Source organism: Rheinheimera sp. D18 (assembly GCF_004345025.1).
GTDB classification, from domain to species: Bacteria; Pseudomonadota; Gammaproteobacteria; order Enterobacterales; family Alteromonadaceae; genus Alishewanella; species Alishewanella metallidurans.
Window position 1 is genome coordinate 1037385 of record NZ_CP037745.1, and the last position, 115343, is coordinate 1152727.

Below are 115343 nucleotides of genomic sequence, written 5' to 3' on the forward strand. Positions count from 1 at the left end.
TTTTTCGCCATAACAGGCATAACACTCAATCATCCTGAGTTAATACAGAGCAAAGCAGGTCAACATAGCCAGCAGCTTGAGCTTACGCTGCCTACGCATTTACGTTTCTCCAGTTTACCAAGCGCAAGTGAAGAGCAGTATAAAATAGCTGAGCAGTTTCGCCAGTGGTTAAGTGAAACCTATCAGGTACAAGCGTCGGTATTTAGTTACCAGTTTGAACCTGACGATATGCTGCTTGAACTGTATTTTAAGCGCCCAGCGGGTTATGCCAGTGTGGTAGTTAATTTTAGCGAAGACAAAGCCGAGTTAGATAGCGAGTTTTCTGGTTACTTGGCATTGCTAAATGATTTACATAAAGGGCGTGACGCAGGGCTTAGTTGGTTAGTGCTAATTGATTTAACGGCGTTGGCTTGCATTATCTTTGCGCTTACGGGGTTCTATTTAATTTTAAAACAACCTTCGCGCCGTTCTATAGGTAATAGTTTGGCGATGATAGGCGTATTTATAACGCTATTTGCATATTTTTTATCAGTACATTAAGTCGACTTAAGCATAATTTAAACAGGAGTGAGTTATGAGGTTAGTTAAAACCAGCTTGTTGGGATGTGTTATTGCGTTGCTATGGGCTAATAGTATTAATGCTGCGGCAACTGAAATAAGTTTGCAATTACCACAAATAGAGACAAGCCAGTATCATCGGCCTTATGTTGCAGTTTGGGTGGAAGATGCACAGCAGCAGCCAGTAAAACTGATTGCTTTGTGGGTGCAAAAGCCGGACTGGCTGAAAGATTTACGTCGCTTTTGGCGCAAAATTGGCCGCAGTGATACCGCATTAGTTGATGCTGTAAGTAGCGCGACGCAAAAGTCGGGTAGCTATACGTTGCAGTGGGACGGTAAAGATGATCAAGGCCGAGAACTGACTGCCGGAACATACACTTTGTTAGTTGAAGCAGCAAGAGAGCAGGGCGGCCGCAGTTTGGTAAAACACGAGTTTAAGTGGCCAGCAACAGGCGCTTTTATTGAGATTGCGGCTGAGGGCGAGCTGGGCAATATTTCTGCGCGTTTACGTTAATTAAGCACAAGTTAATTTATAATAAGGACGAATTTATGTTAAAAAAAGCTGTAGTACTTCTGTCATCTTTATTGGTTACAGGTAGCTTAAGTGCACACACCTTATGGGTTATGCCGAGTCATTATGTGTTATCTAAACCCAACAGTTGGATTGCCGTTGATGCGTCTGCCGGTAATATGACCTTTGTCGCAGATAAAGGCATCGCGTTAACCGCTTTAAAAATGTATCAGCCAGACGGTAGTGCTAAAGTGATTACCGATGTCTATCAAGGTAAGCGTAAATCGATGGCCGACGTGCAACTGGGCGGTGACGGCACCTACCGTTTAGAGCTAGCAAATCCAGTACGTTTTTTTACTAGCTATGAGTTAGCTGGTGAAAAGAAACGCCTAATGGCAAATAAAGCCGAGCGTAGCGCACAGTTACCTAAAGGTGCCACTAACGTTGAAACAGTGCAAATGCGTAGCCGCAATTTTGCTTATATTACCGTTAATGCGCCAACAAACACCGTGTTAAAATTGCAAGGTGAAGGCTTAGAGCTTAGCAGCAAAAACCATCCGGCCGATGCCGTGGCCAATGAAGAGCAGCAGTTTGTTTTTAACTTAAATGGCAAACCGCAAGCTGGAGTTAAAGGCATATTGTCTTTTGATGGCGAATTATACCGTAACGAAGCCGGACGCATAGAGTTTGAAACCAACAGTGAAGGCCGTTTTAGCTTTACGCCTGAACAGGCTGGGCGTTATTTAATAGAAGCATCTTATTCAGCTGATATGGCAACTGATGTTGCTGATAAGGTACGCGAGTCTATTACCTATAGCTTTGAGGTCGCACTACCATAAATTCGCAATTATATAGCGCGTTATAACAAAGCCAGCCTAATGTATTAGGTTGGCTTTGTGCTATTTGTTACACTGTGCATTATCTTATTTACTCTTTAAAACGGTAATATTAGGAAAACCATGCGCATTTATGCTGACGAAAATATGCCGTTAGTGTCACAGTTTTTCTCCGACATTGGCACTGTAAGTTTGTTTAATGGCCGCACTGTTAGTGCACAACAGCTCAATGACGCCGATATTATACTGGTGCGCTCAGTTACCGATGTTAACGAGGCACTATTACAATTAAACACTAAAGTGCGTTTTGTCGGCACCGCCACTATTGGCACCGATCATATAGATCACGCTTATTTAGCGTCGCGTAGTATTGCCTTTTCCAGCGCCCCGGGTTGCAATGCGCAGTCGGTTACCGAATATGTGCTGGCTAGCCTTTGGTGCTTGGCACAAAAGTACCAATGGGATCTTAGTCATAAAACGGTTGGCATTGTCGGTGTGGGTAATATTGGTAGCCGTTTGGCTAACGCGCTGCAAGCATTAAACATTACTACGCTACTTTGTGATCCGCTGCGTGCTGCACAAGAGTCCGATTTTGCCCATTCCGATTTTCAGCAATTATGTCAGCATTGCGATATTATCAGTTTTCACACGCCGCTTTGTACTAGTGGTAACTTTCCAACAAAGTACCTGCTAAATGCACAAACATTGGCGATGTTAAAGCCAGATTGCGCCATTATTAATGCCTCGCGTGGTGCAGTAATTGATAACAATGCCTTGTTGCACGATTTACAAACGGCGCAACAACGCCGTGCCATTGTGCTTGATGTATGGGAGCATGAACCCAACATTATGACGGCGCTATTGCCTTATGTAGATATTGCTACGGTGCATATTGCTGGTCATAGCATAGAAGGCAAAGCTCGAGGCACAGAAATGCTGTATCAACGCTGTTGCGAGCTGTTAAATATCCCTATTACCAAGCAGTTGACACAGTTTTTACCTGCTCCTGCATTTAAAGATATTCATATTAGTGAAAACTTTGGGCTTCCAGATGTCCAAAATATAGCAAGACTGTTATATGATGTGCGCCGTGATGATGCAATACTGCGCCAATATCTGCATAAACAAGGTTTTGACTGGCTGCGTAAAAATTATTCACCGCGGCGAGAGTTTAGCTCATTACAAATTCGCGCTAGCGTAATACCTGATTACCTAAGGCAATTAGGGTTTGGCATAGCATAATAACTAGAGGAACGGTCATGGCTTCGCAATATAACATTGCTGTTTTAGGCGCAACAGGTTTAGTTGGGCAACATATACTTGAAATTTTAGAGCAGCGCGACTTTCCCGTTGGCGAGCTTTTCCCGCTGGCAAGCAGTCGTTCAGCTGGTGGTACAATAACCTTTAAAGGTAAGAAAGTTAAAGTTATTGATGCCGATACCTTTGACTGGTCGCAAGCTCAAATTGGCTTTTTTTCCGCCGGTGGTAATGTTTCGGCTATCTATGCACCAAAAGCTGCTGATGCCGGTTGTGTGGTTATAGATAACACCTCGCACTATCGGTATGAGCCCGATATTCCCTTGGTAGTGCCAGAAGTTAATGCACACGCTATTGCCGATTATCGTAACCGTAATATTATCGCTAACCCAAATTGTTCAACGGTACAAATGCTGGTCGCATTAAAGCCAATTCATGATGCCGTTGGTATTAGTCGTATTAATGTGGCCACTTATCAATCAGTAAGCGGTGCTGGACAGGACGCGGTAGAAGCTTTAGCGCATGAAACCTCACAATTGCTAAATGGTCGCCCCATTGAAAATGGCGGGCAATTTGCACGACAAATAGCGTTTAACGTTATTCCGCAAATCGATGTGTTTATGGACAACGGTTACACCAAAGAAGAAATGAAAATGCACTGGGAAACCCAGAAAATTTTCGGTGATAGCAGCATTTCTGTTAACGCAACGGCAGTAAGGGTTCCGGTGTTTTTTGGCCATGCTGAAGCTATACATATTGAAACGCGCATGCCCATTAGTGTAGATCAGGTAAAAGCCTTACTAGCTGATGCACCAGGGGTAGTATTATTAGAAAACAATGCTGACTTTCCAACCCAAGTGTGCAGTGCTGTGGGCAAAGATGACGTATTTGTTGGCCGTATTCGCCAAGATATATCGCATGAAAACGGCATTAATTTGTGGGTTGTTGCTGACAATATCCGTAAGGGTGCTGCGACAAATAGTATTCAAATTGCCGAGCATTTAGTTCGAGATTATTTATAAACCTTATCAGGGCTCTCGTTTAGAGCCCTTTTACTTTGCGCACAAATAACCTCATCTTGTTAACAAAGGTTATAAAGACTAGTCAGAACCCGTTTAGTGCTTTATATTTTGCCATAGAGATACAACGCCACTAGTTGGAACATTGCTTGCATTGAAACTAAAGTCAGGTGGTTAAGCTGCCGATATTCTATGTATATGCGCCTGAATTTGGGGTAGGGACCGTTAATGCCTTTGTTATTTTTGTTCGTAATTGCCGTGTCTGTCAATTTTCTGTCATTCGTCCAGGCTCAGGAAAGTACAGTACAAATTCGCGGCCCTCGTAGTACCGATGCTGCGCCAGCGCCTTTAACTATTGGCCCGCTAAGCCCATCTGACACCTTATGGCGCGTTGCTGAGCGTATTAAACCTGAAGGAAATATTAGCCTGTATCAGGTTATGTATGCGCTGTATTTGAAAAACCCAGATGCCTTTTTAGATAATAACTTAAACCATTTACGCCCTGGAGTTGTGCTTGTTTTGCCAAGTTTGCAAGATATACAGCAAATTGACATAAATGTTGCGCGACAGAAATCTGAGCAGGACGACAAAGACTGGGCAAAACGGCAAAAAGCGGCCGTAGTAAAAAGTGTAACGCCGAAAAAACCAGAACCTATAGAGACAGTTGAACCTAAATGGCAAGCCGAGCTTGAGCGAATAGGGCAGCAGCGGCGTCAAGATTTAGATAGCTTGCGTGGGCAGTTTGCTGACTCAATGCAGCAAGTTACGGCGATAGTAGAAGAAAATCAGCAGTTAAAAAACAGCTTAATAAGCGTAGAGCAAGAACTTGCTCTGATTAAAGCCCAGTTAGGCGAAGACAGCGAGTTACAGCTGCAAATTAAACAACTGTTAGCGCAACAAGCCGAGCTACTGCAAGCAAAAGTTGAGCAAGATAGCGCTGCTGAGCAAAATGATTGGCAGCAATGGTTTAAAAACCCAATAGTCTGGATTTTAGCCGCATGCGCGCCAGCCCTACTTATCTTATTTGGTATTTTGCTTTGGGTTAAAAAACGCGGCCAACGCACAGAAAAAGTATTAAGTGCGGCCGCAACTGAACCCGTAATTGACCCTTCATATCATTCACCTTTACCGCCACTGGACGAGAGTAGCGATTTAGACGAAAGCTTATTTGAAATAGATGATGCCTTATTAGAGGACGCCTTTAATGACGTAGCAGATTTACCTAGCGACCAGTTACCTGATGATATGCTCACTTTTGATGATGCGCTGTCTTTTGAAGATGACAGCTTATTGCCAGCAGACATCAATACTGCAGAGCAAAATGCTGTGCCCGATTTTGATCCAGACAATATCTTGTCTGACACCGATTTATCGGCGCTGTTAGCGGCAGACGATGATGACGATGACATTATTGAACTGGCAGACGAACATTTTGATATTGACGATGTACTTGACGCTACTCAGAAGCAAACTTCGGCACCACAGGCTGATATCGAAAACATTGACGTTATTGATACGCCAGTAAATGAAATTGAGCTAGAAGATAGTGAAGAGTTTGATATTGATGATCTGATTGATGACATTAACTTTGAGCAACAAGAAGATGAGCAAACTTATCCTGAGCTAGCTGAACCTGCGTTGCAAGAGCTGCAATTAAAGCAAGCACTCACCGACACAACGCCCGTTGCAGAGCAAGATGTTGATAGCATTGATGATATTTTAGATATCGATGTTAGCGACATGGTTGATAATAGCGTGCAATTAGACCGTTTTGATAGCTCAGAATTAGATGAGTTTGCCGAAAGCCTTGCGGCTGAGAGTGATGCGTTAAGTTTAGCTGAATCACTACAAGAGCACACAGCTAACGAACTTACTGATAGTGATGAGGCAATGCTTAACGCTGAATTGGCCGAGTTGCTGGATCAGGTTGACAACAATGCTGCTGATATAAAGAGCGAACAGTTTGTTGCTGATAACGACAACAGCATAGCGAATGATGAGCCAGAAGACGCATTGTTAGCATCTTTAGATTTGACAAAAGCTGATGATGCGTCTGTGGTGAAACCAACAGAAGCCGCACTGTCGGTAGAGAACCCAAGTAAAATATTGGCGCAGTATCCTGAACTAGAACTTACGGATGAGTTAACTAATGCTGATGAGTTTGCCGAATTATTGTTGGATGACGAGCTACCCGCTGATGATGATCTAACAGAGTTAGATGAGTTAGATGAGTTAGATGAGTTAGATGAGTTAGACGCAGACCAAAATATTCTATCTGAGAATGGCGAAGAGCTAGAGCTTGACCCCATTCCTGATGCCCAATTTGACTCGCTAATGTCTGAATTAGAAGCCATGGCTGATAACCTTGAAGCTATGAGTGCGGAGCAAGACTCGTCGATTGAACCACAGGTTATAGCGCCGCCTAGTGCATCAGACGACGGCGGATTTGATTTTAACGATGACGATTTTGTGGAAATAGACAGTTTACTAGCCAATGCTGAGCTGCAAGAGCACGATGTAGATCGCTTTAATCAGCTAAATGTTGATGTTGGCTTAGATGATTATGCTGACATTATTGGTGAGCATGAGCGTAGAGACGTAGACCGAGAAGATAATGGTTATTCGGCTAAGCTTGATTTAGTGCGCGCTTATATTGAAATGGATGACAGCGAAAATGCCGATTTATTATTAGATGACATACTGGCCTCAGATGCGCCAGAACATGTTAAATCTGAAGCACAAAGCCTAAAGCAATAAGTCAGCTGCGCTAAGCGGTAGCATACGTTATAATCGCTACCGTTTATTAATAGGGGGCGGCATGCGCATTGCGTTGGGTATCGAATATGACGGTTCTGCATTTTATGGTTGGCAACGTCAGCGTGAAGTAAATAGCGTACAGCAAGAACTTGAAACGGCGTTAGCAAAAGTAGCTAATCAACCGATTGAGTTGTTTTGTGCCGGCCGCACCGACGCGGGTGTGCATGCGACAAGTCAGGTAGTGCATTTTGATACTAATGTAATGCGTGATAATAAAGCCTGGGTAATGGGCACTAACGCACAGTTACCGGATGCTATAGCGGTGCGCTGGGCAACAGTGGTTGCAGATGATTTTCACGCGCGCTTTAGCGCAACCGCACGACGTTATCGTTACATTATTTATAACCATAAATACCGGCCCGCTATTTTGCGTTCAGGGCTTAGCCATTATCATCAAGCGCTGAATGTTGAATTAATGCAGCAAGCCGCGTTATCATTATTAGGTGAACACGATTTTACCTCGTTTCGCGCTATGCAATGTCAGTCACACAGTCCGTTTCGTAATGTGCATCATGTGAAAATTAGCCGTAGTGACGATTTTGTGGTGATTGATATTAAAGCAAATGCATTTTTACACCATATGGTACGCAACATTACCGGTAGCTTATTGGAAGTTGGTATGCAAAACCGGCCTCCGCAGTGGATCGCTGAGTTGCTCGCGGCAAAAAACCGTAGTTTAGCGGCCGCTACGGCTAAGCCAGGTGGCCTATACTTAGTCGATGTAGATTACCCTGCACACTTCGAAATACCCAAGACGATATTAGGCCCGTTGTTTCTGCCAGACTAACAACGACTACTAAGACCAGTTTTCTGTATTCGATGTCATAGGTTTTGTGCTTTAATAGCGCCGAATTAATGAATTTTGGCGTTTTTTAACGTTATTTCGGCATGGTCAAGTGCGGTGCCGCAGTCAATAGGACATATTTTATGAGTTGGTTAGAAAAAATCCTGCCCAGAACATCCTCTTCTTCTTCACGTCGAGATATACCTGAAGGTGTTTGGACAAAATGTGCTTCCTGTGATGCCGTATTATACAAGGCAGATTTAGATCGTAATTTGGGCGTTTGTCCTAAATGTGATCACCATATGCGCGTAACTGCGCGTGCGCGTTTAACCGGCTTTCTAGATAGCAACACCGTAAAAGAGTTAGCTGCAGATTTAGAGCCACAAGATTTACTTAAATTTAAAGACAGCAAACGCTATAAAGACCGGCTTAGTGCTGCACAAAAAGATACCAATGAGAAAGATGCTATGGTGGTTATGCATGGCACGCTAAAAGGTATGCCTATTGTTGCCGCCGCGTTTGAGTTTGAGTTTATGGGCGGTTCGATGGCCTCAGTGGTGGGGGCTAAATTCGTTGCAGGTGTTGAATATGCAATGAAACATAAAGTGCCCTTTGTTTGCTTCTCTGCCAGTGGCGGTGCGCGTATGCAAGAAGCTCTGTTTTCGTTAATGCAGATGGCCAAAACCAGTGCGGCGTTAGCAAAAATGAGTGAGCAAGGGCTACCTTATATTTCTGTGTTAACCGACCCGACAATGGGTGGCGTATCAGCAAGTTTAGCGATGCTAGGTGATGTAAATATCGGTGAGCCTAAAGCGTTAATTGGTTTTGCTGGCCCGCGGGTTATCGAACAAACGGTGCGTGAAAAATTACCTGAAGGCTTCCAGCGCAGTGAATTTTTATTAGAACATGGTGCTATTGATATGATTGTTGACCGCCGTAAAATGCGCGATACAATTGCACGACTAGTCGCTAAGTTTATGCAGCTGCCTGCTCCGGTATCAGAGCACGACGCCGCTTAAGGTGTTAATGTCTAAAGTTATTTCGCAAAGCCAATCATGCCAAAGTCTGGCCGATTGGCTTTGTTATATCGAACAAAGCCATCCCATTCATCAAATTGAACTCGGTTTAACACGAGTACTTGATGTTGCGCAGCGTGCTAACTTACAGCAGTTACCCGGTAAGGTTATTCTTATTGGTGGCACTAATGGTAAGGGCACCACTGCTCGAGTATTAGAACAACTATTAGCGGCGCAAGGTTTTAGTGTCGGCGTATATAGCTCACCACATTTGCTTAAGTTTAATGAACGTTTGCGTATTAATGGTGCCGACTTACCTGATACTGATTGGTTAGATGCGTTCGCTTTTATTGAACAATTACGTGGCGACATTGCGCTAACTTATTTTGAGTTTACGACACTAGTTGCCTTTCGTATTTTACAGCAACAGCAACCTGATTTTTGTTTAATTGAGGTCGGCTTGGGCGGTAGGTTAGATGCGACAAACATTGTTGCCCCTGACGTTAGCGTTATTACAACCATTGGTTTAGACCACCAAGATTGGCTAGGCAATGACAGAGAAAGTATTGCTACAGAAAAGGCGGGTATTTTCCGGGCAGGTAAACCTGCAGTAATTGGTGAGTTACAACCACCGCTATCTTTATTGCAACACGCTAAAAAATTAAATTGTCAGCTGATGTTAGCCCAGCACGATTACAGCTACATCGAGCAAGCTGCACAGTGGCAATGGCAGTCTAAGTATCATCAGTTTTCCGAGTTACCGCTACCGGCCATGCCAGTACAAAATGTGGCATCGGCATTAGCGGTGCTTGAACAGTTAAACCTATTACCTGATTCTGCGCAGTTAAGTGCGGTGTTATCTGGGTTAAGCCTACCAGGGCGCATGCAGTGGTTGCAGCAACAGCCAGCGATTGTTTTAGATGTTGCGCATAATCCGCAATCGGCAGCTTATTTAGCAACGCAGCTGGTTAAATTGAAACCTAAATTTAGTCGGGTATCTGCGCTAGTAGGTATGTTAAAAGATAAGGATATTCAGCAAACTCTGTTACCCTTGACGCCATTGTTTGATCAATGGCATCTTGTAACGCTAGGTGGTGCAAGGGGCGCATCAGCGCAGCAATTGGCTGATAAGTTAACTAATCATACCGGTACCTTGCAGTTACACGACGATGTATTACAAGCATTTAAGCAAATTAGCCTTAAATTACAGCCTGATGAGTTATTGGTTGTGTTTGGTTCTTTTTTCACTGTATCCGCCGTATTAGCCGGTCAGCAGGAGGCAAAGTGACACCTGCATTTAAACATCGTTTATTGGGCACTGCGATACTGGTTATGGCAGGTGTTATTTTTTTGCCCGATTTATTGGATGGCGAAAAACAAATCGTAAAAGACGATTTTAAAGTTATTCCTAATCGTCCGGAATTTAAAGGTGTGCAACAGCAACAAGTATTGCAGCAACAGCCGTTTACCCAGGCTGAAACTGAAATTGAGCAGCAATCTATCAATGAACAGGCCTTAGATAATGACGATGTTGCTAACACAGCAACAGAGCCGACGCTTTCAACCCAGCAATATGCTCAGGTAACCGCTCCCGTGGTAAACCAGCCCATCACTCGGGCGAGTAACGCTGCGTTAGCGCAAAGCGGCTGGGTAGTGCGTGTAGGCTCTTTTAGTAAAGAGCAAAATGCCAATGCATTAGTACTAAAGTTGCGCCAAGCTGGCTTTGTTACCTTCACGCGTAATATTTCCAATGCTGATGGCGTTAAGTTAACCAGCGTACTAGTTGGCCCAGAGCTGCGAAAAGACAAGTTAGAGCAGCAGTTAACTAAGTTACAACAGCTTACTGGTATTGAAAAGTTATCAGTAATGAACTATCAGCCCACCGAAAATAATTAGCCAAGCAGGCGCGTAATTTGTTAGAATACGCGCCGTCCTCAAGCAACCTTTGGAAGCAAATGGTCTGGGTTGATTATGCCATTTTGGCAATCATAGCGTTATCATCCGTTATTAGTTTGGTGCGTGGTTTTGTTAAAGAAGCCATATCACTAGCAGTTTGGATTCTGGCATTTTTTATCGCCAGTCAGTACTATTCGCATCTAGCTGGTATGTTTAGTTCTATTCAGGACGAAACACTACGTAACGCGTGTGCAATAGCAATTCTGTTCGTTTGTAGCCTAATTCTTGGCGCACTTATTAATTATATTATCGGCAAACTAGTGCAATCTACCGGTTTGTCTGGCACCGACCGACTGCTTGGTTTGGTGTTTGGCGCGTTACGCGGCGTTTTGGTTGTTAGCGCTATCCTATTTTTTATGGATGCCTTTACCCCAGCAGCTGGCGCTGATTGGTGGCAAAGCTCAGTATTAATCCCTGAATTTGGTTTTATTATTGAATGGTTCTTCGATTATTTGAAGAGCCACTCTAGTTTTATGCAAAAGCCTTAACGCTGGCGAGGAAAAACCCATGTGTGGTATTGTTGGTATTGTTGGAAAAGTTCCTGTTAATCAAGCACTTTATGATGGTTTGATCGTGCTGCAGCACCGTGGTCAGGATGCTGCTGGTATTGTTACCTTAGACAACAACACGCTGCGCTTACGTAAAGCAAATGGCTTAGTAAAAGACGTGTTTGAACCGCGCCACATGCAGCGTTTAGCTGGTAATATTGGTATTGGCCATGTGCGTTATCCTACCGCAGGCTCGGCAAGTACCGCCGAGGCTCAACCATTTTATGTTAATAGCCCGTTTGGTATTGCGCTGGCACATAACGGTAACTTAACCAATTCACATTTACTCAAAGAAGACATTTTTTCAGTAGCTCGTCGCCACGTTAATACTACGTCTGATTCTGAAGTGTTATTAAACGTACTCGCACATGAGTTGCACAACAGTGGCGTAATGGCGTTACAACCAGAGCATATTTTCCGGGCCGTTGCTAATGTGCATCGTAAAGTTAAAGGCGCATATGCGGTAGTAGCGTTAATAATTGGCCACGGTTTATTAGCATTTCGTGACCCAAATGGTATTCGACCATTGGTAATGGGTAAGCGCGAAACTGAGCTTGGTACTGAATATATGGTAGCGTCTGAAAGCGTGGCCTTAGACGCTGACGGCTTTACAGTATTGCGTGATATATCACCAGGCGAAGCCGTCTACATTACGGAACAGGGTGAGCTACATAGTTTTCAATGTGCCGAAAATCCAAGTTATACCCCCTGTATTTTTGAATATGTGTATTTTGCCCGACCGGACTCTACTATTGATAACATTTCGGTATATGCATCTCGTGTTGCTATGGGCACCATGTTGGGCCATAAAATAAAGCGTGAATGGGCACATTTAGACATTGATGTAGTAATACCTATTCCTGAAACAAGTAATGATGCCGCGCTGCAAATTGCCACTGAACTTGGTTTACCTTATCGCCAGGGGTATGTAAAAAATCGCTATATTGGTCGTACTTTTATTATGCCAGGGCAAGAGGCGCGTAAGAAATCGGTTAAACGTAAACTTAACGCGATTAAGCAGGAGTTTAAAGGCAAAAACGTGTTGTTAGTCGATGATTCTATTGTTCGAGGTACTACCTCGCAACAAATTATAGATATGGCACGTGAAGCGGGAGCAAAGAAAGTGTATTTTGCCTCTGCAGCACCAGAGGTGCGTTTTCCGAACGTTTATGGTATCGACATGCCATCGGCAAATGATTTAATTGCTCATGGTCATGACGTCGACAGTATTTGTAAAATTATCGGCGCTGATGGTTTAATTTTTCAATCGTTACCTGATTTAATTGAAGCCGTACGCCAGGGTAACCCAGAAATTAAACGCTTTGAAACCTCAGTATTTGATGGTCATTATGTTACCAATGATATTGATCAGGATTATTTAAATCGACTAGATCAAATGCGCAGTGATGATGCCAAAGCCAGGTTAAATGAGGCGATGGCTACTAATTTAGAAACCTACAACGAAGGTTAAACTACGCACGTTAATAAAAAAGGAGCATTTAGCTCCTTTTTTATTGTCATATTATTAGCTAATGGGTGAAGGTAGGGCCGAAACCTGAACTCCATAGCATGGCGGTAGAGGTTAAAACGCACACCAGCAATATTAAACCGCTGGTCACCACTGAGCTGGCATAAATAAAACCACGCTCCTCTGGAATATGCATCATTATTGGTACGCCAACGTACAATAAATAAATTGAATACGCCAAGCCAATAAGGCCAACAACCATTACTACCCATAGCTCAGGATACAAACCGGCAAAGCCAACCATAAATAACGGCGTTGCGGTGTAAGCGGCAAGTTCAAGAGTTTGCGTATAGGAAGGCGCGGAACCAAAAGTGTGAGCCATCCAGTGGGCAAGTACGGCTAAGGCAAATACCCCAGCAACCAACGCAACATACATTGCGATTGATAATAGTAAAGCACTGTCGGGAGTAAGCATAATGCGATTACCAACGCCGATGCTCCAACCTAAATGTACCGCGGAATAGTAAGCGCAAACTGAGGGTATTAATGCTATTAGTAGAATGTGGATTAAGCTATAACGAAAACTTTCATGTCTTGCATCTATCGTATGCCATTCCTCTTTTGGATGAGCATACAGTCCCCATAAGTGATTCAATATCATAATTATTATCCTTGTCACTAGGTGTAACATCGGGGTTATCTTAAGATAACTTCAGCATCAGTTATGACTAAAATATTCTACTTCGTCAAGTAGCTTGATAGCTTTCATAATCAACTTTTTAGTTTAAGTATCAATAAAAAAAGGAGCCTTGGCTCCTTTTTTGTTTTTAGCGCTCAGTTAATTAGTAAATATCGGGCCAAAGCCGGAGCTCCATAACATCGCTGTTGCCGTTAATACACAGACCAACAGCACTACGCCGCTAGTGACAACAGAAGTGACATAGATAAAACCACGCTCTTCTGGAATATGAATTAGTATTGGTGTACCAACGTATAACAGGTAAACGGAATAAATTAAGCCCAGCAGACCTACAACCATTACTACCCAAAGTTCAGGATAAAGAGCCGCAAAACCAACCATAAATAGAGGTGTTGAGGTATAAGCCGAGAGTTCAAGCGCTTGCGTATAGTTAGGTGTTGCGCCAAAGGTTCGAGCCATCCAGTGCGCTAATACGGCTAAAGCAAATACGCCGACAACTAAAGCGGCATACATAGCTACTGATAGCAATATTGCACTATTAGCCGTAATCATAATGCGTTCGCCAGTACCTATGCTCCAGCCTAGGTATACAGCAGAATAGTAAGCGCATACTGAGGGTATTAATGCGATAAGAAGAATATGAATTAAGCTGTAACGAAAGCTTTCATGTCGCGCATCTATGGTATGCCATTCTTCTTTAGGATGAGCATATAATCCCCATAAGTGGTTTAATATCATAATTATGATCCTTGTCACTAGGTGTGACATCGCTGTTATCGTAAGATAACTTTAGATCAGTTATGACTAAAATGTTTTATTTTGTCACGTATGTTTAGCAAAACTAAGGCAAGGTATTACGGTTACTACGATAACTTGGTACCAATTAGTAGATCCGTTATACTGCTAGCCCTGTTTAAAAGCTGAACGTTAATAATGCATAGTACTGAAATTCAACAACTTATAATACCAATACAGCAATTGTGCTTCTATAGCATCCATGATTAGCAATCCTTAGAGGTGACCGTGTTTCTTCCTCCATGCTAATATACTGTAACCAATAACTGAGAGGATCACTAACCCTAATAACTGATAAATAGGTATTACTGCAAAAATGAGTGCTGCCTGACCATCTGTACCTGACATAGGCCTGAGTGATTCTAAATAGAGGGGAATAGGCACTACACTGGTTATAGCACCAGATACAGGAATAACTTGGCTTTTAAGCTTCCCAGTAAGTTGGATAACAGCAATACACAGCGGCATAATAATGGGAACAGTTATCCAATACCATATAAACCAAGTGGTATGCCCTGTTATACATATAACGATTATTAACGATACGATCATTAATAAAGCAGGGCCATACTTAGTTTTATCTGTCAGTTGCATGTGGCATACCTCTTACAATTTTCTGTATTTTAGCTTATTGAGTTTTAAAATTTTATAGTCTCTATTCGATCAGTTTAGGTGCATTTTAGTGATCGATTATATGACAGTTTCCGCTTTGCCAAATTATGGAATGTAATGAAAGCTACAGTTCTTTTCAAGAACGTAATAACCGCCGAGGCCGTCAGGAAAACGCCATAACTCACAGCTCTGGAAAATACTGCCTCCATTGGTATGAGGATAGTTATCGGTAATATAACCGCCTCCACTTCCGCCTTGTAATGGTGCATTAGGCGCGCACTCGGCGGCATTAGTATTTTGAGTTGCATCGCAATATGCCGTTATAGCAATAGGGTGGTTTTTTACAAATTGGTAATATATTTCAGCCTGTGATGAAAGAATTAAACCTAACAATACTTTTCCGGTATTACTTGACCACCAGTTTCCAATGACGTTCTGCAGTACTGTATTTCTCATATTAAATTTGAATGCGTCATCACAGCTGCCTTTACTGCGCGTGCTGCTATAACAGATATCATGGGCGTTACAAGCAGCTTCAAATGGGAAATTTGGAATAAGTGCATAAGTCCATGGCGAGTTTGGAGTGCCACAACCGTTTGCAATAGAATTGTTTAATTGTAATATTTCTGAACCTTGGGAGTAAGTGCTTATAGCGTTGGTGCTACGATATTCTTCAAATGCCGCCTTTAACTCATGGTAACCGTTTATAGCTGGTGCTACATCTGCTGGCAGTGCTTGAGGAATTGCGATTAGATGTCTTATCGATGGCTCGAGAGGAATGCCAACGTGTTCATTGTAATAGTCCGGATCCAGTACAATTTCAAATGCTTTTGCTTCGCGTCTATCAATATTAATAACGATTACATTTCCAATGCCAGCTTCTTTCGCAGCATTAGCATATACAGAAGGTGCTATACAAATGTTACAAATAACAACTTCTGTAGGAAGTGAAGCATTAGCATGTGTGATCAAACATAATATTGCCAACACAATTACTGCTATTTTTTTTAATTTCATACTTATAAAGTGCATTAAATATTCTTCTTATTGTTTGTTCCCAATATATATCATGCCGCCTTTTTAATGTAACCTAATATGGTTTGAATGTATTTTTATGTTTATTTTTTCGCCTCACTTTGCTTTTATGTTGCTATTTTTAATTTCACTTGTAACTTAATCAGGTATTATTTAGAAGTGAAATTGCCAAACACATTTATATTACCGAGAGAGCTTCTCATTGCTGCTACTATTCTGTTTTCTGTAACCACTTTTCTGTCGGATATGAAGCTGCTAAAATCGACAAAAATCGAGTTTTATAGATATGATGTTTGATATTCTACTTCAGCCTGTCAACCAGTTTTTAAAATGCTCTACTCCTCAGTCTTGGCTTGATAAGGCTAAAAAGCCTGAAAATCTGTCAATCTTATTAACTGATCATCTTGTCTGTGAATTAAAGGCGGCACAATCAGCTATGTATTTAATTCGCCGTTATGCTGCTGATGAGCAAAGCGGTGAGGCTTTGCTGCAGTGGCTTAAACCGTACGAAGATTTTACCTATCGTCAGCAAGGTGATTGGCGTGTACTTGCTGGTTTAAGTTTAAAAAAGTCGATGATAGCTCAAGCAACTTCTGCCTATACACAAGATATTATTGATAAAATGGTATTACTGATAAAGGAAGAGTTGCATCATTTTTACCAGGTGTTAGAGGTGATGGCGCAGCAGGGCATTAGCTATGAAAAAATTAGCTCCAGCCGCTACGCCAAAGGTTTATTAAAGCATGTGCGCACCTATGAGCCGGCAGCTATGATCGATAAGCTTATATGCGGAGCGTATATTGAAGCACGGTCATGTGAACGTTTTGCTAAACTAGCGCCATTATTACCAACCAACATCGCCGATTTTTATATTTCACTATTACGTTCAGAAGCGCGGCATTATCAAGATTATTTGGCACTAGCCCATGATATAGCACAACAAGATATTAGTGAGCGCATAGATTTTTTCGGCAAAGTTGAAGCTTTGCTTATTAGCGAACCTGATACTGACTTTAAATTTCACAGTGGTACGCCGGTATAAATGCCTAGCGCTGTTAATTCGTTAGGCTAGTAAAATGTAACTGCCACTGGTTTTTCGTTACGGTTAAATAGCTACTTTGCGTATACCAATCGCCCAATACATAGCGTTCTGCATTCTGGCCGTTTACTTTAAGTTGGTGAACGGCAGGCCTATGTGTATGGCCATGAATTAGCTTTAGTACACCGGCGTTGGCCATAACTCGTGGCACTTCATCCGGCGTAACATCCATTATTTGCGGTGCGGTTTGATTTATATACTGCTGTTTATGTTTTGCACTTTTTGCTCTAGCTTTACGCGCTAAATGCTGGCGATACGATAATGGTGTACGTAATAACAACCACTGCCACCAAGGCTGGTTCCACCATTTACGAAATTTCTGATAGGCAATATCTAAGGTGCATAGGCTGTCACCATGCATGATTAAAGTGGGTGTGCCGTATAGATTTATCACTTGTTGCGGCGGCAACAGCCGCATACCACAACGCTTAGCGTAAGCGTCGCGCAGCACAAAATCGCGATTACCATGAATAAAATAAACCGGAACACCGCTATTTGATAATTCATGTAGTGCTGCGGCAACTTCAGCCACTAAGGGTTCGGGGTTGTCATCGCCAATCCAGACTTCAAATAAATCGCCCAAAATATATAAAGCATCAGCATGTATTGCTTGCTGCTGCAAGAAGCGCATAAATGCTGCAGTAATATCAGGCCGGTCTGCAGCAAGGTGCAGATCGGCTATAAAGAGCGTATGCGCTTCAGGCGTTAGCATATTAATTAAGCGTGTAATTCAGCTTTTTCGATAATAACCGGTGTTACCGGCACATCGCTATGGCCATTAGTGCGGCCTGTTGCTACTTTTTTGATGCTGTCGATAACATCCATGCCTTCAACCACTTCACCAAATACACAGTAACCCCAGCCAGAGCTTGTTTCTGAACTGAAATTCAAAAAGTCGTTATCGGCAATGTTAATAAAGAACTGACAAGTTGCTGAATGTGGATCGTTAGTGCGTGCCATAGCTATAGTACCTTTAGTGTTAGGTACTTTATTGTTAGCTTCGTTTTTTATAGTAGCTTTAGTTTCCTTCTGTTCCATATCAGCAGTAAAACCACCGCCTTGGATCATAAAGCCGTTAATTACACGGTGAAAAATAGTATTGTCAAAAAAACCATCTTTTACGTAACTAATAAAATTTTCTACTGTTACCGGTGCTTTATCAGCAAATAAGTTAAGTTTAATAATGCCGTGGTTAGTGTGTAAGCTAATCATAATTCGAGATCCTCAGTTAAAGTGGCGCTATTCTACCGCAGCTAAGGCAAATCATAAAGCAAGGATAGCCGCGTTAATGCGCTGGTGATACACTAACGGGCTGATCACACATCAGTATTTTGCTGGCTGACGCTCTAGGCCCTAATTAACCCGTTTCGAGGATGGCATGTTACAAATTTTTAATACCCTAAGCAGAAAAAAAGAACAATTCACGCCGATTGAACCTGGCAAAGTAGGGCTTTATGTCTGCGGTATTACAATCTACGACTATTGCCATGTTGGTCACGGCCGTACCTATGTTGCGTTTGATGTGATAAATCGCTATTTACGCTTTAGCGGCTACGATGTCACCTATGTGCGTAATATTACTGATGTTGATGACAAAATCATTAAACGCGCTGCAGAAAATAACGAAAGTTGCGATGCGTTAACTGAACGTTTTACCCAAGCTATGCATGCTGACTTTGCCGCGCTGGGTTTATTACCTGCAGATATAGAACCACGTGTCACTACACATATGGCCGAAATCATCAGTTTAATTGAGCAGCTGCTAGAAAAAGGCTTTGCTTATGTGGCTAAAGACGGTGATGTACTGTTTGATGTGAGTAAATACGCTGCCTATGGTGAGTTAAGTCAGCAAAATTTAGATATGCTTAAATCCGGTGCTCGGGTTGAAGTGGCTGACAATAAAGACGACCCGCTTGATTTCGTATTGTGGAAAACCGCGAAGCCGAACGAGCCGTTTTGGCAATCGCCATGGGGTAATGGTCGCCCAGGTTGGCATATCGAATGTTCAGCCATGAGCGCTAAACATTTGGGCCAACATTTTGATATTCATGGCGGTGGTTCTGATTTACAGTTCCCGCATCACGAAAACGAAATTGCTCAGTCAACCTGTGCCCATAGTCATAAGTACGTTAATACCTGGGTACACACAGGTATGGTGCAAGTTGATAAAGAAAAAATGTCGAAATCTTTAGGCAACTTTTTTACCGTTAAAGATGTACTTGCGCAATACAATGCTGAAACCGTGCGGTATTTTCTCTTATCAAGCCATTACCGTAGCCAGTTAAATTATTCTACGGAAAACCTTGAGCAATCTCACGCCGCATTAGGTCGGCTATATACTGCACTGCGTAATGTGGTGCCAACCGAAAACGTAGATATGCATAGCGACTACGTTACGCGGTTTAAAGCGGCAATGGATGATGATTTTAATACACCAGAAGCTTTACCTGTGCTGTTTGAGTTATCACGAGAAGTTAACCGCTTTAAAGAAATCGAACCGGCCAAAGCAGCCGAGTTAGCGGCAGAATTAAAGCTGTTAGCTGGCATACTTGGCTTATTGCAAGGTGATGCCGAACAGTTTTTGCAATCCGGTACCTCTGATGATGATGTTGCTGAAATTGACGCACTTATTGTAAAGCGTAACGAAGCACGCGCCGCTAAAGACTGGGCGGCAGCTGACGCAGCCCGAGACTCATTAACGGCGAAAGGTATTATTGTTGAAGACAAAAATGGTGTAACTAGCTGGCGCAGAGCTTAAGTTGGGCACAACAAAAAACCGCCGTTAGGCGGTTTTTTGTTGTTAGTGTTTATCGTGATAAAGCTCGCAAGCTTCTAAGGTATTTTCAATTAAACTGGCGACCGTCATTGGGCCAACTCCGCCGGGCACGGGCGTAATATAGCGGGCGTGTTTTACCGCTGTTGCATATTCAATATCACCGACTAGCTTACCTGAATCTAACCGATTGATCCCAACATCAATAACTAACGCACCGGGTTTTACCCAGTCGCCGGGAATAAACTCAGGTCTACCCACTGCCACTACCAATAAGTCGGCACGACGCACTTGGGCCTCCAAGTTTTTGGTAAATTTGTGACATACCGTTGTAGTACAGCCGGCTAATAGCAGCTCTAATGCCATGGGGCGACCCACTATATTCGACGCGCCAACTACTACGGCTTCCATGCCCTTAATATTAACCCCTGTGCTTTGTAGTAGCGTCATAATGCCTTTGGGAGTGCACGAACGCAGCGCGGGCATGCGCTGAGCTAAACGACCGATATTGTAGGGATGAAAGCCATCAACATCTTTATCTGGGTTAATACGTTCTAAAATAGCTGAAGAGTCTAAACCAGCGGGTAGGGGAAGCTGAACTAAAATACCGTCTATGGTATCGTCATTATTAAGCTCATTTATTAGATCGTTAAGTTGTTGCTCACTGGTGTCAGACGGTAAATCATAAGATACTGAGCGAAAGCCTACCTCTTCACAGGCTTTACGTTTACTACCCACGTAAACCTGTGATGCTGGGTCAATACCCACTAGCACTACCGCAAGGCTTGGCGGTCGTTTTCCAGCGGCAACGCGCGCTCGAACTTGTGCGGCAACTTTATCTTTTGTTGCTTGGGCAACAGCTTTCCCATCAATTATTTGTGCGGTCATTTGCTTATATCTCTAGCCTATTTTATTACCACATATTTTCGCACAGCTATAAGCAGAACTCCATCTTGAGATGGTTTGGTTGCATTTATCAACAATAGGTTCAAATAATAGGCAATCGATTGCTTTGTGCAAAAAAAGGTTTGACGCTACAGCGACTCAGCTGTAATATCCTGCCCCGTTGCACTAGTGCAGCGAAGTCGGTGATTGGCGCAGCTTGGTAGCGCACTTGGTTTGGGTCCAAGGGGTCGCAGGTTCGAATCCTGCATCACCGACCAATAATAAAACAGTAAGTTTGTAGCTTGGTAGGGTTTTAGATTTTGCGCCCGTAGCTCAGTCGGATAGAGCAACGGCCTTCTAAGCCGTAGGCCATAGGTTCGAATCCTATCGGGCGCGCCATAACAAGTGTAAAAATGTTCAACGGTGGTTGTAGCTCAGTTGGTAGAGCCCCGGATTGTGATTCCGGTTGTCGTGGGTTCGAGCCCCATCATCCACCCCATTCCTTTGTTCTTGCAGTCGGTGATTGGCGCAGCTTGGTAGCGCACTTGGTTTGGGTCCAAGGGGTCGCAGGTTCGAATCCTGCATCACCGACCATTAGATACAGTCAAAAATAAACTTCGTTACTCAATTAAAATTTAAACCACAAAGTAGTTTCAATATGTGTCGCGCTTAATGTATGCTGAATTTAGCTAGTACATTAAGGATAATGTTTGTGGTTATTGCTGAAACTCCGCGTTTACGTATACGTCATTTGCTGGCTACCGATGCCGCTTTCACTTGTCAGTTACTCAATGAACCTTCTTTTATAGATAATATTGCTGATCGAGGCGTACGCTCCGAGCTTGATGCTATGTATTACCTAGCAGAAGGGCCAATTAAAAGTTATCAGCAATATGGTTATGGCTTATTTTTAGTTGAAGAATGTGCAAGCCAAATGCCCATCGGGTTTTGTGGTTTGTTATACCGAGAAAAGTTACAAGAAACCGACATCGGTTTTGCTTTTGCGCCCGAATTTTGGGGTAAAGGCTATGCCTTTGAGGCCGCATCTGCCGTAATGCATTTTGGCTATGGCTCATTAAAGCTTAAACGCATAGTCGGCCTTACTAGCGCGAGTAATATTAGCTCAATTAAATTGCTTAATCGCTTAGGATTACGCTTTGAAAAAATGGTGAAAATGACGCCAGAAGACGACTATATTCAGCTGTATTCTTAATTTTGATTACCGGCTCGTTGCACTAGGCTCTCATGTTTTACTAACTTATGGTGGGTATTCATTATGCTTATTGTGCTATAAAATCAATTGTTTATGTGGCCAGATTGCAACCGTTCAAGGCAGACACTCCCGCCCTAAGTGGCACTGAAACGCCATTTTTGTTATTATACCCGCCGGAACAACCATTGGAGGAGTTATGATTAACCCATCCTGGCGTCGGGTCGTACTTAAAGTCGGTAGTGCCCTAATCGCGCCAGAAAACCAGGGGTGTAGTGAGCAATATTTGCGTCCCATAGCCGAATTTATCCGGCAGTGCCGACTAAAGGGTCTCGAAGTGATCCTTGTCTCATCAGGTAGTGTAGCCGCTGGCCGCCACCATTTTAACTTTCAACATCAACGTGTGCCCATAGCGTTAAAGCGCGCTATGGCGGCTGTTGGCCAAAGCGAACTTATGAATTTTTGGAGCAGATGCTTCGATTTCCCTTGCGCTCAGGTATTACTAACACACGGCGATCTTAGCGATCGGGTACGGCATCTTAATATTCAAAATACGCTGCGCCGATTGTTAGATCATCAAGTACTGCCCATAGTTAACGAAAACGATACGATAGCCACAGATGAAATAAAGGTTGGCGATAATGACAACCTTGCCGCAATGGTGGCAACGGTCGCAAACGCGGATGCATTAATAATTTGTTCAGATGTGGCGGGTTTATATACTGCTGATCCAAACAAAGATCCAAACGCAACTTTAATACCTACGGTGCAACATATTAGCCCTGAAATTTATGCCTTAGCGGGTGGGGCATCATCAAATGTCGGTACTGGTGGTATGCGAACTAAAATAGAAGCTGCAGAAAAAGCCGTCGCACATGGGATCGATACCTTAATTATTGATGGTCACCAAGAACAAAGTTTTCAACGTCTTTTAGCGGGTGAAAATCCGGGAACCATTTTTTACGGCCATGCTAATCCTTTGTCGGATAAAAAGCAGTGGGTGCGTCATACGTTAAGAGCTAAAGGCGAAATCTGGGTCGATGATGGTTGCATTGAAGCATTAAGCCAACACGGCGCTTCATTGTTATGCAGTGGTATTGTTAGCATCAAAGGTGAATTTGAATCGGGTGATGCGGTACTAATACGTTGTGCTTTGGGTAAGCGTAAAGTAGCTAAAGGTGTTAGCCGATTTAGCGCTAGCGAGCTATTTTCGATTAAAGGGCAGCAAAGCAGAGATATTGCCGCTTGTCTTGGCTATTGCCCTACCGGCAGTGATGCCGTAATCCATCGCAGCGAAATGATGTTATTGGAGAGAATATGAATACCGATATCGCGGCCAGCATTGCCGCTAAAGCGTCACAAGCTGCTAAAGCTGTCGCTAATTTAACTACCGAACAAAAAAATGCCGTATTACAGAGCATGGCTGACCATATTCGCTGTGCCACAGACAGTATTTTACAAGCAAATAAAGATGAAGTTGCTACAGCCAGTGCTAATGACACCAGTGCAGCGATGCTTGACCGTTTAACATTAACGCCAGAGCGTGTTGAGGCTATGGCTAAAGCCATAGAGCAAATAATCGCGCTACCCGATCCAGTAGGCGCAACTCGGCATATTGAGCAGCGGCCTAATGGCATCAATATTGAAAAACGTCGCATTGCGTTGGGCGTGATCTGCATGATTTACGAAGCACGGCCTAACGTTACTGCAGATGCGGGGGCACTGTGTTTTAAATCGGGCAATGCGGTTATTTTACGTTGCGGCCGAGAGGCGATTCAAACCAGTTTAGTGATAGCACAAGCTATGCAGCAAGCACTTCGCGAACATCAGCTACCTGATGAGGTTGTTAGCATCGTGCCAGACCCAGACCGTGATTTAATGCTGGCTTTGTTAAAGCAAGATCAGTATATCGATCTTGTTATTCCGCGCGGTGGAGAAGGTTTAATTCGCTTTGTCACTGAACATAGCCGTATTCCAGTAATTCAACATTTTAAAGGTGTCTGCCATCTGTATGTTGATCAATCAGCAAATTTAAACATGGCGTTAGAGCTACTGATTAACGGTAAGGTGCAGCGCCCAGGTGTGTGTAATGCATTAGAAGGGCTGCTGGTTAATAAGGTGATTGCAGCTGAATTTCTACCTCAAGTCGCCGCTGCATTTTCTCAGCACGACGTGATCGTGCACGCTTGTCAGCAAAGTATCGGCTATTTCGCTCAAGCTCAGCCTATTGCAAACAATGAGTTTGGCCAAGAATACTTAGCTGCAGAAATCGCAATCCGTATTGTTGATGATATCGATGGCGCGATGGCACATATTGACCAGTTCGGTAGCCAACATACCGAAGTTATTTGCACAGAAAATCACACTAATGCAGAGCGGTTTATTCGCCAAGTTGATTCTGCGGTGGTTATGCATAATACCTCTTCGCGATTTTCTGATGGCGGCGAGCTGGGTTTAGGTGCGGAAATAGGCATATCAACCAGCAAACTGCATGCTTATGGCCCAATGGGGCTAGAAGCGCTAACTACCGAAAAATATGTTGTGACCGGTAGCGGACAAACACGTCTTTAGTTGGTAAAAACCACAAAATAGCTAACGCAGTCTGGATAATTTACTGACTAGACTGCGTTTTTTTATGCCACAAAGTTTAGCTAAATCGAGCTTAAGCTAGGGCTCGACGTCAGACATTTACCCCGCTATAATGCCGCGTCCTTTTTTATAACAGGTCTGGTTAGGTATCGTTTTTTTATACTAGACCATACTGCTAAGGCGTTGATTACGCGCCCGTTTTTGAATTTGAGGTAACAAGATGCAAGTTTCTGTGGAAACCACTCAGGGTTTAGAGCGCCAGTTAACGATCACTGTACCGGCCAACAAAATTGATTCAGAAGTAAAAAACCGTTTACGTGATCTGGCAAAACGCCAGCGTATCGACGGTTTCCGTCCAGGTAAAGCGCCTGTAGCATTGATCCAGAAGCGTTATGGCATGGCAGTGTTGCAAGAAGTTGCAGGTGAGCAAATGCAGCGTCATTTCTATGATGCGATTATTGCTAATAAACTTGCTCCAGCTGGCACACCTACGTTTGCACCTGGTCAGTTAGAACAAGGTAAAGACTTAGAATTTAAAGCTACGTTTGAAGTTTATCCAGAAATAGAAGTTAAAAACTTAGATAAAATAGCCGTAGACAAACCAGTAGTAGAAATAGCTGACGCAGATATGGCGAAAATGCTAGATACCTTACGTAAGCAACACGCTACGTGGGAAGAGAAAAAAACTAAAGCCGCAAAAGGCGATCGCGTTGTTATTGATTTCGTTGGCTCTATTGATGGTGAAGAATTTGAAGGCGGTAAAGCCACAAACTTCAATCTAGATTTAGGCGAAGGCCGTATGATCCCAGGTTTTGAAGACGGTATCATTGGCAAAAAAGCCGGTGAGCAAGTTACGGTTGACGTTACTTTCCCTGAAGAATACCACGCTGAAAACTTAAAAGGTAAAGCGGCTAGCTTCGCTGTTACTGTAAATAAAGTAGAAAAGCAGGTACTGCCTGAGCTTAATGACGAGTTCGCAGCGTTGTTTGGTTTAGAAACCGCCACTATCGATGCGTTAAAAGTTGAAGTACGCAAAAATATGGAACGTGAGCTAAACCAAAACATTAAAGCAAAAGTAAAAGAACAAGTGATTAAAGGCTTATTAGCCAATAACGACATTGAAGTACCACAAGCTTTAATTAGTGGTGAAGTTGATGTGTTGCGTAAACAAGCTATGCAGCGCTTCGGTAACAATATGGACCCGAAACAATTACCAGAATTGCCAGCATCATTATTTGAAGAGCAGGCAAAAGATCGGGTTAAAATTGGTTTGTTGCTGGGTGAAATAATTAAAACTAGCGAATTGAAAGTTGACGACAAGAAAGTTCAAGAATTAATTGAAACGGTTGCGTCTGCTTATGAAGATCCGCAAGAAGTAGTGCAGTACTACAATAGTAATAAAGAGTTATTACAGAGCATGCGTAACGTAGCACTGGAAGAACAAGCTATTGAAGTTGTTTTAGCTAGCGCGAAAGTAACAGAACAAAAAGCGGCGTTTGACGAGATAATGAACCCGCAAGCCGCCAACTAATATTGACTTATTTGGGCTTGACGGCTTTAATGGCTCGGACAACAGTTCGGGCCATTTTATTTTCTGCGACAATAAAACCCAGCCATTTAGAGGGAATCCTACAACATGTCTATGCCGAATCATCTTAATGATATCGTAAACGCTTTGGTACCAATTGTTGTTGAACAAACTGCGAAAGGTGAGCGTTCTTATGATATTTACTCACGTTTATTAAAAGATCGTATTATATTTTTGACCGGCCAAGTTGAAGATCACATGGCCAATCTAATTGTGGCGCAATTGTTATTTTTAGAGTCAGAAAACCCAGAAAAAGATATTTACATTTATATTAATTCACCAGGCGGATCGGTTACTGCTGGCTTATCAATATACGATACCATGCAGTATATCAAACCAAATATTTCCACCATTTGTGTAGGTCAGGCGGCCAGTATGGGCGCATTCTTATTATCTGGTGGCGCTAAAGGCAAGCGTTATATTTTGCCAAATGCACGGGTAATGATCCACCAGCCTTTAGGCGGCTTTCAAGGCCAAGCTACTGATTTTGAAATACATGCTCGTGAAATTTTGGGCATAAAAGAAAAGTTAAACCGTTTAATGGCCGAGCATACTGGCAAGACTTATGAACAAGTATGTAAAGACACCGAGCGTGATAATTTCTTAAGTGCACAACAAGCCTTGGAATATGGCTTAGTAGATGCCATATTTACTAACAGAGACGCGAAGTAATCATTTTATGCAGTCAGTAATAGCTGACTGCTCCGTAGTAAAAGAGGTAGTTACATGTCTGATCACCGCACTGACGGCGATAAGAGCGGTAAACTGTTGTACTGTTCTTTTTGTGGCAAATCACAGCATGAAGTGCGTAAATTGATCGCAGGCCCACAGGTTTATATTTGTGATGAATGTGTTGATTTATGCAATGACATTATTCGCGAGGAAATTAAAGATATTTCTCCGAAACGCGACGCTGATAAATTACCAGTGCCGAAAGAGATCCGAGCGCACCTTGACGATTATGTAATCGGTCAAGAACACGCTAAAAAAGTACTAGCTGTTGCAGTTTATAATCATTACAAACGTTTACGTAGTGCACAGCACAAACAAGACGTTGAGCTAGGTAAGAGTAATATCTTATTAATTGGCCCTACAGGCAGTGGTAAAACCTTACTTGCTGAAACCTTAGCACGCTTATTGGACGTGCCCTTTACTATGGCCGATGCCACAACCTTAACTGAAGCCGGTTATGTTGGTGAAGACGTAGAAAATATTATTCAAAAGCTGCTGCAAAAATGTGATTACGACGTCGAAAAAGCACAGCGTGGTATTGTTTACATTGATGAAATAGACAAAATTTCACGTAAATCAGATAATCCGTCTATTACGCGAGATGTATCTGGTGAAGGTGTGCAACAAGCGCTACTAAAACTGATCGAAGGTACTATTGCTTCAGTACCACCACAAGGTGGGCGTAAGCACCCGCAACAAGAGTTTTTGCAGGTAGATACCTCTAAAATTTTATTTATTTGTGGTGGCGCGTTTGCTGGCTTAGATAAAGTAATCGAGCAGCGCTGTGCTAAAGGCTCAAGTATCGGTTTTGGTGCAGAGGTGCGCAGCAAAGAAAGCACACGTAGCATCAGCGAATCATTTCGCGATGTCGAGCCAGAAGATCTCGTTAAGTATGGCCTTATTCCTGAGTTTATTGGCCGCTTGCCGGTAGTGGCAACGCTAACTGAACTAGATTTAGCCGCGTTAGTTACTATTCTTAGCGAACCGAAAAATGCGGTGGTTAAACAGTTTGCGGCTTTATTTGCCATGGAAGATGTTGAACTTGAGTTCCGTGAAGATGCGTTAAAGGCCATCGCACAAAAAGCGATGGAACGTAAAACCGGTGCTCGCGGCCTGCGCTCAATCCTAGAAGCTGTGTTGCTTGATACCATGTACGAGCTGCCATCAATGAAGGATGTTACTAAGGTTGTTATTGATGAAACTGTGATCCGCGGTGAAAGCACGCCGATTTTAATTTATCAAAGCAACGAGCCAGTTGTGGCTGAATCACACTAAAATAGTGTCAGAGCAACATTTTTTATAAAAAAGGAGCTGATTTAGCTCCTTTTTCGTATTGGTAATTGAAGTTTTTAAAACGAACCCCATATACTTAAATATATTCGCGCCTGCAGAAACTAAATTCGAGAGAGAATTCATGACATCAGAAAATGCTGAACGTTTGCATATGCCCGTGTTGGCTCTGCGCGACGTTGTCGTATATCCCCATATGGTCATTCCATTGTTTGTTGGACGGGCAAAGTCTATAAAATGTTTAGATGCCGCGATGGACAACGATAAGCAAATCTTTTTGGTTGCCCAAAAAGACGCCACTTTGGATGACCCAGCCGCTACCGATTTATACCAAGTTGGTACCGTAGCGACTATTTTACAATTATTAAAACTGCCAGACGGTACGGTTAAAGTGTTAGTTGAAGGCAGTCGCCGTGCGCGGTTGGTTGAGTTTACTGAAACCGACGCCTCATTTGCGGCCTATGTCGATATTATTGAAACGGCTGAGGTTGATAGCAGCGAGCAAGAAGTATTCTTACGCTCAGCGATTAATCAGTTTGAAGGTTACATTAAGCTTAACAAGAAGATCCCACCAGAAGTGCTAACCGCATTAAGCGGTATCGATGAGCCTGCGCGTTTAGCGGATACTATGGCTGCACATATGCCATTGAAGGTCGAAGATAAGCAAAAAGTACTGGAAATTTTCGACGTAACCGAACGGTTAGAATTTTTAATGGCGATGATGGAAAGCGAAATTGATATTCTTCAAGTTGAGCGCCGTATTCGTAGCCGCGTTAAAAAACAAATGGAGAAAAGCCAGCGCGAGTATTATCTGAATGAACAGATGAAAGCCATTCAGCGCGAGCTGGGCGAGCTAGAAGACGCGCCTGACGAATTTGAAACCCTAAGTAAGAAAATTGAAGAAGCACAGATGCCGGCCGAGGTTGCAGATAAAGCTAAAGCTGAACTGCAAAAACTAAAGATGATGTCACCGATGTCAGCTGAAGCTACCGTAGTGCGCAGTTATATCGATTGGTTGGCTAACGTGCCTTGGAAAAAACGCAGTAAAGTGAAGAAAAACCTAGCGGTAGCCGAGCAAATTCTTAATGCCGATCACTATGGTTTAGAAAAAGTTAAAGAGCGTATTGTTGAGTATCTTGCCGTGCAACAGCGGGTAAACAAGTTAAAAGGACCGATTTTATGTTTAGTTGGACCACCAGGCGTAGGTAAAACCTCGCTGGGGCAGTCTGTAGCTAAAGCCACTGGCCGTAAGTATGTACGCATGGCCTTAGGTGGTGTGCGAGATGAAGCTGAGATCCGAGGCCACCGTCGGACCTATATCGGTTCAATGCCAGGCAAAATTATTCAGAAGATGGCTAAAGTAGGGGTACGTAATCCGCTATTTTTACTCGATGAAATCGATAAGATGGCATCAGATTTCCGTGGTGATCCGTCAGCGGCGTTGCTTGAGGTACTTGATCCTGAACAAAATACCGCTTTTAGTGATCACTATCTGGAAGTTGATTACGATCTATCTGATGTCATGTTTTTTGCTACCTCTAACAGCCTAAATATTCCGGCGGCGTTACTCGATCGTATGGAAGTAATACGGCTGTCGGGTTACACCGAAGATGAAAAGTTGAATATTGCTAAGCAGCATCTTATCAACAAGCAAATCGGCCGTAATGGTTTAAAAGCCCATGAAATTGTTATTGAAGACAGTGCAATTATAGGCATTATTCGTTATTACACCCGCGAAGCGGGTGTGCGTAGTCTTGAGCGTGAAATTTCTAAATTATGCCGCAAAGCGGTAAAACAAATTCTGTTAACTAAAGGTTTAAAACAAGTCGTTATTAACCAGAAAAACCTCGAGGATTTCCTTGGTGTGCAGCGCTACGACTACGGCAAAGCCGAAGACAGTAATCGCATAGGCCAAGTAACAGGTTTAGCTTGGACCGAAGTTGGTGGGGATTTACTTACCATAGAAGCGGCATCGGTGGTAGGTAAAGGCAAACTAGCCTTTACCGGCTCTTTAGGCGACGTTATGAAAGAGTCGATTCAAGCCGCGATGACTGTGGTGCGAAGCCGTGCCGAAGGCTTACGCATTAATGAAGATTTCTACGAAAAACGCGACATTCACGTACACGTACCTGAGGGCGCAACACCAAAAGATGGCCCCAGCGCCGGTATTGCCATGGTAACAGCACTGGTATCTAGCCTTACTGGTAACCCTGTGCGTTCAGATGTCGCCATGACCGGTGAGATAACCCTAAGGGGTGAAGTGTTACCTATTGGCGGATTAAAAGAGAAGCTGCTAGCGGCGCATCGTGGTGGTATTCAGCGGGTATTAATTCCTCACGATAACGTACGCGATTTAAAAGATATCCCTGATAACGTGAAAGGCGACATTGAAATTTGTCCTGTAAAATGGATAGACGAAGTGCTTGAACTGGCGTTGCAAGAGCCTTTGAGCCGTGTTTCAGTGCCAGAAACGGTAAAAAAATCAGCAAAAAGCAAAAAAACGGAAAAAAATCCTAATTAGGGGCTTTTCATTCCCGTTGGCTGTGCTAAGTTATGAAAAGTTTCGATAAAGCCCTTGCTATACAAGGGCTGCAGTCAAAGCAGGAAATATTGGTTTTGGCGCTTCTTTTGCTTGCAAGCTCATAAAATGCTTGTTATAACGAAGAAGCTCACTTACAAGACTAGTGAAGTGTAGCCGTTTAAAATAATAACAATTGAAGGGGATGATATTGTGAACAAGTCTCAACTTATCGACAAAATTGCTGCTGGTGCAGACATTTCTAAAGCAGCAGCAGGTCGTGCTTTAGATTCGTTCATTGATGCTGTTACCGAGGCTCTTAAGGAAGGCGACTCTGTAGCATTAGTTGGTTTTGGTACATACAGTGTACGTGAGCGTGCAGCCCGTACTGGCCGTAACCCGCAAACTGGTGCAACTATTCAAATCGCTGCTGCGAAAATTCCTTCTTTTAAGCCAGGTAAAGCATTAAAAGACGCCTGTAACTAATCTCGGTTTTGTTTTAACGACAAAACCTAGTTGGAAGCGCAATCAATCGGATGGGCTGCTTAGTCAAAACGGTTTAAAAGGCTTTAGAATATAATAGCCACTGCCTTCCAAGGCTTCTCTAAGAAAAGCGCATCTGTTAAGATGCGTTTTTTTTTACGGCAACAACGCAGCTGTAATGTTGTCTCCCAGCCGCTTAAAGTGAATAAAGAGATTGCGCTAAGATGTTAGAAAAAATCAGAGAAGGCTCACAAGGAGTTATTGCCAAGTCTATTTTAGGCTTAGTGATCCTCACATTTGCCCTAGCAGGTGTGGGCAGTTATTTAAGTACGCCAGCAGAAACTAATGTGGCTGAAGTTAACGGTGAAAAAATTAGCCGTGAAGACTTTGAGCAGGCGTTTCAAAATGGCCGTGCTCGTATGCAACAGCAATTTGGCGAAATGTACGCAGCATTATCCGCTGACAGTGCCTACATGAATAAGTTTCGTAGTGACATTCTAGAACGACTTATTGATGAAACCTTACAGAAGCAACTTGCTGCTAAACTGGGTTTACGTGTTAGTGATGAGCAAATACGCCAAACTATTCGCGGTATGGCTGAGTTTCAGGTTGATGGTCAGTTCAATAACGACCGCTACTTAGCGCTATTGCGCCAAGTTGGTTACCAGCCAGAACAGTTTCGCGAAATAATGCGAGTGCAATTGTCACGTAGCCAATTAATTAGCGGCTTAGTTGAAAGTGAATTTGCCACAGCTAAAGAAATGCAGATGTTGATTAAGTTACAACAGCAGCAACGTGATATCAGTTTTATCCGCTTTAGCGCTGCAAATTATGCGAATAAAGTGACATTAACTGAACAAATGCTACAGGATTACTACACAACAAACTTAGCTCAGTACGAAACAGAGCAAAAAGTAGCGGTAGAGTACATCGAAATTTCTGCAAATACGCTAGCGTCTAATGAAAATGTAACGCCAGCTGAAATTGAAGCTTATTATCAAGCGAATAAATCGCGCTATATGGTTGAAGAGCGCCGTCAGGTTGCGCATATTATGCTTGAGTCTGAAGAAGATAACAGCGATATAAAAGCACAAGCTGACGCTTTATTAGCGCAAATTAAAGCCGGTGCAGATTTTGCTGAACTAGCTAAAACTAAATCAGCTGATACTTTTTCTGCAGAAAAAGGTGGTGTATTAGACTGGTTAGCTGTTGGTGATATGGACGCCGATTTTGAAAAAGCCGCGTTTGCGATGCAACAAGTTGGTGAACTTAGTGGTGTTGTTAAAAGCGCTTATGGTTATCACATTATTAAATTGGTAGCGTTAGAGCCTGCCCAAGTACAAGCCTTGGCTGACGTATCAGCAGAGATTGCTGAAAAAATAAAGCAAGACCGTGCTATTACTGCATTTTATGAGTTACAACAGCGTTTGTCTGAAGTTAGCTTTGAAGTGCCAGATACGCTAGAAGATGCCGCAGAAGCAACGCAACAAAAGGTTATGAGTACGCCGTTGTTTAGCCGTAATGAGGCCACAGCGCCGCTGTCAGAGCCTGCAGTGATGAATAAGCTGTTTGATGCAGGTTTTATTCAAGAGCGATTAAACAGTGAGTTAATTGAGTTAGGTAAAGAACGGTCGATAGTCGTTCGAGTAAAAGATTATCAACCGGCACGTATCCAGAGTTTTGACGAAGTTAAAGCGCAAGTTGAAGCAGCGGTTCGTGCAGAGCAAAGCGCGTTACTTGCCAAGCAACAAGCCGAAACCGCATTAGCCGATATTGCTGAAAACGGTTTAGCTAAGCAAGCAGAGCAGCTTGGTGTAACACTGGAACAGGCACTAGATACACCGCGCTTTGGCGGCACCTTAGATGCTGAAATTCGTGCGAAAGCCTTTGCCATGGCGCGCCCGGTTGATAAACCGACGGTTGAATTATTAACACTTGCCAATGGTGACAGTGCGCTGGTTTCTGTACTGGCTGTAAAAGATAGTGATGTTACGGTGGTACCAGAACCTGCTCAGCTAGATCGCTTAGCCCAGCAACAAGCTGAACAAACGTTTGCTGCCCTAATCGCATCGATGAAAGCTAAAGCAACTATTACGCGTAATTTACGCGCTGCGCAAAATGCAGAGATGTAATAGATAATAGTGAAAACAAAAAACCGTGGCTCGCCACGGTTTTTTTTATGCTGAAGCGCTACTAATCAGTTTTTGGCTATAATCGTGTTGCGGGTTGGCAATAACGTGGGCCGTAGCCCCATAGTCCAACATTTTTCCGTAATGCAGAACCAGTAAATCATCAGCAATATGTTTAATTAAACGTAGATGATTGGTAATGAGTAAATAGGCTAAACCTGACTTTTGTTGTAACTCTAAGAGTAAATTAACAATTTGCGCCCGTAACGATGGATCAAGTGCGGTTAAGGCTTCATCTAAAATAAGCAACTTAGGATCAAGAATTAACGCCCTAGCCAGCGCTACCCTTTGTAATTGCCCGCCAGAGAACATGTGCGGATAAAACTCAGCATGATCGTCCAATAAGCCAAGTTGTTTTAATGTGAGACGAATTTTTTGTCGCCGTTGCTCAACATTCATTTGCGTGTTAAAGCGCAACGTATCGTCTAGCAGCTGTCCAACCTTTTGATGTGGATTAAGTGATGTAGTAGCGTCTTGAAAGATATAACGAATAATATGGTTATATTGACGATAGTGGCTAATTTGTACTGCCGTACCGGCAAGTATAATTTCCCCTTGATCAGGCTTTTCAATACCCACTAGCAATTTGGCAAGCGTACTTTTACCCGACCCGGTTTCGCCGACAATAGCTAGCGTTCGACCCTCTAGCAGGCTAAAACTAATGTCGTTTAATGCACAGATACTACGCTGACGAAACAGCCCCGCTTGTTGGCTATACGTTTTACTTAAGTTACGTACTTCAAGCAATATACTCATGGTGCTTTATTGCCTATAAGAGGAAAGTGACAACTGTAGTAATGATTGTGTAGCCGTTCTAATGCCGGTGTCTTTACACATTCTTTGCGAGCATTAGGACAGCGCGGGCCAAGCCGACAACCTATAGGTAGGTGCTGAAACACCGGAATACTGCCAGGTAGAGCGTATAGCGGCGTTTTGGGCGGTAAATTAGGTTGAAATCCAGGTACGCTTTTAATCAAGGCGTGGGTGTAAGGGTGATACGGTTGTTTAATAATGCTCGCTGTTTCGCCGGCTTCTACTAATTGTCCGCAATAAAGCACACTAAGGCTTTGCGTATAGCGAGCGATAAGTTCTAATTCGTGGCTGATCAGCAATATCGACATACCCTTTAGCTGGTTAAAGCTAGCAAGTAATCTAAATAGCTGAGCTTGTGTGGTCGTTTCAAGCGCCGTTGTTGGTTCGTCAGCAATAAGTAATTTAGGATCCTTAGCAATAGCCATCGCAATCATAGTTTTCTGGCAAATGCCTTCTGACAATTGATATGGGTAACTTTGCATAACGGATTGGTGATCCCGAATACCTACTTTGTGCAATAACGCTATAGCTCTACGCCGGCGCATATAGCTGCGTTTCCACCAAGGCCCTTCTAACCGATGATCGGGTATTGCTTCTTCAAGTTGATCTAAAATCGCAGCAGTCGGATCTAAACTTTTGCTGGGTTCTTGATAAATCATCGCCACATCGCGACCAATAATTTTACGCTGTTGCTCGTAGGGTAGGTTGCTAAGTTCTTGTCCGCGCCAACCAAAGCTATCTGCTGTTACGCGCCAGCGTTTATTCAACACACCAACAATTGCTTTTGCAATTAAGCTTTTACCCGAGCCTGATTCTCCGACTAAACCCCGAGTTTCGCCTTCGCGCATGCTTAGGCTTACTCGGTCAACTGCGCGAATTAGGCCGTCAGGTGTAGTTAATTCAATGGTTAGGTTTTTAATATCCAGTAGCTGCATTAGTTTTCTCGCCGCTTTTTAACTGCATTACGCAAGCCATCACCAACTAAATTAATTGATAACGCTGCTAAAAAAATCAGTAAGCCCGGCACAGCTACACTTACAGGGGCTATATAAATAAGATCAAGTGAGTCGGCCATAATAGTACCCCATTCCGCGCTGGGTGACTGTGCACCAAGCCCTAAAAAGCCAAGTGCAGCGATATCTAATGTTGCAGTAGATAATGCCATGGTAGCCATTAGGGTTAGGCTCTCCCAAATATTAGGCAAAATAACCCGGGTAAATACATACCAATTATTTGCGCCGTCTAGTCGGTAGGCTATAACGTAATCTTGGCTTAGTTGCTCTGCTATCACGTTGCGGATACCGTGCACAAATTGTGGCAGCATTGCCAGCATAATGGCCCAGGTGGTGTTTTGTAGGCCCGGGCCTAGTATCGCTACTATTATGATTGCTAACAGCAGTGACGGGATGCTAAGCGCTAAATCTAGTACGTGATTAAAAATGCTCGACTTTAGGCCTTTGCTCATGCCCGCCAATGTACCTAGCAATAAGCCCATAATTAATGCGCCTATTACTGTAATCATAGCAATACCAAAGGTATAACGAGCGCCAACGAGCAAACGTGAAAACAGATCTCGACCTAAATCGTCTGTACCAAAAGGGTATTGTACCAAGCCTTGTTCAGACCATGATGGTGGCAACAGCAGCATGGCATCATTTTGTATATAAGGATCATGTGGGGTTAAAAGCGGTGACAGTATGGCTAAAAATACAAATACGCTAAACAGCAGTAAGCCGCCAACCGCGCTGTGCTGGCGGGCAAACTCACGCCATAACTGCCGAAAAGGTGAGCGTGCAAGTTGCTCGTCAGGCAATAAACGAAACTTTGCCATATCAGCGTTTCCTTGCCAATGGATTAAATAGCGTATGTAAAATTTCTGTCAGCATATTTACGCTGATCACTAAGGTTGATATCACTAACAAACCTGCTTCAATGGCTGGATAATTACGCTGATAAATACTGTCAATAAGCCAGCGGCCGATACCTGGCCACGAAAAAATAACCTCGGTAATCATTGCTAACGTAATCAGCGTACTAAATTGTAAGCCAATTTGCCGGATCACGGGTAATAACGCATTGCGTAAGGCGTGACGGTACAATACTTGACCCCGGCTTAAGCCTTTTGCTCGTGCGGCTTTAATGTAGCTTTGCTCCCAAACCTCTAATATAGAATCTCGGGTAAAACGCACCATTACTGTGGTGGGAAAGGTAGCTAGTACTAGTGTTGGTAAAATTAAGTGGCTAAGAGCATCTAGTAAAGCTTCATGTTGGTGCTGTGTTGCAGCTAATAAAATATCTAGCAGCATAAAGCCGGTGACATGATTAATCTCATACAAAACCCCGATTCTACCGGCGGTGGGTAGCCAACCTAAGCCTAGTGAAAATAGCATAATCAGTAATAACGCCCACCAAAATATGGGGATGGAATAGCCAGCAACAGCAACTGCAGACACCAACTTACTGAACACGCCATCGGGTTTAATAGCCGATAAAATACCAATAGGAATACCAATAAAAAAAGAAATAAGTAACGCATAGGAGGCCAGCTCTAACGTGGCAGGCAGCAACATTTTCATTTCTTGTAGTAACGGTTGTTGGCTAGAAAATGACATGCCCCAGTTACCACTAAATATTCGGCTAAGATAAGCTAAATATTGCAGAATATAATTTTTATCAAGCTGATATTCGCTAGTTAGTAATGCATATTGCTCGGGCGAAATTTGTCTTAACCCAGTAAAGTTTTGTAGTGGGTCGCCGGGGAATAAATACGCTAGGCTAAAAGCAAAAACACTTAAAGCGATAAAAACAAAGACAAGCAAAAATAACCGACGTAGCAAATACATAATCATTTACTATCCCTCTGCGCATTAGCCAATGCAATGCCACCATAGGGGTTAATTTTCACACCTTTAATGTCGCTACTAATAGCTTGAAAGCGCTGTGAATGAGCAATGCTAAGTAACGGCATTTGCTCTGCCAGATATTGTTGTGCTGCGAAATAATAGCTGCGGCGCTGGTTTTGATCTGCCGTTAGCAACGCTTGGCTAATGAGATTATCAAAATTAGCATCGCACCAATTGGCGCGATTAGAGCCAGTAAGTGCCGCGCTGCAGCTTAGTAATGGCCGAAAGAAGTTATCAGGATCGGCGTTATCTGCAGACCAGCCAATCAGTACCGAGTCGTGCTCGTAAGCGCCAAGTTTACGGCGAAAACTATTCCATTCATAAGATACAATGCGCGCCTTTACACCAATTTGGGCTAAATCAGCCTGCATTAACTCAGCCATTTTTAGCGCGTTAGGGTTATATAAGCGCTGAACCGGCATTGCCCATATATCCATACTAAAGCCGTTTGGATAACCGGCTTCAGCTAATAATACTCTGGCTTGAAGCGGATTATAGCTTTGCGGTTCAACATTCGGATTATAGGCCCAAGAGGTAGGTGGTAATACCGAGTTAGCGGCGGTAGCATGGCCAAAATACACCGCTTGTAAAATAGCGTCGCGGTTAATGGCGTAAGCTAATGCTTGGCGCACTTTGACATTATCAAAAGGCGGTTTTTCGGTGTTAAATGCCCAAAAACCAATATTCATACTGGTACTTTCTTGTACGTCAACATCGGCCCGTTTACTAATTAACCCTAGCTCAGCCACGCGCGGAAAAGCAACAATATCGCATTCATGGGTAAATAACTTGGCCATGCGACGTGCATTATTGGGAACAATATCAAAGACAAGTTGCTCGGGTTTAGCAAGTTCGCGCCAGTAGTTTTTATGCCGGTAATACCGGATTAACACGTCTTTTTGGTATTCTTTAAAGCGAAATGGCCCGGTACCAATTGGCAGGCTATCCATCAGCGATAATTTGCCTGATTTAACTAGCTGTGAGCCGTATTCGGCAGACAAAATAGCGGCAAAATCGGTAGCTAAGTTAGACAAAAATGAGCTATCGGGTCGGCTAAGTTCAAACCTAACCAAATAGGGTGTTTCTGCAACCACGCTTTTAACTAAATCGGCCCAGTCAACACTTTGAAAGTACGGGTAGTTTGCGCCACCTTGCTGATGAAATGGATGGCTTTTTTGCATAATGCGGTTAAAGGTAAACACCACATCTTCAGCATTAAGAGTACGAGATGGCTGAAAATATTCAGTTTGATGAAACTGTACCTCTGAGCGCAGGGTAAAGTGATACACCCTACCGTCATCACTCACTTGCCAGTTTTGTGCTAAGCCCGGTATTAGTTCGCCATTGTTAGCATCAATATCTAATAAACGGTCGTACAATTGCTGGCTAATGGCGTCGATAGTGGTGCCTGAGGTAACTAACTGTGGGTTAAAGGTTTCTGGTGACCCCTCAGAACAATATACTAATCCGCTGCGTACCGTTTCGGGTAAATCGTTATTACAGCCGCCAACAAAAACACTCGTGCATAACAAGAGTAATAAGTGGCGTGTTTTTAAGTTCATGCTTGTTGGCTTTCCAGTAACTGATACTTTTTCATATAGCCACGTAGCTGATGATAGGTCAGGTTCAGCAGCTCTGCCGTTCTTTTTTGGTTATATTGACTGGCGGCCAGAGCTTGCTTAATTAAGCTCACTTCAAAATCTTGTGACAGTGTTTTAAAGTCTTGCACTTGGTTAAAATTAAACTGTTCTGGTTTTGTTGTTGGCATTAATAACGCGGCAGGTGCTGTTGGTGTCTGCGCAGTTGAATCAGTCTCTATAACCGTTGGTTGCGTTGTACGTATTGCTTTTATCCGTTGTTGTGGGCGGTACGGTGAGTCAAATGGGTCAAGCAAAATATCATGTACTGGTACATAGGCATTATTAGTGCGGTAAACACTGCGCTCTACTACGTTTTTTAGCTCACGGACATTACCCGGCCAATGATAATCAAGCAGTATGCGCTTAGCTTTCTCACTAAAACCACTAAATAATTCAAAACCTAATTCGCGAGCCATATTAATAGCAAAATGCTCGGCGAGTAGCAGAATATCGTCGCGGCGCTCGCGCATAGGTGGCAGCGTTATAACATCAAACGCCAACCGGTCAAGTAAGTCGGCGCGAAACTCGCCTTGTTCTGCCAGTAGCGGCAAGTCTTCATTGGTAGCGCAAACTAACCTGACATCGGTTTTTATCGCTCGACTACCACCAACACGTTCAAATTCGCCGTATTCTATTACTCGAAGCAACTTTTCTTGCACTAAACTTGGCGTATTTGCTAGCTCGTCTAAAAATAAGGTGCCACCATGTGCGCGCTCAAAGCGGCCTTCATGGCGCTTGCTCGCACCAGTAAACGCCCCTGATTCGTGACCAAATAACTCGCTTTCTAGCAAGTTTTCATTTAAAGATGCGCAATTTAACGTTAAATATTGCTGATCCCAGCGTTGCGATAAAAAGTGCAGCCGTGCGGCAATTAACTCTTTGCCGGTACCTCGTTCACCAATAATTAATACCGGCTTATCTAAAGGGGCAACTTGTGACACCTGATCTAGCACATTAAGAAAACTGTTAGACTGACCAACCAGATTATCTTGTTGAAATTTTCTGCTCATAGACTGCTATTAGTTAGTTAATTTCGCTAATTAGTAGTGTATTTCATAATGACTGATAGCTAAAGTATTAAAGCGAAATAAATAAAAAACGATATTAATCATTGTGTTAAATTAACATGAAAAGTTGGCAAGAAAACTGAATAGGTTAGGGTGTACTACACCAGTCAATTATGAGGTAAATATTATGGGTATTTTTTCACGCTTCTCAGATATTGTGAATTCAAATATTAACGCATTGTTAGATAAAGCCGAAGATCCAGAAAAAATGGTGCGTTTGATAATTCAGGAAATGGAAGACACCTTAGTTGAGGTTCGGTCTTCTTCTGCTAAAACTATTGCCGAGAAAAAAGAACTGCAGCGCTTAGTTAATCGGTTACACGAAGAAGTGGCTGATTGGCAAGCTAAAGCCGAATTGGCGTTAAGTAAAGAGCGAGAGGATTTGGCACGTTCTGCGCTTATTGAACGACAAAAAGCGTCGGACCAAGCAAATGCAGTAGCGGCAGATATTGCTAATTTAGATGAGCATGTTAGTAAGCTGCAAGATGAAGTGTCGCAGCTGCAAGAAAAATTAGCTGATGCTAAAGCACGGCAAAAATCGATGTTAATGCGCCAAAAAACGGTGTCGTCACGCTTGGAAGTTAAAAAGACGTTAGACAGCAACCGTATTAATGATGCGATGTATAAATTTGAGCGTTACGAGCAGAAAATTGATACGTTAGAAGCGCAGGTTGAAGCCTATGATTTAGGCAAGAAAACCCTTAAGGATGAGTTTGCTGAACTGGCCGCTCAAGATAAAATTGATAACGAATTAGCCGCATTAAAAGCTAAAGTTAATCAGACAGGTAAAGATGCCTGATCGTCAGGCATTTAGGAGTCTACAATGAGCATTGCTGAAGTCATAGGTGTACCCTTTATTCTGTTTATGATTTTTGTTGCACCTATTTGGGTCATCATGCATTACCGTAGTAAACATAAAATGGGCCAAGGGTTATCAGATCAAGAGTTAGGGCAGTTAAATGATTTAGCCCACAAAGCAGAAAAAATGGCTGACCGTATTAAAACTCTTGAAGCTATTTTAGATGTAGAAAGCCCAAAGTGGAGAAGCCAACATGACTAAGTTTAGGCGTGAACTACTGCGCGACGACGCGAACGCAAAAATTGCGGGTGTCTGTGCAGGTGTGGCAGATTATTTTGGCTGGGAACTATGGTTAGTGCGTATTATTACCGTATCGGCTTTTTTTCTCGGAGCGGGTGGTTTAATACTCGTGCTATATATCGCTGCTTGGGTGGTGTTAGAAAAAAAGTCGAAAGCTGCGCTTAAAACCGCAGCCAATAGTACACTAAGCCCGCCAACAGAAAAGGCCATAGAAGTTAAAACACGACTTTGGCAGCGAGGCGAGGCGCCCAAGCAAGCGCTACAACATTTAACCAATCAGTTTAATGGTTTGGAACTGCGGTTAAGAGACATGGAACGCCATGTCACTTCAACTAAGTTTCAGTTAAACCGCGAATTTAATAGCTTATAGGGCGGTATACCCCAGCTTATGGATCTTTTAAATAAGCTTCAACATCAAGGACACGAGCTAACCAGTCGTGCCCTTGATCGTCATTTACGCATTGGTATCACAGGTTTAAGCGGGTCAGGAAAAACCGCTTTTATTACGTCTTTGGTTCAGCAATTAACGGTCGGTGATCAGCCAGATAATTTGCCTTTTTTTGATGTTGTGCGCCAGCATCGTTATCTTGGTGGTCGGTTAGCCACGCCGTTGCTTGATGTACCGCGGTTTCCACTTGAAGCAAATTTGCGGGCGTTGCAGCAAACGCCACCAATTTGGCCACCATCAACTCAAGGTTGGAGCCAACTTAGTTTAAAGCTGCGCTATAAAGCGGCTTCAGGGCTTCGCGCTCATTTACAGTCGCGTAGCGAACTGGCGCTAGATATTATTGATTATCCCGGTGAGTGGTTACTCGATTTACCCTTGCTTGATTTAAGCTATACGCAGTGGTGTGAATTTAGCTGGCAATTATTTGCTAAAACCCATCGTAAAGATATTGCCGCGCCCTTTGCTGCGTTGTTAAGCAGCGTTGACCCACAAAATGCAACCGAACTGCAATTACAAACGCTAACCGAGCAATATAAACAGCTATTACAACAGTTTCATCAAACCCCAGGCGCTTACTTAAACCAGCCGGGCCGCTTGCTAGTGCCTGGTACGTTAGCGGGCGCACCCATGTTGCAACTGTTTCCGTTGTTACCGGTACAAGCCAATGCGGCATCACCACTGAGTAATAAGCTGGCGCAGCATTACGATAGTTACCGTAAACATGTTATCAAACCATTTTATCAGCAGCATTTCTCAGGTTTAGACCGACAAGTTATTTTAGTTGATTGTTTATCGGCATTAAATGCGGGCCATGCTGCAGTTAGCGAGCTACAGCAGGCATTACAGCTTATTTTACAAAGCTTTAATTACGGCCCATCAAGTATCTTAGGCCGTTTGTTTAAGCCTAGCATCAGCAAAGTGTTATTTGCTGCCAGCAAGGCAGATCATGCTACGCCAGAACAACATAAAGCCTTAACTTTGTTATTACAGCAATTATTACAACAGCCACTGAAACAAAGTCAGTATCAAGCCGCAACTACCGAGGCGATGTCCATTGCGGCTATTCGTGCCAGCAAAAGTGGTTTTGTCCAAGTTGATGGCTTGGCTCAGCCGTGCATTAGCGGTGTTGGTATTAATGCGCAAGCCTTAACTTACTTTCCGGGAGAGGTACCGGCAAAACTGCCTGCGGCTAGTACATTTAATCAGCATAAGTTTGGTTTTCTGCCACTTCGACCATTACCTTGGCAAGAGAATCAGCTAATACCGCATGTCCGCATGGACCATGTGCTGCAGTACATTTTAGGAGATAAACTACGATGAGCGAACTAAAGCCCGCGCAGCACTTTTCTGCCCAAGCACTTGATGCTGCAGAGCCGCTGAAACAGGCTACACATTTTCAAGAACAGCATTTTGTAGCGCAAGAACCAACTGCAATAATAGTGTTAAAGCAACCAACCCGTTGGTGGTGGCGCTTGGCCGGTTTTACCTTGCTGGCAATAGTTGTGTTATCTATTTGGCAATGGTTTTACACCTTACAGCACAGCTGGCAACAAAGCCTGTGGCAAGGTGCCGCGCTGAGCGTAATTAGTGCGGCGGTTTTGGTATTAATTGGTTCATTATTGTGGCGCGAGCTGAAACTGTGGCGGCGCTTAGCGCGTAACCGGCAATGGCAACAAAATGCTGAACGTATTCGTCATAGTGTGCAATATGGTGAAGCCGCTGTATTGTGCAATTCAGTAGCCGATAGTTTGCCAGCATCAGCCAGCTTAACTGCGGCAAAGGCCGAATGGCTCAGCGCGGTTAAAGATGAACACAGCGATGAAGAGCAATTGCAGCTATTTGAACACTTTGTACTTACTGAGCTAGACAAGCAGGCGCAGCAGCTAATTTATCGTGCCGCAACGGATACCAGTTTAGCTGTTGCCATTAGCCCTTTTGCTTTAGCCGATATGTTGCTAGTGCTATGGCGCAGTAGTCGCATGGTGCGTGAGCTAGCGCAGCTATACGGCGGCGCTATTGGCCAGCTGCGTAGTATGCTGGTGCTAAAACGCCTATTGGCGGCGTTACTTTGGGCTGGTGGTTCAGAGCTGGCGTTAGATATGGCATCAGATGTATTAAGTGGTGAATTAACTGCAAAGGTATCGGCGCGCGCTGGGCAGGGGGTTATTGCTGGGCTGCTGGTGGCACGCTTAGGTAATTTGGCACAACAACAACTTAGGCCATTGCCAGCAACGGCAACGACAAAAATTAGTGTTAAAGTATTGACTGCCAGTTTGTTAGAACGTTTTAAAAGCGCAGTGCAAACTAAAGCTGACAGAGGTAACATAATCTAAGTTTACATAAGCAGACTGCAAGATGTCTGGCTTGCTTCCATTAATTATCAATTCTGCTATTTGTTAATGCAATATTAACTTTCAGCAGTAATAACACTATGCACAAAACTCATAAAAATGCCGAAACCCTATGTATTCATGCCGGAAAAGAAAAAAACCAATTCGGCACTTTAGTAACGCCGTTATATCAAAGCTCTACCTTTATCTTCGACAATGCCGAGCAGGGCGCAGCGCGCTTTGCTGGTGAAGAAGAAGGTTATATTTATACGCGCTTGGGCAACCCAACCACCCGCGAGTTAGAACTTAAAATTGCTGCGTTAGAAAACATGGATGATGCTGCGGCTACAGCAACCGGCATGGGGGCAGTAGCGGCGAGCACCATGGCATTTCTGCAACACGGCGATCATTTAATTGCCAGCAAAGCTATTTATGGTTGCAGCTTCGCCTTATTTAACCACCAGTTTGCTCGCTATGGTATTGACGTTAGTTTTGTTGACATGACAGACCACGGCGCAGTAGAAAAAGCCTTAAAACCCAATACTAAAATGCTATTTGCTGAAACGCCAATAAACCCCAATATGGTGGTGTTAGATTTAGCCTTTTTAGGTACTTTCTGTCGTCGTAATAAATTAATTTCGGTGATCGATAACACCTTTATGACGCCCTTGCTGCAAAAGCCAGCTGATTATGGCATTGATATTGTGATCCACAGCGCGACCAAGTACTTAAACGGTCATGGCGATGTGGTTGCCGGTTTAATTGTCGCTGACGCTGAAACCATTAAAACCATTAAGCTAACCACATTAAAAGATATGGGCGCAACTATCAGCCCGCACGATGCTTGGTTAATTATACGCGGCCTAAAAACCCTTGCAGTACGTATGGAGCGGCATTGCAGTAATGCGCAACAGGTTGCTGAGTACCTTGAAGCGCACCCTGCAGTAAGCGAGGTGTTTTATCCCGGTTTGCCCTCGCACCCTGGTTATAAGTTTATTGGTAAACAAATGAAAGCCGCCGGTGGCGTGCTTGCGTTTGAACTAAACGCTAGCTTAGACGATAGTCGCTTCTTTATTAATCAGGTGCAGTTATTAAGCTTGGCGGTAAGTTTAGGGGATGCTGAATCGCTTATTCAACATCCGGCGTCGATGACACATAGCCCTTACACCGCGGAAGAGCGGCAAATGGCGGGCATTAGTGATGGCTTAATTCGCGTATCAGTTGGGCTAGAGCATATAGATGACATTATTGCTGATTTAGCGCAGGCGCTTAATAAGATGCAACAGCGGCAAGGCTAAAAATAGCCGTTGTAAGTTAATGTTTACGCGTAGCTAACTGACTATAGGTCGCAGTAAGGTTAACTCTTGCTGCGCTATCGCTTAGTATCCGTGCTAACTAGATGTCTGCCCATTATTCATCATTATAAATTGCCGGCAGATAAGCCCATATAACAAAAAAATCAACAGGTTGTTTATGAGTAAGTACGTATCTCGACAGTCAGATGACACAGGCTTTATTGCTTGGTCTGAGGAAGAAAATCAGATTTGGCATGAGTTAATTACTCGGCAGTTGGGTGTTATTAGTGGTAAAGCCTGCGATGAGTATATGGCGGGGCTAGAAAAGTTGCAGCTGCCAACTGATCGTATTCCGCAACTGGAAGAAGTAAGTAGTGTGTTGCGTGCCACTACCGGCTGGGAATGTGCAGAAGTGCCAGCACTAATTAGCTTTGACAAATTTTTCGAACTACTGGCTAACAAACGCTTTCCCGTCGCAACCTTTATACGTTCGCGTGAAGAGTTTGACTATTTACAAGAACCGGATATTTTTCACGAAATATTTGGTCACTGCGCCATGTTAACCAACCCCGCATTTGCTGAGTTTACGCATCAGTACGGTAAAATTGGCTTAGCGGCCAACAAGCAAGACCGAGTTTATTTAGCCCGGTTATATTGGTTTACTATTGAGTTTGGCTTATTAAATACCGCAGATGGCCTGCGTATATACGGAGGTGGTATATTATCATCGCCTGGCGAAACCCAATATGCACTTGGCTCAGATATACCAGAACGTAAGCTGTTTGATGCGGTTGACGTGCTACGTACACCTTATCGTATCGATATTATGCAGCCTATTTATTTTATGATTGAGCGGATTGATCAGCTGTTTGATATTGCACAGCTGGATATGATGGCGCTGGTTGAACAAGCTAGAGCATTAGGCTTGCATGCCGCAAAGTTTCCACCAAAAGAAAAACAAGTTAGCTAGGAATAAATAATGTCTGAATTAAAAGCAATGCAATGTGAAGCTTGTCGTGCAGATGCACCTAAAGTAAGTGATGCTGAACTACCTGAGTTAATGCGGCAAATTCCCGATTGGACCCCCGTGGTGCGTGATGGCATTTTGCAGTTAGAACGCGAATTTAAGTTTAAAAACTTCAAGTTAGCCTGGGCGTTCCATAACAAAGTAGCCGAGTTAGCTGAAGCCGAAGGCCATCATCCGGCATTGTTACTTGAATGGGGAAAGCTTACGGTAACTTGGTGGTCGCACTCAATTAAAGGTTTGCATAAAAACGATTTTATTTGTGCGGCCAAAACTGACAGCCTACTGTTGGCCTAATTCTTCGCATACATATAGCTGCGTATCTGAGTGGCGGTAACGCGCCACTCGTCGCAGTCATCAGTTAAATAAACGTCTTGTTCATATTTCTTTACAAATTCACTAGTCTGATTTGCGGCTTATGCCGTATCATGCTGTCTATTGAATGGTTTTGGGGCAGTTTGCGGTATGCGTTTAGAAATTCAATGCCAGAACAGATTAGGTCTGGCGCAAGAAGTATTAAATGTATTAGTGAGTTACGAGCTAGATTTACGCGGCATCGAAGTTGATCGCAGCTTAAGTCGTATATTTGTGTCATTTCCTTCGGTAAATTTTGAAAAGTTTCAGGAGTTAATGGCCAAAATGCGCCGAATTTCTGGCGTAGAAGACGTTAAAACTACCGCTTTTATGCCATCTGAACGAGAGCACAACGAACTATCGACCTTGCTGCGCACTTTACCTGATGGCCTGATTGCTATCGATCTTAAAGCTAATGTTACTGTAATTAATGACGCCGCGTTAGAAGTGTTAGAGGTATCAAGAGACGCGATCGCCGGTCAGTCGTTGCAAAGCATGGTAAAGGGCTTTAATTTTCAGCGTTGGTTAGAAGCCGATGAAGTATTAGCACAAACTCGGCGCTTAGAAATTCATGGCAAACGCTTTGTCGCCGATGTACTGCCAGTAATGGTGCCTGATGATACCGGCGCAGAAATTTTGGCCGGTGCAGTCATTAATTTGAAATCAGAAAGTCGCCTAGGCCAGCATATGGTGGTGTTTAAAAAAGGCGATCAAGAAAGCTTTAATACGTTGCAGGCGCACAGTAACTTGATGCGCAAAGTAGTACGTGAAGCCAAAAAGATGTCTCAGCTTGATGCGCCTATTTTAATTATGGGTGAAACCGGTACTGGCAAAGAACTGTTAGCTAAAGCCTGCCATGCTGCAAGCAGCCGCGCTGGTAAGCCATTTTTGGCACTTAACTGCGCATCGTTACCGGATAACGTTGCCGAGTCAGAATTATTTGGTTACGGCGCTAATGCCTTTCCTGGCACAAGCGAAAGTAAAAAAGGTATCTTTGAGCAAGCCAACGGCGGCACGGTATTTTTAGACGAAGTTGGTGAAATGTCGCATCAGTTACAAACAAAGCTGATCCGTTTTTTACAAGACGGTAGTTTTAGACGTGTGGCCGATGAGAACGAAGTAAAAGTGGATGTGCGGGTAATTTGCACCACACAAAAAGATTTACCTCACATGGTGCAGGAAGGTAAGTTTCGTGAAGATCTATATTACCGCTTAAACGTACTAACACTGGCCTTGCCAGCACTGCGTGAACGCAAGCAGGATGTTATTCCGTTAGCTGAGTTTTTTCTGGCACGCTTTGCAAATAGGTTAGGCAGAAAAGCACCAAAACTTACCGATAACTGTGCGAGTTTTTTACAAAGTTATCCTTGGCCGGGCAATGTGCGCCAGCTAGAAAACGCACTGTATCGCGCCATTACTTTATTAGACGGTGCGGAATTAGATCGAGAGCATCTGCAATTACCTAGCTACAATAATGATTTTGGTTATTTAGAGCAGGACTTTGACGGCACATTAGACGAAGCGGTAAAACGGTTTGAAGCTAATTTGTTGCGAAAATTGTTTCCGGCTTACCCCAGCTCCCGCCAGTTAGCGAAAAAACTTGGTTTAAGCCATACCGCTGTAGCGAATAAACTGCGTGATTACGGTATTAATCGCAAGAGTGTAAAAATTTAATTACACTTTGTTTATAAATTTGTACTTGTATCGGGCTGCTAACATGATTTAGTGGCCCTTTTTGTTCTGTTTTGCACTAAACCTCATTTTCGTATTGCCATCTTTACAAAACAGCCTGTTTAGCTGCTTTTCGCTGTCGCTCAGTGGCCTCTAGCTTTTTTTTATTGCAAGGGCATTATTGCTGCTATCAAAGACGTAATAGGGAATAGGCGAATGTTAGATAAAATAAACCCACTGGGTACTGATGGTTTCGAATTTGTTGAATACACCGCGGCTGATGCTGAAGGAATTCAAAAATTAAAAGATTTATTTTACTCGTTGGGTTTTACTGAGGTTGCAAAGCATCGTTCTAAGCAAGCTTGGTTATATAAGCAAGGCGATATTAATTTTATTATTAATGCTGAGCCAAATTCTCAAGCCGAAGAGTTTGCCCGTAATCATGGCCCAAGCGTATGCGCAATGGCGTTTCGTGTTAAAGATGCTGCCGCCGCATTAAGCCACGCCTTAGCTAATGGTGCCAAAGAATATAAAAATCAAATTGGTCCTATGGAGCTAAACATTCCAGTGGTTTACGGTATTGGCAGCAGCCTGTTGTATTTCGTTGACCGTTACGGCGCAAGCTCGGTATATGACATTGATTTTAAATTCTATGACAACTGGCAAGCGGATATGGCCAAGCACAGTGTTGGCTTAGACGTGCTAGATCACCTAACGCACAACGTAATGCGCGGTAATATGAACGTGTGGGCTGGGTTTTATGAAAACATCGGAAACTTCCGTGAAGTTCGTTATTTCGACATTGAAGGTAAGTTAACCGGTTTAGTCTCTAAAGCGATGACCGCGCCTTGCGGTAAAATTCGTATTCCAATTAATGAATCGTCAGACGATAAATCGCAAATTGAAGAGTTTATTCGCGAATACAAAGGCGAAGGCATTCAACATATTGCGTTAACCACCGAAAATATTTACGAAACTGTACGTACGCTACGTAACCGTGGTATGGAGTTTATGCCAACGCCAGAAACCTACTACAACAAGGTAAACGAGCGTGTAGTAGGCCATGAAGAAGATTTAGATCAGCTTCGTGATCTGCGAGTGTTAATTGACGGCGCGCCAATGAAAGACGGTATTTTACTGCAAATATTTACTAAAACCGTAATTGGCCCAGTATTTTTCGAGATCATTCAGCGCAAAGGCAACGAAGGTTTTGGCGAAGGCAACTTCAAAGCGTTGTTTGAATCTATAGAAGAAGATCAAATTCAACGTGGAGTATTAAGCAATGCGTAAATGGGCATCGTTTCCGTTAAAGGAAGGGGATGTATCGCGCCAAGCTCATGCTGATTTTCCAGAGCAAGCCATATACGAGCGGGAAACCGGTCGTAATGGCTTCTTTGGCCCCGCCACGCACTTTCATCATCAGCACGCGCCTACCGGTTGGACTGATTGGCAAGGCCCACTGCGGCCACACCTGTTTAACTTTAACGACATTGGTGTTGATAACACCAATTCGCCTTGGTCAGTGCCAAACCTGTTATTTAATGCGCATTGTAAAATGCGTACGTGGCGTTTAACTGAGGGCATGACCAAGTTAGTGCGTAATGGCGATGGTGATGAGCTATTATTTATTCACGAAGGTAGTGCAGAGTTGTATTGTGACTATGGTCATATGACTGTTCGCGATGGTGATTATATTGTCATTCCGCGTTCGACCATGTGGCGCTTAGAGCCAACCTCACCGATGTTTATTCTACTAATAGAAGCAACCAATGATAGTTTTCAATTACCAGAAAAAGGCTTAGTGGGTAATCACGCTATTTTCGATTTAGCGATGTTAGATACGCCAAAAATTGATGCTGCGTTTAAAGCCCAATACAGCGAGCAACAATGGCAGGTAGAAATAAAACGTCACGGTGAAGTGTCGGTAATTACTTATCCGTATAACCCGCTAGATGCTATTGGTTGGCATGGCGATTTATCGGTAATGCGCATTAACTGGCGTGATATTCGGCCATTAATGAGCCATCGCTATCATTTACCGCCATCGGCACATACCACCTTTGTTGCACAGCGGTTTGTGGTCTGTACTTTTGTACCGCGGCCAATAGAAAGCGACCCCGGAGCATTAAAGGTGCCGTTTTATCATAATAATGACGACTACGATGAAGTGCTATTTTATCATGCAGGTGATTTTTTCAGCCGCGATAATATCGAAAAAGGCATGGTAACTTTCCACCCCGCTGGTTTTACCCATGGCCCGCACCCTAAAGCTTTTGCTGCTGCGCGTGAGTACAAAAAGAAATTCACTGATGAAGTTGCAGTAATGCTAGATACTCGCGATGCGCTTGAAATGGGTGCTGCAGCGCTTGCAACAGAAAACCATGAGTATATTAACAGCTGGAAAGTTAAACCCTAAACAGGCTTAGTTAAGGATCATAAATGAAGTTAGCAAGTTTAAAAAATGGTAGTCGCGATGGTTTGCTAGTGGTAGTAAGCCGAGATTTAAGCCGTTGTGTTGCCGTACCAACAGTAGCCACTACCATGCAGCAGCTATTAGATAACTGGGCCTTATTAGCTAGCAAGTTAGAGCAAGTTTATCAGGCGCTGAATCAAGGTAAGGTTGATGGTGAGATGGCGTTTGAACCAGTAAATGCAGAGTCACCCTTACCTCGTGCATATCAATGGGCTGATGGCAGCGCCTACGTTAATCACGTAGAGTTAGTGCGTAAAGCGCGTAATGCCGAAATGCCACCAAGTTTTTGGACCGATCCATTAATGTATCAAGGTGGTTCAGATGACTTTATCGGCGCTTGCGATAATATTGACGTTAGCTCTGAAGATTACGGCATCGATTTTGAAGGTGAAGTGGCCGTTATAACTGACGACGTACCAATGGCGTGCAGTGCAGACGAAGCCCGTAGCAAAATTCGCTTACTGATGTTAGTTAATGACGTGTCACTGCGTGCTCTTATTCCGAATGAATTAGCCAAAGGTTTTGGTTTCTTTCATTCCAAACCCTCATCAGCCTTCAGCCCGGTAGCGGTAACTCCCGATGAGCTAGCCGATAAATGGCATGATGGTCGCGTGCACTTGCCGCTATTGTCTACGTACAACGGTAAGTTATTTGGTAAGCCAAATGCTGGCATAGATATGACTTTTGATTTTGGCCAGTTAGTAGCACATGCAGCTAAAACGCGGAAACTTGGCGCTGGCGCAGTTATTGGTTCAGGCACGGTATCTAATAAACAGGGTACCGATCATGGTACAGCAGTTGACGAGGGCGGTGTCGGTTATAGCTGTATTGCTGAAATTCGTATGATTGAAACTATTCGTGACGGTAAACCAGCAACCTCTTTTATGAAGTTTGGCGATACCATTCGTATTGAAATGCTAGACGAGCAGGGCAACAGCGTGTTTGGTGCAATAGACCAGAAGGTTGTAAAGTATAACGCCTAAAGTACAGCGTCTGTGGGCAGTGCCTCACAGATGCTTATTTATATGGTAACGCTATGTTTAAACTACAGTACTAACAGGATCTTTATGAAACTCTATGGTTACTGGCGCTCATCGGCCGCATATCGGGTACGCATTGCGCTTAATTTAAAACAACTGAGTTTTGATAGCGTGGCTGTACATTTAATTAAAAATGGCGGCGAGCAGCATAGCGAAAATTATAAAACACTTAACCCTGCGCAGCTGGTGCCTACTTTTGTTGACGAAGATGTGAGCGTTAATCAGTCACTGGCTATTATTGAATACTTAGATGAAAAGTACCCAGAACCGGCTTTCTTACCAAAAAGTTTAGCGGCAAAAGCGCAAGTACGGTCTGCTGCATTAGATATTGCCTGCGACATTCATCCGTTAAATAATTTACGGGTTTTGCAATACCTAACAGGGCCGTTGGCACTGTCTGAAGAGCAAAAACTGGCTTGGATTAAACATTGGCTTAACGTCGGTTTTACTGCGTTAGAGCAACGTTTATCTCTAACATCGGGGCAATATTGCTTTGCCGATGCAGTAACGTTAGCGGATATCTGTTTAATACCTCAGATATACAATGCACAGCGCTTTTCGTTAGATATGACGGCTTATCCTAGCCTTAATCGTATTTATCATAATTGCCAACAACTCGCGGCGTTTGCGTTAGCTGCACCTGAACAGCAGCCTGATGCACAATAATTTACTGTATTAAATGGGTTATCAGCAGTAGCCTTTTTTCTCTATTGCTAGACGATTAACTATAGTCGCCTATGCTTAAACAATATTTTATATTCTTGCTCGCTAGTGCATTGCGTTATAAGCAACAAAATGCTGTAGTGTATAGCATGCATAAAGCCGTTATTGGCAACGTTAGCCCCCAGAGGTAATGCAATATGAGTAAACTAATGGCCGCAGTAAACCAGCGGACCAACCTTGTTGGTAACAATCGGTTAGAGTTATTGTTATTTCGCCTGCATGGTAAACAACCTTTTGGTATCAACGTATTTAAAGTACGTGAAGTATTGCAGTGCCCTGACTTGACGGAAATGCCAGGTTCAAGCCCTCATGTACGTGGTATTGCCCATTTACGTGGTGTGCCGGTAATGGTTATTGATTTAAGCGAGGCTACCGGTGGCAAGCGTATTGAAGACTTATCAACAGCCTATGTGTTGGTAACGGAATATAACCGGCATACGCAAGGCTTTTTAGTAAACGGTGTCGACCGCATTGTTAATACTAATTGGGACCAAATTTTACCGCCGCCAAAAGGCGCCGGTGCTGGCCATTATCTTACTGCAGTAACCGAGATAGACGGTAAGCTGGTACAGATAATCGACGTGGAGAAAGTGTTTGCTGAAATTACCCCAGTTAATGAAGATGTTAGTGAAGATATAAAAACTAAAGCCGCAGAACGCAGTTTTAAAGATGTTATCGTATTAGTTGCCGATGACTCGGCGGTGGCGCGCAATCAGGTGAAACGTGCACTTACTTCTATTGGCATTAATGTTGAGTTAGTGAATGATGGCAAGCTTGCATTAGATTGGCTAACAGCCAAAGCCGCTGAACTTGGTGGTGATATTTCAACTAAGGTGCCATTACTTATTTCTGATATAGAAATGCCTGAGATGGATGGTTACACCCTGACGGCTGAAATTAAAGCTGATCCACTATTAAAAAATATGCACGTTGTGCTGCACTCTTCATTAAGTGGTGTGTTTAACGAAGCCATGGTTAAAAAGGTAGGCGCAGATCAATTCATTGCTAAATTTCACCCCGATGAATTAGTTTCTGCAGTACAAAAGTGGATGAATGCTGACTAAGTAATAAATGGTGTAGTAGAAGGTGTTATGAATAAAATATTTACCTTACCCAAACGACCTGTAAATCGGTTATTAACCTATATTGGCCTGTTTGGTGTGTGTTTTCAGTTAACAGCAGCAAGTTATGCTTGGTGGCATGATGTAAGTTTACAAGCCGGATGGGTTTTTACCTTGGTTGCGCCGCTGTTGTGCATTGCTTCTGGCACTATCACTGCATTACAGTTACAAAAAGAACCCAGTTAACGTTTATTTTTTCGGTTTAAACATACCTTCAACCCGAACATTTTTAATACCGTCTTCGGTAAAGTAGAAGTTAATTTGACCTGGGCCACGGCTAAAGTAAAACTGCTCGTCGTTAATTTGTAAAACAAAATTTCCGCTAGCATCTTTTGCTTTAGCATCTTTAAACAGCTTGATACGGTAATCGTCCAGCTGTAATTCAAAGCCGTTTAAGGGTTCGTTGATAAAATCTGTTACCCAAATTTGTTTTTCGTCTTGTAGTACTAAAGCCAAAGAATATTTTTTAGGTACCTTATGTACTGCTAGGTTATGGCGGCCAACGATAAAGCGATAACGGCCTTCTTGGCGAAAATAACTAAAGCCAAAATCAAACTCTTGGGTAGAGCCGTTGGTTAAGTAAACTTTACCTTCGCCAGAGATATCAAACTGCGCCTGACTTACTGTTGAATAGAGCGACAGAGCCAAAAACAAAAATAAATATCTCATTGGTTAACTCCTTGGTATAGCGGTTTGCTTATACTTGAGTTGCATTGACTACCAGTTTAAGTTGTTGTCCTGGTTGCAGATAATTATCGGTTTCAATTTTGTTCCATTTCACAATGTCGGAAACACTGATGCTAAAACGTTGTGCAATACGAGCCAGTGAATCGCCTTTACGTACTTTGTAGTTAACAGTGCGCGATATGCCACTAGGCTGTACAGCTGCATCTTGCTGCCATATAACCAGCTGTTGCCCCTGTTTTAACGTTGAGCGCTGGGCAAGGCTATTCCATTTCGTCAGTTGTTCTACCGTAACCTTGTGCTCACGACTGATATCCCAAAGCGTGTCGCCTTGTTTTACAGTATAACTCAACTTGTTACCACTACCGCTTTTCTGCGCTTTAGCACTGCGGTTTGCAGCGCTAAGTTCATAGTTACTGGTACTTTGCGCTGCAACAGGGATTAGCAATGCTTGACCAAGGCGAATGGTGTTACCAGATAACTTATTTATCCGCTGCAGATCGCTAACATTGGTATCGTGTTGCTGGGCAATTTTACCAATGGTATCGCCTTTTGCCACAATATAGCGCTTCCAACGCAATAATTGTTGGCTCGGTGTACTTGCTAGCTTCTCGGTAAACACAGAGCTAGTGTGTTTTGGCACTACTAGATAGTTAGGACCTTGCGGATCCGTAGCCCACTGGTTAAAGCCAGGATTAAGCGCCTGTAGCTCGGCCACGCTGATCCCCGCCATTTCTGCGGCAATCATTAAATCAATTTGGTCTTCAACACTTACCAAGTCAATTTGGGGTTCATTAGCAATGAATTTCCAAACAATATCAAACTCATCTGGGCGTTTAAGAATGTCAACTAAAGCTAGAAGCTTTGGAACGTAAACCGTTGTTTCTGCGGGTAAGTCAAGTGACCAAAAGTCGGTGGGTAGGCGTTTTTGTTGATTACGTTTAATGGCTTTTGAAATTCTGCCTTCGCCAGAGTTGTAAGCGGCAATGGCATTAAGCCAGTCGCCTTCTAACTTGTCGTGTAAGTACTGCAAATAGTCCAGTGCGGCACGCGTAGAGGCGACGACATCGCGGCGGCCATCGTACCAAAAGTTTTGTTTTAGGCCAAAACGAGTGCCGGTTGCGGGCATAAATTGCCACATACCCGCTGCGGCAGCGGTTGAGTAAGCAAAGGGATCAAAGGCGCTTTCAACGATAGGTAACAGCGCCAGTTCTAACGGCATGTTACGTTTTTCTATTTCTTGAACAATAAAATATAAAAATGGCTGCGCTCGAGCGGCAACGCGATCTAGGTATGCTTGATTATTCGTGTAGTAATTACGTTGTTCTACAATAGGCCGAGTTTGCGGCACATTAAAAGTTAATTGGAGCTGGATACGTTCCCATAAATCTTCCAACTCTGCGGCATCTGGTGGTGCAGGCTCCGCATTTACGTCTAGGCCTTGTTGCCATAAACGCATTGCAATTTTTTCTGCGCTAGCAGTTTGTTTATGAAAATCTGCTGTTTGCGGTTTAGTGGTTGCCGTATACGCAGTGTTAGTTACATTGTTTGACTCAACAGGTGAGGAAGTACTTACACAGCCTGCGAGTAACACCGCGCTAGCCACAGCAGAGATTTTTATAAACATTACTTCGTTCCACGTTCAAAAATAAGAATGTTACCTATTCATCACTCGATTGCAAGTCAGCTTTTAAACTGATCTTTTGCTGCCCTTAACGCTGTAAATAAGCCTAAAGCAGAATCTTGCTGCCATTTTTCCTGTAACGTTTTGTTATCACAGCGTAAAAAGGGATTAATCGCTTTTTCAGTAGCAAGCGATGATGGTAACGTTGGTAAATTTTGCTGGCGTAAACTAGCACAATGAGCTGCATATTCGACTAAGGCCGAATTGTTTGGCTCAGCGTATAACGCAAATTTAATATTGGCTAGAGTGTATTCGTGGGTGCAGTAAATCTGCGTATCGTCGGGTAAATCTTTAAGCTTTTGCAGCGATTGCCACATTTGCTTTGGGCTACCTTCAAATAATCTGCCACAACCTGCGCTAAATAAGGTATCACCGCAAAACAGAACCGGCGCTGAATAAAAAGCAATATGGCCAAGAGTATGGCCGGGCAGGCTGATTACCTTAAAGCTAAGGTCAAACGCAGACAAAATAACGCTATCACCGTCAGTTACTGTTTGTGTTAAGCCAGAAATACGCTGTTGTTCGGCTGTAGGGCCAATAACATTTACTGTCGGGAACCGTTTTCGTAATGTATTAATACCTGCTGTATGGTCTTTATGGTGGTGAGTTATTAGGATGGTATGTAACTGTAGCTTATGGCTTGTTAAATAGTGCATTACGCTATCGGCGCAACCTGGGTCAACAACGAGGCAATTAGGGCTATCTGGCGCAGATAAAGCCCAAATATAGTTATCATCAAAAGCGGGTATAGGTGTAACCTGATACATAGTGCAAACTACGTTAATCTATTTGGAACCTAATTTAGCATGAAACCGGCGTTAAGCGAAAAAGACCGCACAATTCCATCAGGTTGGTGGGAATTCAATCAAGGTGATGCTTTGTCACAGGCTATTTCTGTGCAATTGCAACCTTGGTGGGAACGTATTTTTGGTTACTATTTACTTAAAATCGGCGATTTAAGCGCTGAAATTGACACCTCAGGTTGCAAGATTAGCCAGCACATTAACGTAGGTCGTTTTGGTGCTAACTTAATGTTACAAGCCGATGCTGATGCTTTACCCTTTAGTTGTAATAGCATAGATGCCGTATTGCTAAGTCATAATTTAGAGTTTACTGCTGATCCACATCATGTAGTGCGTGAAGCCTACCGCGTGTTGCGTTCAGATGGCTATTTATTGCTAACCGGAATTAATCCTTTTAGTGTAGTAGGTATACTGCGGTATTGGCCTGCACTGCAACAACGCTATCCTTGGCAAGGGCGATTTTTTAGTACCTCTCGGGTAAAAGACTGGTTGCATCTGGTTGGCTTTGAAGTGTTATCAGAAAAACGATTTTTTTGCTCGACAATGTTAGGCAAAGAATATCGAGACAATGCGGTGCAGCAATGGTTAGAACGCTATCTAAATTATTTTGCCAGCAGTTATATTATTGTTGCCCGCAAACGCGAGTTACCCCTTACGCCAATTAAACCTAAATGGCAGTTAAATACCGGATTTTCACAACAAGTTAAAGGCGTTAGCGCTAGAGAGCGTAGTAATAATATTTAGTTGTACGGTGTAATTACGCATTTTCGCTGCTAGATGCCAAGTAGGTATTTGCCAGAGTTAACGCTTGCTCAAACGGCAGACGCATAAAATATACTCTGTTGTTTATCGGTTCTGGGGGTGATGAAGTACGAAAACCAATACTTTTGTAGCAGGTTAATGCAATGTCGTTATGTCGATGCACATATAGCGAAATATCGCGACGTTGCTGTTGTAACGCTTCGATAATTAGCTCGTTAATTAGTATTTTTGCTAAACCTTGGCCACGACATGTCGGTAAAATGGTTAAACGCGCAAGATGGTGACAGCCAAAACGGTCACAAAGCTGGCCAAAACCAATCAGTTGTTGATGATCTTCAGTTAGCAGGCTGTAACCTGTTGTGCCAGAGCGACATAATAATTCTAAAAAATGCTGTTCTGTGCACGGGTAGTCAAAATCGTCGCCGCCCCAGCTTTGCTGTTGCGCGGCGCTGTTAAACCAACCACGCAACTGTAGCATCTCGCTAATGTTCGCTAATACCAACTGTAAAGCCATATGGTGCTCCTTACGCATCTACCACATTAAATCATCCGGAATTTTAAAATCAGCGTAAGGATCATTTTCATCTAATTGTTGTTGCTTAGCATTAAGTACAATAATGCTATCACTTTGGCGCTGCGTTATTTTTTCTGCTACCGCAGCTGGCACTAAGTAATATTGCTCATCTTGCTTCGCTATGGCGAGTAAACCACGGCTTAATTCATCGTGCTGCTTTGCGCTGACGTATAAACGCTTTACGACTTTACCATCAGTAAAATTATAAGCGACGTCACCTTGCGCTCGAATGGTGTTATTGCCAATAAGTTGCTTAACTTGAGCTGCAATGGCTTTTTGCTGCACCAGAGCTTGCTTTTCTATGTTTAACTGTCGATCGCGCTCAATTTGCTGTTGGCGTTTTTGCTCGGCTAAGACACTGGCTTCATTTACCACGGTGTGTTTTTTACCCGCTTGTACTTTTTCTTGGTGCTTAGCCTTTTTAACGGCTTTTAGTTTTTTAGCATCAGCTAAACCGGCTTTTAATAGCTGTTCTTTTAGGGCGTTACTCATAATTTATTGCACTCGTTTAGGCTATTTATACACTTAATATAATAAGCCTATAGTAGCGCAAATATGCTGAGTTAATAAATCAAACTAACTCAATTTGTCAGCATCGGTTATCATATAGCGGTAATTTAGGGTTTAAGAGGTTCACTTTGCCATTTAATGATTTATCGCTTGATCCGCGCTTGATGCGTTCAGTGCAGCACCTTGGGTTTGATAAGCCTACAGAAATACAACGAGAAGCCATACCTGCTGTGATGGTAGGGCGAGATTTAATTGTATCTTCACAAACCGGTTCAGGCAAAACACTGGCCTATTTATTGCCAATGATGCAGCGCTTGTTAAAAAGCCGAGCCTTGTCAAAACGAGATGCTAGAGCGCTGATCCTTGCGCCAACCCGCGAGCTTGCTAAGCAGGTATATGCGCAGTTGCGTTTATTTGTTTCTAATACACCGCTAACCTCCGCATTGATTGTTGGTGGCGAAAACTTTAACGATCAAGAAAAAATACTGAAGCGTCAGCCAAATATCATTGTTGCGACGCCAGGACGTTTTGTTGACCATCTTGAGCATAAATCAGTATTTATTAATGGTTTAGAAATGCTGATCCTTGATGAAGCCGACCGAATGTTAGATTTAGGCTTTATGACACAGTTAACGGTGATTAATAAAGCCGCTGACCATCGTTTGCGCCAAACGTTGTTGTTTTCGGCGACCCTAGATCATGCTGAAGTAGATGAGTTAGCGTTAGCGTTATTGAAAACGCCATTTCGGTTAGCCGTGGGTGCAGGGCATCAGCCGCATCAAGATATTAGCCAGAACTTTTATTTAGCTGATCACCTAACCCATAAAGAAGCCTTACTAAAGCACTTTTTGCAGCAAGACGATATTAATCAATTGATTATTTTTACCGCAACGCGAGAAGATGCCGAACGCCTAGCTCAGCTATGCGAACAACTAGGTAAAACTGCAGTAGGCCTTAGCGGCAAGCTATCACAAAGTGGTCGTAATACTGTAATGCAAGCCTTCGCCACGGGTAAACATAAGGTGCTGGTTACCACCGATTTAGCCTCTCGAGGCTTAGATTTACTGCAAGTATCGCATGTTATTAACTTTGACTTACCCAAGCATGCTGAAGAGTATGTGCATCGTATTGGCCGTACGGGGCGTGCTGGTGCTAAAGGGCAAGCTATTTCTTTGGTTGGGCCTAAAGATATTGCAGCACTAGAGCGGATTGAAGCTTTTTTACGCCAACCAACCAGTTACAGTGTTATTGCCGGTTTAGAAGCGAAGTTTGATGGTAAGCCTAAATCACAAACTGCAGCAGTAAAACCGACCACGACTAAAAAAGCCATAAAGGCTAAGGTAAAACCAAAACAAAAATCGGAAAAAATCGCTGCGTCTAAACCGGTATTCTTTGAAGGCGGCGATGATGGTTCAGCACCAATTCGGCGCAAACAAAAATAAATGTTGCGTTGGTTAAATTTCCAACATTATTACTGCTACACTAAATACGTTGTTAGTCGCGAGTTTAACAACAGGGTAATTAGCAATATTGTTTAGGTTGCTGATCCGGCTAGAAAGAACATTGTGTTCTAGGTACTGAACAAGCTTATTGACCCCTTATTAGGCTTACTTGATAATGAGGGTGAAAATAGGTACTTGTCAGCTACTATGGCCGGTAATATTTAAGTCGCCAGCTCGCTGGCAAAATTAGTTAATGTAAGAGAGTGTTATGTCACAGTTAATTTCCGGTTCAGTTAAGTGGTTCAACGAAGAAAAAGGTTATGGTTTTTTAGAACGTGAAGGCGGCAAGGACGTTTTTGTTCATTTTCGCTCTATTAACGGTACCGGCCGTAAAACTTTAGTTGAAGGTCAGAAAGTTACTTTTGAAGTAACTGAAGGCCAAAAAGGCCCGCAAGCTGAGAACGTAACTCCTATCGATTAATTTCGGCCCAGCTTGTATAAAACCGGCTAAAGCCGGTTTTCTGTTATCTGAAGGTGAGTAAATCTACAAATATTTGGTGTTAAACGTCCGGTTTTAAAAAGCCAATGTTAGCTGCTGTGCTGTGGTTGTTTTAAAGCCTATTTGTAAGCCTACTAACCTTACGCCTTGTTGCTCGCGACGCTGCCATGCTTCATCAAGTAGCGGTAATAAGTGGTCTAGCTGCAGTGGCTGGCCTTGTTTTTCTACGGTAGTTTGACGAAAGTCACTAAATTTTAATTTAACACCTACTTTTTGCATTGGCGTGGTGCGCCCAGCCGGTGTGTTGCTGTAGTGTTCTAGCCGTTGTTGTAGCTTGGGCAGTAATTGAGTTAATGCGCTAACACAATCGTTATAGCTTAGTAAGTCGTGCTCTAGTGTTTGCTCAACACCCAGTGATTTTCGCTGTTCTCGGTTACAAACCAGCCGCTCATCAATACCCTGGCTGCGCTTTATTAAACTATCCGCTAAACCGCCAAAATTTTTTACCAGCAAGGGTAAAGGTGCGCTGCTGATGTCAGAGCAATAATGTAGCCCTAACTGACTTAACCGCTCTGCGGTTTTTGCACCTACGCCTGGTAAACGGCGCAGTGGTAGTGTTTTAACAAAATCATCAACCTTAGCGGGTGTAATTACAAACAAGCCATCAGGTTTATTTTCATCACTAGCAATTTTGGCTAAAAATTTGTTCGGTGCAACGCCCGCAGAAGCGGTTAATCCTGTTTCACGCAATATACTCCGGCGAATATCTTGGGCAATCAGTGTTGCACTGCCCTGAAATAACGAGCAATCAGTCACATCAAGATAAGCTTCATCAAGTGATAGTGGCTCAACATGGTCGCTATAGCGGGCAAAAATTGCTTGAATTTGCCTGCTGGCAATGCGGTATTTTTCCATGTTGCCATTTAGCAAGGTAAGATGTGGGCAGAGTTTTAACGCTTGACCGGTTGGCATTGCTGAGCGCACACCAAAGGCACGCGCAGGATAGTTACAGGTTGAAATAACGCCACGGCTTTGTCTGGCACCGCCAATAGCTATAGGAATATGCCGCAGTATAGGGTTATCGCGCATTTCTACTGCGGCAAAAAAACAGTCCATATCTATATGTATGATTTTTCGCACCGAGCAACCCAAAGCATAATTCATAATTATTAACTGTTATTATATACAGCATTTTGTTTATTGTTGCAAAGGCGAGTTATCGTTTCTTTTACTCAGGTAATGCTGAATTTTTGTGCTTTAGCTATTTAGATGTCTGAAATCTTAATGCATAAATTTTAAATTAGCGTTAGAATGGCGCCAATTTTTACCAGCCAGTTTTGATTTACCAACATTATATTAATTAAAACGATGCGTGAAAGCCGCGCCAGGAGAAAGCATGTTAAAGCGTGATATGAATATTGCCGATTTTGATCCCGAATTATGGCAAGCCATAACAGATGAAACGAACCGTCAGGAAGCACATATTGAGCTTATCGCGTCAGAAAACTATGCCAGCCCGCGTGTATTGCAGGCGCAAGGTTCACAGTTAACCAATAAATACGCTGAAGGTTACCCACATAAGCGTTACTACGGTGGTTGTGAGTATGTTGACGTTGCTGAAGACTTAGCCATTGCTCGGGCGAAAGAGCTATTTAGTGCTGATTATGCTAACGTGCAACCACACGCTGGCTCACAAGCTAATGCCGCGGTATTTTTAGCGCTGTTAAATGCGGGCGATACTATTTTGGGTATGAGCTTAGCCCACGGCGGCCATTTAACGCATGGCTCACATGTTAGCTCGTCAGGTAAGTTATACCACGCAGTGCAGTATGGTTTACATCCTGAAACTGGCGTTATTGATTATGATCAAGCCGAAGCGTTAGCGATTGAGCACAAGCCTAAAATGATTATTGCTGGTTTCTCTGCCTATTCAGGTATTGTTGATTGGCAGCGGTTTCGTGATATCGCCGATAAAGTTGGCGCCTATTTATTTGTTGATATGGCTCACGTTGCCGGATTGGTAGCCGCGGGTTTATACCCGAATCCAGTACCTATTGCTGACGTTGTAACTACTACCACGCACAAAACCTTAGCTGGCCCACGTGGCGGTTTAATTTTAGCGCGTAAAAATGAAGAAATTGAGAAAAAGCTAAATTCAGCGGTATTCCCAGGTTGCCAAGGTGGCCCGTTAATGCACGTTATTGCTGCTAAGGCTGTTGCTTTTAAAGAGGCGTTACAGCCAGAATTTAAAGTATACCAGCAGCAAGTGTTAAAAAATGCAGTTGCTATGTGTGATGCCATGATTGCGCGCGGCTATAAAATTGTTTCTGGCGGTACTAAAAATCACCTGTTCTTAATGGACTTGATTGATAAAGAGATCACCGGTAAAGAAGCGGATGCATGGTTAGGTCAAGCGCATATTACGGTAAACAAAAACTCTGTACCAAATGATCCGCGTTCACCGTTTGTGACCTCTGGTTTACGTATTGGTACACCGGCTATTACACGCCGTGGCTTTAATGAAGCCGAAGCACGCGCTGTTGCTAACTTAATTTGTGACGTGTTAGATAGCCGTGGTGATGCTGCGGTAATTGACACTGTACGTGGTAAAGTTACTGAGCTATGCAGTCGTTTCCCAGTTTATGCTTAAGCACTAATTAAGTGTTATCATGGCCGCTATTGCGGCCATTTTTTTATCTGACGTTTTAAACGTCTTAGCGAGATGTTTTATGTATTGTCCGTTTTGTAATGCAGATGACACCAAGGTTATAGATTCACGTTTAGTCGCTGACGGGCACCAAGTGCGGCGTAGGCGTGAATGTCTAGCTTGCCATGAACGTTTTACTACCTTTGAAGCGGCCGAGTTGGTGATGCCACGCATTATAAAGCGTGATGGTTCAAGAGAGCCGTTTAATGAAGATAAGTTACGCAGTGGTTTATTGCGCTCGTTAGAAAAACGTCCGGTGTCTACTGAGCAAATAGAGCTATTAATTCAAAAAATCAAGTCATTACTGCGGGCTACCGGCGAGCGCGAAGTCGGTAGTCATTATCTGGGCAACCTGATAATGGATGAACTGGTAAAAGTTGATAAGGTTGCCTATGTTCGCTTTGCCTCGGTGTATCGTTCATTTAAAGATATTCGCGAGTTTGGTGAGGAAATAGCCCGTTTAGGCGAAAAATCCTGATGTTTAGCTGCGCCGATTATACGTTTATGGCCGAAGCTATTCAGCTAGCCGAGCGCGGTTGTTACACCACTACGCCCAACCCAAATGTGGGTGCGTTAGTGGTGAAAAAAGGGCAAGTAATTGGGCGGGGCTATCATCAGCAAGCGGGCGGGGCGCATGCCGAAGTGTTTGCGTTACAGCAGGCCGGTGCGGCGGCAAAGGGCGCAACCTGTTATGTTACGCTAGAACCCTGTAGTCACTATGGTAAAACGCCACCTTGTGCTCAGGCGCTTATCGACGCCGGTGTCGCACAGGTTATAGTTGCTATGACTGATCCTAACCCCAGTGTTGCAGGTAAAGGCATAGCCATGTTGCGCGCAGCTGGTATCAAGGTAGAGGTTGGCTTACTTGAAACTCAAGCTCGGGCGCTTAACCCTGGGTTTTTAAGTCGAATGGAGCGCAACCGGCCTTATGTGCAGCTAAAGCTAGCGGCCAGTTTAGATGGGCGCACCGCGTTGGCTAATGGTGATAGTAAATGGTTAACTGGCGAAGCGGCGCGTGCCGACGTGCAACATTACCGGGCGAAAAGCTGCGCGGTGTTATCCACTGCCACCACAGTAATGGCCGATAATGCCCGATTGACACTACGCAAAGAGCAGCTACTGCAAGACGTTACGCACTTAAAAGATGGCACACTGCGTCAGCCGAAACGGGTTATTTTGGACCGTAACGGTATATTGGACCATAAACAAGCCCTATTTACCGATGGTGGTGAAGTGCTGTTATGCGTAAGCAAACTTGAAAACGATCGACAATTACCCAATATAGCTAGACAAATTCATTGCCAGTTAAACAACCAAGCTCAGTTTGACTTAGGTTTGTTGCTAACGCATCTAGCGGTACATGAGGGTATAAATAACCTATGGGTTGAAGCCGGTGCCACCTTGGCTGGCACTTTACTGCAGCTTAACTTAGTCGACGAGCTGATTGTGTATATTGCGCCTAAGCTGCTAGGTAATACAGCACAGCCACTAGCAGTGCTACCAGAATTTACCGCACTGTCACAGGTGCCTGAACTGAGCTGGACTGATATACGTATGGTGGGGCAGGATATTCGCCTTACAGCCAAATTAACTTAAGCCACTACGCCACGAGAGATTATGTTTACAGGTATTATTGAAGCCACAGGCAAGTTAAGTGCTGTTGTACAACGCGGTGGCGATATCAGCATTACTATTAGTAGTACGGAATTAGATTTTTCTGATGTGAAGCTCGGCGACAGTATTGCCAGTAACGGCGTATGTTTAACGGTAACTCAGCTTGGCGCCGCAAGTTTCTCCGCTGACGTTTCATCGGAAACGTTGGCACACACGTTATTTGGTCAGTATCAACTTGGTCAGCTTATCAACTTAGAAAAAGCCATGTTACCTACCACGCGAATGGGTGGCCATATGGTAAGTGGGCATGTTGACGGCGTAAGTTATGTTACCCGCATGGAAACGAGTGGTAGGGCCAAGCATCTTTGGTTGGCGTTGCCCAAAGCACTAGCGCACTATGTTGCCAGCAAAGGCTCGATTACTATCGATGGCATAAGCCTAACGGTAAATGAGCTAACAGCCGATGCGTTAAGGTTAACCATAGTGCCGCACACTGCCGCACAAACAACAATTTCACAATTAAAAGTCGGGGCTAAGGTTCACTTAGAAGTGGATTTAATTGCCCGTTATCTTGAACGTTTACTCAATAAAGATACTGCTAATACAACAGCGGGTGTCAATATGGCGCTGCTGTCACAGCGCGGTTTCTTATAAATAAGGTTTGTTATGCAACTGAATACTCCTGCTGAAATAATCGAAGATATGCGTCAGGGCAAAATGGTGATACTGATGGACGACGAAGATCGCGAAAACGAAGGCGATCTGGTCATGGCGGCAGAGTATGTTACGCCAGAGGCAATCAATTTTATGGCCACTCATGGCCGTGGTTTAATTTGTTTAACGCTCACTAAAAAGCGTTGTGCTCAGCTGGCATTACCCTTAATGGTAGATGCAAATAAATCACCGTTTTCAACTAATTTTACCTTATCAATTGAAGCGGCCGAGGGCGTAACTACTGGTATTTCTGCCGCAGACCGTGCTCGCACCGTTAAAGCTGCAGTGGCGCGTGATGCCAGACCAAGTGATATTGTGCAGCCAGGGCATATTTTTCCGTTGATGGCGCAAGATGGTGGTGTATTAGTGCGTGCAGGCCACACTGAAGCAGGCTGTGATCTGGCACGGTTGGCTGGTTTAGAACCCGCAGCGGTTATTGTTGAAATTTTAAACGACGACGGCACTATGGCACGTCGACCTGATTTAGAAATTTTCGCTAAAAAACACGGTGTTAAAATAGGCACCATTGCTGATTTAATTGAATACCGAAACCTTAACGAAACCACCATTGAACAGGTAGCACGCTGTCAATTACCAACTGAGGTTGGCGATTTTGAATTAGTAACCTTTAAAGACACCATTGATAACCAAATTCATTTCGCGCTGGTAAAAGGCGAGATAAAAGCGGATGAACCAACTTTAGTTAGAGTACATTTGCATGACACTTTTAGCGACTTGCTAATGGCAAACCGAGCTGCTAACCGCAGTTTTTCGCTACATACTGCTATGGCGCGTATTGCCCAAGACGGTGGTGTATTAGTGTTATTGGGTAAGCACGAAAGTTCAGACGCTCTGGTTCGCACAGTACAAGGTTTTGAAGCTGAAGATAAAGGCGAGAAACCACGCACAGCACCTTGGGTAGGCACATCACGTAATGTTGGCGTAGGTTCACAAATTTTAGCCAGCTTAGGCGTGAAAAAAATGCGCTTACTTAGCCAGCCGAAAAAGTATCATGCGTTATCAGGTTTCGGTTTAGAAGTTGTCGATTACGTTAGCGAATAAAGACAAATTAATAACGAAATTAAGCCGGTGTTGGTGCTATAAACACTATGCCGGTTTAGTGAGTGTTGTGCTATTATGCACCGCTAATTTTAAGCGGTCAGATTGTAAGGGCGACTTATGCAGGTAATAGAAGCGGGTTTTTCTGCCAACGGTAAGAAATTTGCGTTAGTAGTAGCGCGGTTTAACAGCTTTATTGTTGAGAGTTTATTAAGCGGCGCAACCGATACCTTACAGCGTATTGGTAATGTAGCAGAGCAAGATATTACTATCATTCGTGTACCTGGTGCATTTGAGCTGCCGTTAGCAGTGCAGCGTGTTGCTGCTAGTAAAAAATATGATGGTATTATTGCCCTTGGCGCAGTAATACGTGGTGGCACACCACACTTTGAATATGTATCAGGCGAGTGTACTAAAGGTATTGCTCAAGTGATGATGCAGTACGATATTCCGGTAGCCTTTGGCGTATTGACCGTAGACAGTATTGAGCAAGCTATTGAGCGAGCTGGCACTAAAGCAGGCAATAAAGGCTGTGAAGCGGCTATGTCAACGCTGGAAATGGTAAACCTGCTAACCAAGCTGTAACAAGAAGAGACACAGAAAATGAAACCTAATGCCCGTCGTCAGTCACGGTCTCTTGCAGTGCAGGGAATTTATAGCTGGCATATTAGCCATAACCCGATTGCAGATATTGAGCAACAATTGCTGCTCGAAACTAACGTTAAGCATGTTGATGTTGGTTATTTTCAAGATTTAGTCCGTGGTGTGGTAAAAAACCACGCTACCTTGGACGAGGCGTTAAAGCCCTATTTAGATCGGCCATTTGATGAAATTGATTTTGTTGAAAAGGCAATTTTACGTGTTTCTGCGTATGAGTTGAAATATCGGCTAGACGTTCCTTATAAGGTAGTCATTAACGAAGCTATTGAATTGGCAAAGGCTTTTGCCGCCGACGATAGTCATAAATTCGTTAACGGCATCCTTGATAAAGCAGTACGCGTACTGCGTCCAAGCTAAAGGAGAGCCGACATTTGTCGGCTTCTTAATTTTATGGATGAATTCGAACTCATTTCCCGCTATTTCTCTAATTGTGGTGCTAAGCGCCATGATACCGGTATTGGTGTGGGTGATGATGCCGCAGTGTTACAAGTGCGGGATGGTTGTGATCTGGTTATAACTACCGATACCATGGTTGCCGGCACACATTTTTTTCCTGATGCTGACCCTCGAGCGCTTGGCCACAAATTAGTTGCGGTCAATGTTAGTGATATCGCCGCTATGGGTGCAGAGCCCGCTTGGTTATCACTGGCGATAACCTTGCCATCGGTAGATGAAACGTGGCTCAGTGCTTTTGCGGCGGGCTTGCATGAAACGGCTGAGTATTATAATTGTCAGCTAGTTGGTGGTGACACGACACGTGGGCCAATGAGCCTAACCATGGTTGCCAAAGGCATAGTGCCGCGAGGCAAAGCTATTACCCGCAGCGGCGCTAAAGTGGGTGACTATATTTATGTTACCGGCACTTTAGGCGATGCAGCACTAGGTTTGAAGCTGTGCCAAGGTTTGCATGAAGTAAGTAAAAAACACCAAACTCATATTCTACAACGCTTTCATTTTCCATCAGCAAGAGTGGCGCTAGGCCAAGCGCTGCGCAATATTGCTAGCAGTGCAATGGACTTATCAGATGGCTTATATAGCGATATTCAGCACATTTTAAAACGTTCAGGCGTGGGGGCCAGTATTGATGTGTCGCGCCTGCCTTTATCGCAAGCGGTAAAAGATAGTTGTGATAATGCGACCGCAATGCAGTTGGCGTTGTCCGGTGGTGAAGACTACGAATTACTCTTTACTGTGCCAGAAGCAAAGCGGGGTTCGCTTGATGTACTGCTTTCACCTTATGGTATAGCCATTACCTGCATTGGCCGTATTACTGGCGTAGCCGGTAAGCTCGAGCTAAAACAAGCCGAGCAGCCCTTTAACTATGTGCACTCAGGTTTTATTCATTTCTGATGAGCAAACTGCAATTTAATTTAAAAAAGTGGTACCAGTTTCTGGCGTTGGGCTTTGGTAGTGGTTTATCGCCCAAAGCACCTGGTACTTTTGGTACGTTGGTTGCGGTGCCACTTGTCGCCTTGTTGTTGTGGGCGGGTAATGCTTATTTATTAGCTTTTGTATTAATAGGCAGCGTGCTGGGCGTATATGTATGTGGTCAAACGGCACGCGATGTTGGCGAGCATGATCATGGTGCTATAGTCTGGGACGAAATTATTGGTTATGGCATTACGTTGCTTTGGGCACCACTGCACTGGCAAACACTATTAATCGGTTTTGTTTTATTTCGCCTATTTGATATTGTAAAACCTTGGCCTATTAGTGTGCTGGATAAATCGGTGCATGGTGGTTTGGGTATTATGCTCGATGATGTAGCCGCGGGTATTGCCGCTTTAGTTGCGTTGCAACTATTAATACCTTATTTGCCGCTAAATTAATCAATAGACAATTATAGAAGGCTATAATGAAAAACATCGTACTGTTGCTTTTGTTGGTTTGCTTTGTTCGCGCACAGGCAGCTGAGCAACAGTCGGTTTATGATTTTGATATTAAGCACTGGGGCAGCAGCGAAGGCTTAGCCAGTAATTCTGTGCGCTCAATTAGCCAAGACAGTCAAGGCTATATCTGGTTAGCAACGCAACATGGCCTAGATCGTTTTGATGGCACCCAGTTTGAACATTTCACCAAAGAAACCCATCACCAATTAGCCAGCAACGGTACAACACGATTATTTCGCGATAGCTCGGGCTATATGTGGGTGGGCACTAAGTCTGGTTTGTCAGGTTTTGACCCTATAAGCTTGAAGTTTGATCGCTATCAGGTCTTGTCAGAAGTGTCTTCTATTATCGAAGTCCGCCCGGGTGAAATTTGGGTGGCGGCAGATAATTTATTTCGTATCCGAGATGGCAAAGTGAGCAAGGTTGAACAAATACGCGCATCAGTTAGTCAGCTAGAGTTGGTTAACGAGCATATTTGGGCTAGCAGTGCCGAAAGCCTATTTCGTGTAGATCTTGATGGTAATGTACAAAGTTATTCGCTACCTGCTGAATTAATGCAAACGCCTATCTACGATCTGTATTGGTCGGAAAACACCTTACACATTGCTGGTGAAGCAGGGTTATACCATATTGATGAGGCCGAGCAGGTTAAACGCTGCCAGCTGCCAGATCATAATAATACCGCAGTATATAAGTTGCTAAATGACAGCTTAGGTAATACCTGGATCTCAGCTCATCGCAAACTATTTCATCGACACCCTAACCAAAGCTGGCAACATATAAATGGCGATGAACTAGGTAGTTACCCGTGGTTTAGCGATATTTTTGAAGATAAAGATAAAAACATCTGGTTGAGTAGTTTTAGTGATGGTATCTACCGAGCCTCGGTCGGTCATATCCGCCGTGTGGTGCCTAGCCAGACTGATCCGGTTATTCGCAGCTTAGGTGTTACGCCAGCTAATACGTTATTGGTTGCCGCCCAGTCAGAATTAGGCGAACTTAATGCTGATGGCAGTTACACTGAACTGCTTAACTCGGCGCAGCTAGGTGCTATTACCGTGCACGACGTTTATTGGCCTAACGCGCAGCAACTGTGGTTGGCGACAGATCATGGCGTACTGCGTTACCAACGTGGCAAAACTGAACTTAGCACGCAGTTTGCTAATTTAACCGGATATACCGTTCGGGTGTTACAACCGGATAATGCTGATGGCTTATGGATTGGCGGTGTGATGGGATTGTTTCACTATAATAATAACTCACTACTCCCCTTTGCTTTAAATAATGAGCTTGAATCACGCCATATTACTGCATTACAACAGCAGCAACAAAAAGTGGTGTTTGGTACAACACGAGGCCTATATCAATATCAGGCGCAAGCTCTGACTCGGCTTGGTGTCGGCACCGCGCTATACAATAGTTATATATCGGCTGTACTGATTTTGCCTGACTCAACCATAATTGCGGCTACTTTAGATGACGGTATATTTGTTGCGTTAGCTAACAGCACAAAATGGCTGCAATGGCACACCGCGAATGGCTTACCCCATAGCCCAGTGGTTAGCTTAGCCTATGATGCCGATAGCGAAATGCTTTGGGTAAGTAGTAATAAAGGTATCTTTCGTTTAAACCTAGCGCAATTACCACTACTTGCTAGCCAGACGGTGGAGGCGGATGAAATTCTTGGTCCTTATGATCGACAACTAGGCACAGTGCCAGGTCGCTGCTGTAACGGTGCAGGGCAGGCCAAGGTTGCACACTGGCAGCAACAGTACTGGTATCCAACCTTAAAAGGCTTAGTGGCTGTGCCAGTGAAGCTAGAGGATAAACCCGAGCACGTTTTACAGCCGGTGATTAAAGGCGTTCAAGGTTTACGTAACTATATTGTTGAAAGCCAACAAAACAGTTTAGTGCTGGATTTGGATGACCGTAGCTTAAGCGTAAAGTACTCAGCGTTAGAATACATTAAACCTGCTGCGTTACAGTTTCGTTATCGATTAAAAGGCTTTGAACAGCAATGGCACGACGTTGGTCAGCGGCGCGAAGGTGTCTATACCAATTTAAGCCCCGGCCGTTTCGTATTTCAAGTGCAAACTCGCTTTGATAATAGCCCATGGCTGCACGCTAAGTCTGCCGAGCTAGAGCTGGTTATCCCTAAACGGTTTAACGAAACCCTTGTTTATCGGGGTTTATGGCTTATTTTGTTATTATTTTGCCTATACGGTATTTTGTGGCTGTTAAGGCGCAATACTATTAACCAACAACAACAACTAGAGCGTTTGGTGCGACAACGTACACAAGAGTTAGAAAACAGTAATTTACAACTGAATGAGCTTAATGAACAACTAGCCTTGCAAACACATAAAGACAGTTTAACCGGCTTGCGTAATCGCCGATTTATGTTTGAACAGTTACCAAAAGATATTGAGCATTTTCAGCGTAACCGCGAGTTTATGCAATCGCAGGGCAAATGTATTGCGCTTGTTCACCTTGATTTAGATAACTTTAAACAGGTTAACGATCAATATGGTAATAGTGCTGGTGACAGTTGTATTCAGCAGGTCGCCGGTTTACTTATTCGTGAAACACGAGGCTCTGATTACGTCGTGCGATTTGCTGGCGAAGAGTTTATTTTAGTGCTACGAGATATTCAAACCAACTTGGTAGCGCAATTTAGTCATCGTTTAAACGAACTAGTGGGTGAAGCCGTATTCAATTTACCTGATGGTAACCGCACCCGGCTAACTTGCTCAGTAGGCTACGCTGTTTATCCATTAGAACTATTAGGTGGCCAACTTATTAACTGGGAAATATCGCTACAACTAGCCGAAATAGCGCTATATCACGTTAAGCATGCCGGTAAAAATGGCGTTGCCACGCTTAAATTTGATCAACAGGTTGATGCGTTTGAATTTGAAGATTCGTCACACATTGAGGCACAGATAGAGCGACTTTTAGCCGCAGGTTTAGCACATTTTGAACTTGAGAATACTCATTTTTAATCCAGCCTGCATTTTTGCAGGCTGGATTAACAAAACTATTTAGCCTGAATAATATTATTGCAATGCATTAATACTATTAAGAATACCTTCGGTATTTAGGCCAAGTTCGGCATAAATTTCTTCTTGGCTACCATGTTTAATAAACTGGTCAGGTAAACCCAAGTTTATACATTTTACGCTAAGTTGTAATTTTGCAACAAATTCATTCACCGCAGAGCCGGCACCGCCCATAATGGCGTTATCTTCTACTGTAACAAAGTACGAATGGCTGGCAGCCAGCTCAGTTAATAACGCCTCATCAAGTGGTTTTACAAAGCGCATATCTACTAGTGTGGTGTTTAACTGCTCTGCAGCCTGTTTGCAGGCGTTTAATAACGGGCCAAACGCGAGTATGGCAATGCGTTCGCCGTTACGTACTAGCCTAGCTTTACCTATTGCCAGTAGTTGCATGTCGTGCTGTGCAGCAACGCCTGTTGCCGAACCTCGAGGATAGCGCACCGCAGCAGGGCCCTGGTATTGATAACCGCTATATAGCATCTGCCGGCACTCGTTTTCGTCAGATGGCGCCATAATAACCATATTGGGAATACAGCGCATAAAGCTGAGATCAAAAGAACCTTGATGAGTTGGCCCGTCAGCACCAACTACACCTGCGCGGTCAATGGCAAACAGCACATCTAAATTTTGTAGCGCGATATCATGAATTAACTGATCATAGCCGCGCTGTAAAAAGCTGGAGTAAATCGCTACTACCGGCTTTAAGCCCTCAATTGCCATACCCGCAGCGAGCGTTACCGCGTGCTGTTCGGCAATAGCTACGTCGAAGTAACGTTTAGGGTAGGTTTTAGAAAAGCGTACCAGATCAGAACCTTCACGCATGGCCGGCGTAATTGCCTGTAAGCGCTCGTCTTGGGCTGCCATATCGCAAATCCAGCTGCCAAAGATATTTGAAAACGTAGGTAACCCGGCCTTTTTCTCTGGTTGTTTGGTATCGTCAGGGTTGAATTTAGATACCGCATGATAACCAATAGGATCCGCTTCTGCAGGTGCATAGCCTTTACCCTTTTTGGTAACGATATGAAGTAACTGTGGTCCTTTTAAATTGCGCATATTGCGGATGGTATTTACCAAGCCGACCACATCGTGACCATCAATAGGGCCAATATAGTTAAAACCGAGCTCTTCAAAAAATGTACCTGGTGTCACCATGCCTTTAAAATGTTCTTCAGCGCGGCTTGCTAGCTCGTGCAGTGGTGGCACGCCACGTAGAATTTTTTTGCCGCCCTCGCGTAAGCTGGTATAAAAGCTACCCGATAAAATTCGCGCAAAATACTGGTTTAGTGCGCCAACGTTTTCAGAAATAGACATTTCATTATCGTTTAAAATAACCAGCATATCTGGGCGTACTTCACCAGCATGGTTTAGCGCTTCAAACGCCATACCTGCGGTAATTGCACCATCACCAATTACAGCAACGACTTTACGATTATTACGTGCTTGCTGCGCGGCGATAGCCATACCCAAAGCCGCACTAATTGAGGTGCTAGAATGCCCCACAGACAAGATGTCATATTCACTTTCTTCACGAAACGGAAAGGGATGTAAACCATCTTTTTGTCGGATAGTGTGCATGCGATCGGCACGACCGGTTAAAATTTTGTGCGGGTAAGCCTGATGACCTACGTCCCAGATCACCCGATCAAAAGGCGTGTTATACACATAATGTAATGCTACGGTTAGCTCAACCGTGCCTAAACCCGAAGCGAAATGACCGCTACTTTGACTAACACTTTTTAGCAGGTAACTACGCAGCTCATTACTTAGCGCCGGCAGTTTTTCTTGCGGTAGCTGTCGTAATTGCTCGGGTAAATTAGCCTTGGCTAACAACGGGTAATCGTGAAGATCTAACGCCATAATTCTTGCCTGTATTAAAATCTGCGTTCGATAATATACTGCGCGAAAGCGCGTAACTCATCAGTATTATACGGTAAGCTATCTAAAGCACTCAGCGCATCTACATATAATTGCTGTGCTTTAGCTTTAGCATTATCCAGCCCCAACAGAGCAGGATAAGTTGATTTGTTTGCCTTGGTGTCTGAGCCTTGCGGCTTGCCAAGAATGACGGTATCACTTTCTATATCGAGAATATCATCCCGCACCTGAAATGCTAGCCCTAATGCACTAGCAAAGCGCAGTAAGGCGTCTAAATCGGCTTGCTTAGGGTTTGGGCTACATAGCCAAGCCAACTGCACCGCACATTCTATTAATGCACCGGTTTTTAACTGATGCATGCGTTCTAACTGCGCCACGCTGGTGCTGTGATTAGTTTGCGCTAAATCTATTGCTTGGCCGCCACACATACCATTGTAACCTGATGCTGAAGCAAAGCATCGCACCATGTTTAGCACAGCAGAGGGGCTTACCTGCTGATAAGTATGGCTGCTTAGTACTTCAAATGCGAGGGCTTGCAAAGCATCGCCGGCTAAAATTGCCGTGGCGTCATCAAAGGCTTTATGACAAGTAGGTTTACCTCTGCGTAAATCGTCGTTATCCATAGCAGGTAAATCATCATGGATAAGCGAATAGCTATGCAGCGCTTCAAGTGCTGCAGCAGGGCCGTCTAAGTCAGACAATTGCGCGCCAAGCATAGTACCACAGCTGTATACTAAAAATGGCCTAACCCGTTTACCGCCAAGCAACAAGCTGTAAGACATAGCCTCAAGTAAGCGTGCGTCGGTTGTCGTTCGCTGTGCTAACAGCTGGTGAAGATGTTGCTCTACGCGCTGTTGATAAACAGGAATATTAGCTGGATGCACACTAGTTTCCTTGTTCAGGTTCAAAGGGTAACAAGCTTTCCTGTTGCTGTTGTTGCATTAAAATTTGTACCTTTTGTTCAGCCGTCTGTAATAATTGTTGGCTGTGGCGCGCAAGGGTAATACCCCGCTCAAACTGGGCTAACGATTGGTCTAAAGACAGTTCGCCTTGTTCAAGTTGTTGTACTATTTGTTCCAGCTCAGCCAAGGTTTGCTCAAACTGGCTTAAGTCAGCCTTTTTTTTACTCATATCACCCTCACAAAAGTGTGCGCAAAGTTACCTTAGCAGGCTATTATGGTCAATCAGAAAGCATAAGTGAAAGGCTAAATAGATAATTTAATGTAATTTATACTCAATCATTGTGTCTTGCTGTCGATAAACAGCTATCGTCTAAGATAAACTCGTACAGATGACCGTTTTGGCAGTGCTTTAGTTAAGGAGATAAGAGTGGATATAGCTACTCTGGTTGGATTGTTGGGCGCAATTGGTTTTATCATCATGGCGATGATATTAGGAAGTAGTGGCAACGTCGGTATGTTTATGGATACCGTGTCAGTGCTTATCGTATTTGGTGGCTCAATCTTTGTGGTTATTTCCAAATTTACGCTAACGCAGTTTTTTGCTTCAGGTAAAGCCGCGGCTAAAGCCTTTGTGTTTAAGATTGAAGCGCCAGAAGAGCTGATCGAAAAAGCGGTACAACTGGCTGATTCCGCGCGTAAAGGGGGGTTTTTAGCCTTAGAAGAAGCTGAAATTCCTAATGGCTTTATGCAAAAAGGCATTAACATGCTGGTTGACGGACACGATGCTGATGTGGTGCGGGCTACCTTATTAAAAGATATTAATCTTACCGAAAAACGTCACGAAGTGGCTATTGCCTTGTTTAAAAGTTTAGGTGATATCGCACCAGCGATGGGGATGATCGGCACATTAATCGGCTTAGTTGCCATGTTATCTAATATGGACGATCCTAAAGCAATCGGCCCAGCAATGGCGGTAGCCTTATTAACAACGTTGTATGGTGCTTTTATTGCAAACGTTGTTGCTATACCTATAGCGGATAAGTTGTCTATTCGTAATCAGCAAGAAAAGCAGAATAACCAGTTAATTCTAGATGCTATTTTAGGCATACAAGACGGGCAAAACCCGAAAGTGATTGAAGGTATACTGCGCAACTATTTAGCACAAAGTAAACGTGAACCAGCGGCGGAGTAAGTTATGAGTGATGATGCCGAAGACTGTAAATGCCCACCGCCAGGCTTGCCGGCCTACATGGGTACATTCGCTGATTTAATGGCATTGCTGATGTGCTTCTTTGTGCTATTGCTGGCGTTTTCAGAAATGGACGTAATGAAGTTTAAGCAAATTGCCGGTTCAATGAAATTTGCTTTTGGTGTGCAAAATAAAATTGAAGTAGAAGATATACCCAAGGGTACCAGCGTTATTGCGATGGAGTTTCGCCCCGGTAGGCCCGATCCGACACCCATCGAAACCTTGCAGCAACAAACTATAGAAATTACGCAGCAGGTTATTGAGTTTCAAGCCGGTGAAGAGGACTCGGCCGGTGGCAGACAAGAGCAACGAGAAGATTTAAGCGGCGGTAAATCGGTAAGTAATGCCGAAGAAATTATGGATGGCGAATCCTCAGCCGCTGAAGCACAGTCAGAAGCCTTGCAAGAGCAAACTAATGAAATGGTGAAAAAACTCGCCGAGCAGCTAGAAAAACAGATTATTGATGGCGCTATCGAGCTTGAATCACTAGGTCAGCAAATTATTATTCGTATTCGTGAGAACGGTTCATTTCCGTCAGGCTCGTCATTTTTACAGCCAAGGTTTAAGCCAATAGTGCAGCGTATTGGTAGTTTGTTAAATGATGTTCCTGGTGAAATTACCGTTACTGGGCATACTGACAATATTCAAGTATCTGACGAGCTACATACCAATAACTGGGACTTATCAGCAAAACGTGCGGTGTCAGTGGCGTCCGAAATGATGAAGGCTGATGGCTTTGATAAAACCCGTTTAGTGGTGGTGGGTCATGCTGATACTAAGCCTTTAGTGCCAAATGATGATGAACTCGGTCGGCGGCGTAACCGCAGGGTAGAAATATCTATTATGCAGGGCAAAGCCAAAGAGTCAGATCCCATTAGCTTAGAGCCAGGCACGCCTTAGTGGCTCACTATTTATCAATAGGTAGCGCAGATTAGGTCTTTAAATAGAGATCAGCTATAATTTGCGCCACTTTTTTTCTGCTGATAATGTGTTGCTGTTAGATGATAGAATTTATAATCAAATTACATCCGGAAATTGCGATAAAAAGCAAATCGGTGCGCAAACGCCAAACCCTGCTACTAGAGCGCAATATTCGCACTATTTTATTGCGTGTTAATGATAATACTGAAGTAAAAAATAACTTCGACCACTTAACTGTTCGCTGCCCTAGCGACGATGCAGCGCTTAAACAACAGCTAATTGACCGCTTAAGCTGTATTCCAGGCATAGTGCATTTTTCTGAGATGCAATCCAGTAGCTTTAACTCGCTGCATGATATTTATCAACAGGTTGCAGAAGTTTATGCTGATCAGCTGCACGATAAAACGTTCTGTGTACGCATACGTCGTGAAGGTAGCCATGAGTTTTCGTCTTTAGAGGCAGAGCGCTATGTCGGTGGTGGCTTAAACCAGTTGGTTAGCTCAGCGCGCGTAAAATTAAGTAAACCTGATGTCACCGTTGCATTAGAGATCAGAAAAGATCGGCTAATTATGGTGCGTAAGCAACATCAGGGAATGGGCGGCTTCCCGCTACCATCTCAGTCTGACGTACTGTCACTTATTTCTGGTGGTTACGACTCTGCTGTTGCCAGCTATTTGATGATCCGCAAAGGTTTGCGTACCCATTATTTGTTTTTTAATCTTGGTGGTGCCGCGCATGAGGCCGGTGTGCGTGAAATGGCACATTTAATTTGGCAAAAATACAGCCTGTCACATAAAGTGAAATTTGTTAGCGTAAATTTTGCGCCGGTGGTAGAACAAATTTTAGAGAATATTGATAGCGGCTTAATGGGAGTGGTGCTTAAACGGATGATGATGCGTGCTGCCAGCGGTGTGGCTGAAAGTTTAGGTATTAAAGCCATTGTTACTGGCGAAAGTATTGGCCAAGTATCTAGCCAAACCATTACTAATTTAAGTGTAATTGATCGTGTTACTGAAACCTTAATTCTGCGCCCGTTGATCTATCATGATAAGCAAGAAATCATTGATATGGCGCGTAAAATAGGTGCTGAAGATATCGCAAAAAGTATGCCTGAATATTGTGGCGTAATTTCAAAAAAACCGACAGTAAATGCGGTATTAGCAGAAGTATTGGCTACAGAACAAAACTTTGATTTTTCGGTGTTAGATCAGGTAGTACAAACTGCCAAAGTGCTAGATATTCGCACCATAGATTATCAGGCTGATCAGCAAGCGCATGTGGTTTCTGAACTCGCCGAACTGCCAGCAGACGCTATTGTGCTTGATATTCGTAGCCCTGAAGAAACTGACACGAAGCCCTTTAGGCTTGCTAGCCATAAGGTAGAGCAGCTACCGTTTTTCCGTTTAGCATCGCAGTTTGTTAATCTTGATCAGAGCAAGCAATATTATTGTTACTGTGAGCACGGCGTAATGAGCCGTTTGCAAGCGTTAGTGTTGCAAGAGCAAGGCTTTACTAACGTAGCGGTATATCGGCCGTAACAGCATTAAGGTGCTGTAAAGCAGTTATTTGTTGCAGCAGTTGACGATTATGCGGCACGGCAATGTTATGCTGTGCCGCTTGTTTCACGATGTAGCCGCTTATCGCTGCTATTTCACTGCGCCGCTGATGGGCAATGTCTTGCTGCATAGAAGAGAAGTTTTGCGCGGTGTTGTGAATAACCCTCTGCACGTTAGCTTGTGTTTGGGCAAAATCTAATGGGTAACCGCAAGCCGTTGCTACCTGACAAACTTCAAGCAGTATCGCATTAATTTGTTGTTGGTAGCGACTATCGGCTAACGCACCATTACGACAATTATGTAGAGCACTCAGCGGGTTTATTACCGCATTAATAGCTAATTTTTGCCATAAAAACGGCTGTATATTATCGACTACGGCAAGTGGGCCAAGTGCAATATTCATTGCCTGTTGTACCTGGAGTAACTGCACTTTTGCCGCTGCGTTAAGCGGTGCTAATACGCTATCACCCTGTCCGGTATGCCGCACATTATTACCTTGTTTTAATGCACCATGAGTAGTGGTTAAAAACCATAAGCCTTGGGTGGGGAGCAGAAGTTGTAATGCGGGCTCTATAGTACCCATACCATTGTGGCTAAGCACGAGTTGAGCATCAGCGCTTAGCGCAGGCAGTAAGCTGTGTAGTGCATCAATTACTGAATAGCTTTTTACTGGTACTAATACTGCGTTAAGTGGTGCGATGGCTGAATGAAAATGCAACGCGTGCTGGTTAAATGTAATATCAATAGCGGCAGGTTGCCGCAGCCATAACTTTATTGGCTGTTTGGCGAGCTTAAGTTGGCTGGCGGCGAGTAAACCAATAGCGCCTTGGCCAACAACACACCAGCTTAGCGCCGGCTGCGCGGACGAATTGTGTGCCATAATTTGCGTACCGCATAAAACAACACGACACCAGTAACATCGGCCAGCAGATCGAGCCAATCGCCGTTACGACGCGTAAAGTAATGTTGTACCAGCTCAATAGCGCCGCCATATGCACCTAGCAGTATAATTGCGGTAACAGGCGTTAGCCTAAAACCTTTCCATAGCAAGCCTGTCAACACGGCAAAAATACCTAAATGCGCCACCTTATCGATATGGGCAAAGCTGCCAATAACACGATGGCCGTTCAATTCAGCTAAAAAGCTTGCAGTAGCGAGCAAGAAACACAGTACGCATAGCCCGCGATAAATATTTTGTGACACACTTAACCCTCGATCATATATGGCGCTCGGATTGTAGCAGTTTTGTGGTTATAATCTCTAGTAGACTGACTGGCTTAAGTTAAGGAGACGTTTAATGCCTTCGTTTGATATTGTTTCAGAAGTAGAACAGCAAGAAGTGCTAAATGCCGTAGAGAATTCTAATCGTGAGTTAGATACACGTTTTGATTTTCGCGGTGTACAAGCTGAGTTTTCTTTGAAAGACAAAGTGATTACGATGAAAGCTGATGCAGAATTTCAATTGCAGCAAATGCTGGAAATTTTTCTTGCTAAAGCAGTGAAGCGTGGCTTAGATGTGCGCTCATTTAAAGATGGCGATGTTGTACACTCAGGCAAAACCTATAGCCAGACTTTAAGCTTGCTACACGGCATTGAGCAAGATATGGCAAAAAAATTAGTTAAACTAATGAAAGATAACAAGCTAAAAGTTCAGGCGGCGATTCAGGGCGATCAAGTGCGAGTGACTGGAAAAAAACGTGATGATTTACAAGAGGCTATCGCGTTAGTGCGAAGTTCTGAATTAGAACAAGCGTTTCAGTTTACTAATTTTCGCGATTAATTTAGTTACTGCGCCACGCTAGCCATCCAGAGCGCCATTGACATTTTCATACTAGCTATTAGACTGCACGCGGCTCTATTCAAGAGCCGCTTTTTTTGGTGCTGCAATTAACCGCAGGTAAACGGGAATCTGGTAAAAACCAGAGCTGCCCCCGCAACGGTAAACAACTTATCTGTATTCATAGCCACTGTCAGATGATGGGAAGGCGAGTGCAGGCATATGCAGGTTGTTAGCCCGGAGACCGGCCAGAAAAAATCCTTCAACTTGATTAAATGTGCGGCGGGCACATTTTCGGAGCTTACATGTTTAAACCTGCTTTGGCGGCCGTGTTGGTCGCATCCTGTTTTTCGGCTAATGCTGAGAACATCGAACATATCAGTATTTACGCTAACCGTACCGCTACGCCGCAACAAGACGTGCTAGCCAGTGTGACGGTATTGGAACGCGATGATATCGTCGCCCGTCAGGCCAACGACTTACCCGCCTTACTGGCGCAATTACCGGGCATTAACCTGTCACGTGACGGTGGTCGGGGACAAAATAGTGGTCTTTATATCCGTGGCGGCAATACCGGCCACTCCTTAGTGGTGATTGACGGCGTGCGCAGTGGTTCAGCTACCTTGGGTTATAAAACGTTGTCGATGCTGCCGCTGGAATTGATTGAACGTATTGAAGTTGTGCGGGGGCCGCGCGCTGCCTGGTATGGTGCTGATGCTCTGTCTGGTGTTATTGCTATTACTACACGCAAGGCTCAGGGAGTAGAACTTAATGCCAATGTGGGTAGCTATGGCCAGTTTGGCGCCGATGTTAGTGTTAGCCGGCAAATTGACGATCTTGCTGTAAGAGCAACTGCTGGTTATAGCCAGGCTGATGGTTTTAATGTGCGTAAAGATCTGGACCCGGACCGCGATGGTTATGATCAACGCTTTGCTAAACTGGCTGCCGATTATCAGACCAGTTTTGGTTTGTTACGGGCTCAGTTTGATGTTAATTCCGGCTTTTATCAGTTCGATACAGGTTGGGGCAATGAAGATCAAGCCGATACCCTTAACCGTACTTACCTGCTTGGCTGGGAGCATCAATCGGGGCAGTGGCAGCATCAGGCACAATTAAGCCGGATACTGGATGACGATACTATTTATGGCCCGCAATCACGTAGCCCATTTGTGACTGAGCGTGATGAGTTCAATTATCAAACCGGCACTGCTATCACTGATAATCTGAGTTGGTTAGGTGGGGTGAACTGGTATTCGGAAAACGTTGGCCGTTCTGGCGTTAACTATGTTGAAGACAGCCGCATTAACCGTGCGCTATTTACCGGTCTGAATTTTAAACAAGACAGTGTGCAGTTAGATGGTTCGGTACGGCGTGATTTAACCACGCAGTATGGTGGTAATAATACCTGGCAACTGGCGGCAGGTTACTGGTTTACTGATGCCTGGCAGCTAAGGATTAGTCGCGGTGCGGCTTTTAAAGCGCCAACCTTTAATGACTTATATTATCCGGGTCAAGGTAACTCTAACCCTGATTTAGCTCCAGAACGTACTTTAGCAGACGAAGTTGCAATCAGTTATCGTGTGGCGAATGGTAGTGTGCAACTGGCATGGTTTGAGAATGATATTGATAACCTGATCCAGCTTGATGAGAACTATACGCCGCAGAATATTGAGCAGGCAAAAATTTCGGGTATTGAGTTGGTTGTTCAGGTCGATGTTGCCGGTACGCGGCAAAACTTTGCTTATAGCTGGATTGATACTGAAAACACCTTAACCGGGCAGCGGTTAGCCAGACGGCCGGAAAATACTGTCAACTGGCGTGGTAGCTATGAGCTTAATAAGTGGACGATATTTATTACTGCCGATTATCAAAGTGCAACCTACCAAGGTGCCGACTGGCTATCAGGTAACGACTTACCGCTTGCGCCAAGCCATACTCTTTGGGGGGTTGGTGGTAGTTATACGCTAACGCAGGCGTTAACGTTAAGAGCTAAAGTAGATAATGTGTTTGATAAAAAGTACTACACTAGCCACAGCTATTCCGCAGCAGGCGCTAACTTTGGTATTAGCATAAACTACACACCGCAGTAAAATCTATGTATCTGTGCCAGCCGTTTGCGTTTAATACTTTGCAGCCGGCTGGTGCTATGTGTTTGCTATTGCGGTAAATACTGATAATACCGATTTGGGTTTTGTGTTTGTTGCAGTGTTCGCCACAGCTCAGTTGCAAGTTTGCTGTGTTGGTTATAAAAAGCTTTGCTAAACACTAAATAACCAGTCGACTCATATAATGGCGGGTGAATTACCTCTAATTGCTCATTTAGCATATTAGGTAACTGCACGGTGTTAATTTCACATGTTGTAGTGGTGGCATCAACGCGGCCTAGCTTTACTAAACTAAACGCCTGCTGCTGTGATTGAACAGGCACTATGCTAACACCCGACGGGTATTCGGGTACTACATAGCCCAATGGCCTAGCCATAACTACGCCATCTTTAAGGCGTTGCGTTACATTATCGCCAACCCGCTGCACTATACATGTAGCATGCTGATTTAGCGCTAACCGGCTATCAGGTGCATTATTTTCATCGAGTGGAAATACAGCAAAGCTGAGACGCAATTCATTATATGTGGCTACGACCGCATCTACTTTATTTTGCTCTAATAATTGTAAACACCTTAGCCAAGGGCGGCGCTCAAATGTGACTTTAAGTTGAGGTACTAGGGCTATACCTTCTTGTAAGTGTTCAATTGTCGCACCTGGCGGTGTAGGAATTTGCGCACCATTACCCGCGTAGTAAGGCAGTAACTGCTTGTCTTCATAGCAAAAACGTAGTTTAACCGGCTCATTGGCGAGCAACATATGGCTAGCACAAAGTAGAGAAAAACTAAGAATATAAGTGAGCTTTATCATTTGAGTAATGCCTTATATTGCTGTCTAAATTTCGCCATCTTTGGCGCAACAATAAACTGACAATAACCTTGCTCTGGTTGCTGTAAAAAATAGCCTTGATGATAGTGCTCTGCAATATAAAATTCTGTAGCGCAGTTTATGGCTGTAACTATATTGGTATTATAAACCTGTTCAGCATTTAGTGTCGTAATTAGCTGTTCTGCACTAGTTTGTTGCTCGCTGTTATGGGTAAAAATAACCGATCGATATTGAGTACCTATATCATTACCTTGTCGGTTTAACTGAGTAGGGTCGTGCAGGCTGAAAAAAATCAAACAAAGCTGCTCATAGCTAATTATGCTGTCATCAAACTCTACTTGCACGACCTCAGCATGCCCGGTGTTACCACTACATACCGCATGGTAATTTGCCTTGTCAGCCGAACCGCCCATATAGCCACTTAACGCCTGTATTACACCGTTAAGCTGATTCATGGCTGCTTCTAAACACCAAAAACAGCCTGCACCAAAGGTCGCTTGTTGTTGTGGCACGGTGTTCTCCTGAACTATAGGGCTTAGGTTGAAATACTATTATACTGGTTTTGCGCAACTGCGGTTATGTCGTAATCATTATTTTGCTGATCTTGAGTAGGTAGTTCAGCGTAATGAGCAGTCTATCGCATAAAATAGGAAAGACAACGTGACTATAGCCATTATTGGTGCCGGTATTGCTGGCGCTATCTGTGCAAGCGAACTAGTACGCAATGGCCATAAAGTTATAGTTTTTGATAAAGGCCGTAGCGCCGGTGGCCGCATGAGCAGCAAGCGCACCGAGAACGGTTATATTGATTTAGGCGCGCAGTATTTTACCGCGCGTTCTGAACTGTTTTCTCAGCAATGTATGACGTGGCAAGCTCATGGCGTTATTATGCCTTGGCAAGCTAAGCTGGCAGTGTATGAAAACGCTGAGCTGACGGCATCACCCGATAATATCGTCAGGTATATTGGTCAGCCCTCGATGCATAAGCCTGTGCAACAGCTACTACAACAAACTCAGCTGGTGCTGGAATGCTGTGTCGATAGAATACATTTTGACGGCAAACACTGGCAGCTATACCGCGACCAACAGCCACTTGGCAGCTTTAGTCAACTGGTCTTGGCCATACCGCAGCAACAAGCTGCGCTATTGTTGGCAAATGTTATTTCGCAATTTAATGTACTGGCCGCAGCCTTCGCTGCAGCCGCATTACAGCCGTGTTGGGCGGTAAATGTTGCCTTGCATCAACCTTCAGGCAATAACTTTGATGGTATTTTTGTTAAAGAAGATGCGGCCTTAACTTGGCTGGCCCGGCAAACTGCAAAACAAGGGCGAGTAACGACGGAGCAATGGTTATTGCATTTTTCGCCAACATTCTCTCAGCAACAACTTGATACAAGCGCTGAGCAAATGGCACTAGCATCGTTATCGCAGTTACAACGGATCTTAGGGCAGCAGTTGCAGGGCACTGTAACGCACTGCCATCGCTGGCGTTATGCGCAGCAAACATCGGATTATCCAATACAGGGTTATTTGCATCACGCTGATATGGCGCTTGCGCTGTGTGGTGATTGGCTAAATGGCGGTAGGGTAGAAAACGCTTGGTTAAGTGGCTACATGTTAGCGCAGCAGTTAAGCGTATGATCCAGTCAGTGCTTATTATTGGTGGTAGCAGCGGTATTGGTTTAGCCTTAGCTGAGCATTATCAGCGATTGTCAGGCGTTGTTAGTGTTATAAGCCGGCAGAGCGCACCAAGCCATAATAGATGGCATTGGTTTGAAGATAGTTTTAATGATAATGCTCGCAGCGCTGATTGCGTGCAACGCGCGTTGCAGCATCAACCCGATACGATATTTATCTGTAACGGTGTGTTGCATGATATTAATGCTATGCCGGAGAAAACGATTCGACAGCTTAATACCGATATTTTATTGCAACGTTTGCACAGCAATGTGGCAGTGCCGGCACATTATTTACAGTTACTGTTTAGCTATATCAGCAAAAAGCCCAACATTAAACTGTTGGTGCTTAGCGCTAAGGTAGGCAGCATTACAGATAATGCACTCGGCGGGTGGTATAGCTACCGTATCAGTAAAGCGGCGTTAAATATGTTGGTAAAAAATTATAGCATTGAAGTAGGGCGGTTAAATATATCTGCAGCAATAGTGAGTGTGCACCCTGGCACTACTGATACTGCGTTATCTGCGCCCTTTCAGAAAAACGTACCGCCGACGCAACTGCAAACCACACTAAGTACCGCGGCCCGTATGGCGCAAGTTGCACAGTTAGTTCAACCAGAGCAAAGTGGGGCTTTGTTAAATTGGGACGGTAGCGAACTACCGTTTTAACGAAATAATAAAGGCGCGTAATGCGCCTTTATTATTTAATGGGTGAAGAGATTAACGCGGATGAGTTTCATCGGCTTGATGTTCATCAGCGGCTTTGCTTTCTAGGTTGTGTAGTTGTTGCTCTAACCGTTTCGGTGAACCCGTATTACGTGCAATAACCATGTAGGTTACGGGTACTACATAAATGGTCATCAGTGTAGCAAGTGACACACCAGCAAAAATAACCATACCAATAACCATCCGGCTTTCCGAGCCCGGACCCGTGGCAACAATCAGCGGTATGCTACTCATTGCGGTGGTAAAAGCGGTCATTACAATTGGTCGTAATCGTTGTGCTGCAGCTCGTTGGATTGCGCTAGTAAATTCAACCCCCGCATCACGCAATTGGTTAGCAAATTCGACAATTAAAATACCGTTTTTAGCTACCAAGCCGATTAACATGATTAAACCAATTTGGCTGTAAATATTCAGCGACATCCCCGCGAAATATAAGCCTGACAACGCCCCCACTAAACCAAGTGGTACAGTAATAAGAATAACTAACGGGTGAATAAAGCTTTCAAACTGTGCGGCTAACACCAGATAGGTGATCAGTAACGCGAGAATAAATACCATTAGTGTCGAGTCGCCACTTTCTTGATACAGCAGTGACTCGCCTTTGTAATCGATGCCTACAGTGTCATGAATTTCTGTAGCAACAATGTTTTCCAGATATTCTAACGCTTCGCCTAAACTATAACCTGGCGCCATACTCGCTGTTAGCGTAATGCTACGCATGCGGTTATAACGGTTTAAGCTTGACGATGTGGCCTCCTCACGCAATGTCACTAGGTTATCTAAAGGTATGAGTTTCCCAGAGGTATCTGAGCGCAAGTACACATTAGTAATACTACCAGGTGCGGTGAAGTCGTCATCTTTACCTTCAATAATAACGTCGTATTCTTTGCCGCGATCTAAAAAGGTGGTAACCCGTCGCCCGCCAAGCATCGCTTCTAGCGAGCGGCCAATTGCGCCAACCGATATCCCTAAGTCGCCGGCACGTTCGGTATTAATTTCGACTAAGATCTGTGGTACGGTTTCTTTATAATCATGATCTAACATCAGAATGTTGGGGTTTTCTGCCGCTTTTTCTATGACAATATCACGCCAGCGTGCCAACTCTTCATAGGTGTTGCCTTGTAATACAAATTGAATTGGCCGACCACCGCCACCGCCGCCGCCTAAACCGCTACGCATAAAGGTAAAAGCTCGCACATCGGGGATCTCATTTAGCTTGTCGCTAACTTCGCCCATCAGCTCCTGGGTCCGTCGTTTGCCGTTGTGCCAATTTTCTGTGCCAACAATAGCAATGCCACCACTATTACCCCAACCAGGTACACGCACTAACAAGCGGTTAAATTCGCCTTGTTGATAATAAGGCATTAAAACATCTTCAATTAAACGCATGTTGCGGCTATTACTGGTATAGCTGGCACCTTCTGCTGGGCTCATCATAACAAAAAAGGTACCGCGGTCTTCCGTTGGTGCTAGTTCGCTGGGTAGTATTTTTACCAACATATAACTGGCAACAAAGCACAAGGTGACCACAATTATCACCGGCCAACGCGTAGCGCACACCACTTCTAGTTGACGTTGATAGGCATTTTCTAACTTATGAAACGCAGCATGAAGCCACAAGCCTAACTTGCTTTCGCGTTTTTGATGGGTAAGTAGTTTGCTACACAACATCGGTGATAGTGTCAGTGCTGTAACACTTGAAAACGCCACTGCAGCTGACATTGCTAAAGCAAATTCAGTAAAGAGTTTACCAAGCTGGCCTTGCATAAAAACTAAAGGCACAAACACGGCAATAAGCACTAAGGTAGTGGCAACAACAGCAAAACCTACCTCGCGCGCGCCTCGATATGACGCAATTAGCGGATGTTCGCCTTGCTCAATGCGCCGATAAATATTTTCTAGTACAACGATTGAGTCATCTACAACCAAGCCTATGGCTAAAACCATTGCCAGTAAGGTCAGCAGGTTGATAGAAAAGTCTAGCGCGTACAGCACGGTTACCGCTGCAACCAAGGCAACTGGCACAGTAATAGCTGGAATAAAGGTTGCGCGAATATTGCCTAAAAATAGAAAGATAACCAGTACTACCAGTGCCATCGCAATGGCCAAGGTGTTGTACACTTCGTTTATCGACTCGGCGATAAACAATGACGAATCATAGCCCGATTCTATGGTTGTACCCTGTGGTAAGGTTTCTTTAATCCGTTCCATTTCAGCACGAGCAGCTCGCACCACTTCTAAGGTATTGGCTTTTGATTGCTTAATAATACCTATTCCAAGTAAGTTTTTACCGTCGCCGCGAAATTCGCTTTCTTCGTTTTCAGCGGTAAGCACCACGTTGGCAATTTCGCCTAGGCGCACTAGGTAGTTATTCTCACCGCGCTTAATCACTAAACGGCGAAAGTCTTGTTGTGTTTTGTAGTTACGTACTACCCGAACGGTAAAATCACGATCAGTAGATTTTATATTACCCGCTGGTAATTCAACGTTTTCGGCACGTAATACCGCTTCAACATCTTGCACCGTAACGCCGCGCGAGGCCATTGCATCGCGATCTAACCAAACCCGCATCGCGTAATCACGAGCGCCGCCGAGTTGCAAGCGTGCGACACCATCGACAACTGAAAAGCGTTCAACGATATAGCGGTCGGCATAATCGGTTAGCTCTAATGAGGTCATGGTTTCGCTATTTAACACAAACCAGACAATGGTATCTTCGCTGTCGCTGGCTTTTGATACTTCTGGTGGATCAGCTTGGTCGGGCAAATTATTTAGCGCACGTGATACTCGGTCTCGCACGTCGTTAGCGGCAGAGTCGATATCACGTTCAACATTAAACTCAATTGAAATAAACGAGCGGCCGTTACGGCTGGTTGAATTAATATTTTTAATCCCCTCAACACCGCTAATGCGATCCTCTAGCATTTGCGTAATTTTTGATTCAACAATCTCTGCCGAAGCACCAGGATAGTTAGTACTAATACTGACAATAGGTGTATCAATATCGGGATATTCGCGCAGTGGCAGCATAGTAAAACAAACAATGCCGAACACAATAAGCAGAATATTTATAACTGTTGCAAAAACGGGGCGTTTAACCGAGGTATCAGACAACCACATAATTAACTCCCAACCTGATTTATGGTAACGCCAGATCGAAGTTTCTGAATACCTTCTACCACTACGACATCGCCTTCATTTAAGCCAGACAATATCTCGACCCAACCTGGTATGCGTTGACCTATGGTAACTTCAGTTTGATGCACGACGTTATTTGCATCGACACTATACACAAATTGCTTTTGTTGTTGGGGTACTAAGGCTTTTTCTGAAATTTGCATGGCCATGCGGTTATCCAGCTCAAGTTGCACATTTAACAGCATGCCTGGACGTAAACGTAAATCCTCGTTAGGTAATGCACCGTGTACGGTTACCGTACGGGTTATCGGGTCTAAACGGGTATCAATAGCGCTAACCTTGCCAAAAAACTCAATATCGCCATAAGCAGAGTTAGTAACCGTTATTGGCATGCCTAATTTAATATCGGCCAAGTAATGCTCGGCAACGCTAAAGGCAACACGCAGCACACTTAAATCGTCTAGTGTGGTAATAACTGTGCCGCTATTTACATAAGCGCCTTCACTCACAAGACGTAAGCCAAGATAGCCGGAAAACGGTGCTGAGATAGTCATTTCAGCCAGCTGAGCTTTAGCTATATCAAGTTGCGCCAGTGTGGTGTTTACCTTAGTTTGTTGTTCGTCTAACAACGACTGCGCAGTGGCTTGGGAGGTAGCGAGGTTTTTAAGTCGCGCCAACTGGCGTTTCTGATCTTCTAGTACGCCTTCAAGTTCAGTTACCCGCGCACGCTCTTGCACGTCATGTAACTTAGCAACAATCGCACCGCGCTTAACGTGTTTTCCTTCACTAATATGCAATTCAGTAATAAAGTCATTAGTTGGTGAAACTAAAGCAATAGAATTATTCGCAATACCTGTACCTAACGAGCTGATACTCCGGATCATGGCTTTGGTTTCAACTTTGGCGGTGCTTACGGCGACGGCTGCCGAACCACGTTGTGAATCATTAGTCTGTTTGGGCATAAAATATAAATAGCCAACAAAAACTGTGAGGGCGATGAGAATTACCCAAATTAATTTTGAATGTAGTTTTGTCACAGTAACTCCATGTAACAGAAAATAATAAATACAGGCTTATTGTATGGAAGAAACCGCAATTTAGATTTCCTGTTATCGCAATCACTACTGCATTCGTCGATTAGTTAAGCACCACAATGCTTAGATGCAGGCACAATACCACTAAATTATGCAGAATAAACGCACCAAACCTGCCATCATAAGGTTATAAAAGGTGAAAAAGTGTTGATAAATGCAAGCTATTAAAATAAAAGCCGCAGCTAGCCTAGGTGGTGCTAAGTTAATGTTAGCTTCAGGCGCCATGGCGTTGCTACTAATGGTGAGTTTGCTGTGGGTTAATCAGCTACAACTTTGGCAGGGTTTAGCCTTTGTTGCTGCTGGCTTGGGTATGTTTGCCGGTTGGGCTAAGTTAGCTGAACCAGCCTATTTTTTACAAATGGATGATCTGGGCGTACAGTATAGACATCGCAATGGTAACTGGACATTACCGTGGCAGAGCTTTCTGTATAGTGGTATACCGCAATATGAGCAACGAGCTTTAGCTTATATTGGTTTTAAGGTCACCGATTACGATAGTTTTTTGCAGCATTTGCCACTGCGTTTTGCCGTACGTATTATGTCAGAGCAACGTGCGTTATATATAGAAGCGGTGCGCCAGGGCTGCGAAAGTGGCCGTTGTGCTAGCGAACTACTGGTTGAAGGCGAGCATTTTAATACCAGTAAACAGCAATATACCGGAATTAAAGCCGCATTTGCTTATCGAATGCAGCGCTTGTCGGCGCAAACGGGTTTCGATCTATTTGTACCAGTAACCATGAGTGAAACTGACACACAGCAATTATGTCAGCAAATTAATCAAGCGAGACTACAATTGGTACAGAATACAGTCACCTAGACACTGTTGACGGTCTGTATCATAATATTGGCACTATTACACGTTACGCAGGGTAGTAAATGAATAATTACGAAAAGCCGTTTTTGGTCAGTGGTCGCAATACATTGATCCATAAAAACAAAAAACTAGATCTTGTTGTTGTTAATGACGATGGCGATCCATGTATTGTTGTTACGCGTCATGGCGTAAAAATTTTTACTGAGTCGGTACCTGCTAATCGCGCTGAAGCAAAAGAGCGCTATATCGAAGTTGTTGATATTTCGAGCTCTGACGTATTTGGTGAAGTAAAAACATTATTATTTATTCAAGCGATAAATAATAAAGAATATAAAGTCGATTACAGTAAAAAAGATTCAGATTTATTTATTCGTATCCACCAAGAAAACTATATCTAGCATATTATGCTGAAACAGCCCTGCATTGCATAACAGGGCTTGCCTTTGTGCCGTTAATTTGTTTCATTAGAAGAGCTTTCGTGCAGTAACTAAAAAGTGTGAAGCCTATGCAATTTACAGAGCACAACAATAGTATAAAAATTACCGTGCCAGTAAATCTGGATGCGCTTAGTGCGCATGATGTGAATTCACAGTTAAGCGCCGCTGGTTTCGGCAGATATTTTATTATTCATGATCAAATTGCTAATTTGCTGGTCGAATATCAACAAATACAGCAAAAAATTAAAGAACAGCTACAACCTGAAGGCACACCCTTAACTTATCGTATTGCCGAAAAACGTGATGCTGAGCTCGCGTTTATGATAGCGGAAGATCAAATGTCTGCTGCGGCTATTATTACCGCTGCGTGGGGCGGAGCCCCGATATCTGCTAACGTGCTGGTAAAAGGTGCGCAAGAAGCAGGAATAGTTTTTGGTTTTAGTAAAGAACATATTATTAAGCTGGTGACTCATGCCAGTAAAGCCGACTCCGGCAGTAAAACAAAGCTGGTTATTGCTCGCGGCCGGGCGGTAGTGCATGGCCAAAACTCTCGTTTTGAACCCCAAATCCCTGAAATGCAAAGTCGGCGAAATAAGCCGCTAGTACAAACTGAAGACAAAGCGGACTTACGCGATTTTGGCGTTATTCCCGCTGTCCGTGCTGGCGATACGCTAATGCGTCGACATCCGCCAACGGCCGGTGTTGATGGTATGTTGGTTAATGGCACGGTTATTCCCGCTGTTGCTGGGCAACTGATTGAATGGCAGTTCGGAGATGGCGCTGAACTTTCGCCTAACGATGCTGATTTACTTATTGCCGCGCGTGATGGCTTACCTCGAGTTATTGAAAACGGCGCGACAGTTGATGAAGTTTTTACGGTTAAAAATGTTGATTTAGCAACGGGTCATATTATCTTTAAAGGCTCGGTGGTCATCAGTGGTGATGTTGCCGAGGGCATGAAGGTAATTGCTGGCGGTAATGTGTTTATTAAAGGCTTTGTTGAAGGTACGCTAATTGAAGCTGGCGGCGATATTACTATTGGTGGCTCTATTATTGGCCATCAAATCGCCAACGTTGAAAAAGACACGGAATACAGCACCGAGCTAAAAGCCAACGGCGATATTCAATGCAATATTGCGCAATATGCCAAGTTAACTTGTGATGGCAACGTCTATGTTAATAAGCAAATGATGCATTGCTCGGTTTCTGCAGCTAGGGTATACGCTGGGCCAGAAGATAACCCCAATGGTAAAGTTATTGGCGGTTACTTCTACTTAGATTATGGCATTTTTAGTGGCAATCTTGGCGCGCCATCTAGCAGCAATATTTATATAGAACTCAATCGGTTAATTGACCCAATTGCTGAAAAGCAAGATGTTTTACGTACTAGTATTAGCGCTGCGAAAAAAGATATGCAGGATATTCGTGAACAATTAGAGAAACTGAAAAAAATTGAAGGCAACAATCAAATAGAGCTGCGTAAAAAAGCGTTACAGCAAGAGTTTGACGATCATCGCAGTGTTGCTTTGGCATTAATCGAAGATGTAAAGCAGCTTGAAATACAGCGTAAAGAAAAACTAAGCGAAACCTTAATTGTGGTGCGACAGCAATTGTTTGCCGCCGTTGAAGTGCACTTTGGCAGAGATATTGTGCGTAGTCGTCGCGAATATGGCCCATCAAAAATATTATTAATTGATGGCAGCCCAGCAATAGAGCCGTTTTTTTGATAGGGTTAACACAGTGAAACGCTATTATTTACTGTTATTGATGTTAGTAAGCTCTACTGGTTTATTTGCTGCTGAGTGCGAAATGGCGTTTGCACACGGTATTCTTATTGCTCCAGATCATATTCGAATTTTGCAAAATAACCGTACTCATGTCCAAATTAATGGTGATCAACAATTATTTATTGGTGGCGAGCTGATTGCGCTAACCGCAGATGATGCTGTGTTACTAAAGCAATATAGCCATGATTTACGTAAATTTGTGCCAGAAATTGTCAGTATCGCCGTAGATGGGGTTGAACTGGGTTTATCGAGTATCGAAGCTATGTTCACGGGTATTGGGAGTAAATCGCAGCAGGCAGAATGGCGAGAGCTGGTGCGCGAAACAACCTTTCAGTGGATGTCGCGGTTTGTTCGTACCAATGAGCATTTTTATTTGGCGCCGCAGAGCTTGAACGAGCTTGATTACTTTTTATATGGCGAGCTTAAGCCGCAACTAGATAACCTAGCTAAACACACAGTAGGCGCGGTATGGGGCGCACTGCGCGATGCGCTGCGCCATTCTGATAGTAATTTTGAGCGTAGTGATAACCAAGAGTGGCAGTCGGTTGGCCATTTAGTTGATAAAATAAACTTAGGCTTAGACGCCAAAGCGGTAGAGCTAGAAGAGAAATCAGCGTTGTTCTGTCAGAAGATGCAAGAGTTAGATCAAATAGAACAACAATTACAACAGCGATTACCCGCGTTAAAAGACTACGATGTTGTGGCGAAGAAAAACTAACACCACAGTCATCTAAGCCGATTAAGTACTACACCACACCATATTCATCAGACAATACCGGTGGCATAGCATTATCGACTTCGTCGTTTATGGCATCTAGGGTTTTTTCCGCTTCGTCTAATGAGCTTACTTCCGCTACGTGAAATAGGGCTTCACCTTCGTTTACTAACGGCAAGTTGTTGCGACCAATAATAATGCCATCAAAACGTGCAGTTACCGCAACTTCAAAGTCAGAATAGGGTGAATAAATATGTGCCATTACATCACCGGTTTTAACGGTTTGGCCTAAACGCACATAATAGCGAGCAATGCCATCATGCTCGGCACGTATCCAGCTACTTTTTTTCGAAAATAATGACTGTGTAATCGGGCGCTTACGGCCGGCGCGTAACATGCCTAAATCGGTCATAACATTTAAAATGCCGCGCACACCCACGTTAATTGATTGCTCATCAAAACGCAGTGCCTCACCGGCTTCATACAGCAAAATAGGAATACCTAAACTGTTTGCTGTGCCGCGCATAGTGCCTTCGCGACTAGCGGCTTTAATAATAATCGGCGCGTTAAATACTTCTGCCATACGCAGTGCCATTTTATCTTTGGCACTGGCGCGCACTTGCGGCAGGTTAGAGCGATGAATCGCCCCGGTGTGTAAATCTATGGCGTGGGTGCAGTTACGTAAAATTTTCTCAGTAAACTGAAATGCCATTCTACTGCCTAACGAGCCTTTTTCACTGCCTGGAAAACTACGATTTAAATCGCGGCGATCGGGTAAATAACGTGACTGCTGCACAAAACCGAAGGTATTTACTATGGGCACTACAATTAGCGTGCCTTTAAGTTGGCTTAAGCGTGGCAGTTTTAGTAAGCGCCGACAAATTTCTACGCCGTTAATTTCATCGCCATGCAAAGCGGCGGTGATCAGTAGTACCGGTCCGTCTTTACGGCCATGAATAACATGGGCTCCGATATTAAGCTCAGTGTGGGTATAAAGTTTACCAAAGGGAATGTCGACCACGGCACGGCTACCCGGCGTAATGCTACTACTGCCTAACACAAAGGGCGCTCTGGTGGTGGTCGTTGCTTGCATTAGCCGGTTCCTTTGGTGTTAAGTTTGCGCTTGTTTTTGTGCGCAGTTACTTTTTGCTCTAAAAAGGCGATGGTTAAGCTGGCAATATCTTTCTCGGTTGCGGTTTCTATGCCTTCTAACCCCGGAGAGCTATTTACTTCCATTACTACTGGGCCGTGGTTAGAGCGCAGTAAATCTACGCCGGCGACGTGCAAACCCATGGTTTTGGCGGCGCGGATAGCAGTACTGCGCTCATCTTTACTTAGACGCGCTATTGACGCTGTGCCACCGCGATGCAAGTTAGAACGAAACTCGCCAGCCTTAGCTTGGCGTTTCATTGCTGCGACCACTTTATTACCAATAACAAAGCAGCGAATATCGGCGCCGTTAGCTTCGCGAACATATTCTTGGACTAAAATATTTGCATTTAAACCCATAAAAGCTTCAATTACGCTTTCTGCCGCGGTGCGGGTTTCGGCTAGTACCACGCCTATGCCTTGTGTACCCTCTAGTAATTTAATAACTAAAGGTGCGCCGCCAACCATTTCAATTAAATCGGGAATATCGCCGGGCTTATCGGCAAAACCAGTAACGGGTAAGCCAATACCTTGGCGCGCGAGTAATTGTAAACTGCGCAGCTTGTCGCGGGCGCGGCTTATAGCTACTGATTCGTTAAGCGTGAACACGCCCATCATTTCGAATTGGCGTAACACTGCAGTACCGTAAAAAGTAATAGACGCGCCAATGCGCGGGATCACGGCATCAAAGCCCTCTAACGCTTCACCCTTATGGTGAATAGATGATTTAATACGATTAACATTGATATAGCAGGTTAATGGGTCAATAACCTGCACCTGATGGCCGCGCTCAATAGCGGCTTCAACCAAACGTTTAGTTGAATACAATTCTGCATTGCGCGATAAAATCGCAATTTTCATGCGCTCTCCAATAAGCGGTAATATTATGCGCTATTGTAAAATTGTCTGAGGCAACTGGCAGCAATAATACTACTGTTAAGACGAAATAATTCAGTTGCATTTTACGCGTATCAAGCAACTAGGTTTTAAGTAAGCGTTACCACCAGCCGCGTATTTTAAACCAAATTAAGCCGGCAACACCGCCGGCGGCCATAGCCGCTAACGTAATAAAATAGCCATTATTCATTTGTAGCTCTGGCATATTAATAAAGTTCATGCCGTAAATACCCACAATAAAGGTTAGGGGAATAAAAATAGTACTTACCATGGTTAGCACTTTCATCCGTTCGTTTATTTGGTGTGACGTGGTGGAAAGATAGCCCTGCACTAAATCGCTTAGTTGATCATAGTACAGATCGGTCATGCTATGCAGCCGTTCAAATTTCTCATAAAAATCGCGTAATTCTGTTTCAGTAAAATTACGCAGCAAGGGGTTCTGCTCTTCATAAATGGCATCGGCAAAGATATCTTTCTGATAGGTTAGATTACGGTTAATTTTTCTCAGTACTGAACGATAACGCATAATCAGCGCCATCTGCTCGTCATTACCACGGTGCAGCATGGCATCTTCCAGCTCGCTTTGTTCATCTTCAAAGTTAATCAGTTTCTCTAAATAGCTAGCAGATACCGTGATAATAATTTGCTTAACCCAATCTGAAATAATAGCGCCATGCTTACTGTCAATATTAGGCGTTAGCTGCGCTAACAACTGCGGGTTATGGCAATCGATACGGCTAACAAGAACTTGCTTGGAGTAAATTAAATTTACCTGAGCGCTGCTAATGTATTCACTAAAATCGATATCGGCATAGCCGCGCATAACTAATAGTGTAAAGTTATCTTGAGCTTCTAATTTGGGCGGGTGACGCTCACGAATAAAATCTTCTACTAGCGTTGGTGCAATGGCAAAACGCTGTAAAACCTGTTGTTGCTCGTCAATACTTGCGTCGTTAAGGTTGATCCACACCCGTGCATCAGCAGAAAGTACGCTTGGCAATTGCGCGAGCGAAATAGGCTGCCAGCTACTGGTTTCAGGTTCAAAAAAGTTAATTAAAATCATAGTGCGGCTTTAGCAAAGAATATTTACTACAGCATACCTATAAAAGCACTGCACGGGCAAATGCCGGATGTAACATCTTGGTTTACGTTAAGACGATAAATTTATACGGCAATTGGTAGGTACGGCTATCACTATTGCTAAAAAAACAGATATAATGCGAATAATTCTTCTTTGAGTTTTGGTTGTCTAATGAGAAATTTTTTATTTTTATGCCTATTGTTAATAAGCTTGCCATCCTTAGCGTCGGATAGGCTAATTCAATTAATTGAATACATTGGCGCCGACTATGGTGCTGCCGTGCAGCAAGGTGAAATTGTTAATGCCGCTGAATTTGCGGAAATGCAGGAGTTTGCTAGTTTAATTCCTGAGCAGTTACCCACCAAGCATCCGGAGTTGCAACAGCAAGCGATACAGTTGCAGCAACTAATAGAAAGTCATGCTGAGCACGCACAAATTCAGCAACTAACAGCGAATATGCGCAAAGCAGTAATTGCCGCGATGCCGGCAATTACCTTGCCGGAAAAATCGCCAGATTTAGCCCGTGGTCAAGCCTTGTATCAAACTAGCTGTGCGATTTGTCATGGCGATACCGGCATGGGTAATGGCCCTGCAGGAATGCAACTAGACCCTTCACCGACGAATTTTCATGAGGTTGAACGTTACCGCGCGCGCAGTGTGTTTGGTTTATTTAATACGATTAGCTTAGGTGTCGAGGACACCGGTATGGCAGCGTTTGCTCACTTAGATGCACAAAGTCGCTGGGATTTAGCCTTTTATGTTGGTGCCATGGCATCAGAAGGCACTAACGTTTCACAATTGCCTGCAGGGCTAATTAATAAAGCCGCAATTTCTGAATTACTTACTGCGACACCAGACGATTTACACAATAGTTCGGGTGAGCAGGGTGCGGCGTTAATGGCACTATTTCGCCAGCAGCCTGACAAGTTTTTCTCGGCTACCGATGTGCGACCGTTACAAATAGCGCAAGATAAGCTGACGTTAGCACTTGAACAGCTACAGCAAAAAGATTACGACGCGGCGTATAACCATGCCGTAGCTGCCTATTTAGATGGCTTTGAGCTAATAGAAAATAACTTAGCTGCAGTTGATAATAATTTAAAAAATGTGGCCGAACAGCGCATGTTGAAACTAAGGCAGCGTATTAAACAACACGAAGAAATTACTGCCGTTAGTGCCGAAATTGTTGAAATACAGCAATTACTAAAACAATCGCAAAAGGCGTTAGATGAAACTGAACTAGCACCAATAAATGTGTTTTTGTTAGCGCTGCTTATTTTACTGCGTGAAGGTTTAGAAGCATTGTTAGTGGTGGCGGCAATTTATAGCGTAGCGGTAAAAACTAAGCAACCCGCACTGAAGCGTTCAGTGCATTACGGTTGGGTGGCGGCGTTAGCGCTGGGTGCCGTCACGTGGTTTGTTGCTAGCTTTATTATTACCGTTTCTGGTGCGTCACGCGAGATGACCGAAGGTTATACGGCGTTAATTGCTGCGGCCATACTGTTTTATATGGGTTTTTGGATGCATAGCAAAACCTCAGCCGTAAAATGGCAACAATTTATTAGCCAAAAAGTAAATAATGCCATGTCGTCCGGCGCGTATTTTGGTTTAGCTTTAGTTGTGTTTTTAGCGGTATATCGTGAAGTGTTTGAAACTATTTTGTTTTATCAATCATTATGGTTGCAAGGTGGCGCGGCGCACCAACTTAGTTTCTTAAGCGGTATTGGCGCAGCGCTATTAGGTTTATTGATTCTGGGTGTAGGCTTATTTAAATTTGCCCTTAAGCTACCATTAAAAACCTTCTTTGGCAGCACCGCTTTCTTAATGATACTGCTTGCCTTTGTTATGACAGGTAAAGGCATAGCCGCGCTACAGGAAGCCGGTACCTTGTCATTGAGCCATATTGCCGTACCAACCATAAGCTGGTTAGGCATATTCCCGACGGTACAAGGCATTTCGGCTCAGATAGTAGTGCTAGTGCTCGCGGCTATTTTATTAATAAAAGCACGTCGTGATGCTTAGTTGGAAAATAACAGCTTAGACGTAACGTTGCTCATTTAAGCGAGAACCGGCTTGCTCTAAACCAACCGTTGAAGGCATGGATGCCTGAAACGAGCCCCCATGGAAGGGTTTACGGCGTGTTGGTGTGAGCAAGCCGGTTCGTTGATATTGCTAACGGACCGGCTTGGCCTTAGATGCAGACTTTTTTATATGTAAATTTAGGCTTTTGTTGCGGCAATATATTCGTCAACCAATTGCTCTAATACGTCTAATGGCACAGCACCATTTTTTAATACCGTATCGTGGAACTGACGAATATCAAATTTATCACCAAGTTCAGTTTTGGCTTTTTGCCTTAACTCAACAAGTTTCAACATGCCAATTTTATAAGCAGTAGCTTGTGACGGCATTACGATATAGCGCTCTATAGCCTTTTCTATTGCGCTAGGAGTATTCGGGGTGTTGGCAATAAGATAATCTATCGCTTGTTCACGACTCCACTTTTGCGCATGAATACCGGTATCTACTACTAAACGGCAAGCTCGCCATAGTTCCATAGCTAAACGACCAAAGTCTGAGTAGGGGTCTTGGTATAGGCCAATTTCTTTGGGTAATAATTCAGTGTATAAACCCCAGCCTTCAATATAAGCGGTATAGCCACCAAAGCGACGAAACTTCGGCATGTCTTCTAGCTCTTGCGCTATAGCAAGCTGCATATGATGGCCTGGAATACCTTCGTGATAGGCAAGTGCTTCCATTTCATACTTTGGCATGTCGCTCATGCGATAAAGGTTGGCGTAGTAAATACCCGGCCGGCTGCCATCCATAGAAGGTTGTTGGTAAAACGCTTTACCTGCACTTTGCTCGCGAAATGGCTCGACAGCTTTGGCGATCATTGCTGCTTTTGGTTTAACGATAAACAACTCATCTAAGCGGCCGCGCATGTTATCAATCATTGCTGTCGCATCTTTTAAATACTCCGCTTTGCCGTCAGCGGTTTCTGGATAGTAAAACTGTGGATCAGTTTGCATAAATTTGAAGAACGCGGCTAAGTCACCTTTAAAGCCGGTTTTGTCCATAATGTCGTGCATTTCTTGATGAATACGTGCCACTTCATCTAAACCAATTTGATGGATTTGCTCTGCCGTTAGATTAGTGGTGGTAGTACGTTTTAATGCCGCGTTATAAAATTCAGCGCCGTCTTTAAAGCGCCATACACCATCAACCGTGTCTGCTGTTTGCTCAAGCTCAGTTAAATAATTAATTAACTGGTTATAGGCCGGTTTAACACTGGTTAACAGCGCAACTTTGGCTTCGTCTAACAACAGTTTTTTTGCTGAGTCATCAATGTCTAGCTTCGCTACTTTTTTCCGGAAATCAGCAAGTAAGGTGCCTTCATCGCCATTGTCAAACGGCGCACCTTGAATCACGTTTTCACTGGCCGAAATTACCAGTGGAAAAACAAACTTCGGCGCAATAATGCCGGCATCCGCGCGCTGCTGTAGCTGGTGTTGTAGTTGCTGAAATAGAGTAGGTACCGCATTTAAGCGCGCAATATAGGCTTTAGCATCGCTTACATCGCTGATACTGTGTTGATTGATCAGTAGTGACGGCACTTGAGAATGGATACCAAACATTTGGTTAACCGGGTAATTATACAAACGCCATTTGGCTTCAGCTAATTCTTGCTCTAAATTACGCTGCATTAATAGATAGCTAACGCGCGTGTGCTCATCAAGCTTATCGCTATTTATCGCCTGTAATAAAGTTAGGTGCTGCTGAGTTAAAGCTAAACCCGCTTCATAATGGGCATCAGATAAATCCTGCCATTTATCGTAGTCGTCTTTAATGCCTAAGCGCGTTTGTGTTATTGGGTTACGCCGCACATTGTCCATAAAAATTTGTTCAAACAAGGCATTGGCTTTTTCCGACTCACTAACTGCGGTTATCGTTGTGGGTGCTGCGCTGTCTGCGGTTGTGACGCTTTGTTGCGGGCCACAGCCAACAAGTAGCGCCATGCTAACCGCCAGAGGTATTAATGCTTTACGGGGAAAGGTGACCTGTTTCATGTTGTTTCCTGTCATTATTGTTAGAATAGTGAGTTTATTCTACGCAACTGCCAGTAGATGAAAAGGTAAAGTATCGCAGTTAGTGTGCTTGCTAACCTGTATTACTTAAATAAATATCGTCAATAAATCGTTTAAATAACGTGCGCCTTTATCGGTAATTTGCCAGTGGCTATCCGTTATCGTAATTAATTCCTTTTGTTCAGCTTCCTTTAGCGGCTCGGCAATGGTGCTAAGCGGTAGGCCGGTGTAGGCGGTAAAGTCGCTGATCGGGCAGGGCTCAAGTAAGCGAAACCGGTTCATAAAAAACTCAAACGGCCGGTCTTCAGCCGCAACTTGTTCTCGGCTATCTACATAACCACGGCTTATATCCATATAGCCTTTAGGATGTTTAATTTTTACTGTGCGTAAAATTGCGTTACGCGACGGTAAGGTAATCTTGCCATGCGCACCGCAACCTATGCCTAGGTAATCGCCGTAGCGCCAGTAGTTAAGGTTGTGTTGGCACTGTTGGCCTGTTTTAGCATAGGCAGAAATTTCATACTGCTGATAACCGTGCTGCTGCAACAATTCAAGGCCCTGCTGTTGAATATCCCACAAGGTATCGTCTGGCGGCAATATCGGCGGGCGCGAGGCAAATGCGGTATTGGGTTCAATGGTTAGTTGATACCAAGACAGGTGCGGTGGCGCTAAATCAATGGCTTGTTGTAAATCGGCTAGCGCGCCGGTTAAGTCTTGCTGGGGCAAACCGTGCATTAAATCTAGATTAAAACTTTTTAGCGGTAGCTGCTTGGCAAGCTTGGCCGCGGCGATGGCCTCGTTACTATCGTGAATACGACCTAGCGCTTTTAATTGCGCGGTTTGAAAGCTTTGTACGCCAATAGAAAATCGGGTCACACCTGCATTTACGTAGCCGGTAAAACGCTCAGCTTCTAAAGTGCCGGGGTTGGCTTCTAGCGTAACTTCCATATCGGTGTCACAGTTCAGCCGTTGTTTTACGCCTTGCAATATTTGGCCAATACCGGCAGCACTAAATACGCTGGGTGTGCCGCCACCAATAAAAATAGTACTTAAACTGCGCCCGCTAACTAGCGATAAATCTTGGTCTAAATCGGCCAGTAAATGGGCAATATACTCTTGCTCAGGAATACCTTGTTTAATCGCGTGTGAGTTAAAGTCGCAGTACGGACATTTTTGTACGCACCAGGGAATATGAATATAAAGTGCTAGAGGCGGTAACTGCAAAGCCACTCGTTTATCCTTGCTGTTGTAGCTGATTAAGTAGCTGTGTTAACGCTTTAGCGCGATGACTAAGCTGTTGTTTGCGGGCGGGTGCAAGTTCTGCACTGGTACAGCCTTCACTGGCGACAAAAAATATTGGATCGTAACCAAAACCCGACGAGCCAGCTTGTGTTTGGCTAATTTCACCGTGCCAAACACCGTGGCAAACTATGGGGATCGGATCTTCGGCGTGGCGGATATATACCAGCACGCAATGAAACTGTGCAGTGCGTTGCTCATTAGGTAGGTGTTTTAGCGTACTAAGCAGTTTATCGATATTGCTTTGATCAGTAGCCGCTTCACCTGAATAACGCGCCGAATAGATGCCAGGTGCACCATTTAAGGCATCGACAGCCAAACCTGAGTCATCCGCAATGGCGGGTAAGCCAGTTGCTAATGAAGCATGGCGAGCTTTAATAATGGCATTTTCAATAAAGGTTAAGCCGGTTTCGTCTGCATCGGTTATGCCTAATTCTGTTTGCGGCACTATGCTGAAATTCATCGGAGCTAGCAACTGAGCTAGCTCAGCGACCTTACCTTTATTGCCAGTAGCTAATACAATTTTTTGCGTCATAAGTGTGGTTTTAATCTACGTAGAAAGTTTGCTCAAACTTCAGCTGCTGAGATTCATTACCGCTGAAAATAGTGATGATAAAATTAAAGCGTTGTTCATGACGAAACGGCAGCTGTGCGAGATAATAAACGGCATCGCCCTCAGTTACTTCGCTAAACGTCAAGCTGGTTTGCCTGCCTTGTAAATCTTTAGCCGTACCCGTAATGCCAACCTTTTGCGCTTGTAAAGATGTAGAGTTTAACACTGAAATATTAATAATACCGTTGTATTTGCTGCGTTGCAGCTGGTATTGCTGGGCAATTTCAGGCGTTAGTACCGTAGCTGGAAAAGCAATATAGTGCACATCCCAATTACCCAATTGTTTTTTTTGCTCTGCAGCAACGCTAACGCTTAAGCATAAACTTAATAGCATTATCAGTATTCTAACTTTCATATATCGCTCTTAACCGTTTAGTATTCTTAGGCTAGCTAGTTACATCGCCTGATATTAATAGTTGTGCTACCAGCGGCGGCAGCTGCAGTGGCGCCTGGATCAGCACCATTTTATGTCGGCCTAATTCGCCCTTTTCAATGAATACGGCAGACTTGGCTACTTTAAAACTCTTGGCAAGAAACTTCTGTAAATGGGCGTTCGCTTTACCATCAACTGGCGGCGCGGTAATGGCGACTTTAATTTCATCGCCATGTAAACCTACCCAGTCGTCGCGGCTGGCTTTGGGCTGAATATATAGCCTAAGGCGAATGTCAGCACCGGTTTGACTTACTGCGCTCAAACGATGTGAAACCAGCTATTAAATAGGATATTTAAAAACTGTAAGCCAATTAACACCACAAGTACGGATAAATCTAATCCGCCCATTGGCGGCAAAATACGCCGTATTGGGCTTAATAATGGCTCAGTTAGTTGATGCATTAAATATTCTACTGGGCTGCGACCTTGGCTAAACCAGCTTAGTAGCGCACGAATAACCAAGATCCAAAATAGTAAGGTAAACACCTCTTTAACTAAAAAGATAAGTGACAGTACTAAGGTGGGCACTAAAGCAATTTGCCCCGACGGTATAAACTGTAGCAGCAGTAATTTTGTTAACATTACGGCATAAGCTAATACCAAGGTGGCGGTGTCTAACCGGCCAATGCTAGGTATAATTCGGCGCAGTGGTAATACAATAAAATTAGTTGCCTTTACCACAAACTGGCTAAAGGGGTTGTAGAAATCGGCCCGCACGAGTTGCAGCCAAAGCCGCAGAATAACTACCATCAGGTAAAGACCAAACACGGTGTCGATAAGAAATAACAAAGCTTGCATCAAACTCTCCAAATAGTAATAGTTACAGGCTTTGCGCCATTTCCTGTGCCCGTTTTATTGCAGCATACATGGCGTCTGAAACCATTTTTTCAAGGCCTAAATTGGCAAAGGTACTGACTGCTTCATGGGTAGTGCCGCCTTTAGACGTAACCTGCGCCCGCAAATCGGCAAAACTATGCTCGCTGTTTAGCGCCATTGTTGCTGCGCCAAGTGCGGTTTGCGCCACCATTTTTTTCGCATCCGCACTAGCAAAACCTAGCTGCTCTGCTACTTGCTGTATGGCTTGCATAAAAAAGAAAAAATAGGCCGGCGAGCTGCCAGTAACGGCAATAACATGGTCAATTTGCGCTTCGCTATCGAGCCATACTGTCATGCCAGTGCCACTGAACATATGATCAACAAAAGCTTTTTCATAATTGGAGCAACCAGATGGGAATAAACCAGTAACGCCTAAACCAACTAATGAAGGGGTATTGGGCATGGCGCGCACTAAACGAATATTGCCAAGCCATTGTTGGTAACGTGCGGTGGTTATGCCTGCAGCTAACGTCACAAATAGTTTGTCGGCAATTTCTGGCGCGGCCTCAATTAATGCGCTGCATAGCTCTTGCATCATCTGCGGCTTTACTGCCAATACAATGATATCTGCTTTGGTTACCGCCTCTATGTTGTCTAGTGTCGTGTGAATGCCAAAGTCGGTGGTTAGCGCGGTTAATTTTGGCTGACTGCGGTTAGCGGCAATAATGTTATCTGCTGGGTAGCCTGCATTAACCATTGCTGCAATGACACAGCGAGCCATGTTGCCTGCGCCAATAAAGGCGACCATATTGTCATTCATCTGTTTATTCATTCCTGTTTATAATCTCGAGCACCAAAAATAACCGTACCTAATCTTATCATAGTTGCACCGTATTTTAGTGCTAGTGGCCAGTCGTCTGACATGCCCATCGATAATTCATTGGCCTGTGGCTGCAGTTGTTGCAGCTGCAAAGACAGTTGCTGCATCGCAGCAAAAGCGTGCTCACTATCACCGGGTGCGGGTATGGCCATCAAACCTTTTAGTTCTAGGTTAGGTAGCGCGGCAACACTGGCGGCTAAGTTAAACATTTCATCTGCAGCAATGCCGGCTTTACTTGGTTCATTACTGATATTAATTTGCAGCAATACCTTAACTGGTGCAAGGTTTTCTGGCCGCTGCGCTGATAAACGTTCGGCAATTTTTAACCTGTCGATACTGTGTACCCAATGCGCATTTTCAGCCACTAACTTAGTTTTATTTGATTGCAGCGGACCAATAAAGTGCCAAACAATATTGTTATAAGTATTTAATTGTGCTGATTTTTCTGCTAATTCTTGCGGGTAGTTCTCGCCAAACTGGTATTGCCCTGTTTGATAGGCCGTTATAATGGCACTTGTGGGTTTAGTTTTGCTTACTGCGATTAGCTGCACTGTGTCTGATTTAATGCCAAGTAACCCGCATTTTTTGTTCAGGTTCTGATAGGCGAGGTTCAGTTGTTCTGCTATGTTATTCATATTAATTGGCAAATTGGAGTAAAATTGTCATGGATATTACCGAGTTATTAGCTTTTAGTGTGCAACATAAAGCCTCAGATTTACACCTTTCGGCTGGTGTGCCACCGCTTATACGCGTTGATGGTGATGTGCGTAAACTAAATATCCCACCATTATCACATAAAGAAGTACACGCATTAGTGTATGAGATTATGACCGACAAACAGCGTAAAGAATACGAAGAAAATTTAGAATCCGACTTTTCATTTGAAGTACCTAATTTAGCGCGGTTCCGTGTTAACGCCTTTGTACAAAATCGTGGTGCGGCAGCGGTGTTTCGTACTATCCCCAGCGAAGTGTTAACGCTTGATGACTTGGGCGCGCCAGAAATTTTTAAAACTATAGCTGAAAATCCTCGTGGTTTAGTGTTAGTTACTGGGCCTACAGGTTCGGGTAAATCAACAACCTTGGCAGCGATGATCGATTACGTTAACAGTATGCGCCACGACCATATTTTAACCATTGAAGATCCAATAGAATTTGTACATAACAACAAGTTAAGTTTAATTAACCAACGTGAAGTGCATCGTGATACCCACAGCTTTAGTAATGCCTTGCGCTCTGCGCTGCGTGAAGACCCTGACGTTATTTTAGTTGGTGAATTACGAGATTTGGAAACTATTCGCTTAGCGATGACCGCAGCAGAAACTGGCCACTTAGTATTTGGCACCTTGCATACTACTTCTGCGCCAAAAACTATTGACCGTATTATTGACGTATTCCCAGGCGAAGAAAAGGCTATGGTACGTTCGATGTTATCTGAGTCGTTGCGTGCAGTTATTTCACAAACCTTACTTAAAAAAATCGGTGGTGGCCGTATTGCCGCGCATGAAATTATGGTGGGCTTGCCGGCTATTCGTAACCTTATTCGTGAAGATAAAATTGCGCAGATGTATTCTGTGATTCAAACGGGTGCTGCGCACGGTATGCAAACGATGGATCAATGCTTATTAAACCTAGTTAACCGCGGTTTAGTGTCACAAAAAGACGCCGCAACTAAAGCGCAAGATAAAAACACCTTTGGCGCCATGGGCAGGATGTAAATAGCAATGCAGCTAGATAATTTTCTTGAAAAAATGGTGGCTGAAAAAGCATCAGATTTATTTGTTACCGCGGGTATGCCGGTGGCGGCTAAAATTAATGGTGAATTGCTGCCGATTGATGAAACGCCACTAACGGATGCTATGTCGCTTAAGCTGGTATTGTCGGTGATGAACGATAAACAGCAGCAAGAATTTATGACCAGCAAAGAGTGTAATTTTGCTATTGCAAACGATGCCGGACGTTTTCGCGTTTCTGCCTTTTGGCAACGCGATTGCGCCGGTATGGTAGTGCGGCGTATTGTTACCAAAATACCTAATGTTGACGAACTTGGCCTGCCGCCAATCATGAAAGAAGTGATTATGTCCAAGCGCGGTTTGGTGCTGTTTGTTGGTGGTACAGGTACGGGTAAATCAACATCACTAGCGGCGTTACTGGGTTATCGCAATAGAAATGCTAAGGGCCACATTCTTACCATTGAAGACCCAATAGAATTTGTGCATGACCATCATAAAAGTTTAATTACCCAACGCGAAGTGGGTATAGATACCGACTCTTTTGAGGCCGCGCTTAAAAGCTCGTTGCGCCAAGCCCCTGACGTTATTTTAATTGGTGAAATACGCTCGCGCGATACCATGGAATACGCCTTAGCGTTCGCTGAAACTGGCCATTTGTGCATTGCTACGCTGCACGCTAATAATGCAAACCAGGCCATTGACCGTATTATGCATTTGGTGCCAAAAGAGATGCATCAAAAGCTATTGTTCGATTTATCACTTAACCTACGCGGCATTGTGGCGCAACAGCTGGTACCTACAGCTGACGGTCAGGGCCGAGTGGCGGCAATAGAAGTGTTGCTTAACTCGCCACTAATAGCTGATCTGATTGCTCGTGGCGAAATGGGTGAAATTAAAGCGGTAATGACCAAATCTCGTGAGTTGGGCATGCAAACCTTTGACCAAGCCTTATATGACTTATATCAGGCTGGCCGTATCAGCTATGCTGATGCGATTCATCACGCCGACTCGCCAAACGACTTGCGTTTAATGATTAAGTTGCGCAGCGGCGATACTAAGGGTGCTGGGTTTTTGACTAATGTTACTATTGAAGGTTTTGAGAAGAAAGACGATTAAATAGGGTAGCGGCATTGAGGTAAATATGAACATTACACAAATAATGACGCCGAGTAATCGACTACTAACCACCACAGCGGATGCCAGTTTAGCGTCACTTAGAGAAATATTTGCTAAAGCAAACTTTCAGCATGTGCCGGTAATAGACGGCACTAATCGCTTAGTTGGCATAGTGTCAGTGAAAGATTACTTTCGCGAGTTAAGCCCAATTATGGATTCGGCAACGGATCCAGCCATTAGCTTATTTATGCGCAGCCGTAAGGTGCATCATATTATGGTATCGCCGGTTATTACTATTTTACCAAACCAGAGTATTAAGCAGGCGGCAATAATGCTGTTAGAGCATAATATTAGTTGCTTACCAATAAGTAACGATGAAAAGCACTTGCTAGGTATTGTGTCCTGGAAAGATATTATGCGGGCGGCATTAACTAAACGCGCTACCAGTAGCAGTTAGCCTGCTTGTTGGTAACGTTTATGCAAAATAGCCACCCGAGCTACGTAGGCTTGGGTTTCGGCAAACGGCGGTATGCCGTTATAACGCCTAACATTACTGGCGCCGGCGTTATAAGCGGCCAGTGCCAGTGGCAATTCACCATCATATTGTTTCAGTAGTTGCGCTAAATAACGGCTGCCGGCCAAAATATTTTGTTCAGGTAAACTCGCATTCTCTACGCCTAAATGCGCGGCGGTGTTGGGCATTAATTGCATCAAACCAATGGCGCCCTTTTTTGAAATAGCAGCCGAGCGAAACGATGATTCAGCATGGATAACGGCGCGAATTAATGCCGGATCAAGTTGGTATTCGGTAGCTGCTTTACTAATAAGTTGGTTATAAGGTCGGATATACAACGGCGTAGTATGCCAGTTTATTGTTGATACGGGGGCGCAGGCAAAACAGTCGTAGCGCACTAGCTGAAACGGCCGATTTAGCGGCTGGCGATCAGAAAAAAAGCCGGTGCCGTCACTCTTAACTGATTTATAGACTAAGGTTTTGGCTGAAATGCTTTTTTTTACCGGTAGTGCTGCGGCCGGTGGTTGATTCGTCGGCGATAATTTCAGTTGTTTTTTACTGTCCGCAGGAATTTCGGCTGCCACCGTTGTTGATAGCAAACCTAGGCTAAAATAAAAAACAGCATAGGCTAAAGATTGCATATTAACTTGCTCACTTACTACCGAGGATCGCAAGTAAAGCACTAAGTAAGTAAAAGCTCAAGTTTTTGCCTTAACCATACGACTAGACGGTATTTTCTTTCGTTATAAAAAAGGGTTTAGCCGCGATATTCCTGCGCTTACTGGCTTATCTTTTGGCTTCATTGCACGCTACAATAAGGGCTGTCACTTTACCTCTCTTGTTATCAGGTTTTTCATGTATGTCGGTATTTGTTAATCGGCCATTATTGGTTGCAGTAGCTAGTGTGTTATTAGCTATGGTGACTATTCAATCTGGCGCTTCTATTGCCAAGCAACTGTTTCCGGTGGTTGGGCCTGACGGTACTACTGCACTGCGCTTAGGGTTCTCTGCGCTGGTATTGTGGTTAGTGTTTCGGCCATGGCGTAATTTACCTACTAGCCGCAGAGATTGGTTGGTCGTCATAACCTATGGTCTTAGCTTAGGCGGTATGAATATACTGTTTTATTTTGCTATTGAGCGTATTCCACTTGGTATCGGTGTGGCATTAGAGTTTACCGGCCCGCTGGCGGTAGCGCTGTTTTCTTCTCGGCGTAAGCGCGACCTAATTTGGGTGGGTTTTGCCGTTGCTGGCATTTTATTATTGCTGCCGGATATGCGCGGTAAAGATGCGCTAGATCCTCTGGGGGTTGTGTTAGCGTTGGCCGCGGGCGCGTGTTGGGCTGGCTATATTTTATTTGGCAAAAGAACTAATTCGCAAAGCTCTGGTGGCGCAACGGTGGCACTAGGTATGGCGGTTGCAGCGATAGTTTTAGTACCGATGGGCGCTGTAACCCAAGGTATGGCCTTGTTGACTTGGCAAGTCTTGCCGCTGGGTTTACTGGTTGGTGTGCTTTCCAGTGCGCTACCTTACTCGTTAGAGATGGTAGCGCTAAGAAATATGACGTCGCAGAATTTTAGTATATTTATGAGCATGGAGCCTGCGGTTGCCGCCTTAGCTGGCTTTTTGATTTTGTCGGAACAACTTACCCTTTGGCAGTGGCTTGCTATTGCTTTAGTGATTGTGGCATCGTTAGGTAGTTCTATTACTTCGGCCAAGCCGGCATCGAATAAAACTTGATCTAGCGCTAAGCAGGTTAAGCTATTTTTCGTTATAACTGATACATAACTGCGATTGGAGGTTGTTATGGCGTTTAAAACAGTTGCTCAGCTGATGACAGCTGATCCTTTATGTGTAACCCGAAATGCGAGTTTAAAAGATGCGCATGATCTAATGCGTAGCAAGAATATTCGGCATATTCCGGTAATTGACGATAAAGGTGAGTTAGTGGGTATGCTAACGCAAAAAATTATGATTGCGAAAGTGATGGGCTTAATGGCGCAATATGGTGCAACGGCATTGGAGCGCAAAGAAAAACAAATACTCATAGCTGATATTATGGCGACCGATTTTGCCGCTGTTGCACCACAACAGTCGCTAAAAGATGTTGCCGATTTTTTTGTTAGTAACCGCCACGGCTGTATGCCGGTTGTCGATGAGGCAAACAAGCTAAAAGGTATTTTAACCTCATCAGATTTTGTCCGTTTAGCTGCAGATTTATTAGGCCACTAGCACAGCAAGCTGTGACAAAGAGTTTAAATATAGAATAACGGCAATAAAAAAGCCCCGCAGTACTTTATCGTATACTGCGGGGCTTTTTTTACGTTAACTTAGCAAACCAAGTTAGCGTTTATATTATTTAACGCCAAGTTCAACTAACAGTTTATCGGCGCCATCTAGCTGCATTTGCCACAGCATATAACGCAAATCTACCTGAATTGAACGGGTGTTAGCTGGGTTGAAATCCCAATCAGAGATAATAGAATCTAAAGTACCGTCAAAGGCTAAGCCAACAAATTCTGCTTTGCTGTTTAGTACCGCAGAACCTGAGTTACCACCGGTAATATCTAAGGTGGCTAAATAGTTTACCGGTACTGAATTTAGGCTATCCACTTTATAGGGGCCATATTGCTTGGCTTTAATCGCATCAAGTTGCTTTTGTGGTGCGTTAAATTCGCCTTCGCCGGTTGCTTTAGCTGTAATACCTTGCAGTGTAGTAAAGGGTGCCCAGGCATTGCCATCTTCATTACCGTGATCACGGCCTGTAACATTACCAAAGGTTACCCGCAGTGTGCTGTTCGCATCAGGATAAACGGCCTGACCTTTAGACTGCATAAAGGCAATTTTAGCGCGCATATAACTGGCGTAAGCTTGCTGAATTTTACCACCAAGCTCTTCATCTGCTGCTTCGCGCTTTAAATCTGATTTATACAGCGCTAAAGCTGCTTTAACAAAAACATCATTACTTTGTTTAAACTGGTCAATTGACGCGTCTAATAATGCGGTACGATTGCTTAATTCAGCTAGACCACTATTAGCGTACCAGCTATCAATTAACGCAGTTAACTGTGCTTGGCTCATACCATCTTTAATACCCATAGCGGCATCAAACTCAGCATTACGCTGCTTTTTCGGCTGGGCGGCATATTTACTTAAGTTAGATAAATCTAACGCTTTTTCTACACCAACATCAAAGTTACGTTCCATGCCAGTAACATAGGCTTTAAAACGGGGTAAATCGCGTTGTTGGAAACCGGCTTTACGCTCTGCATCTGGCTTAGTGCTTTCATGCGCTAAGCGATGTAATGAGCGTGCAACTGACAGTAAACGCGGTGTCGCGTTATCGAGCAGATAATCAGCACGGTCTTGCTGCTGACGTTGTTGTAATAACTTCTCAATGTTTTTTAAATCATCAGCATAAGCTTTTTTGTTGTCGCGGCTGCTATTAACCCAGGCAGTTAGCTCTTTATGCTCGGCGGTTTTACGCTGTAAGAAATCGCTATCAGCGTAGCTATCTAGCATGCCTTGGCGGTTTTTCATGTAGTTATTTAAACCAGCAACACGGCTAGCATATTTTAGCGCGGCATCTTTATTGTTAACAGTTTCGCTGGCAATAATGTCTAAGGTGTTTTTATAACTTGCTACGGTGTTTGGGTAAGACCATTCAAAGGTTTCGCTAACTTCACTGGGTAAACGATGACGATTGGTGCGGCCCGGATAACCTAATGCCATAACAAAATCGCCTTCTTTAAGGCCGTCTTTTGCTAACGTTAAATGAAAGTCGGGTTTGTAAGGTACGTTATCAACATTAAAATCGGCCGATTTACCTTCCGGGCTTACGTAAGCGCGGTAAAAACCGTAATCGCCAGTGTGGCGTGGCCACATCCAGTTATCGGTATCACCACCAAACTTACCCACGCCGGCAGCTGGTGCGTGCACTAAACGTACGTCTTTAATCTCAAGCTGTTTAATTAAATAAAACTCTAAACTGCCATAGTAGGCGGCTACTGAGCAGCGGTGGCCTTCGTCTTTTTCACATTCAGCTACTACGGCTTTTTGGTTAGCTTCTATTGCATCAACCCGTTTTTTACCGCTTAATTTAGCTGTTTTGGCATCAATAATTTTGCTGGTAACATTTTCTACTGCTTTGGTAACGTAAATACGGCTACCCGGTGCGGCAGCAACTTCGTCGCTTAACGAGGCGGCTAAAAAGCCATTAGCCAGTAAGTCGTTTTCCGGTGTTGAGTTATGCGCAACGCTGCCATACACACAGTGGTGGTTAGTCGCGACTAAGCCATTTGGTGAAACAAAAGAGGCAGAACAACCACCTAAGCTCACCATGGCTGCCATAGGAAATTCGGTTAGTTTAGTTAAACTGGCAGGATCAAGTGCTAAGCCGGCGGCTTTTAATTCAGTGGCAATTTCAGGCAGTTGCTGCGGCATCCACATGCCTTCATTAGCCATGGCAAAACTGCTGGCCAATGCCAGCATCAAAAGGGATTTTTTCATAACGACTCTTCTAATTGTAATGTTAACAAAAATGTTAGTAAGCGTAACAACGTGCTTATAGTCTGTGTCTAGCTTGGGCTTGTCAAGATACAGACAACTGCTGTTACACTTTAAATCACTGTTTTCAGCTAAAAAACGTGGGGCAAACGTTACAGCTAAGTGTTACGTTTTGGCGGTATTGTGGCGTTGCTGCAGCACCCTAACTACGTCATTTAACTCTAGTTGTTGGCTACGCAATAGCACTAGTAAGTGAAAAATCAAGTCAGCAGCTTCATTGGCTAACTCTGCTTTATCACCAGCCATCGCGGCAAGCGCCGATTCAACCCCTTCTTCACCCACCTTTTGTGCAATGCGCTTTACGCCTTTGGCAAATAAACTGGCCGTGTAGCTACTGCTGGGCTCTGCGCCTTCGCGGCTCTGTATTACCTGTTCTAGCTCATATAAAAAAGCGAGTTGCGGGCTGTTGGCGCTATTGTCGTGCCAGCAGCTTTCTGTACCAACATGGCAGGTTGGTCCGTTTGGTATGGCCAGCACTAAAATACTGTCGGCGTCGCAGTCAATATCAAGGCTAACTAAATCAAGCGTATGGCCTGAGCTTTCGCCTTTGGTCCATAGCCGTGCTTTGCTACGACTATAAAAGGTAACCTTTTTACTATTGAGCGTTTGCGTTAAGGCTAGTGGGTTCATATAACCCTGCATTAGCACCTTACCTGAAATAGCATGCTGTACTATGGCCGGTAGTAACTGATTTTCGGGCCAGCTAAGCTGGCTAATGTCGTTTTTATTCATGTTCATATTCTCCGAGCCTACGTCAAATGTCACTGAAAAAAGTACCTATGCCTTAGCTAACGCTGTGCTAGCCCTTATCGTGGCCGAATGCTAATGCCATCGGCAATCAGTTTGGCTTTAAGTGCGGCTATTTCAATAATACCTTTATGAAACACACTGGCGGCTAAGGCGCCATCAACATCGGCTTGCTTAAAAACTTCGGTAAAGTGCGTCATGCTGCCGGCGCCACCACTGGCAATTAGCGGTATGTTACAAAGGTTGCGAATGCGCTGTAGTTGGGCAATATCATACCCTTGGCGCACACCATCTTGGTTCATGCAATTAAGCACTATCTCGCCCGCACCACGTTGTTGCACTTCAGCTACCCAGTCGCTGGTTAGCCATTGCGTTTTCTGGGTGCGGTTTTCATCACCGGTAAATTGGTATACTTGATATTGGCCAGAGGCAACATCAAAAAAGCTATCAATACCCACCACCACACATTGCTGGCCAAAGCTGTTATTTAACTCAGTAATAAGCTCTGGCCGCACTAATGCGGGGCTATTAATCGATATTTTGTCGGCGCCCATCTCCAGAATTTTGCCAGCATCATCAACAGTTTTAATACCACCGGCGACACAAAACGGAATATCAATAACTTCGGCGATACGCTGCACCCAAGTTTTATCAACCACTCGGCCATCGCTGGATGCGGTAATGTCATAAAATACCAGTTCATCTGCGCCAGCTTCAGCATAACGCTGCGCTAACGGTACTATATCGCCAATAATTTCATGGTTACGGAACTGTACGCCTTTAACCACCTTACCATCGCGCACGTCGAGACAAGGAATTATCCGTTTTGCCAGCATGCTATGGCCTCCTCAAGCGTAAATTTACCTTCAAGTAATGAGCGGCCTAGAATAACACCGGCTACGTTGCTGCCAATCAGTGCCTGTATATCGGCTAATTTGCCAATACCACCGGATGCTTGCCACTGAATTTGTGGATACTTTGCCGTTAATTCTTGGTACAAGCTTACGTTTGCGCCGGCTAAGGTACCGTCTTTACTAATATCGGTGCACAGCACGTGCTTAGCACCAGCATTTATATACTCCGCAAGTACTTGCTCTAAGGTAATACTCGATTGCTCAATCCAGCCGTGTGAGGGTAGAGTTTTCTCGCCAGCCGCATTTATTGCTACATCTAGCGCTAACACTAAACGCTCTCCGCCGTATTTGTGCAGCCAGCTTTGCACTAGCTCGGGTTGGCGAATTGCTAAGCTACCAATAACTACTCGGTTAGCTCCAGCGTTAAGTAAATCAATAACGTCTTGCTCGGTGCGTACGCCGCCGCCTACTTGAATGTTTAGTGGTGCTGCGTGCATCAATTCAGTAAGTAACGTTAGTTGACGTTTAGTGGCATCTTTAGCGCCTGATAAGTCAACAATATGCAGCCAGCTTGCGCCGGCTCTCGCATACTCGTCACGTAAGCTTTGCGGTTTAAAACGATACTCGGTAGTTTGTTCGTAACTACCTTGATATAGCCGAACTACATTGCCGTCAATTAAATCTATTGCTGGAATTATCACAGCTGCCACTCCAGAAAGTTATGTAGTAAACGTGCGCCCGTTTTACCCGAGCGTTCAGGGTGAAATTGCGCACCAATCACATTGTTATTACCAATAACAGCGGCAAACTTAGTGCCGTACTCGCAATTGGCTAAGCTATATTGGCTGGGTGCAACAGCAAAACTATGCACAAAATACAGATAATCTTGCTCAGTAAAACCTGTCATTAGTGGGTGCGAGCTAATATCGCATAAGGTGTTCCAGCCCATATGTGGTAAGCGTAAGCCGGCACTTTGTAACGGTAATACGTCACCATTAATTAGGTTTAAGCAGGCAACATTACCTTCCATGC

At 43.9% G+C, this 115343-nt stretch carries 113 protein-coding genes, 4 tRNA genes and 1 riboswitch (2 of these 118 cut by a window edge); of the genes, 72 read left to right on the forward strand and 45 right to left on the reverse strand.

Translation table 11 applies throughout. The features are described 5' to 3' along the window. The 12 genes from E0Z06_RS04945 to purF form a co-directional block, all read left to right on the forward strand. On the forward strand, positions 1–540 hold the 3' portion of the coding sequence (locus tag E0Z06_RS04945; protein WP_132582449.1) for a PepSY-associated TM helix domain-containing protein. 90 nt of this gene lie to the left of the window's left edge; the window shows 540 of its 630 coding nt (coding positions 91–630); its start codon lies beyond the left edge, outside the window; its stop codon occupies positions 538–540. A gap of 34 nt (positions 541–574) precedes the next feature. Beyond that, positions 575–1072: a DUF2271 domain-containing protein gene (locus E0Z06_RS04950; protein ID WP_132582451.1), complete on the forward strand. Its 498-nt coding sequence runs from the start codon at positions 575–577 to the stop codon at positions 1070–1072. Positions 1073–1107: 35 nt separating this feature from the next. After that, positions 1108–1908, forward strand: coding sequence for a DUF4198 domain-containing protein (locus tag E0Z06_RS04955; protein WP_132582453.1), 801 nt, complete (start codon positions 1108–1110; stop codon positions 1906–1908). Between the two features lie 120 nt (positions 1909–2028). Then, positions 2029–3147 (forward strand): 4-phosphoerythronate dehydrogenase, encoded by a 1119-nt coding sequence (locus E0Z06_RS04960; protein WP_132582455.1) that lies wholly within the window; start codon positions 2029–2031, stop codon positions 3145–3147. 17 nt (positions 3148–3164) lie between these two features. Further along, positions 3165–4184 (forward strand): aspartate-semialdehyde dehydrogenase, encoded by a 1020-nt coding sequence (locus E0Z06_RS04965; protein WP_132582457.1) that lies wholly within the window; start codon positions 3165–3167, stop codon positions 4182–4184. Between the two features lie 225 nt (positions 4185–4409). Beyond that, positions 4410–6938, forward strand: a complete 2529-nt coding sequence (locus E0Z06_RS04970) for a FimV/HubP family polar landmark protein (RefSeq protein WP_132582459.1) — start codon at positions 4410–4412, stop codon at positions 6936–6938. A 61-nt stretch (positions 6939–6999) separates the two neighbouring features. Further along, entirely contained in the window at positions 7000–7785 is a 786-nt protein-coding gene (gene truA, locus E0Z06_RS04975) for a tRNA pseudouridine(38-40) synthase TruA (protein ID WP_132582461.1), read from the forward strand. Positions 7786–7925: 140 nt separating this feature from the next. Beyond that, on the forward strand, positions 7926–8801 hold the full coding sequence (gene accD, locus E0Z06_RS04980) for an acetyl-CoA carboxylase, carboxyltransferase subunit beta (RefSeq protein ID WP_132582463.1): 876 nt from the start codon (positions 7926–7928) through the stop codon (positions 8799–8801). 7 nt (positions 8802–8808) lie between these two features. Next, positions 8809–10086 (forward strand): bifunctional tetrahydrofolate synthase/dihydrofolate synthase, encoded by a 1278-nt coding sequence (gene folC, locus E0Z06_RS04985; protein WP_132582465.1) that lies wholly within the window; start codon positions 8809–8811, stop codon positions 10084–10086. After that, positions 10083–10694, forward strand: a complete 612-nt coding sequence (locus tag E0Z06_RS04990; RefSeq protein ID WP_132582467.1) for an SPOR domain-containing protein — start codon at positions 10083–10085, stop codon at positions 10692–10694. Before folC ends, E0Z06_RS04990 begins: the two co-directional genes overlap by 4 nt. Positions 10695–10753: 59 nt before the next feature. Beyond that, positions 10754–11242, forward strand: a complete 489-nt coding sequence (locus E0Z06_RS04995; RefSeq protein WP_132582469.1) for a CvpA family protein — start codon at positions 10754–10756, stop codon at positions 11240–11242. A 19-nt stretch (positions 11243–11261) separates the two neighbouring features. Then, positions 11262–12773, forward strand: a complete 1512-nt coding sequence (gene purF, locus E0Z06_RS05000) for an amidophosphoribosyltransferase (protein WP_132582471.1) — start codon at positions 11262–11264, stop codon at positions 12771–12773. 58 nt (positions 12774–12831) lie between these two features. Here purF and E0Z06_RS05005 read toward each other — a convergent pair whose 3' ends face one another. The 4 genes from E0Z06_RS05005 to E0Z06_RS05020 form a co-directional block, all read right to left on the reverse strand. Continuing rightward, on the reverse strand, positions 12832–13431 hold the full coding sequence (locus E0Z06_RS05005) for a Yip1 family protein (protein WP_132582473.1): 600 nt from the start codon (positions 13429–13431) through the stop codon (positions 12832–12834). Positions 13432–13608: 177 nt separating this feature from the next. After that, positions 13609–14208 (reverse strand): Yip1 family protein, encoded by a 600-nt coding sequence (locus E0Z06_RS05010; RefSeq protein ID WP_132582475.1) that lies wholly within the window; start codon positions 14206–14208, stop codon positions 13609–13611. A gap of 273 nt (positions 14209–14481) precedes the next feature. Then, on the reverse strand, positions 14482–14859 hold the full coding sequence (locus E0Z06_RS05015) for a hypothetical protein (RefSeq protein ID WP_132582477.1): 378 nt from the start codon (positions 14857–14859) through the stop codon (positions 14482–14484). 123 nt (positions 14860–14982) lie between these two features. After that, positions 14983–15894, reverse strand: a complete 912-nt coding sequence (locus tag E0Z06_RS05020; RefSeq protein WP_132582479.1) for a hypothetical protein — start codon at positions 15892–15894, stop codon at positions 14983–14985. 304 nt (positions 15895–16198) lie between these two features. Here E0Z06_RS05020 and miaE point away from each other — a divergent pair, with 304 nt between their 5' ends. Then, positions 16199–16954, forward strand: a complete 756-nt coding sequence (gene miaE / locus E0Z06_RS05025) for a tRNA isopentenyl-2-thiomethyl-A-37 hydroxylase MiaE (RefSeq protein WP_207903144.1) — start codon at positions 16199–16201, stop codon at positions 16952–16954. A 13-nt stretch (positions 16955–16967) separates the two neighbouring features. Here the strand turns inward: miaE and E0Z06_RS05030 are convergent, their stop codons facing one another. Then, complete coding sequence (locus E0Z06_RS05030; protein WP_132582481.1) at positions 16968–17723, reverse strand: UDP-2,3-diacylglucosamine diphosphatase; 756 nt, start codon at positions 17721–17723, stop codon at positions 16968–16970. Positions 17724–17728: 5 nt separating this feature from the next. Continuing rightward, complete coding sequence (locus E0Z06_RS05035) at positions 17729–18223, reverse strand: peptidylprolyl isomerase (RefSeq protein ID WP_132582483.1); 495 nt, start codon at positions 18221–18223, stop codon at positions 17729–17731. Positions 18224–18389: 166 nt separating this feature from the next. Here E0Z06_RS05035 and cysS point away from each other — a divergent pair, with 166 nt between their 5' ends. Further along, positions 18390–19769 carry a cysteine--tRNA ligase gene (gene cysS / locus E0Z06_RS05040; RefSeq protein ID WP_132582485.1) on the forward strand — a complete coding sequence of 460 codons (1380 nt, stop codon included), beginning with the start codon at positions 18390–18392 and terminating at the stop codon, positions 19767–19769. A 42-nt stretch (positions 19770–19811) separates the two neighbouring features. Here the strand turns inward: cysS and folD are convergent, their stop codons facing one another. After that, the gene (gene folD, locus E0Z06_RS05045; RefSeq protein ID WP_132582487.1) at positions 19812–20672 is read right to left on the reverse strand and encodes a bifunctional methylenetetrahydrofolate dehydrogenase/methenyltetrahydrofolate cyclohydrolase FolD; all 861 of its coding nucleotides are present in this window, start codon (positions 20670–20672) and stop codon (positions 19812–19814) included. Between the two features lie 198 nt (positions 20673–20870). Here folD and E0Z06_RS05050 point away from each other — a divergent pair. The 13 genes from E0Z06_RS05050 (at position 20871) to E0Z06_RS05110 (ending at position 33211) form a co-directional block, all read left to right on the forward strand. After that, positions 20871–20947 (forward strand) — tRNA-Pro (locus E0Z06_RS05050). A 44-nt stretch (positions 20948–20991) separates the two neighbouring features. Beyond that, positions 20992–21068 (forward strand) — tRNA-Arg (locus tag E0Z06_RS05055). 24 nt (positions 21069–21092) lie between these two features. Then, a tRNA-His gene (locus E0Z06_RS05060) sits at positions 21093–21168 on the forward strand. A gap of 18 nt (positions 21169–21186) precedes the next feature. Continuing rightward, a tRNA-Pro gene (locus tag E0Z06_RS05065) sits at positions 21187–21263 on the forward strand. A 118-nt stretch (positions 21264–21381) separates the two neighbouring features. Beyond that, on the forward strand, positions 21382–21882 hold the full coding sequence (locus E0Z06_RS05070) for a GNAT family N-acetyltransferase (protein ID WP_207903145.1): 501 nt from the start codon (positions 21382–21384) through the stop codon (positions 21880–21882). Between the two features lie 196 nt (positions 21883–22078). Then, positions 22079–23200 carry a glutamate 5-kinase gene (gene proB, locus E0Z06_RS05075; protein WP_132582491.1) on the forward strand — a complete coding sequence of 374 codons (1122 nt, stop codon included), beginning with the start codon at positions 22079–22081 and terminating at the stop codon, positions 23198–23200. Next, the gene (locus E0Z06_RS05080; RefSeq protein WP_132582493.1) at positions 23197–24450 is read left to right on the forward strand and encodes a glutamate-5-semialdehyde dehydrogenase; all 1254 of its coding nucleotides are present in this window, start codon (positions 23197–23199) and stop codon (positions 24448–24450) included. Before proB ends, E0Z06_RS05080 begins: the two co-directional genes overlap by 4 nt. Positions 24451–24688: 238 nt before the next feature. Further along, positions 24689–25999 carry a trigger factor gene (gene tig / locus E0Z06_RS05085; RefSeq protein WP_132582495.1) on the forward strand — a complete coding sequence of 437 codons (1311 nt, stop codon included), beginning with the start codon at positions 24689–24691 and terminating at the stop codon, positions 25997–25999. A 105-nt stretch (positions 26000–26104) separates the two neighbouring features. Then, the gene (gene clpP / locus E0Z06_RS05090; protein WP_207903146.1) at positions 26105–26728 is read left to right on the forward strand and encodes an ATP-dependent Clp endopeptidase proteolytic subunit ClpP; all 624 of its coding nucleotides are present in this window, start codon (positions 26105–26107) and stop codon (positions 26726–26728) included. Between the two features lie 54 nt (positions 26729–26782). Next, positions 26783–28063: an ATP-dependent protease ATP-binding subunit ClpX gene (gene clpX, locus E0Z06_RS05095; protein WP_132582497.1), complete on the forward strand. Its 1281-nt coding sequence runs from the start codon at positions 26783–26785 to the stop codon at positions 28061–28063. Positions 28064–28202: 139 nt separating this feature from the next. Further along, on the forward strand, positions 28203–30599 hold the full coding sequence (lon, locus tag E0Z06_RS05100) for an endopeptidase La (RefSeq protein ID WP_132582499.1): 2397 nt from the start codon (positions 28203–28205) through the stop codon (positions 30597–30599). 210 nt (positions 30600–30809) lie between these two features. Further along, on the forward strand, positions 30810–31082 hold the full coding sequence (gene hupB / locus E0Z06_RS05105) for a nucleoid-associated protein HU-beta (protein ID WP_132582501.1): 273 nt from the start codon (positions 30810–30812) through the stop codon (positions 31080–31082). Positions 31083–31303: 221 nt separating this feature from the next. Next, positions 31304–33211: a SurA N-terminal domain-containing protein gene (locus E0Z06_RS05110; protein ID WP_132582503.1), complete on the forward strand. Its 1908-nt coding sequence runs from the start codon at positions 31304–31306 to the stop codon at positions 33209–33211. Positions 33212–33256: 45 nt separating this feature from the next. On the opposite strand, the gene E0Z06_RS05115 is transcribed toward E0Z06_RS05110, so the two are convergent. From E0Z06_RS05115 to pspF, 6 genes are read right to left on the reverse strand one after another with little or no spacing between them, the layout of a single operon-like run. Beyond that, entirely contained in the window at positions 33257–34024 is a 768-nt protein-coding gene (locus E0Z06_RS05115; RefSeq protein WP_132582505.1) for an ATP-binding cassette domain-containing protein, read from the reverse strand. After that, positions 34021–35016 carry an oligopeptide/dipeptide ABC transporter ATP-binding protein gene (locus E0Z06_RS05120; protein WP_132582507.1) on the reverse strand — a complete coding sequence of 332 codons (996 nt, stop codon included), beginning with the start codon at positions 35014–35016 and terminating at the stop codon, positions 34021–34023. Before E0Z06_RS05120 ends, E0Z06_RS05115 begins: the two co-directional genes overlap by 4 nt. After that, a complete protein-coding gene (locus E0Z06_RS05125) occupies positions 35016–35912 on the reverse strand; it encodes an ABC transporter permease subunit (RefSeq protein ID WP_132582509.1) in 897 nt (298 codons plus the stop codon). The genes E0Z06_RS05120 and E0Z06_RS05125 overlap by 1 nt, the downstream gene beginning before the upstream one ends. Before the next feature lies 1 nt (position 35913). Further along, a complete protein-coding gene (locus tag E0Z06_RS05130; RefSeq protein ID WP_132582511.1) occupies positions 35914–36930 on the reverse strand; it encodes an ABC transporter permease in 1017 nt (338 codons plus the stop codon). Beyond that, positions 36927–38546, reverse strand: a complete 1620-nt coding sequence (locus E0Z06_RS05135) for an ABC transporter substrate-binding protein (protein ID WP_132582513.1) — start codon at positions 38544–38546, stop codon at positions 36927–36929. Before E0Z06_RS05135 ends, E0Z06_RS05130 begins: the two co-directional genes overlap by 4 nt. Continuing rightward, entirely contained in the window at positions 38543–39634 is a 1092-nt protein-coding gene (pspF, locus tag E0Z06_RS05140; RefSeq protein WP_132582515.1) for a phage shock protein operon transcriptional activator, read from the reverse strand. Before pspF ends, E0Z06_RS05135 begins: the two co-directional genes overlap by 4 nt. A 184-nt stretch (positions 39635–39818) precedes the next feature. On the opposite strand from pspF, the gene pspA reads away from it, so the two are divergent. From pspA to E0Z06_RS05215, 15 genes are all read left to right on the forward strand, one after another. Beyond that, a complete protein-coding gene (gene pspA / locus E0Z06_RS05145) occupies positions 39819–40490 on the forward strand; it encodes a phage shock protein PspA (RefSeq protein ID WP_132582517.1) in 672 nt (223 codons plus the stop codon). 24 nt (positions 40491–40514) lie between these two features. Further along, on the forward strand, positions 40515–40751 hold the full coding sequence (gene pspB / locus E0Z06_RS05150) for an envelope stress response membrane protein PspB (RefSeq protein WP_132582519.1): 237 nt from the start codon (positions 40515–40517) through the stop codon (positions 40749–40751). Continuing rightward, the gene (pspC, locus tag E0Z06_RS05155) at positions 40744–41160 is read left to right on the forward strand and encodes an envelope stress response membrane protein PspC (RefSeq protein ID WP_132582521.1); all 417 of its coding nucleotides are present in this window, start codon (positions 40744–40746) and stop codon (positions 41158–41160) included. The genes pspB and pspC overlap by 8 nt, the downstream gene beginning before the upstream one ends. Before the next feature lie 18 nt (positions 41161–41178). Further along, positions 41179–42558 (forward strand): YcjX family protein, encoded by a 1380-nt coding sequence (locus E0Z06_RS05160; protein WP_132582523.1) that lies wholly within the window; start codon positions 41179–41181, stop codon positions 42556–42558. Continuing rightward, positions 42555–43571: a TIGR01620 family protein gene (locus E0Z06_RS05165; protein ID WP_132582525.1), complete on the forward strand. Its 1017-nt coding sequence runs from the start codon at positions 42555–42557 to the stop codon at positions 43569–43571. Before E0Z06_RS05160 ends, E0Z06_RS05165 begins: the two co-directional genes overlap by 4 nt. Positions 43572–43669: 98 nt before the next feature. Next, a complete protein-coding gene (megL, locus tag E0Z06_RS05170; RefSeq protein ID WP_132582527.1) occupies positions 43670–44866 on the forward strand; it encodes a methionine gamma-lyase in 1197 nt (398 codons plus the stop codon). A 175-nt stretch (positions 44867–45041) separates the two neighbouring features. Beyond that, a complete protein-coding gene (gene phhA, locus E0Z06_RS05175; protein ID WP_132582529.1) occupies positions 45042–45833 on the forward strand; it encodes a phenylalanine 4-monooxygenase in 792 nt (263 codons plus the stop codon). 9 nt (positions 45834–45842) lie between these two features. Beyond that, positions 45843–46184 (forward strand): 4a-hydroxytetrahydrobiopterin dehydratase, encoded by a 342-nt coding sequence (locus tag E0Z06_RS05180; RefSeq protein WP_132582531.1) that lies wholly within the window; start codon positions 45843–45845, stop codon positions 46182–46184. A gap of 168 nt (positions 46185–46352) precedes the next feature. After that, positions 46353–47915: a transcriptional regulator TyrR gene (gene tyrR, locus E0Z06_RS05185; RefSeq protein WP_132582533.1), complete on the forward strand. Its 1563-nt coding sequence runs from the start codon at positions 46353–46355 to the stop codon at positions 47913–47915. Between the two features lie 213 nt (positions 47916–48128). Further along, complete coding sequence (hppD, locus tag E0Z06_RS05190) at positions 48129–49202, forward strand: 4-hydroxyphenylpyruvate dioxygenase (RefSeq protein ID WP_132582535.1); 1074 nt, start codon at positions 48129–48131, stop codon at positions 49200–49202. Next, positions 49195–50328 (forward strand): homogentisate 1,2-dioxygenase, encoded by a 1134-nt coding sequence (locus E0Z06_RS05195; RefSeq protein ID WP_132582537.1) that lies wholly within the window; start codon positions 49195–49197, stop codon positions 50326–50328. Before hppD ends, E0Z06_RS05195 begins: the two co-directional genes overlap by 8 nt. 23 nt (positions 50329–50351) lie before the next feature. Beyond that, positions 50352–51368, forward strand: a complete 1017-nt coding sequence (locus tag E0Z06_RS05200; protein ID WP_132582539.1) for a fumarylacetoacetate hydrolase family protein — start codon at positions 50352–50354, stop codon at positions 51366–51368. 84 nt (positions 51369–51452) lie between these two features. Next, positions 51453–52091 carry a maleylacetoacetate isomerase gene (gene maiA, locus E0Z06_RS05205; RefSeq protein ID WP_132582541.1) on the forward strand — a complete coding sequence of 213 codons (639 nt, stop codon included), beginning with the start codon at positions 51453–51455 and terminating at the stop codon, positions 52089–52091. A 194-nt stretch (positions 52092–52285) separates the two neighbouring features. Next, positions 52286–53212, forward strand: a complete 927-nt coding sequence (locus tag E0Z06_RS05210) for a chemotaxis protein (RefSeq protein WP_132582543.1) — start codon at positions 52286–52288, stop codon at positions 53210–53212. A 27-nt stretch (positions 53213–53239) separates the two neighbouring features. Further along, positions 53240–53455, forward strand: a complete 216-nt coding sequence (locus tag E0Z06_RS05215) for a hypothetical protein (protein ID WP_132582545.1) — start codon at positions 53240–53242, stop codon at positions 53453–53455. Positions 53456–53458: 3 nt separating this feature from the next. Here E0Z06_RS05215 and E0Z06_RS05220 read toward each other — a convergent pair whose 3' ends face one another. Genes E0Z06_RS05220 through gloB form a run of 3 tightly spaced genes read right to left on the reverse strand, consistent with a single transcriptional unit; the run spans position 53459 to position 56404 of the window. Next, on the reverse strand, positions 53459–53938 hold the full coding sequence (locus tag E0Z06_RS05220) for a hypothetical protein (RefSeq protein ID WP_132582547.1): 480 nt from the start codon (positions 53936–53938) through the stop codon (positions 53459–53461). A gap of 28 nt (positions 53939–53966) precedes the next feature. Then, positions 53967–55580: a LysM peptidoglycan-binding domain-containing protein gene (locus E0Z06_RS05225; RefSeq protein WP_132582549.1), complete on the reverse strand. Its 1614-nt coding sequence runs from the start codon at positions 55578–55580 to the stop codon at positions 53967–53969. 56 nt (positions 55581–55636) lie between these two features. After that, positions 55637–56404 carry a hydroxyacylglutathione hydrolase gene (gloB, locus tag E0Z06_RS05230; protein ID WP_132582551.1) on the reverse strand — a complete coding sequence of 256 codons (768 nt, stop codon included), beginning with the start codon at positions 56402–56404 and terminating at the stop codon, positions 55637–55639. A 39-nt stretch (positions 56405–56443) separates the two neighbouring features. On the opposite strand from gloB, the gene E0Z06_RS05235 reads away from it, so the two are divergent. Continuing rightward, a complete protein-coding gene (locus tag E0Z06_RS05235; protein WP_132582553.1) occupies positions 56444–57184 on the forward strand; it encodes a class I SAM-dependent methyltransferase in 741 nt (246 codons plus the stop codon). A 13-nt stretch (positions 57185–57197) separates the two neighbouring features. Here E0Z06_RS05235 and E0Z06_RS05240 read toward each other — a convergent pair whose 3' ends face one another. Then, positions 57198–57716 (reverse strand): GNAT family N-acetyltransferase, encoded by a 519-nt coding sequence (locus tag E0Z06_RS05240; protein WP_165907373.1) that lies wholly within the window; start codon positions 57714–57716, stop codon positions 57198–57200. Between the two features lie 18 nt (positions 57717–57734). Further along, the gene (locus E0Z06_RS05245) at positions 57735–58268 is read right to left on the reverse strand and encodes a DUF2058 domain-containing protein (protein WP_132582557.1); all 534 of its coding nucleotides are present in this window, start codon (positions 58266–58268) and stop codon (positions 57735–57737) included. Positions 58269–58414: 146 nt separating this feature from the next. Between E0Z06_RS05245 and E0Z06_RS05250 the strand changes: the two genes are divergently transcribed. Next, on the forward strand, positions 58415–59728 hold the full coding sequence (locus tag E0Z06_RS05250) for a DEAD/DEAH box helicase (RefSeq protein ID WP_132582559.1): 1314 nt from the start codon (positions 58415–58417) through the stop codon (positions 59726–59728). A 268-nt stretch (positions 59729–59996) separates the two neighbouring features. Beyond that, positions 59997–60209 (forward strand): cold-shock protein, encoded by a 213-nt coding sequence (locus tag E0Z06_RS05255; RefSeq protein ID WP_132582561.1) that lies wholly within the window; start codon positions 59997–59999, stop codon positions 60207–60209. Between the two features lie 93 nt (positions 60210–60302). Here the strand turns inward: E0Z06_RS05255 and dinB are convergent, their stop codons facing one another. Beyond that, a complete protein-coding gene (gene dinB / locus E0Z06_RS05260; RefSeq protein WP_207903148.1) occupies positions 60303–61367 on the reverse strand; it encodes a DNA polymerase IV in 1065 nt (354 codons plus the stop codon). Positions 61368–61623: 256 nt separating this feature from the next. On the opposite strand from dinB, the gene glyA reads away from it, so the two are divergent. From glyA to E0Z06_RS05310, 10 genes are all read left to right on the forward strand, one after another. Then, a complete protein-coding gene (gene glyA, locus E0Z06_RS05265) occupies positions 61624–62877 on the forward strand; it encodes a serine hydroxymethyltransferase (protein WP_132582565.1) in 1254 nt (417 codons plus the stop codon). A gap of 79 nt (positions 62878–62956) precedes the next feature. Next, on the forward strand, positions 62957–63412 hold the full coding sequence (nrdR, locus tag E0Z06_RS05270; RefSeq protein WP_132582567.1) for a transcriptional regulator NrdR: 456 nt from the start codon (positions 62957–62959) through the stop codon (positions 63410–63412). After that, the gene (gene ribD, locus E0Z06_RS05275) at positions 63412–64530 is read left to right on the forward strand and encodes a bifunctional diaminohydroxyphosphoribosylaminopyrimidine deaminase/5-amino-6-(5-phosphoribosylamino)uracil reductase RibD (protein ID WP_132582569.1); all 1119 of its coding nucleotides are present in this window, start codon (positions 63412–63414) and stop codon (positions 64528–64530) included. The genes nrdR and ribD overlap by 1 nt, the downstream gene beginning before the upstream one ends. 21 nt (positions 64531–64551) lie before the next feature. Further along, positions 64552–65202: a riboflavin synthase gene (locus E0Z06_RS05280; protein ID WP_132582579.1), complete on the forward strand. Its 651-nt coding sequence runs from the start codon at positions 64552–64554 to the stop codon at positions 65200–65202. Positions 65203–65214: 12 nt separating this feature from the next. Next, entirely contained in the window at positions 65215–66324 is a 1110-nt protein-coding gene (gene ribBA, locus E0Z06_RS05285; RefSeq protein WP_132582581.1) for a bifunctional 3,4-dihydroxy-2-butanone-4-phosphate synthase/GTP cyclohydrolase II, read from the forward strand. Between the two features lie 117 nt (positions 66325–66441). After that, complete coding sequence (gene ribE, locus E0Z06_RS05290) at positions 66442–66906, forward strand: 6,7-dimethyl-8-ribityllumazine synthase (RefSeq protein ID WP_132582583.1); 465 nt, start codon at positions 66442–66444, stop codon at positions 66904–66906. An 18-nt stretch (positions 66907–66924) separates the two neighbouring features. Continuing rightward, positions 66925–67338, forward strand: coding sequence for a transcription antitermination factor NusB (gene nusB / locus E0Z06_RS05295; RefSeq protein ID WP_132582585.1), 414 nt, complete (start codon positions 66925–66927; stop codon positions 67336–67338). Positions 67339–67371: 33 nt separating this feature from the next. Continuing rightward, a complete protein-coding gene (gene thiL, locus E0Z06_RS05300; RefSeq protein ID WP_132582587.1) occupies positions 67372–68331 on the forward strand; it encodes a thiamine-phosphate kinase in 960 nt (319 codons plus the stop codon). Further along, a complete protein-coding gene (locus E0Z06_RS05305) occupies positions 68331–68810 on the forward strand; it encodes a phosphatidylglycerophosphatase A (protein ID WP_132582589.1) in 480 nt (159 codons plus the stop codon). The genes thiL and E0Z06_RS05305 overlap by 1 nt, the downstream gene beginning before the upstream one ends. 26 nt (positions 68811–68836) lie before the next feature. After that, positions 68837–71872 (forward strand): ligand-binding sensor domain-containing diguanylate cyclase, encoded by a 3036-nt coding sequence (locus E0Z06_RS05310; RefSeq protein WP_132582591.1) that lies wholly within the window; start codon positions 68837–68839, stop codon positions 71870–71872. Positions 71873–71926: 54 nt separating this feature from the next. On the opposite strand, the gene dxs is transcribed toward E0Z06_RS05310, so the two are convergent. The 3 genes from dxs to xseB are packed head-to-tail and all read right to left on the reverse strand — an operon-like array spanning position 71927 to position 74935. Then, the gene (dxs, locus tag E0Z06_RS05315) at positions 71927–73786 is read right to left on the reverse strand and encodes a 1-deoxy-D-xylulose-5-phosphate synthase (RefSeq protein WP_132582593.1); all 1860 of its coding nucleotides are present in this window, start codon (positions 73784–73786) and stop codon (positions 71927–71929) included. A 14-nt stretch (positions 73787–73800) separates the two neighbouring features. Further along, on the reverse strand, positions 73801–74688 hold the full coding sequence (gene ispA / locus E0Z06_RS05320) for a (2E,6E)-farnesyl diphosphate synthase (protein ID WP_132582595.1): 888 nt from the start codon (positions 74686–74688) through the stop codon (positions 73801–73803). 1 nt (position 74689) lies between these two features. Beyond that, positions 74690–74935 (reverse strand): exodeoxyribonuclease VII small subunit, encoded by a 246-nt coding sequence (gene xseB / locus E0Z06_RS05325; RefSeq protein WP_132582597.1) that lies wholly within the window; start codon positions 74933–74935, stop codon positions 74690–74692. 198 nt (positions 74936–75133) lie between these two features. Between xseB and pomA the strand changes: the two genes are divergently transcribed. From pomA to thiI, 3 genes are all read left to right on the forward strand, one after another. Next, the gene (pomA, locus tag E0Z06_RS05330) at positions 75134–75898 is read left to right on the forward strand and encodes a flagellar motor protein PomA (RefSeq protein WP_132582599.1); all 765 of its coding nucleotides are present in this window, start codon (positions 75134–75136) and stop codon (positions 75896–75898) included. Positions 75899–75901: 3 nt separating this feature from the next. After that, complete coding sequence (locus E0Z06_RS05335) at positions 75902–76855, forward strand: flagellar motor protein MotB (RefSeq protein ID WP_132582601.1); 954 nt, start codon at positions 75902–75904, stop codon at positions 76853–76855. Between the two features lie 101 nt (positions 76856–76956). Then, on the forward strand, positions 76957–78414 hold the full coding sequence (gene thiI / locus E0Z06_RS05340; RefSeq protein WP_132582603.1) for a tRNA uracil 4-sulfurtransferase ThiI: 1458 nt from the start codon (positions 76957–76959) through the stop codon (positions 78412–78414). Here thiI and E0Z06_RS05345 read toward each other — a convergent pair. Together E0Z06_RS05345 and E0Z06_RS05350 are read right to left on the reverse strand one after the other, a co-directional pair. Further along, on the reverse strand, positions 78389–79312 hold the full coding sequence (locus tag E0Z06_RS05345; protein WP_132582605.1) for a 2-dehydropantoate 2-reductase: 924 nt from the start codon (positions 79310–79312) through the stop codon (positions 78389–78391). The genes thiI and E0Z06_RS05345 overlap by 26 nt on opposite strands. Beyond that, positions 79279–79635, reverse strand: coding sequence for a VanZ family protein (locus E0Z06_RS05350; protein ID WP_132582607.1), 357 nt, complete (start codon positions 79633–79635; stop codon positions 79279–79281). Before E0Z06_RS05350 ends, E0Z06_RS05345 begins: the two co-directional genes overlap by 34 nt. A gap of 94 nt (positions 79636–79729) precedes the next feature. Here E0Z06_RS05350 and E0Z06_RS05355 point away from each other — a divergent pair, with 94 nt between their 5' ends. Further along, the gene (locus E0Z06_RS05355; RefSeq protein ID WP_132582609.1) at positions 79730–80212 is read left to right on the forward strand and encodes a YajQ family cyclic di-GMP-binding protein; all 483 of its coding nucleotides are present in this window, start codon (positions 79730–79732) and stop codon (positions 80210–80212) included. A gap of 79 nt (positions 80213–80291) precedes the next feature. Further along, positions 80292–80477: riboswitch (cobalamin riboswitch) on the forward strand. A gap of 37 nt (positions 80478–80514) precedes the next feature. Next, positions 80515–82299 (forward strand): TonB-dependent receptor, encoded by a 1785-nt coding sequence (locus tag E0Z06_RS05360; RefSeq protein WP_132582611.1) that lies wholly within the window; start codon positions 80515–80517, stop codon positions 82297–82299. A gap of 65 nt (positions 82300–82364) precedes the next feature. Here E0Z06_RS05360 and E0Z06_RS05365 read toward each other — a convergent pair whose 3' ends face one another. Then, the gene (locus tag E0Z06_RS05365) at positions 82365–83123 is read right to left on the reverse strand and encodes an amino acid ABC transporter (RefSeq protein ID WP_132582613.1); all 759 of its coding nucleotides are present in this window, start codon (positions 83121–83123) and stop codon (positions 82365–82367) included. Then, positions 83120–83653 carry a peptide-methionine (S)-S-oxide reductase MsrA gene (msrA, locus tag E0Z06_RS05370; RefSeq protein WP_132582615.1) on the reverse strand — a complete coding sequence of 178 codons (534 nt, stop codon included), beginning with the start codon at positions 83651–83653 and terminating at the stop codon, positions 83120–83122. Before msrA ends, E0Z06_RS05365 begins: the two co-directional genes overlap by 4 nt. A gap of 148 nt (positions 83654–83801) precedes the next feature. Between msrA and E0Z06_RS05375 the strand changes: the two genes are divergently transcribed. Together E0Z06_RS05375 and E0Z06_RS05380 are read left to right on the forward strand one after the other, a co-directional pair. Continuing rightward, entirely contained in the window at positions 83802–84782 is a 981-nt protein-coding gene (locus tag E0Z06_RS05375) for an FAD-dependent oxidoreductase (protein ID WP_132582617.1), read from the forward strand. Next, complete coding sequence (locus E0Z06_RS05380) at positions 84779–85486, forward strand: SDR family NAD(P)-dependent oxidoreductase (protein ID WP_132582619.1); 708 nt, start codon at positions 84779–84781, stop codon at positions 85484–85486. Before E0Z06_RS05375 ends, E0Z06_RS05380 begins: the two co-directional genes overlap by 4 nt. A gap of 51 nt (positions 85487–85537) precedes the next feature. Here E0Z06_RS05380 and E0Z06_RS05385 read toward each other — a convergent pair whose 3' ends face one another. Both E0Z06_RS05385 and E0Z06_RS05390 read right to left on the reverse strand, forming a co-directional pair. Continuing rightward, positions 85538–88663, reverse strand: a complete 3126-nt coding sequence (locus E0Z06_RS05385) for an efflux RND transporter permease subunit (protein ID WP_132582621.1) — start codon at positions 88661–88663, stop codon at positions 85538–85540. A 2-nt stretch (positions 88664–88665) separates the two neighbouring features. After that, the gene (locus E0Z06_RS05390; RefSeq protein WP_132582623.1) at positions 88666–89718 is read right to left on the reverse strand and encodes an efflux RND transporter periplasmic adaptor subunit; all 1053 of its coding nucleotides are present in this window, start codon (positions 89716–89718) and stop codon (positions 88666–88668) included. A gap of 211 nt (positions 89719–89929) precedes the next feature. Here E0Z06_RS05390 and E0Z06_RS05395 point away from each other — a divergent pair, with 211 nt between their 5' ends. The 4 genes from E0Z06_RS05395 to E0Z06_RS05410 all read left to right on the forward strand — a co-directional run bounded on the left by E0Z06_RS05395 (position 89930) and on the right by E0Z06_RS05410 (position 93531). Continuing rightward, complete coding sequence (locus E0Z06_RS05395) at positions 89930–90592, forward strand: DUF2982 domain-containing protein (protein WP_132582625.1); 663 nt, start codon at positions 89930–89932, stop codon at positions 90590–90592. 59 nt (positions 90593–90651) lie between these two features. Further along, positions 90652–90987, forward strand: a complete 336-nt coding sequence (locus E0Z06_RS05400) for a hypothetical protein (protein ID WP_132582626.1) — start codon at positions 90652–90654, stop codon at positions 90985–90987. A gap of 107 nt (positions 90988–91094) precedes the next feature. Next, on the forward strand, positions 91095–92753 hold the full coding sequence (locus E0Z06_RS05405) for a FapA family protein (protein WP_132582628.1): 1659 nt from the start codon (positions 91095–91097) through the stop codon (positions 92751–92753). A 13-nt stretch (positions 92754–92766) separates the two neighbouring features. After that, entirely contained in the window at positions 92767–93531 is a 765-nt protein-coding gene (locus tag E0Z06_RS05410) for a DUF2884 family protein (protein WP_243695565.1), read from the forward strand. A gap of 28 nt (positions 93532–93559) precedes the next feature. On the opposite strand, the gene E0Z06_RS05415 is transcribed toward E0Z06_RS05410, so the two are convergent. From E0Z06_RS05415 to E0Z06_RS05425, 3 genes are all read right to left on the reverse strand, one after another. After that, positions 93560–94621 (reverse strand): succinylglutamate desuccinylase/aspartoacylase family protein, encoded by a 1062-nt coding sequence (locus E0Z06_RS05415; protein ID WP_132582630.1) that lies wholly within the window; start codon positions 94619–94621, stop codon positions 93560–93562. After that, positions 94621–95538 carry a 30S ribosomal protein S6--L-glutamate ligase gene (gene rimK, locus E0Z06_RS05420; RefSeq protein ID WP_132582632.1) on the reverse strand — a complete coding sequence of 306 codons (918 nt, stop codon included), beginning with the start codon at positions 95536–95538 and terminating at the stop codon, positions 94621–94623. Before rimK ends, E0Z06_RS05415 begins: the two co-directional genes overlap by 1 nt. Before the next feature lie 136 nt (positions 95539–95674). Beyond that, positions 95675–96637: a magnesium transporter CorA family protein gene (locus tag E0Z06_RS05425; RefSeq protein WP_132582634.1), complete on the reverse strand. Its 963-nt coding sequence runs from the start codon at positions 96635–96637 to the stop codon at positions 95675–95677. 189 nt (positions 96638–96826) lie between these two features. Here E0Z06_RS05425 and E0Z06_RS05430 point away from each other — a divergent pair, with 189 nt between their 5' ends. Then, positions 96827–98677, forward strand: a complete 1851-nt coding sequence (locus tag E0Z06_RS05430) for a cytochrome c/FTR1 family iron permease (RefSeq protein WP_132582636.1) — start codon at positions 96827–96829, stop codon at positions 98675–98677. A gap of 197 nt (positions 98678–98874) precedes the next feature. On the opposite strand, the gene E0Z06_RS05435 is transcribed toward E0Z06_RS05430, so the two are convergent. From E0Z06_RS05435 to E0Z06_RS05470, 8 genes are all read right to left on the reverse strand, one after another. Further along, on the reverse strand, positions 98875–100725 hold the full coding sequence (locus E0Z06_RS05435) for a DUF885 domain-containing protein (RefSeq protein WP_132582638.1): 1851 nt from the start codon (positions 100723–100725) through the stop codon (positions 98875–98877). Positions 100726–100830: 105 nt separating this feature from the next. Beyond that, positions 100831–101973, reverse strand: a complete 1143-nt coding sequence (gene hemW / locus E0Z06_RS05440; RefSeq protein WP_132582640.1) for a radical SAM family heme chaperone HemW — start codon at positions 101971–101973, stop codon at positions 100831–100833. A 4-nt stretch (positions 101974–101977) separates the two neighbouring features. Next, positions 101978–102577, reverse strand: a complete 600-nt coding sequence (gene rdgB, locus E0Z06_RS05445; protein ID WP_132582642.1) for an RdgB/HAM1 family non-canonical purine NTP pyrophosphatase — start codon at positions 102575–102577, stop codon at positions 101978–101980. Positions 102578–102587: 10 nt separating this feature from the next. Beyond that, a complete protein-coding gene (locus E0Z06_RS05450) occupies positions 102588–103010 on the reverse strand; it encodes a DUF4426 domain-containing protein (RefSeq protein WP_132582644.1) in 423 nt (140 codons plus the stop codon). A gap of 31 nt (positions 103011–103041) precedes the next feature. Further along, positions 103042–103350: a DUF167 family protein YggU gene (gene yggU, locus E0Z06_RS05455; RefSeq protein WP_132582646.1), complete on the reverse strand. Its 309-nt coding sequence runs from the start codon at positions 103348–103350 to the stop codon at positions 103042–103044. Beyond that, the gene (locus E0Z06_RS05460; protein ID WP_132582648.1) at positions 103347–103886 is read right to left on the reverse strand and encodes a YggT family protein; all 540 of its coding nucleotides are present in this window, start codon (positions 103884–103886) and stop codon (positions 103347–103349) included. The genes yggU and E0Z06_RS05460 overlap by 4 nt, the downstream gene beginning before the upstream one ends. Before the next feature lie 22 nt (positions 103887–103908). Then, entirely contained in the window at positions 103909–104724 is an 816-nt protein-coding gene (gene proC / locus E0Z06_RS05465) for a pyrroline-5-carboxylate reductase (RefSeq protein WP_132582650.1), read from the reverse strand. 8 nt (positions 104725–104732) lie between these two features. Further along, positions 104733–105419 (reverse strand): YggS family pyridoxal phosphate-dependent enzyme, encoded by a 687-nt coding sequence (locus tag E0Z06_RS05470; protein ID WP_132582652.1) that lies wholly within the window; start codon positions 105417–105419, stop codon positions 104733–104735. 29 nt (positions 105420–105448) lie between these two features. Here E0Z06_RS05470 and E0Z06_RS05475 point away from each other — a divergent pair, with 29 nt between their 5' ends. The 3 genes from E0Z06_RS05475 to E0Z06_RS05485 are packed head-to-tail and all read left to right on the forward strand — an operon-like array spanning position 105449 to position 108089. Beyond that, complete coding sequence (locus E0Z06_RS05475) at positions 105449–106501, forward strand: type IV pilus twitching motility protein PilT (protein ID WP_132582654.1); 1053 nt, start codon at positions 105449–105451, stop codon at positions 106499–106501. A gap of 6 nt (positions 106502–106507) precedes the next feature. After that, positions 106508–107632, forward strand: coding sequence for a PilT/PilU family type 4a pilus ATPase (locus E0Z06_RS05480; protein WP_132582656.1), 1125 nt, complete (start codon positions 106508–106510; stop codon positions 107630–107632). Positions 107633–107657: 25 nt separating this feature from the next. Beyond that, positions 107658–108089 (forward strand): CBS domain-containing protein, encoded by a 432-nt coding sequence (locus E0Z06_RS05485; protein ID WP_132582658.1) that lies wholly within the window; start codon positions 107658–107660, stop codon positions 108087–108089. Here the strand turns inward: E0Z06_RS05485 and E0Z06_RS05490 are convergent. Further along, positions 108086–108787, reverse strand: a complete 702-nt coding sequence (locus tag E0Z06_RS05490) for a lytic transglycosylase domain-containing protein (protein WP_132582660.1) — start codon at positions 108785–108787, stop codon at positions 108086–108088. The genes E0Z06_RS05485 and E0Z06_RS05490 overlap by 4 nt on opposite strands. 218 nt (positions 108788–109005) lie before the next feature. Here E0Z06_RS05490 and E0Z06_RS05495 point away from each other — a divergent pair, with 218 nt between their 5' ends. Together E0Z06_RS05495 and E0Z06_RS05500 are read left to right on the forward strand one after the other, a co-directional pair. Beyond that, the gene (locus tag E0Z06_RS05495; protein ID WP_132582662.1) at positions 109006–109884 is read left to right on the forward strand and encodes a DMT family transporter; all 879 of its coding nucleotides are present in this window, start codon (positions 109006–109008) and stop codon (positions 109882–109884) included. Between the two features lie 66 nt (positions 109885–109950). Beyond that, positions 109951–110376 carry a CBS domain-containing protein gene (locus E0Z06_RS05500; protein ID WP_132582664.1) on the forward strand — a complete coding sequence of 142 codons (426 nt, stop codon included), beginning with the start codon at positions 109951–109953 and terminating at the stop codon, positions 110374–110376. Positions 110377–110499: 123 nt separating this feature from the next. Here the strand turns inward: E0Z06_RS05500 and E0Z06_RS05505 are convergent, their stop codons facing one another. The 5 genes from E0Z06_RS05505 to hisH all read right to left on the reverse strand — a co-directional run. Next, positions 110500–112653, reverse strand: a complete 2154-nt coding sequence (locus E0Z06_RS05505) for a S46 family peptidase (RefSeq protein WP_132582667.1) — start codon at positions 112651–112653, stop codon at positions 110500–110502. Positions 112654–112815: 162 nt separating this feature from the next. Continuing rightward, positions 112816–113448, reverse strand: a complete 633-nt coding sequence (hisIE, locus tag E0Z06_RS05510; protein ID WP_243695566.1) for a bifunctional phosphoribosyl-AMP cyclohydrolase/phosphoribosyl-ATP diphosphatase HisIE — start codon at positions 113446–113448, stop codon at positions 112816–112818. Positions 113449–113516: 68 nt separating this feature from the next. Further along, on the reverse strand, positions 113517–114293 hold the full coding sequence (hisF, locus tag E0Z06_RS05515; RefSeq protein WP_132582669.1) for an imidazole glycerol phosphate synthase subunit HisF: 777 nt from the start codon (positions 114291–114293) through the stop codon (positions 113517–113519). After that, positions 114275–115012 carry a 1-(5-phosphoribosyl)-5-[(5-phosphoribosylamino)methylideneamino]imidazole-4-carboxamide isomerase gene (gene hisA, locus E0Z06_RS05520; RefSeq protein WP_132582671.1) on the reverse strand — a complete coding sequence of 246 codons (738 nt, stop codon included), beginning with the start codon at positions 115010–115012 and terminating at the stop codon, positions 114275–114277. Before hisA ends, hisF begins: the two co-directional genes overlap by 19 nt. Beyond that, positions 115009–115343: the 3' portion of an imidazole glycerol phosphate synthase subunit HisH gene (gene hisH / locus E0Z06_RS05525; protein ID WP_132582673.1), read on the reverse strand. The gene runs 262 nt beyond the window's last position; only the last 335 of its 597 coding nucleotides appear in the window; its start codon lies beyond the right edge, outside the window; its stop codon occupies positions 115009–115011. Before hisH ends, hisA begins: the two co-directional genes overlap by 4 nt.

Bases quoted from the DNA above. Each gene is read 5' to 3' on its own strand.
- E0Z06_RS05405 (WP_132582628.1), top strand. From the start codon at position 91,095: ATGCAATTTACAGAGCACAACAATAGTATAAAAATTACCGTGCCAGTA.
- maiA (WP_132582541.1), top strand. From the start codon at position 51,453: ATGAAACTCTATGGTTACTGGCGCTCATCGGCCGCATATCGGGTACGC.
- proC (WP_132582650.1), bottom strand. From the start codon at position 104,724: ATGAATGACAATATGGTCGCCTTTATTGGCGCAGGCAACATGGCTCGC.
- gloB (WP_132582551.1), bottom strand. From the start codon at position 56,404: ATGTATCAGGTTACACCTATACCCGCTTTTGATGATAACTATATTTGG.
- E0Z06_RS05255 (WP_132582561.1), top strand. From the start codon at position 59,997: ATGTCACAGTTAATTTCCGGTTCAGTTAAGTGGTTCAACGAAGAAAAA.
- hisIE (WP_243695566.1), bottom strand. From the start codon at position 113,448: ATGAACATGAATAAAAACGACATTAGCCAGCTTAGCTGGCCCGAAAAT.
- nusB (WP_132582585.1), top strand. From the start codon at position 66,925: ATGAAACCTAATGCCCGTCGTCAGTCACGGTCTCTTGCAGTGCAGGGA.
- rimK (WP_132582632.1), bottom strand. From the start codon at position 95,538: ATGAAAATTGCGATTTTATCGCGCAATGCAGAATTGTATTCAACTAAA.
- E0Z06_RS05120 (WP_132582507.1), bottom strand. From the start codon at position 35,016: ATGCAGCTACTGGATATTAAAAACCTAACCATTGAATTAACTACACCT.
- E0Z06_RS05210 (WP_132582543.1), top strand. From the start codon at position 52,286: ATGAGTAAACTAATGGCCGCAGTAAACCAGCGGACCAACCTTGTTGGT.
- E0Z06_RS05475 (WP_132582654.1), top strand. From the start codon at position 105,449: ATGGATATTACCGAGTTATTAGCTTTTAGTGTGCAACATAAAGCCTCA.
- E0Z06_RS05165 (WP_132582525.1), top strand. From the start codon at position 42,555: ATGAGCGAACTAAAGCCCGCGCAGCACTTTTCTGCCCAAGCACTTGAT.
- truA (WP_132582461.1), top strand. From the start codon at position 7,000: ATGCGCATTGCGTTGGGTATCGAATATGACGGTTCTGCATTTTATGGT.
- hisF (WP_132582669.1), bottom strand. From the start codon at position 114,293: ATGCTGGCAAAACGGATAATTCCTTGTCTCGACGTGCGCGATGGTAAG.
- hppD (WP_132582535.1), top strand. From the start codon at position 48,129: ATGTTAGATAAAATAAACCCACTGGGTACTGATGGTTTCGAATTTGTT.
- E0Z06_RS05240 (WP_165907373.1), bottom strand. From the start codon at position 57,716: ATGGCTTTACAGTTGGTATTAGCGAACATTAGCGAGATGCTACAGTTG.
- E0Z06_RS05460 (WP_132582648.1), bottom strand. From the start codon at position 103,886: ATGCAAGCTTTGTTATTTCTTATCGACACCGTGTTTGGTCTTTACCTG.
- E0Z06_RS05425 (WP_132582634.1), bottom strand. From the start codon at position 96,637: ATGATTTTAATTAACTTTTTTGAACCTGAAACCAGTAGCTGGCAGCCT.
- purF (WP_132582471.1), top strand. From the start codon at position 11,262: ATGTGTGGTATTGTTGGTATTGTTGGAAAAGTTCCTGTTAATCAAGCA.
- cysS (WP_132582485.1), top strand. From the start codon at position 18,390: ATGTTACAAATTTTTAATACCCTAAGCAGAAAAAAAGAACAATTCACG.
- E0Z06_RS05125 (WP_132582509.1), bottom strand. From the start codon at position 35,912: ATGGCAAAGTTTCGTTTATTGCCTGACGAGCAACTTGCACGCTCACCT.
- phhA (WP_132582529.1), top strand. From the start codon at position 45,042: ATGAGTAAGTACGTATCTCGACAGTCAGATGACACAGGCTTTATTGCT.
- E0Z06_RS05235 (WP_132582553.1), top strand. From the start codon at position 56,444: ATGAAACCGGCGTTAAGCGAAAAAGACCGCACAATTCCATCAGGTTGG.
- E0Z06_RS05380 (WP_132582619.1), top strand. From the start codon at position 84,779: ATGATCCAGTCAGTGCTTATTATTGGTGGTAGCAGCGGTATTGGTTTA.
- tig (WP_132582495.1), top strand. From the start codon at position 24,689: ATGCAAGTTTCTGTGGAAACCACTCAGGGTTTAGAGCGCCAGTTAACG.
- folD (WP_132582487.1), bottom strand. From the start codon at position 20,672: ATGACCGCACAAATAATTGATGGGAAAGCTGTTGCCCAAGCAACAAAA.
- E0Z06_RS04965 (WP_132582457.1), top strand. From the start codon at position 3,165: ATGGCTTCGCAATATAACATTGCTGTTTTAGGCGCAACAGGTTTAGTT.
- thiL (WP_132582587.1), top strand. From the start codon at position 67,372: ATGGATGAATTCGAACTCATTTCCCGCTATTTCTCTAATTGTGGTGCT.
- nrdR (WP_132582567.1), top strand. From the start codon at position 62,957: ATGTATTGTCCGTTTTGTAATGCAGATGACACCAAGGTTATAGATTCA.
- E0Z06_RS05430 (WP_132582636.1), top strand. From the start codon at position 96,827: ATGAGAAATTTTTTATTTTTATGCCTATTGTTAATAAGCTTGCCATCC.
- folC (WP_132582465.1), top strand. From the start codon at position 8,809: ATGTCTAAAGTTATTTCGCAAAGCCAATCATGCCAAAGTCTGGCCGAT.
- E0Z06_RS05345 (WP_132582605.1), bottom strand. From the start codon at position 79,312: ATGGCACACAATTCGTCCGCGCAGCCGGCGCTAAGCTGGTGTGTTGTT.
- E0Z06_RS05135 (WP_132582513.1), bottom strand. From the start codon at position 38,546: ATGAACTTAAAAACACGCCACTTATTACTCTTGTTATGCACGAGTGTT.
- E0Z06_RS05110 (WP_132582503.1), top strand. From the start codon at position 31,304: ATGTTAGAAAAAATCAGAGAAGGCTCACAAGGAGTTATTGCCAAGTCT.
- E0Z06_RS05505 (WP_132582667.1), bottom strand. From the start codon at position 112,653: ATGAAAAAATCCCTTTTGATGCTGGCATTGGCCAGCAGTTTTGCCATG.
- E0Z06_RS05335 (WP_132582601.1), top strand. From the start codon at position 75,902: ATGAGTGATGATGCCGAAGACTGTAAATGCCCACCGCCAGGCTTGCCG.
- pspB (WP_132582519.1), top strand. From the start codon at position 40,515: ATGAGCATTGCTGAAGTCATAGGTGTACCCTTTATTCTGTTTATGATT.
- E0Z06_RS04960 (WP_132582455.1), top strand. From the start codon at position 2,029: ATGCGCATTTATGCTGACGAAAATATGCCGTTAGTGTCACAGTTTTTC.
- E0Z06_RS05130 (WP_132582511.1), bottom strand. From the start codon at position 36,930: ATGATTATGTATTTGCTACGTCGGTTATTTTTGCTTGTCTTTGTTTTT.
- E0Z06_RS05490 (WP_132582660.1), bottom strand. From the start codon at position 108,787: ATGCAATCTTTAGCCTATGCTGTTTTTTATTTTAGCCTAGGTTTGCTA.
- E0Z06_RS04970 (WP_132582459.1), top strand. From the start codon at position 4,410: ATGCCTTTGTTATTTTTGTTCGTAATTGCCGTGTCTGTCAATTTTCTG.
- E0Z06_RS05015 (WP_132582477.1), bottom strand. From the start codon at position 14,859: ATGCAACTGACAGATAAAACTAAGTATGGCCCTGCTTTATTAATGATC.
- E0Z06_RS05305 (WP_132582589.1), top strand. From the start codon at position 68,331: ATGAGCAAACTGCAATTTAATTTAAAAAAGTGGTACCAGTTTCTGGCG.
- E0Z06_RS05500 (WP_132582664.1), top strand. From the start codon at position 109,951: ATGGCGTTTAAAACAGTTGCTCAGCTGATGACAGCTGATCCTTTATGT.
- pspC (WP_132582521.1), top strand. From the start codon at position 40,744: ATGACTAAGTTTAGGCGTGAACTACTGCGCGACGACGCGAACGCAAAA.
- pspF (WP_132582515.1), bottom strand. From the start codon at position 39,634: ATGAGCAGAAAATTTCAACAAGATAATCTGGTTGGTCAGTCTAACAGT.
- E0Z06_RS05220 (WP_132582547.1), bottom strand. From the start codon at position 53,938: ATGAGATATTTATTTTTGTTTTTGGCTCTGTCGCTCTATTCAACAGTA.
- E0Z06_RS05400 (WP_132582626.1), top strand. From the start codon at position 90,652: ATGAATAATTACGAAAAGCCGTTTTTGGTCAGTGGTCGCAATACATTG.
- ribE (WP_132582583.1), top strand. From the start codon at position 66,442: ATGCAGGTAATAGAAGCGGGTTTTTCTGCCAACGGTAAGAAATTTGCG.
- E0Z06_RS05160 (WP_132582523.1), top strand. From the start codon at position 41,179: ATGGATCTTTTAAATAAGCTTCAACATCAAGGACACGAGCTAACCAGT.
- glyA (WP_132582565.1), top strand. From the start codon at position 61,624: ATGTTAAAGCGTGATATGAATATTGCCGATTTTGATCCCGAATTATGG.
- E0Z06_RS05280 (WP_132582579.1), top strand. From the start codon at position 64,552: ATGTTTACAGGTATTATTGAAGCCACAGGCAAGTTAAGTGCTGTTGTA.
- E0Z06_RS05180 (WP_132582531.1), top strand. From the start codon at position 45,843: ATGTCTGAATTAAAAGCAATGCAATGTGAAGCTTGTCGTGCAGATGCA.
- E0Z06_RS05395 (WP_132582625.1), top strand. From the start codon at position 89,930: ATGCAAGCTATTAAAATAAAAGCCGCAGCTAGCCTAGGTGGTGCTAAG.
- clpX (WP_132582497.1), top strand. From the start codon at position 26,783: ATGTCTGATCACCGCACTGACGGCGATAAGAGCGGTAAACTGTTGTAC.
- miaE (WP_207903144.1), top strand. From the start codon at position 16,199: ATGATGTTTGATATTCTACTTCAGCCTGTCAACCAGTTTTTAAAATGC.
- E0Z06_RS05435 (WP_132582638.1), bottom strand. From the start codon at position 100,725: ATGAAACAGGTCACCTTTCCCCGTAAAGCATTAATACCTCTGGCGGTT.
- pspA (WP_132582517.1), top strand. From the start codon at position 39,819: ATGGGTATTTTTTCACGCTTCTCAGATATTGTGAATTCAAATATTAAC.
- ribBA (WP_132582581.1), top strand. From the start codon at position 65,215: ATGCAACTGAATACTCCTGCTGAAATAATCGAAGATATGCGTCAGGGC.
- E0Z06_RS05415 (WP_132582630.1), bottom strand. From the start codon at position 94,621: ATGCAAGCAACGACCACCACCAGAGCGCCCTTTGTGTTAGGCAGTAGT.
- E0Z06_RS05010 (WP_132582475.1), bottom strand. From the start codon at position 14,208: ATGATATTAAACCACTTATGGGGATTATATGCTCATCCTAAAGAAGAA.
- E0Z06_RS05195 (WP_132582537.1), top strand. From the start codon at position 49,195: ATGCGTAAATGGGCATCGTTTCCGTTAAAGGAAGGGGATGTATCGCGC.
- clpP (WP_207903146.1), top strand. From the start codon at position 26,105: ATGTCTATGCCGAATCATCTTAATGATATCGTAAACGCTTTGGTACCA.
- accD (WP_132582463.1), top strand. From the start codon at position 7,926: ATGAGTTGGTTAGAAAAAATCCTGCCCAGAACATCCTCTTCTTCTTCA.
- E0Z06_RS05495 (WP_132582662.1), top strand. From the start codon at position 109,006: ATGTCGGTATTTGTTAATCGGCCATTATTGGTTGCAGTAGCTAGTGTG.
- E0Z06_RS05035 (WP_132582483.1), bottom strand. From the start codon at position 18,223: ATGATTAGCTTACACACTAACCACGGCATTATTAAACTTAACTTATTT.
- thiI (WP_132582603.1), top strand. From the start codon at position 76,957: ATGATAGAATTTATAATCAAATTACATCCGGAAATTGCGATAAAAAGC.
- E0Z06_RS05245 (WP_132582557.1), bottom strand. From the start codon at position 58,268: ATGAGTAACGCCCTAAAAGAACAGCTATTAAAAGCCGGTTTAGCTGAT.
- E0Z06_RS05225 (WP_132582549.1), bottom strand. From the start codon at position 55,580: ATGTTTATAAAAATCTCTGCTGTGGCTAGCGCGGTGTTACTCGCAGGC.
- E0Z06_RS05310 (WP_132582591.1), top strand. From the start codon at position 68,837: ATGAAAAACATCGTACTGTTGCTTTTGTTGGTTTGCTTTGTTCGCGCA.
- E0Z06_RS05355 (WP_132582609.1), top strand. From the start codon at position 79,730: ATGCCTTCGTTTGATATTGTTTCAGAAGTAGAACAGCAAGAAGTGCTA.
- E0Z06_RS05200 (WP_132582539.1), top strand. From the start codon at position 50,352: ATGAAGTTAGCAAGTTTAAAAAATGGTAGTCGCGATGGTTTGCTAGTG.
- proB (WP_132582491.1), top strand. From the start codon at position 22,079: ATGATTAACCCATCCTGGCGTCGGGTCGTACTTAAAGTCGGTAGTGCC.
- ribD (WP_132582569.1), top strand. From the start codon at position 63,412: ATGTTTAGCTGCGCCGATTATACGTTTATGGCCGAAGCTATTCAGCTA.
- E0Z06_RS05485 (WP_132582658.1), top strand. From the start codon at position 107,658: ATGAACATTACACAAATAATGACGCCGAGTAATCGACTACTAACCACC.
- E0Z06_RS04955 (WP_132582453.1), top strand. From the start codon at position 1,108: ATGTTAAAAAAAGCTGTAGTACTTCTGTCATCTTTATTGGTTACAGGT.
- E0Z06_RS04950 (WP_132582451.1), top strand. From the start codon at position 575: ATGAGGTTAGTTAAAACCAGCTTGTTGGGATGTGTTATTGCGTTGCTA.
- tyrR (WP_132582533.1), top strand. From the start codon at position 46,353: ATGCGTTTAGAAATTCAATGCCAGAACAGATTAGGTCTGGCGCAAGAA.
- E0Z06_RS05450 (WP_132582644.1), bottom strand. From the start codon at position 103,010: ATGAAAGTTAGAATACTGATAATGCTATTAAGTTTATGCTTAAGCGTT.
- rdgB (WP_132582642.1), bottom strand. From the start codon at position 102,577: ATGACGCAAAAAATTGTATTAGCTACTGGCAATAAAGGTAAGGTCGCT.
- E0Z06_RS05480 (WP_132582656.1), top strand. From the start codon at position 106,508: ATGCAGCTAGATAATTTTCTTGAAAAAATGGTGGCTGAAAAAGCATCA.
- xseB (WP_132582597.1), bottom strand. From the start codon at position 74,935: ATGAGTAAAAAAAAGGCTGACTTAAGCCAGTTTGAGCAAACCTTGGCT.
- E0Z06_RS05360 (WP_132582611.1), top strand. From the start codon at position 80,515: ATGTTTAAACCTGCTTTGGCGGCCGTGTTGGTCGCATCCTGTTTTTCG.
- lon (WP_132582499.1), top strand. From the start codon at position 28,203: ATGACATCAGAAAATGCTGAACGTTTGCATATGCCCGTGTTGGCTCTG.
- E0Z06_RS05020 (WP_132582479.1), bottom strand. From the start codon at position 15,894: ATGAAATTAAAAAAAATAGCAGTAATTGTGTTGGCAATATTATGTTTG.
- E0Z06_RS05080 (WP_132582493.1), top strand. From the start codon at position 23,197: ATGAATACCGATATCGCGGCCAGCATTGCCGCTAAAGCGTCACAAGCT.
- E0Z06_RS05365 (WP_132582613.1), bottom strand. From the start codon at position 83,123: ATGATAAAGCTCACTTATATTCTTAGTTTTTCTCTACTTTGTGCTAGC.
- E0Z06_RS05470 (WP_132582652.1), bottom strand. From the start codon at position 105,419: ATGAATAACATAGCAGAACAACTGAACCTCGCCTATCAGAACCTGAAC.
- dxs (WP_132582593.1), bottom strand. From the start codon at position 73,786: ATGGCGTTAGATCTTCACGATTACCCGTTGTTAGCCAAGGCTAATTTA.
- E0Z06_RS05005 (WP_132582473.1), bottom strand. From the start codon at position 13,431: ATGATATTGAATCACTTATGGGGACTGTATGCTCATCCAAAAGAGGAA.
- E0Z06_RS05115 (WP_132582505.1), bottom strand. From the start codon at position 34,024: ATGAGTATATTGCTTGAAGTACGTAACTTAAGTAAAACGTATAGCCAA.
- E0Z06_RS05385 (WP_132582621.1), bottom strand. From the start codon at position 88,663: ATGTGGTTGTCTGATACCTCGGTTAAACGCCCCGTTTTTGCAACAGTT.
- E0Z06_RS04995 (WP_132582469.1), top strand. From the start codon at position 10,754: ATGGTCTGGGTTGATTATGCCATTTTGGCAATCATAGCGTTATCATCC.
- E0Z06_RS05215 (WP_132582545.1), top strand. From the start codon at position 53,240: ATGAATAAAATATTTACCTTACCCAAACGACCTGTAAATCGGTTATTA.
- megL (WP_132582527.1), top strand. From the start codon at position 43,670: ATGCACAAAACTCATAAAAATGCCGAAACCCTATGTATTCATGCCGGA.
- E0Z06_RS05030 (WP_132582481.1), bottom strand. From the start codon at position 17,723: ATGCTAACGCCTGAAGCGCATACGCTCTTTATAGCCGATCTGCACCTT.